This is a genomic window from Sphingobium estronivorans (genome assembly GCF_008692605.1).
In the GTDB taxonomy this organism is placed as follows: domain Bacteria; phylum Pseudomonadota; class Alphaproteobacteria; order Sphingomonadales; family Sphingomonadaceae; genus Sphingobium; species Sphingobium estronivorans.
Genome location: NZ_LFCT01000007.1, coordinates 1 through 111,050, shown reverse-complemented (window position 1 = coordinate 111,050; position 111,050 = coordinate 1). Strand labels below are relative to the sequence as shown.

118 protein-coding genes, 1 tRNA gene, 3 pseudogenes and 4 riboswitches (1 of these 126 running past the window's edge) are annotated in these 111,050 nt (G+C 63.7%); of the genes and pseudogenes, 49 read left to right on the top strand and 73 right to left on the bottom strand.

All coding sequences use genetic code 11. The annotated features are described in order from the left end of the window. On the bottom strand, positions 1-605 hold the 5' portion of the coding sequence (locus F7P65_RS06900; RefSeq protein ID WP_150291011.1) for a DUF190 domain-containing protein. The gene continues 1,249 nt to the left of window position 1, outside the view; the window shows 605 of its 1,854 coding nt (coding positions 1-605); its start codon is at positions 603-605; its stop codon lies beyond the left edge, outside the window. 26 nt (positions 606-631) lie between these two features. Continuing rightward, positions 632-710, bottom strand: a riboswitch (Fluoride riboswitch). A 165-nt stretch (positions 711-875) separates the two neighbouring features. Further along, positions 876-940: riboswitch (Fluoride riboswitch) on the top strand. Positions 941-969: 29 nt separating this feature from the next. On the opposite strand from F7P65_RS06900, the gene F7P65_RS06895 reads away from it, so the two are divergent. Beyond that, on the top strand, positions 970-1,899 hold the full coding sequence (locus F7P65_RS06895; RefSeq protein ID WP_162854548.1) for a hypothetical protein: 930 nt from the start codon (positions 970-972) through the stop codon (positions 1,897-1,899). Positions 1,900-2,019: 120 nt separating this feature from the next. Here F7P65_RS06895 and F7P65_RS06890 read toward each other — a convergent pair whose 3' ends face one another. The 7 genes from F7P65_RS06890 to F7P65_RS06860 form a co-directional block, all read right to left on the bottom strand. Then, positions 2,020-2,481: an FBP domain-containing protein gene (locus F7P65_RS06890; RefSeq protein ID WP_162854547.1), complete on the bottom strand. Its 462-nt coding sequence runs from the start codon at positions 2,479-2,481 to the stop codon at positions 2,020-2,022. Positions 2,482-2,485: 4 nt separating this feature from the next. Continuing rightward, complete coding sequence (locus tag F7P65_RS06885) at positions 2,486-2,713, bottom strand: hypothetical protein (RefSeq protein ID WP_150291008.1); 228 nt, start codon at positions 2,711-2,713, stop codon at positions 2,486-2,488. Next, on the bottom strand, positions 2,692-3,663 hold the full coding sequence (locus F7P65_RS06880) for an inorganic phosphate transporter (protein ID WP_150291007.1): 972 nt from the start codon (positions 3,661-3,663) through the stop codon (positions 2,692-2,694). Before F7P65_RS06880 ends, F7P65_RS06885 begins: the two co-directional genes overlap by 22 nt. 40 nt (positions 3,664-3,703) lie before the next feature. Continuing rightward, the gene (locus tag F7P65_RS06875) at positions 3,704-4,300 is read right to left on the bottom strand and encodes a cation efflux transmembrane domain-containing protein (RefSeq protein ID WP_150291006.1); all 597 of its coding nucleotides are present in this window, start codon (positions 4,298-4,300) and stop codon (positions 3,704-3,706) included. Then, positions 4,297-4,869, bottom strand: a complete 573-nt coding sequence (locus F7P65_RS06870) for a Chromate resistance protein ChrB (RefSeq protein WP_150291005.1) — start codon at positions 4,867-4,869, stop codon at positions 4,297-4,299. The genes F7P65_RS06875 and F7P65_RS06870 overlap by 4 nt, the downstream gene beginning before the upstream one ends. Before the next feature lie 120 nt (positions 4,870-4,989). After that, a complete protein-coding gene (locus tag F7P65_RS06865) occupies positions 4,990-6,834 on the bottom strand; it encodes an alkaline phosphatase family protein (protein ID WP_205451961.1) in 1,845 nt (614 codons plus the stop codon). Positions 6,835-6,963: 129 nt separating this feature from the next. Then, entirely contained in the window at positions 6,964-7,320 is a 357-nt protein-coding gene (locus F7P65_RS06860) for a hypothetical protein (RefSeq protein WP_150291004.1), read from the bottom strand. Between the two features lie 23 nt (positions 7,321-7,343). Further along, positions 7,344-7,418: riboswitch (Fluoride riboswitch) on the bottom strand. A gap of 289 nt (positions 7,419-7,707) precedes the next feature. Between F7P65_RS06860 and F7P65_RS06855 the strand changes: the two genes are divergently transcribed. The 4 genes and pseudogenes from F7P65_RS06855 to F7P65_RS06840 all read left to right on the top strand — a co-directional run. Next, positions 7,708-7,938, top strand: coding sequence for a helix-turn-helix domain-containing protein (locus F7P65_RS06855; RefSeq protein ID WP_150291003.1), 231 nt, complete (start codon positions 7,708-7,710; stop codon positions 7,936-7,938). A gap of 63 nt (positions 7,939-8,001) precedes the next feature. Continuing rightward, positions 8,002-8,442, top strand: coding sequence for a thermonuclease family protein (locus F7P65_RS22320; RefSeq protein ID WP_150291089.1), 441 nt, complete (start codon positions 8,002-8,004; stop codon positions 8,440-8,442). Then, the gene (locus F7P65_RS22315; RefSeq protein WP_338053891.1) at positions 8,363-8,695 is read left to right on the top strand and encodes a DUF5818 domain-containing protein; all 333 of its coding nucleotides are present in this window, start codon (positions 8,363-8,365) and stop codon (positions 8,693-8,695) included. The genes F7P65_RS22320 and F7P65_RS22315 overlap by 80 nt, the downstream gene beginning before the upstream one ends. A 151-nt stretch (positions 8,696-8,846) precedes the next feature. Further along, a pseudogene (locus F7P65_RS06840) lies at positions 8,847-9,011 on the top strand (JAB domain-containing protein); the annotation flags it as partial. Positions 9,012-9,060: 49 nt separating this feature from the next. Here the strand turns inward: F7P65_RS06840 and F7P65_RS06835 are convergent. Together F7P65_RS06835 and F7P65_RS06830 are read right to left on the bottom strand one after the other, a co-directional pair. Further along, on the bottom strand, positions 9,061-10,404 hold the full coding sequence (locus tag F7P65_RS06835) for a DEAD/DEAH box helicase (protein ID WP_150291002.1): 1,344 nt from the start codon (positions 10,402-10,404) through the stop codon (positions 9,061-9,063). Between the two features lie 114 nt (positions 10,405-10,518). Continuing rightward, positions 10,519-10,953, bottom strand: a complete 435-nt coding sequence (locus F7P65_RS06830; RefSeq protein WP_150291001.1) for a hypothetical protein — start codon at positions 10,951-10,953, stop codon at positions 10,519-10,521. Positions 10,954-11,031: 78 nt separating this feature from the next. Here F7P65_RS06830 and F7P65_RS06825 point away from each other — a divergent pair, with 78 nt between their 5' ends. The 4 genes from F7P65_RS06825 to F7P65_RS06810 all read left to right on the top strand — a co-directional run bounded on the left by F7P65_RS06825 (position 11,032) and on the right by F7P65_RS06810 (position 14,199). Then, a complete protein-coding gene (locus F7P65_RS06825) occupies positions 11,032-12,471 on the top strand; it encodes an FAD-binding oxidoreductase (RefSeq protein WP_150291000.1) in 1,440 nt (479 codons plus the stop codon). Between the two features lie 140 nt (positions 12,472-12,611). Beyond that, entirely contained in the window at positions 12,612-13,400 is a 789-nt protein-coding gene (locus tag F7P65_RS06820; RefSeq protein WP_150290999.1) for a SapC family protein, read from the top strand. A gap of 269 nt (positions 13,401-13,669) precedes the next feature. Further along, positions 13,670-13,744, top strand: a tRNA-Glu gene (locus F7P65_RS06815). Positions 13,745-13,914: 170 nt separating this feature from the next. Further along, on the top strand, positions 13,915-14,199 hold the full coding sequence (locus F7P65_RS06810; RefSeq protein WP_240334222.1) for a hypothetical protein: 285 nt from the start codon (positions 13,915-13,917) through the stop codon (positions 14,197-14,199). Between the two features lie 334 nt (positions 14,200-14,533). Here the strand turns inward: F7P65_RS06810 and F7P65_RS06805 are convergent. The 5 genes and pseudogenes from F7P65_RS06805 to F7P65_RS06785 all read right to left on the bottom strand — a co-directional run. After that, positions 14,534-14,861, bottom strand: a pseudogene (locus F7P65_RS06805) (IS66 family transposase zinc-finger binding domain-containing protein); the annotation flags it as partial. A gap of 73 nt (positions 14,862-14,934) precedes the next feature. Continuing rightward, positions 14,935-16,065, bottom strand: coding sequence for a tyrosine-protein phosphatase (locus tag F7P65_RS06800; RefSeq protein WP_150290998.1), 1,131 nt, complete (start codon positions 16,063-16,065; stop codon positions 14,935-14,937). Positions 16,066-16,067: 2 nt separating this feature from the next. Continuing rightward, complete coding sequence (locus F7P65_RS06795; protein WP_150290997.1) at positions 16,068-16,844, bottom strand: SDR family NAD(P)-dependent oxidoreductase; 777 nt, start codon at positions 16,842-16,844, stop codon at positions 16,068-16,070. A gap of 23 nt (positions 16,845-16,867) precedes the next feature. Continuing rightward, positions 16,868-17,890 (bottom strand): metallophosphoesterase family protein, encoded by a 1,023-nt coding sequence (locus F7P65_RS06790; protein ID WP_150290996.1) that lies wholly within the window; start codon positions 17,888-17,890, stop codon positions 16,868-16,870. Positions 17,891-17,901: 11 nt separating this feature from the next. Then, the gene (locus tag F7P65_RS06785; protein WP_150290995.1) at positions 17,902-20,061 is read right to left on the bottom strand and encodes a TonB-dependent receptor; all 2,160 of its coding nucleotides are present in this window, start codon (positions 20,059-20,061) and stop codon (positions 17,902-17,904) included. Positions 20,062-20,221: 160 nt separating this feature from the next. On the opposite strand from F7P65_RS06785, the gene F7P65_RS06780 reads away from it, so the two are divergent. After that, positions 20,222-20,872: a TetR/AcrR family transcriptional regulator gene (locus F7P65_RS06780; protein WP_150290994.1), complete on the top strand. Its 651-nt coding sequence runs from the start codon at positions 20,222-20,224 to the stop codon at positions 20,870-20,872. 93 nt (positions 20,873-20,965) lie between these two features. Here F7P65_RS06780 and F7P65_RS06775 read toward each other — a convergent pair whose 3' ends face one another. From F7P65_RS06775 to F7P65_RS06740, 8 genes are read right to left on the bottom strand one after another with little or no spacing between them, the layout of a single operon-like run. Next, a complete protein-coding gene (locus F7P65_RS06775; RefSeq protein WP_150290993.1) occupies positions 20,966-21,706 on the bottom strand; it encodes an electron transfer flavoprotein subunit alpha/FixB family protein in 741 nt (246 codons plus the stop codon). Beyond that, the gene (locus F7P65_RS06770) at positions 21,703-22,458 is read right to left on the bottom strand and encodes an electron transfer flavoprotein subunit beta/FixA family protein (RefSeq protein WP_150290992.1); all 756 of its coding nucleotides are present in this window, start codon (positions 22,456-22,458) and stop codon (positions 21,703-21,705) included. Before F7P65_RS06770 ends, F7P65_RS06775 begins: the two co-directional genes overlap by 4 nt. Further along, positions 22,455-23,804: an FAD-dependent oxidoreductase gene (locus F7P65_RS06765; protein WP_150290991.1), complete on the bottom strand. Its 1,350-nt coding sequence runs from the start codon at positions 23,802-23,804 to the stop codon at positions 22,455-22,457. Before F7P65_RS06765 ends, F7P65_RS06770 begins: the two co-directional genes overlap by 4 nt. Then, entirely contained in the window at positions 23,801-24,601 is an 801-nt protein-coding gene (locus F7P65_RS06760; protein ID WP_150290990.1) for an aspartate/glutamate racemase family protein, read from the bottom strand. Before F7P65_RS06760 ends, F7P65_RS06765 begins: the two co-directional genes overlap by 4 nt. 4 nt (positions 24,602-24,605) lie before the next feature. Continuing rightward, positions 24,606-25,808: an acyl-CoA dehydrogenase family protein gene (locus F7P65_RS06755; RefSeq protein WP_150290989.1), complete on the bottom strand. Its 1,203-nt coding sequence runs from the start codon at positions 25,806-25,808 to the stop codon at positions 24,606-24,608. A gap of 26 nt (positions 25,809-25,834) precedes the next feature. Then, a complete protein-coding gene (locus F7P65_RS06750; RefSeq protein ID WP_150290988.1) occupies positions 25,835-26,380 on the bottom strand; it encodes a flavin reductase family protein in 546 nt (181 codons plus the stop codon). Positions 26,381-26,383: 3 nt separating this feature from the next. Beyond that, positions 26,384-27,271: an alpha/beta fold hydrolase gene (locus F7P65_RS06745; protein WP_150290987.1), complete on the bottom strand. Its 888-nt coding sequence runs from the start codon at positions 27,269-27,271 to the stop codon at positions 26,384-26,386. Between the two features lie 26 nt (positions 27,272-27,297). After that, on the bottom strand, positions 27,298-28,197 hold the full coding sequence (locus F7P65_RS06740) for a VOC family protein (protein WP_150290986.1): 900 nt from the start codon (positions 28,195-28,197) through the stop codon (positions 27,298-27,300). 123 nt (positions 28,198-28,320) lie between these two features. Here F7P65_RS06740 and F7P65_RS06735 point away from each other — a divergent pair, with 123 nt between their 5' ends. Continuing rightward, a complete protein-coding gene (locus tag F7P65_RS06735; RefSeq protein WP_205451959.1) occupies positions 28,321-29,223 on the top strand; it encodes a LysR family transcriptional regulator in 903 nt (300 codons plus the stop codon). Positions 29,224-29,227: 4 nt separating this feature from the next. On the opposite strand, the gene tcuA is transcribed toward F7P65_RS06735, so the two are convergent. Continuing rightward, on the bottom strand, positions 29,228-30,679 hold the full coding sequence (tcuA, locus tag F7P65_RS06730; RefSeq protein WP_150290984.1) for an FAD-dependent tricarballylate dehydrogenase TcuA: 1,452 nt from the start codon (positions 30,677-30,679) through the stop codon (positions 29,228-29,230). 137 nt (positions 30,680-30,816) lie between these two features. On the opposite strand from tcuA, the gene F7P65_RS06725 reads away from it, so the two are divergent. From F7P65_RS06725 to F7P65_RS06705, 5 genes are read left to right on the top strand one after another with little or no spacing between them, the layout of a single operon-like run. Then, a complete protein-coding gene (locus F7P65_RS06725) occupies positions 30,817-33,129 on the top strand; it encodes a TonB-dependent receptor (protein WP_150290983.1) in 2,313 nt (770 codons plus the stop codon). A gap of 32 nt (positions 33,130-33,161) precedes the next feature. Further along, positions 33,162-33,755, top strand: a complete 594-nt coding sequence (locus F7P65_RS06720) for a cysteine hydrolase family protein (protein WP_150290982.1) — start codon at positions 33,162-33,164, stop codon at positions 33,753-33,755. A 4-nt stretch (positions 33,756-33,759) separates the two neighbouring features. Continuing rightward, entirely contained in the window at positions 33,760-34,608 is an 849-nt protein-coding gene (locus F7P65_RS06715) for an isocitrate lyase/PEP mutase family protein (protein ID WP_150290981.1), read from the top strand. Positions 34,609-34,612: 4 nt separating this feature from the next. Continuing rightward, on the top strand, positions 34,613-36,031 hold the full coding sequence (locus tag F7P65_RS06710) for an FAD-dependent oxidoreductase (protein ID WP_150290980.1): 1,419 nt from the start codon (positions 34,613-34,615) through the stop codon (positions 36,029-36,031). After that, the gene (locus tag F7P65_RS06705; protein WP_150290979.1) at positions 36,028-36,780 is read left to right on the top strand and encodes an SDR family NAD(P)-dependent oxidoreductase; all 753 of its coding nucleotides are present in this window, start codon (positions 36,028-36,030) and stop codon (positions 36,778-36,780) included. Before F7P65_RS06710 ends, F7P65_RS06705 begins: the two co-directional genes overlap by 4 nt. Before the next feature lie 142 nt (positions 36,781-36,922). On the opposite strand, the gene dmpG is transcribed toward F7P65_RS06705, so the two are convergent. From dmpG to F7P65_RS06690, 3 genes are read right to left on the bottom strand one after another with little or no spacing between them, the layout of a single operon-like run. Continuing rightward, positions 36,923-37,942: a 4-hydroxy-2-oxovalerate aldolase gene (dmpG, locus tag F7P65_RS06700; protein WP_150290978.1), complete on the bottom strand. Its 1,020-nt coding sequence runs from the start codon at positions 37,940-37,942 to the stop codon at positions 36,923-36,925. Beyond that, entirely contained in the window at positions 37,939-38,868 is a 930-nt protein-coding gene (locus F7P65_RS06695) for an acetaldehyde dehydrogenase (acetylating) (RefSeq protein WP_150290977.1), read from the bottom strand. The genes dmpG and F7P65_RS06695 overlap by 4 nt, the downstream gene beginning before the upstream one ends. A gap of 5 nt (positions 38,869-38,873) precedes the next feature. Then, positions 38,874-39,659 carry a 2-keto-4-pentenoate hydratase gene (locus tag F7P65_RS06690; RefSeq protein ID WP_150290976.1) on the bottom strand — a complete coding sequence of 262 codons (786 nt, stop codon included), beginning with the start codon at positions 39,657-39,659 and terminating at the stop codon, positions 38,874-38,876. Between the two features lie 86 nt (positions 39,660-39,745). Here F7P65_RS06690 and F7P65_RS06685 point away from each other — a divergent pair, with 86 nt between their 5' ends. The 6 genes from F7P65_RS06685 (at position 39,746) to F7P65_RS06660 (ending at position 46,625) form a co-directional block, all read left to right on the top strand. Continuing rightward, on the top strand, positions 39,746-40,516 hold the full coding sequence (locus F7P65_RS06685) for an IclR family transcriptional regulator (protein WP_150290975.1): 771 nt from the start codon (positions 39,746-39,748) through the stop codon (positions 40,514-40,516). A gap of 228 nt (positions 40,517-40,744) precedes the next feature. Then, a complete protein-coding gene (locus F7P65_RS06680; protein WP_150290974.1) occupies positions 40,745-41,317 on the top strand; it encodes an NADPH-dependent FMN reductase in 573 nt (190 codons plus the stop codon). Between the two features lie 18 nt (positions 41,318-41,335). After that, on the top strand, positions 41,336-42,607 hold the full coding sequence (locus tag F7P65_RS06675) for a M20 family metallopeptidase (protein ID WP_150290973.1): 1,272 nt from the start codon (positions 41,336-41,338) through the stop codon (positions 42,605-42,607). Between the two features lie 25 nt (positions 42,608-42,632). Beyond that, positions 42,633-43,289, top strand: coding sequence for a trimeric intracellular cation channel family protein (locus F7P65_RS06670; protein WP_205451958.1), 657 nt, complete (start codon positions 42,633-42,635; stop codon positions 43,287-43,289). 86 nt (positions 43,290-43,375) lie between these two features. Beyond that, positions 43,376-45,256 (top strand): molecular chaperone HtpG, encoded by a 1,881-nt coding sequence (gene htpG, locus F7P65_RS06665; protein ID WP_150290972.1) that lies wholly within the window; start codon positions 43,376-43,378, stop codon positions 45,254-45,256. Between the two features lie 127 nt (positions 45,257-45,383). Beyond that, positions 45,384-46,625 (top strand): NAD(P)/FAD-dependent oxidoreductase, encoded by a 1,242-nt coding sequence (locus F7P65_RS06660; protein ID WP_150290971.1) that lies wholly within the window; start codon positions 45,384-45,386, stop codon positions 46,623-46,625. Positions 46,626-46,639: 14 nt separating this feature from the next. Here F7P65_RS06660 and F7P65_RS06655 read toward each other — a convergent pair whose 3' ends face one another. Then, positions 46,640-47,113: a 2'-5' RNA ligase family protein gene (locus F7P65_RS06655; protein WP_150291086.1), complete on the bottom strand. Its 474-nt coding sequence runs from the start codon at positions 47,111-47,113 to the stop codon at positions 46,640-46,642. 150 nt (positions 47,114-47,263) lie between these two features. On the opposite strand from F7P65_RS06655, the gene F7P65_RS06650 reads away from it, so the two are divergent. Then, positions 47,264-47,683 (top strand): sugar transporter, encoded by a 420-nt coding sequence (locus F7P65_RS06650; RefSeq protein WP_150290970.1) that lies wholly within the window; start codon positions 47,264-47,266, stop codon positions 47,681-47,683. Here F7P65_RS06650 and F7P65_RS06645 read toward each other — a convergent pair. From F7P65_RS06645 to fabD, 6 genes are all read right to left on the bottom strand, one after another. Next, positions 47,680-48,606: a homoserine O-succinyltransferase gene (locus F7P65_RS06645; RefSeq protein ID WP_150290969.1), complete on the bottom strand. Its 927-nt coding sequence runs from the start codon at positions 48,604-48,606 to the stop codon at positions 47,680-47,682. The genes F7P65_RS06650 and F7P65_RS06645 overlap by 4 nt on opposite strands. A 44-nt stretch (positions 48,607-48,650) precedes the next feature. Beyond that, positions 48,651-48,758, bottom strand: a riboswitch (SAM-I-IV-variant riboswitch). A 96-nt stretch (positions 48,759-48,854) separates the two neighbouring features. Continuing rightward, positions 48,855-49,826 (bottom strand): endolytic transglycosylase MltG, encoded by a 972-nt coding sequence (mltG, locus tag F7P65_RS06640; protein ID WP_150290968.1) that lies wholly within the window; start codon positions 49,824-49,826, stop codon positions 48,855-48,857. Positions 49,827-49,836: 10 nt separating this feature from the next. Further along, positions 49,837-51,096 (bottom strand): beta-ketoacyl-ACP synthase II, encoded by a 1,260-nt coding sequence (gene fabF / locus F7P65_RS06635; RefSeq protein WP_150290967.1) that lies wholly within the window; start codon positions 51,094-51,096, stop codon positions 49,837-49,839. A 176-nt stretch (positions 51,097-51,272) separates the two neighbouring features. Next, positions 51,273-51,506 carry an acyl carrier protein gene (locus tag F7P65_RS06630; RefSeq protein WP_007689016.1) on the bottom strand — a complete coding sequence of 78 codons (234 nt, stop codon included), beginning with the start codon at positions 51,504-51,506 and terminating at the stop codon, positions 51,273-51,275. 219 nt (positions 51,507-51,725) lie between these two features. Further along, entirely contained in the window at positions 51,726-52,466 is a 741-nt protein-coding gene (gene fabG / locus F7P65_RS06625) for a 3-oxoacyl-[acyl-carrier-protein] reductase (RefSeq protein WP_150290966.1), read from the bottom strand. Between the two features lie 20 nt (positions 52,467-52,486). Further along, positions 52,487-53,422 carry an ACP S-malonyltransferase gene (gene fabD, locus F7P65_RS06620; RefSeq protein ID WP_150291085.1) on the bottom strand — a complete coding sequence of 312 codons (936 nt, stop codon included), beginning with the start codon at positions 53,420-53,422 and terminating at the stop codon, positions 52,487-52,489. Positions 53,423-53,548: 126 nt separating this feature from the next. Here fabD and F7P65_RS06615 point away from each other — a divergent pair, with 126 nt between their 5' ends. The 5 genes from F7P65_RS06615 (at position 53,549) to F7P65_RS06595 (ending at position 59,033) form a co-directional block, all read left to right on the top strand. Next, on the top strand, positions 53,549-55,021 hold the full coding sequence (locus F7P65_RS06615; RefSeq protein WP_150290965.1) for an efflux transporter outer membrane subunit: 1,473 nt from the start codon (positions 53,549-53,551) through the stop codon (positions 55,019-55,021). Then, positions 55,011-56,570 (top strand): efflux RND transporter periplasmic adaptor subunit, encoded by a 1,560-nt coding sequence (locus F7P65_RS06610; RefSeq protein WP_150290964.1) that lies wholly within the window; start codon positions 55,011-55,013, stop codon positions 56,568-56,570. Before F7P65_RS06615 ends, F7P65_RS06610 begins: the two co-directional genes overlap by 11 nt. A 4-nt stretch (positions 56,571-56,574) precedes the next feature. Beyond that, complete coding sequence (locus F7P65_RS06605) at positions 56,575-57,288, top strand: ABC transporter ATP-binding protein (RefSeq protein ID WP_150290963.1); 714 nt, start codon at positions 56,575-56,577, stop codon at positions 57,286-57,288. Continuing rightward, positions 57,288-58,493, top strand: coding sequence for an ABC transporter permease (locus F7P65_RS06600; RefSeq protein ID WP_150290962.1), 1,206 nt, complete (start codon positions 57,288-57,290; stop codon positions 58,491-58,493). The genes F7P65_RS06605 and F7P65_RS06600 overlap by 1 nt, the downstream gene beginning before the upstream one ends. A 177-nt stretch (positions 58,494-58,670) precedes the next feature. Then, positions 58,671-59,033 carry an RcnB family protein gene (locus F7P65_RS06595; RefSeq protein ID WP_150290961.1) on the top strand — a complete coding sequence of 121 codons (363 nt, stop codon included), beginning with the start codon at positions 58,671-58,673 and terminating at the stop codon, positions 59,031-59,033. A gap of 44 nt (positions 59,034-59,077) precedes the next feature. Here the strand turns inward: F7P65_RS06595 and F7P65_RS06590 are convergent, their stop codons facing one another. Continuing rightward, positions 59,078-60,478: a GntP family permease gene (locus F7P65_RS06590; protein WP_150290960.1), complete on the bottom strand. Its 1,401-nt coding sequence runs from the start codon at positions 60,476-60,478 to the stop codon at positions 59,078-59,080. A gap of 287 nt (positions 60,479-60,765) precedes the next feature. Here F7P65_RS06590 and rpsF point away from each other — a divergent pair, with 287 nt between their 5' ends. From rpsF to F7P65_RS06555, 7 genes are all read left to right on the top strand, one after another. Beyond that, the gene (gene rpsF, locus F7P65_RS06585; RefSeq protein ID WP_150290959.1) at positions 60,766-61,188 is read left to right on the top strand and encodes a 30S ribosomal protein S6; all 423 of its coding nucleotides are present in this window, start codon (positions 60,766-60,768) and stop codon (positions 61,186-61,188) included. 13 nt (positions 61,189-61,201) lie between these two features. Further along, the gene (gene rpsR, locus F7P65_RS06580) at positions 61,202-61,426 is read left to right on the top strand and encodes a 30S ribosomal protein S18 (RefSeq protein ID WP_004212076.1); all 225 of its coding nucleotides are present in this window, start codon (positions 61,202-61,204) and stop codon (positions 61,424-61,426) included. Positions 61,427-61,439: 13 nt separating this feature from the next. Next, positions 61,440-62,036, top strand: a complete 597-nt coding sequence (rplI, locus tag F7P65_RS06575) for a 50S ribosomal protein L9 (protein ID WP_150290958.1) — start codon at positions 61,440-61,442, stop codon at positions 62,034-62,036. Between the two features lie 176 nt (positions 62,037-62,212). Next, complete coding sequence (locus F7P65_RS06570) at positions 62,213-63,514, top strand: chloride channel protein (RefSeq protein WP_240334221.1); 1,302 nt, start codon at positions 62,213-62,215, stop codon at positions 63,512-63,514. After that, on the top strand, positions 63,511-64,908 hold the full coding sequence (locus F7P65_RS06565) for a hypothetical protein (RefSeq protein WP_150290956.1): 1,398 nt from the start codon (positions 63,511-63,513) through the stop codon (positions 64,906-64,908). Before F7P65_RS06570 ends, F7P65_RS06565 begins: the two co-directional genes overlap by 4 nt. Positions 64,909-64,971: 63 nt before the next feature. After that, the gene (gene lgt / locus F7P65_RS06560; RefSeq protein ID WP_150290955.1) at positions 64,972-65,838 is read left to right on the top strand and encodes a prolipoprotein diacylglyceryl transferase; all 867 of its coding nucleotides are present in this window, start codon (positions 64,972-64,974) and stop codon (positions 65,836-65,838) included. Then, positions 65,828-66,895: a class I SAM-dependent methyltransferase gene (locus F7P65_RS06555; RefSeq protein ID WP_150290954.1), complete on the top strand. Its 1,068-nt coding sequence runs from the start codon at positions 65,828-65,830 to the stop codon at positions 66,893-66,895. The genes lgt and F7P65_RS06555 overlap by 11 nt, the downstream gene beginning before the upstream one ends. A 24-nt stretch (positions 66,896-66,919) precedes the next feature. On the opposite strand, the gene gmk is transcribed toward F7P65_RS06555, so the two are convergent. From gmk to F7P65_RS06535, 4 genes are all read right to left on the bottom strand, one after another. Further along, positions 66,920-67,585, bottom strand: a complete 666-nt coding sequence (gene gmk / locus F7P65_RS06550; protein ID WP_150291084.1) for a guanylate kinase — start codon at positions 67,583-67,585, stop codon at positions 66,920-66,922. 51 nt (positions 67,586-67,636) lie between these two features. Next, the gene (locus tag F7P65_RS06545; protein ID WP_150290953.1) at positions 67,637-67,975 is read right to left on the bottom strand and encodes a hypothetical protein; all 339 of its coding nucleotides are present in this window, start codon (positions 67,973-67,975) and stop codon (positions 67,637-67,639) included. A gap of 49 nt (positions 67,976-68,024) precedes the next feature. Beyond that, the gene (fumC, locus tag F7P65_RS06540) at positions 68,025-69,410 is read right to left on the bottom strand and encodes a class II fumarate hydratase (protein WP_150290952.1); all 1,386 of its coding nucleotides are present in this window, start codon (positions 69,408-69,410) and stop codon (positions 68,025-68,027) included. Positions 69,411-69,476: 66 nt separating this feature from the next. Further along, a complete protein-coding gene (locus F7P65_RS06535; RefSeq protein ID WP_150290951.1) occupies positions 69,477-69,953 on the bottom strand; it encodes an SspB family protein in 477 nt (158 codons plus the stop codon). 87 nt (positions 69,954-70,040) lie between these two features. Here F7P65_RS06535 and hisB point away from each other — a divergent pair, with 87 nt between their 5' ends. From hisB to F7P65_RS06500, 7 genes are all read left to right on the top strand, one after another. After that, the gene (hisB, locus tag F7P65_RS06530; RefSeq protein WP_150290950.1) at positions 70,041-70,628 is read left to right on the top strand and encodes an imidazoleglycerol-phosphate dehydratase HisB; all 588 of its coding nucleotides are present in this window, start codon (positions 70,041-70,043) and stop codon (positions 70,626-70,628) included. Next, positions 70,625-71,242, top strand: a complete 618-nt coding sequence (gene hisH / locus F7P65_RS06525) for an imidazole glycerol phosphate synthase subunit HisH (RefSeq protein ID WP_150290949.1) — start codon at positions 70,625-70,627, stop codon at positions 71,240-71,242. The genes hisB and hisH overlap by 4 nt, the downstream gene beginning before the upstream one ends. Further along, positions 71,239-71,976 carry a 1-(5-phosphoribosyl)-5-[(5-phosphoribosylamino)methylideneamino]imidazole-4-carboxamide isomerase gene (gene hisA / locus F7P65_RS06520; RefSeq protein WP_150290948.1) on the top strand — a complete coding sequence of 246 codons (738 nt, stop codon included), beginning with the start codon at positions 71,239-71,241 and terminating at the stop codon, positions 71,974-71,976. The genes hisH and hisA overlap by 4 nt, the downstream gene beginning before the upstream one ends. 1 nt (position 71,977) lies before the next feature. Further along, positions 71,978-72,742 (top strand): imidazole glycerol phosphate synthase subunit HisF, encoded by a 765-nt coding sequence (gene hisF, locus F7P65_RS06515; protein ID WP_150290947.1) that lies wholly within the window; start codon positions 71,978-71,980, stop codon positions 72,740-72,742. Positions 72,743-72,901: 159 nt separating this feature from the next. After that, positions 72,902-73,144: a PEP-CTERM sorting domain-containing protein gene (locus F7P65_RS06510; RefSeq protein WP_150290946.1), complete on the top strand. Its 243-nt coding sequence runs from the start codon at positions 72,902-72,904 to the stop codon at positions 73,142-73,144. A gap of 42 nt (positions 73,145-73,186) precedes the next feature. Then, a complete protein-coding gene (locus F7P65_RS06505) occupies positions 73,187-73,507 on the top strand; it encodes a phosphoribosyl-ATP diphosphatase (RefSeq protein WP_150290945.1) in 321 nt (106 codons plus the stop codon). A gap of 85 nt (positions 73,508-73,592) precedes the next feature. Then, a complete protein-coding gene (locus tag F7P65_RS06500; RefSeq protein WP_150290944.1) occupies positions 73,593-74,171 on the top strand; it encodes a hypothetical protein in 579 nt (192 codons plus the stop codon). Here F7P65_RS06500 and F7P65_RS06495 read toward each other — a convergent pair. Next, entirely contained in the window at positions 74,168-75,073 is a 906-nt protein-coding gene (locus F7P65_RS06495; protein WP_150291083.1) for a histone deacetylase family protein, read from the bottom strand. The two genes, F7P65_RS06500 and F7P65_RS06495, sit on opposite strands and share 4 nt — an antisense overlap. Positions 75,074-75,131: 58 nt before the next feature. Between F7P65_RS06495 and F7P65_RS06490 the strand changes: the two genes are divergently transcribed. From F7P65_RS06490 to F7P65_RS06480, 3 genes are all read left to right on the top strand, one after another. Next, the gene (locus F7P65_RS06490) at positions 75,132-76,589 is read left to right on the top strand and encodes a L,D-transpeptidase family protein (protein ID WP_150290943.1); all 1,458 of its coding nucleotides are present in this window, start codon (positions 75,132-75,134) and stop codon (positions 76,587-76,589) included. Between the two features lie 6 nt (positions 76,590-76,595). Then, positions 76,596-76,895 (top strand): hypothetical protein, encoded by a 300-nt coding sequence (locus F7P65_RS06485; protein WP_150290942.1) that lies wholly within the window; start codon positions 76,596-76,598, stop codon positions 76,893-76,895. 125 nt (positions 76,896-77,020) lie between these two features. Continuing rightward, positions 77,021-77,695 (top strand): murein L,D-transpeptidase catalytic domain family protein, encoded by a 675-nt coding sequence (locus tag F7P65_RS06480; RefSeq protein ID WP_150290941.1) that lies wholly within the window; start codon positions 77,021-77,023, stop codon positions 77,693-77,695. 53 nt (positions 77,696-77,748) lie between these two features. Here the strand turns inward: F7P65_RS06480 and F7P65_RS06475 are convergent, their stop codons facing one another. From F7P65_RS06475 to tkt, 33 genes and pseudogenes are all read right to left on the bottom strand, one after another. Beyond that, the gene (locus tag F7P65_RS06475; protein ID WP_150290940.1) at positions 77,749-78,474 is read right to left on the bottom strand and encodes a hypothetical protein; all 726 of its coding nucleotides are present in this window, start codon (positions 78,472-78,474) and stop codon (positions 77,749-77,751) included. Positions 78,475-78,568: 94 nt separating this feature from the next. Next, positions 78,569-79,264 (bottom strand): ATP12 family chaperone protein, encoded by a 696-nt coding sequence (locus tag F7P65_RS06470; protein WP_150290939.1) that lies wholly within the window; start codon positions 79,262-79,264, stop codon positions 78,569-78,571. Beyond that, the gene (locus F7P65_RS06465; protein ID WP_150290938.1) at positions 79,261-79,518 is read right to left on the bottom strand and encodes a hypothetical protein; all 258 of its coding nucleotides are present in this window, start codon (positions 79,516-79,518) and stop codon (positions 79,261-79,263) included. Before F7P65_RS06465 ends, F7P65_RS06470 begins: the two co-directional genes overlap by 4 nt. After that, positions 79,515-80,174 carry an HAD-IA family hydrolase gene (locus tag F7P65_RS06460; RefSeq protein WP_150290937.1) on the bottom strand — a complete coding sequence of 220 codons (660 nt, stop codon included), beginning with the start codon at positions 80,172-80,174 and terminating at the stop codon, positions 79,515-79,517. The genes F7P65_RS06465 and F7P65_RS06460 overlap by 4 nt, the downstream gene beginning before the upstream one ends. Continuing rightward, positions 80,171-81,475, bottom strand: a complete 1,305-nt coding sequence (locus F7P65_RS06455) for an RluA family pseudouridine synthase (protein ID WP_150290936.1) — start codon at positions 81,473-81,475, stop codon at positions 80,171-80,173. Before F7P65_RS06455 ends, F7P65_RS06460 begins: the two co-directional genes overlap by 4 nt. Then, positions 81,472-81,855, bottom strand: coding sequence for a fluoride efflux transporter CrcB (crcB, locus tag F7P65_RS06450; protein WP_150290935.1), 384 nt, complete (start codon positions 81,853-81,855; stop codon positions 81,472-81,474). The genes F7P65_RS06455 and crcB overlap by 4 nt, the downstream gene beginning before the upstream one ends. 113 nt (positions 81,856-81,968) lie before the next feature. After that, positions 81,969-82,229 carry a DUF1467 family protein gene (locus F7P65_RS06445; RefSeq protein WP_150290934.1) on the bottom strand — a complete coding sequence of 87 codons (261 nt, stop codon included), beginning with the start codon at positions 82,227-82,229 and terminating at the stop codon, positions 81,969-81,971. Between the two features lie 11 nt (positions 82,230-82,240). Then, positions 82,241-83,878, bottom strand: a complete 1,638-nt coding sequence (locus tag F7P65_RS06440; RefSeq protein ID WP_150290933.1) for a ribonuclease J — start codon at positions 83,876-83,878, stop codon at positions 82,241-82,243. After that, positions 83,875-84,657 carry a type III pantothenate kinase gene (locus F7P65_RS06435; protein ID WP_150290932.1) on the bottom strand — a complete coding sequence of 261 codons (783 nt, stop codon included), beginning with the start codon at positions 84,655-84,657 and terminating at the stop codon, positions 83,875-83,877. The genes F7P65_RS06440 and F7P65_RS06435 overlap by 4 nt, the downstream gene beginning before the upstream one ends. 17 nt (positions 84,658-84,674) lie before the next feature. Next, on the bottom strand, positions 84,675-85,382 hold the full coding sequence (locus F7P65_RS06430) for a biotin--[acetyl-CoA-carboxylase] ligase (RefSeq protein ID WP_275897553.1): 708 nt from the start codon (positions 85,380-85,382) through the stop codon (positions 84,675-84,677). Beyond that, the gene (nuoN, locus tag F7P65_RS06425; RefSeq protein ID WP_150290930.1) at positions 85,379-86,815 is read right to left on the bottom strand and encodes an NADH-quinone oxidoreductase subunit NuoN; all 1,437 of its coding nucleotides are present in this window, start codon (positions 86,813-86,815) and stop codon (positions 85,379-85,381) included. The genes F7P65_RS06430 and nuoN overlap by 4 nt, the downstream gene beginning before the upstream one ends. After that, positions 86,815-88,386, bottom strand: a complete 1,572-nt coding sequence (locus F7P65_RS06420; RefSeq protein WP_150290929.1) for an NADH-quinone oxidoreductase subunit M — start codon at positions 88,384-88,386, stop codon at positions 86,815-86,817. Before F7P65_RS06420 ends, nuoN begins: the two co-directional genes overlap by 1 nt. Then, a complete protein-coding gene (gene nuoL / locus F7P65_RS06415; RefSeq protein ID WP_150290928.1) occupies positions 88,386-90,431 on the bottom strand; it encodes an NADH-quinone oxidoreductase subunit L in 2,046 nt (681 codons plus the stop codon). The genes F7P65_RS06420 and nuoL overlap by 1 nt, the downstream gene beginning before the upstream one ends. 8 nt (positions 90,432-90,439) lie before the next feature. Beyond that, positions 90,440-90,745 (bottom strand): NADH-quinone oxidoreductase subunit NuoK, encoded by a 306-nt coding sequence (gene nuoK, locus F7P65_RS06410; RefSeq protein WP_004211745.1) that lies wholly within the window; start codon positions 90,743-90,745, stop codon positions 90,440-90,442. Next, positions 90,742-91,353 (bottom strand): NADH-quinone oxidoreductase subunit J, encoded by a 612-nt coding sequence (locus F7P65_RS06405; protein WP_150290927.1) that lies wholly within the window; start codon positions 91,351-91,353, stop codon positions 90,742-90,744. The genes nuoK and F7P65_RS06405 overlap by 4 nt, the downstream gene beginning before the upstream one ends. Before the next feature lie 30 nt (positions 91,354-91,383). Continuing rightward, the gene (gene nuoI / locus F7P65_RS06400; protein ID WP_004211738.1) at positions 91,384-91,869 is read right to left on the bottom strand and encodes an NADH-quinone oxidoreductase subunit NuoI; all 486 of its coding nucleotides are present in this window, start codon (positions 91,867-91,869) and stop codon (positions 91,384-91,386) included. Continuing rightward, positions 91,866-92,915: an NADH-quinone oxidoreductase subunit NuoH gene (gene nuoH, locus F7P65_RS06395; RefSeq protein ID WP_150290926.1), complete on the bottom strand. Its 1,050-nt coding sequence runs from the start codon at positions 92,913-92,915 to the stop codon at positions 91,866-91,868. Before nuoH ends, nuoI begins: the two co-directional genes overlap by 4 nt. Beyond that, positions 92,912-94,918 (bottom strand): NADH-quinone oxidoreductase subunit NuoG, encoded by a 2,007-nt coding sequence (gene nuoG, locus F7P65_RS06390; protein ID WP_150290925.1) that lies wholly within the window; start codon positions 94,916-94,918, stop codon positions 92,912-92,914. The genes nuoH and nuoG overlap by 4 nt, the downstream gene beginning before the upstream one ends. Positions 94,919-94,920: 2 nt before the next feature. Then, positions 94,921-96,237, bottom strand: coding sequence for an NADH-quinone oxidoreductase subunit NuoF (gene nuoF, locus F7P65_RS06385; protein ID WP_150290924.1), 1,317 nt, complete (start codon positions 96,235-96,237; stop codon positions 94,921-94,923). Beyond that, a complete protein-coding gene (gene nuoE / locus F7P65_RS06380) occupies positions 96,234-96,902 on the bottom strand; it encodes an NADH-quinone oxidoreductase subunit NuoE (protein WP_150290923.1) in 669 nt (222 codons plus the stop codon). The genes nuoF and nuoE overlap by 4 nt, the downstream gene beginning before the upstream one ends. Further along, on the bottom strand, positions 96,902-98,137 hold the full coding sequence (locus F7P65_RS06375) for an NADH-quinone oxidoreductase subunit D (RefSeq protein ID WP_150290922.1): 1,236 nt from the start codon (positions 98,135-98,137) through the stop codon (positions 96,902-96,904). Before F7P65_RS06375 ends, nuoE begins: the two co-directional genes overlap by 1 nt. Before the next feature lie 29 nt (positions 98,138-98,166). Then, positions 98,167-98,772, bottom strand: a pseudogene (locus F7P65_RS06370) (NADH-quinone oxidoreductase subunit C); the annotation flags it as partial. A gap of 1 nt (position 98,773) precedes the next feature. Beyond that, on the bottom strand, positions 98,774-99,328 hold the full coding sequence (locus F7P65_RS06365; RefSeq protein ID WP_476749602.1) for a NuoB/complex I 20 kDa subunit family protein: 555 nt from the start codon (positions 99,326-99,328) through the stop codon (positions 98,774-98,776). Continuing rightward, positions 99,319-99,693: an NADH-quinone oxidoreductase subunit A gene (locus F7P65_RS06360; protein WP_150290920.1), complete on the bottom strand. Its 375-nt coding sequence runs from the start codon at positions 99,691-99,693 to the stop codon at positions 99,319-99,321. The genes F7P65_RS06365 and F7P65_RS06360 overlap by 10 nt, the downstream gene beginning before the upstream one ends. 129 nt (positions 99,694-99,822) lie before the next feature. Further along, complete coding sequence (locus tag F7P65_RS06355; RefSeq protein ID WP_150290919.1) at positions 99,823-100,638, bottom strand: inositol monophosphatase family protein; 816 nt, start codon at positions 100,636-100,638, stop codon at positions 99,823-99,825. Between the two features lie 146 nt (positions 100,639-100,784). Further along, complete coding sequence (gene efp / locus F7P65_RS06350) at positions 100,785-101,348, bottom strand: elongation factor P (RefSeq protein ID WP_037450119.1); 564 nt, start codon at positions 101,346-101,348, stop codon at positions 100,785-100,787. A gap of 100 nt (positions 101,349-101,448) precedes the next feature. Beyond that, positions 101,449-102,018 carry a M23 family metallopeptidase gene (locus F7P65_RS06345; RefSeq protein WP_150290918.1) on the bottom strand — a complete coding sequence of 190 codons (570 nt, stop codon included), beginning with the start codon at positions 102,016-102,018 and terminating at the stop codon, positions 101,449-101,451. After that, entirely contained in the window at positions 102,015-103,103 is a 1,089-nt protein-coding gene (locus tag F7P65_RS06340; RefSeq protein ID WP_150290917.1) for a L,D-transpeptidase family protein, read from the bottom strand. Before F7P65_RS06340 ends, F7P65_RS06345 begins: the two co-directional genes overlap by 4 nt. A gap of 65 nt (positions 103,104-103,168) precedes the next feature. Then, positions 103,169-103,867, bottom strand: a complete 699-nt coding sequence (thiE, locus tag F7P65_RS06335; protein WP_150290916.1) for a thiamine phosphate synthase — start codon at positions 103,865-103,867, stop codon at positions 103,169-103,171. A gap of 85 nt (positions 103,868-103,952) precedes the next feature. Beyond that, positions 103,953-104,849, bottom strand: coding sequence for a fructose bisphosphate aldolase (locus F7P65_RS06330; RefSeq protein WP_150290915.1), 897 nt, complete (start codon positions 104,847-104,849; stop codon positions 103,953-103,955). Between the two features lie 122 nt (positions 104,850-104,971). Beyond that, complete coding sequence (locus tag F7P65_RS06325; protein WP_150290914.1) at positions 104,972-106,174, bottom strand: phosphoglycerate kinase; 1,203 nt, start codon at positions 106,172-106,174, stop codon at positions 104,972-104,974. A 75-nt stretch (positions 106,175-106,249) separates the two neighbouring features. Next, positions 106,250-107,260: a type I glyceraldehyde-3-phosphate dehydrogenase gene (gene gap, locus F7P65_RS06320; RefSeq protein WP_150290913.1), complete on the bottom strand. Its 1,011-nt coding sequence runs from the start codon at positions 107,258-107,260 to the stop codon at positions 106,250-106,252. Between the two features lie 37 nt (positions 107,261-107,297). After that, positions 107,298-109,265, bottom strand: coding sequence for a transketolase (gene tkt / locus F7P65_RS06315; RefSeq protein WP_150290912.1), 1,968 nt, complete (start codon positions 109,263-109,265; stop codon positions 107,298-107,300). Positions 109,266-109,438: 173 nt separating this feature from the next. Between tkt and F7P65_RS06310 the strand changes: the two genes are divergently transcribed. From F7P65_RS06310 to F7P65_RS06295, 4 genes are all read left to right on the top strand, one after another. After that, positions 109,439-109,633: a hypothetical protein gene (locus F7P65_RS06310; RefSeq protein WP_240334220.1), complete on the top strand. Its 195-nt coding sequence runs from the start codon at positions 109,439-109,441 to the stop codon at positions 109,631-109,633. Then, the gene (locus F7P65_RS06305; protein WP_150290911.1) at positions 109,626-109,961 is read left to right on the top strand and encodes a cell division protein ZapA; all 336 of its coding nucleotides are present in this window, start codon (positions 109,626-109,628) and stop codon (positions 109,959-109,961) included. Before F7P65_RS06310 ends, F7P65_RS06305 begins: the two co-directional genes overlap by 8 nt. Positions 109,962-110,159: 198 nt before the next feature. Continuing rightward, on the top strand, positions 110,160-110,738 hold the full coding sequence (locus F7P65_RS06300; RefSeq protein ID WP_150290910.1) for a 5-formyltetrahydrofolate cyclo-ligase: 579 nt from the start codon (positions 110,160-110,162) through the stop codon (positions 110,736-110,738). After that, positions 110,735-110,977, top strand: coding sequence for a DUF2842 domain-containing protein (locus F7P65_RS06295; RefSeq protein ID WP_150290909.1), 243 nt, complete (start codon positions 110,735-110,737; stop codon positions 110,975-110,977). The genes F7P65_RS06300 and F7P65_RS06295 overlap by 4 nt, the downstream gene beginning before the upstream one ends. The last annotated feature ends 73 nt before the right edge of the window (positions 110,978-111,050 follow it).

Sequence of the window (111,050 nt, the reverse complement as noted above, 5' to 3'; positions counted from 1 at the left end):
GCGACCAGGCAAGGCACGAGGGCAGGATATTCCACTCGGCCGACCGCGAGCACTTCGAGCGCGAAGATCGCGCCCGCCAGCGGGGTGCCGAACACTGCCCCGAAGCCGGCCGCGATGCCGGCCATCAAAATGATCCGGATCCCAGATTCGTCTAGCCGGAACAGGCGGCCGGCGGCGCTCGCCAGGCTGCCGCCTAGCTGGACCGCTGTGCCTTCCCGTCCGGCCGAGCCGCCGAGCAGATGGGTTACGACTGTGCCGATGAAGATGAGGGGAGCCATGCGCAGCGGCACGCCACCACCGGGCTCATGGATCTGCTCGACGATGAGGTTGTTGCCGCCTTCGACCGAGCGCCCCATCCAATGATAGAGCATGCCGATCGCAAGGCCGCCGACCGGCAGCAGGAACAGAAGCCAAGGGTGCGCGAAACGGGTGCGTGTGGCGACGTCCAGACTCCAGAGGAACGCGGCGCAGAGCGAGCCCACGACAACGGCCATCGGGATGAGGACGATCGTCCATCGCGCAACCGACAACGCATGATCGTGCTGGGTCCGCACGAACGAGGCGACGTTCAGCTGCTCGAATAGGTTGCGGAAAGTAGCGCGCAAGATTCCTCCTTATTTTGCGTTGCCGCATTAAGGTAGGAATCATTAGCCCAAAAGCGGGCGGTTCGGCTCCGAAAAGCCTGGCAGGAATCCATTGCCGACATCTGGCTATGAAGAGAGAGCGGAGGAGCGTCAACCCTTCGGGCCGCCGGTTCCCATTTTTTGTGCGCTGCAGCGGAAAAAAGGAATCACTGTGACAAATTGGCAGCAGCAAAGCGGCTCGGTCCAGTTCAATGATCGGTGTTGACGCTGGCTGTGCAACCCGGCTATCAATGGCTAGATGGGGATGGAGTCCCCCATAACCGCTCTCCCTGAGGGCTGATGACTCCTACTGCAGAACAAGACAATGCGGTAGGAGCTGGATGTCGTGCAAACTTCCCAATCAGCCGTTTTTCCTCCATCGGCGGCTTTGGAGCGCCTGTTCGACCGAGTGGAGTTGATCCGCGGTCGGGGAGATCGCCGGTCGAATCGCCTCTGCATCATGACCTTCGTCGCTCTGCTTGCGGGCGAAGGGCATACCGATGATCCGAGGACGGCCTCCCCGTTCATTCGAAACTTCGCCGTCCGGCTGAACGACTGCCTACCGGATGCCCAACGACAGCAGCTCAAATTCTTTGCACCGCGCATCGTCGCCACCAGGGACGACTCCGACAATCTGCGCGCCGAGACGGTTCGATCCTCGTTCGCCCAGGAAATCCTTCCCCAACTGAAATGTGATCATGCGCACGAATGGCTTCCCGAATCCGCCTTGGCGCGGATCAAGTCGTTTGCGGCGCAGCCCTTCGCGCTGGCGAGCACCGCCTCCCCCGCGCTGCTCGAACGCCTCCGCCTGCAAGCCAACAAAAGCGAGTTCAACGCCGTCGCCCGCGCCGCTGCCGATCTGCTGGTCGTTTGCGCGCAATCGGCGCCCCCCGAAAAGGAAGCATGGTATTGGGGGAAGGCGATCGAGCTGCTCGACCGCCTCTGCGATATTGGCGCCAAGCCGACGGGCGTGGCGATCAGCGAACAGGCACTCCAACAAGCGGAACGCCGGCTTGAAGGGCGCCGGCTTCGTGCGACCGGCTTTTCGAGAGTCCTGGGCCTTTGGTTCGATCTGATCGAATGGTTCTCCGACCAGCCGGCTCAAAGGGTGTCTGCCGTCGAGGCGCAATATCGGGTCATGACAAGCCCCTCGGATCGGGGCGGCGATTGGGACGAGGTCTGGACTATTACGCCGGTCGTCACCCCTGCGCCTGTCGCGAGCGCATCGAAACCCGGCGCTGCCTCTCCGCAGAAATCGAAGACCACATCAACTTGAATTCCGGCGCAATGTCAGCCCCCAGACGTTGCGCTGGAACCCCAGCGTCAAGAAAGCCTCCAATAAGGCGCTGGGGCATCCTTCCCATGTTGGTAGCGGAAACGAGACCCGATATCCGGGTCAACCGTGCTCCAAGCCGGTCACGAGACGTGCCAGATTGGCGGTCAGACGCTCGACCTTGCCCGATAGGTCAAGGGTTTCCGTCATCTGCACGCAGCCGGTAGTCCGTTTACCCCGCACATATTGGCTGCACTGCAAGTCGGCGCAGAACAGGTGGGACCTTGCGCGCGTGCGGTCACGATTCCACCTCGTAAAACTGGCGATGCCGCCCTGCTCATGGAGCGTGCAGCACAGGTCACACATGAATCGGCGAAGCCCCGGCGTGCGGACAACGGACCGCTCAAGGACCAGCCCTTTGAGCTGAGCGTCATGCTCACAGACGATGAAGCCCAGGTGGCCAGAGCGATGGATCCAGCCCAGATAGTCGAGCGACTCCCATGGCGGCTCCACGGGCAACACGACCTTCTTCCTCTCGCTGCGGACAAACGCAGCCAGAATCTCGTCCGAGGAAAGAGTTTGCACTGCGCTAAGCCCGTCCGGCGACAAGCCATGTGAGCGCGATCGCTGGAACCGCATAAATAGACGATATCAGGGCGACGATCTCCGCCGGGCCGCTGAACATCTGCATGATGGCGGACAAGTAGATCGAGATGATGGCGCCGGTCACCATCCAGGCAGGCGCATGAACGGTGTGATGGCCGGGATAGTCCACCTCGACGCTGCTTTCGGCGATCAATGCACCCCGATCAGCCAAGACAGCACCTTGTAGAGGATGAAGGAGACGATGCCCGCGAGAACCGGGGTGAAGAACCAGGAGAAGGCGATCTCCCTGACCGCTTTCCAGCTCATCGGCTCGCGCCCGCGCGCGCCGGTCGCGCCCGCCATGCCGCCGAGCAGTGCCTGGTTCATCGAGGTCGGATAGCCGCACCAGGCAGCCGTATGCGCGGTGATGCTCTGCGCGAACTTGGCACCGACCCCCATGTTGAGATCGAGGTCGACCAGGCCTTTGCCGACCTTGTCGAGGATCGGCCGCCCCCAGGTCAGCGCACCGATCGCCATGACCACGCCGCCGATGAAGCCGGCCTGCATCTGGTTCATCTTGTGGAGGCCGTAGAAGACGCCGACTGCGTTGCCGGTGTTGTTCGCGCCCAGCGTATAGGCAGCATAGCAGGAAGCGGCGAGGAGCGCCCATCGCAGGCCCCGGTCGGCCCGGTTGCCCCAACGGGCGCTGATCCCGTCGGCGAGGCGCGTGAAGACGAAGCCGAGCAGGCCGCTTGCGATCGGCGTGCCGATCCAGGTGACGAACAGCAGGATGACGGTGGTTCCCCAGAAAACCGGAGCTCCCATGGCAAGCGCCGCGCCGACAACGGAAAAGCAGGCGAGCTGCGAGGTCGAGACGGGCCACTTCATCCAGGTATTGGCGGCCGTCACGAGGGCGGCCGTCAGCATCATTACCATGGCCCCGAGCGGTGTCAGATCCTGGTCGCGGATGATGCCGGTCCCGACGGTCGACACGACGTGCGAGCTGTCGAAGGTCGCGCCGATCAACACGAAGATGGCTATCAGGATCGTCGCGAGGGTCCGGCTCTTTATGAGGCCAGTGCCATAGGCCATGCCCATGGTGGCGCCGGTATAGTGCGAGCCGATCGTCCATCCGAAGAACAAGCCCGATATGAGCATGCCGGTCGTGAGCGCCTGATCCATTGAGTCCCCCCTTCTGTCGGTGAATTTTTGGAGTGCCTGATTATGGCCGGGCCCTGGCGAGCCGATGCTCCTCGCGAGCAGCACCCCAAACCTCGCGCGCGGCATCGAGATTCAACCAGGCGATACCGAGGCCGACGACGATGTCCGGCCAGATCGATGGAAGGCGCAGCGTGGCGAGACCTGCTGCGATGATCGCGATGTTAGCGAATGCGTCGTTGCGCGCGGAGAGGAAGGCAGCGCGCGTCAGGCTGCCGACATGGTGGCGGTAGCGTGCCAGCAGGAAGGCACAGAACAGATTGACCGCCAATGCGGCAAGGCCCGTCAGGCTGAGCGGCACGGCCGCGGGCGGCACGGGCGCGCCGAGCTTTTCCCAGAGCGTCCAAAGGAAGGCGAGCGCCGGCGCCAGCAGGATCGCCGAGAGCGCCATGCCGACCCTGGCCCGCTGGATGGCCGTCCATCCAAGCGCAAGCCCGATCAGGAAGTTGACCGCCGCATCCTCGAAGAAATCGGCGCTATCCGCGAGCAGCGACACTGACCCGATCGCAAGTGCAACCGCGAACTCGATCCCGAAAAAGGCGAGGTTCAGAAGCGCCACGACCGCGATCGCAGTGCGTAGCTGCCGGGCTTCCTCGCTCATGGCGCCTTGTCTTCGCGTGGCGGCAGCCGGTTTTCCTCGTGTGCGTCGAAAACGCGCTTCGCATAGCCCTCGAGCAGTGCAGCGCAATGATCGAGGCGCTTCTCGGCTTCCTCGGACAACGGAGCGCCATAGAAGTCGAGCTTGCGGATCTTGGCGAGCCAGCCCTTCAGCTTCTCGAGATCGACATCATTCTCCTCGAGTTCGGCATAGGTGAAATGCTCTGCCGCCGTCTCTTTCGCGATCTCGGCCTCGAAGTCCGTGCAACGGTCGATGAGTTCCTGATACGCCTCGTCGCGATCCGTCGTGAAGCGGCCGATGACCTTTACCTCCTGCCCGCGATCGAGGCCGACTGTCTCCAGCAACACGGCTTCGCCGCCGATCTCGTCGATGTCATTCTCGATGAGCTTGAGCCGGCGCAGATGATCGTCGGTCTTGGGAAGCAGGCAGACACCGCTTTGGAGATAGACAGCGCCCATCCCCTTGAGCTTGCGCCAGATGGCGACCCGCTTCGCAGCGGGTTCGGGCGGAACCTTGTAGGTGAGCAGAAGCCAGGACGGTGATGTAGTCATGGCGGCGATCTATATGTTACCGCCGTTACATGTCAACCCATCGACTCGAACATTTATGACTATGGTGCGGTACAAAGCGCTGGACCGCCGAAGACGATCGGCGGTCCAGCGAGGTTCCGGTCATTTCCCGGCGCGGGATGGTTCCTCCAGCCCAAGCGTTCGCCCGGCATAGCCCGCCGCATCCAGATAGCGGACGCCGGCCACAGTCTGCGTTCGCAGGATTGTCCGGCGGCCATTGGCGCCGGTGCGTGAGGTCAGCGTGCGCCGTTCGATATCAGGCAGACCGCTGCTCCCGCGCAGCGCCTCGCCCAACGGCCGCCCCTGCAACGACCCTGCCGAACGCAGCCGGACGCCGATGATCGCGGCCAGGGTCGGGGTGATGTCGGGGTTGCCGGCGGGCGCCGGATCGACGAATCCCGCTTTGAAGTCCGGGCCGACGGCTGCCATGAAATTGAGCGTGTCGCCGCGGCCAAAGCTGCCGTGCATCCCCTGGCCCTGCTGGAGCGTCGTGTCGGCGATCTCCGCCTGGCAGTTCGTTGGGATCGCGCAGCCGGTCGAGAAGGTGCGGAAATTGACCACGATCGAAGGCGTAGGCGTCACCGCCTTGCCTTTGAGGTTGATCGCCGAAAGCGGGAGCGTCCCGGCGATCTTGCCGAATGCGTCATCGACGAACAAGCCGCTGACATAGTCCTGACGGCTGAGGAGGGCGACCAGTCGACGCGCCACTCGGCGGTCGCGGGTCGGCAGATAGATCAGATCGGAGCCGCCGTTCGCGGCGACGATCACTGATGGATGATCCGGATCGGTCCCGATCAATCCATTGCCGTGCGAGGGATGCGCCCCTGCTGCGACGGGTGCATAGCCGTTGTCGGGATCGAACACGGGCAGCTTGAGCGCACCCGCGAGGTCGAGCGCCAGAAAGCCCGGCGGCAGGAAGCCGGCCGGCACGTCAGGGTAGGAGATTTTGGCCGATCCGCTCGTGCTGCCCTCCTTGGCGATCACCGAGAATCCGTGATCCGAGGTCACGAAGATGTCGGTCGTGTCCGCGAGACCCAGCCGGGTCAGCGTTTCGCGCAACTGGCGGAGATCATCGTCGACGTTCCGGATCGCGGCCATGGTCGAGGGTCCGTTGATGCCGGGCGTGAGCTGGTTGAGGCTGTCGCCCTGGTTGTGCTGGGTTCCGTCGGGATCGCGCGACCAGAACACCATGGCGAAGGGCTGACGTCGCGCTGCGAACATGGGCAGGACGACGCGGGTCGCGGCCGCCACGAAATAGTCCTGTTGCTGCTTGTTGGGAACGAGCGTCCCCGGTCGCGTGGCGGTGCCGCTGTCTCCGTTCGCACCTCGGCTTGGGGTAGCGAAAGGCAACCCTTCGCGCGTGAGGCCTGCCTGTATCTCGGGCGAAAGCGGAATGCCTCGCGGCGATCCGGTCGAGTCGTCGATAACCACCGTAGTCACCCCGTCGCGGGCCTCGTGATCCTGGATCAGCGCTGGTCCGAGCTTGCCGATCGCCGCTGTCGAGAAGCCAGCCGTCTTCGCCGCGTTCAGCAATGTCTCTTCGTCGAGATAGTCTCCGCCGAACAGGCGATCGACCTCGCCCAGCACCAGGTCATCCTCGAGGAACGGGATGGAGCTTCCCTTCGCACTGGCGACCTTCGACTTGACGTAGATGCTGTTGCTGAAGTCGCCGGTGTCGCCGAGTTGGTGGCCGGTCGCGATCGTCGAAGCGTTCGCGGTCGTGAAGGTCGGAAACACCGAGTGGCTGTTGGGGAAATAGACCCCCTCGTCTCTCAGCGCCGCCAGCGTCGGCGCGGTGTTGGTGTCCACGATCCGTCCACGCAGCCCATCGGCCACGAAGATGATAATATTGTGCGGGGGGCTTGGCGCCGCCTCCTGTGCCGCAACATGCGCGGAGGGTCCGAACAGGCTCACCAGCATGAGCAGGGCAGTAAATCGGCGACGCATGGCTTCTCCTGATTTTGGGTGGGTAGTGAATCGGGTTCAGCTAAGGGGAGCGAGTATCAGCCATCAGATGGACAGCAGACCACTCGTCTGCAGAAAGTCGCTCCCTCCTGGGCAGCCCACGGCTTCCCTCTAGCTCTTGCATTGCTGAGAGGGGCCGTCCGGGGAATGTAGCGTGATCGATGGTCCGCTGCCCTCGACCTCGTAGCCAGAGCCGGAAAAGGACTTACCTTGATCGGAAGACGTCAGCGTGACGTTGGGGCCTTCTTCCTTGGTCCGCAGATTCACCGTGCGGCTATCGGCGAGGAAATCGACGTAAACGAGGGAATTATCCTTGCAGCGATAGACGTGGCTGTCCCGAATGGCCGGTGGAAGAACGGCCGCCGCGTTCGTTGCCTGCTGGTTGTCGCCCTGCTCGCCACCAATCGTGGTTGGCTTGCAAGCAGCCAAGGCGAGAAAAAGGCACAGGATCGGCTTTAGATTGGACATGGCGTCTCCTCTCATGCTTGCAGTCATGATCAGGAGTCATCAGCCCGAGCGGGCAGTTCGACCGTTCTGGTCAGGCAGACGCCATTGCCATTCAGAAGAGTAGGCGAGCGAGGCGGGCCGGGTCAACTGGCATGGATCGGATGAGGTATTCGTTTCAGGCCCGAGCGGGTCCGATTCGCCATGGTGATGTGCGTGCCAAAGCAGTGTCCGAGATTACTTGTTGCGCCAGATGAGCAACAATCGGTCCATCTAGGTGTCTTTAGCAACCTCTACTCTGATAATCGCCGCGCTTCACCTGTTGTGGCCTCCCCGTCACCTACTTGAGTGAATCGGCACTTCATTGCCCTGCCTATTGCGGGAGGCCGAAGTGCAGATCATTCTGGCCTCATGTCCGACGACAAATTCCTTACTCCTGAGGAAGTGTCCAAACGCTACCGAGACACTGTCACGGTCGGCACGCTAGAGAACTGGCGGGCGCTGGGAATCGGCCCTTCCTATATAAAGGTGGGAAAAGCAGTCCTCTATCCGATCGAAGAGCTAGAGGCTTGGGATCGTAACAACATGGTGGTCTGCCGGAAATCGAAGGTGGTCGGTCGGGCTCGGACCACCGACGGCTGAGCAACGCGAGGCGCTGCCACACCAAAGCTGTTCTGGCCTGGAGTTCCCCGATAAGAGTGAGCGATCATGCTTCTTGTGCTGCTTGCTCAAATCGTCTTACCCGGCACTTCGTTCGCTTGCACGCCAACCCGAGTGTGGGATGGCGATGGACCGATCTGGTGTGCAGAGGGGCCGCGCATCCGCCTCGCCGGCATTGCTGCGCGTGAAATCGACGAAACCTGTAGAGCAGGCCATCCCTGCCCGTCAGCCAGCGGGAAGGACGCGCGTGACGAACTGGTACGCCTACTCGGTGGGGCAAGAGGCGTCACAGCAACGGGCCACGTGCTCGTCCGTGGCCCAGTCCTCCAATGCCATTCGGAAGGAGCGGCAAAGGGTAGCCGGACGGCCGCGTGGTGTTCCACGCCGCGCACAGGCGACCTGAGCTGTGCGATGGTCCGCTCCGGCCGTGCTCTGGCTTGGCCACGCTACGGTGGTAACAGGATATGCAGCCGTGCCCCTTGGTAGCTGGCATGTCGAAACCGGCCAATTGCTTCGCAGGAATCGGGGTCTTGTCCTTCGGCTCGACGATGGCGGTGAGTGGCGCTTGGAAACGCCTTCAAGCGCGCTTCGCTATCTCGGGAAACGCGTGCGAGTCGAAGGTGTCCGTGATGCCTTCGACTTGATAGCGGTGAAGCGTATCGAAACTGCAGCTCCGGATGGGACGGAGCGGCAAGGCGGTATCGTCAAATGGTTTGCTGAGATCCTCTGCCAGGAGTAACATGCGTAAGCATGGGTTGCCGGGAATGCACCTCGGTTGACGTGGGGAGCAGCCCCTCCAAGACCGAAACCGATCCCACCTGCAGCCCCCTACTAGGATCGAAAAGCAGATAAATATTAATATAATCAGTTAGTTGATCGCACCTAGTAGCATGATGCACAACCATCCCAGCGGATCGCCGGAGCCCAGCCGTCAGGACATAGAAATCACCCGCCAAATCGTGGAAGCGGGGAAAAGGCTCGACATCGCGGTGCACGACCACATCGTCATCGGATCGCAAGGACATGTGAGCCTGCGCGCGAAAGGATTGCTGTAGCGCGCCCTCATGGGCGGGGAATGTCCATTCCCCGCCCATAGAGGAGATATCAAGCCCCGAAGCCCACCGAGAGAAATTCCGGAACCGGTCCGTTCCAGCCATCGTCCGGACCATCACCCACCGGTTCGGGCCGGCGCGGGCGGGCGCCATTGCCTTCGGCGCGCACCGCGCGGGGCTCTTCGCGCCGCCGGTCGTCCTTGCGGCGTTCGTCCCTGTTGTCCTTCCGCCGTTCCTTATCCGCCTTGCGAGGCTCCTCTGCGGCCTTTCCGGCAGCGGCCAGCGGCGCATCGATCGTCTCGATCTTCTGCTTGATCAGCTTCTGGATATTGTCGATCGCCTCGGCATCGTCCGAAGTCACGAAGGTATAGGCGACCCCCTTCGCCCCCGCGCGACCGGTCCGGCCGATGCGATGGACATAATCGTCCGGATGCCAGGGCGCGTCGAAATTGAACACATGGCTGACGCCCTTGATGTCCAGCCCGCGCGCGGCCACATCCGAGGCGACAAGGATATTCACGACCCCGGTGCGGAACCGCTCCAATTCGGCAATACGGGCGGACTGGTCGATATCGCCGTGAATCTCGCCCGATTTGAAGCCATGCCGTTGCAAGCTCTTGTTGAGGTCGCGCACGGTCGTCTTGCGGTTGCAGAAGATGACGGCGCTCTGCACCTCCTCGCCTTCCAGCATCGCGCGCAATGCCTCGCGCTTCTTGCGCGAATCGACCTTCACCAGCCGCTGGGTGATGTTGGTCGAGGCCGTGGCGGGCCGCGCCACCTCGATCGACTTGGGATTGGAGAGGAAGCGATCCGCCAGCTTCTTGATGACCGGCGGCATGGTCGCGGAAAACAGCAGGGTCTGCCGCTGGGCGGGCAGCTTGGTGCAGATTTCCTCGATATCCGGGATGAAGCCCATGTCGAGCATCCGGTCGGCTTCGTCGATCACCAGCATCGAACAGCCGTTGAGCAGGATCTTGCCCCGCTGGAACAGGTCCATCAAACGGCCCGGCGTCGCGATCAGCACGTCGACGCCCTTTTCCAGGGCCTTGAGCTGATCGCCCATCTGCACGCCGCCGATCAGCAGCGCCATGTTGAGCTTGTGATATTTCCCGTATTTCTCGAAATTCTCCGCCACCTGCGCGGCCAGTTCGCGCGTCGGCTCCAGGATCAGCGAACGCGGCATCAGCGCGCGGGCACGACCATGGGCGAGAATGTCGATCATCGGCAGCACGAAGCTGGCGGTCTTGCCAGTCCCCGTCTGGGCGATGCCGATAATGTCCTTCATCATCAGCACGGGCGGGATCGCCTGCGCCTGGATCGGCGTGGGCGTGTCATATCCGGCCTCATTAACGGCCTTCAATAGTTCGTCGGAAAGGCCGAGATCGGCAAAAGTCATTCAGATGTCCGGGACAGGAGGTTCTCCACCGCACAGAAACGCACGATAAAGGAAATCGCGCGCGCCTTGCTGAAATATCGCCCTCTTGTCAAGAAAATCGCGACGAAGGCGGACCTAATCCTCAGACTCAATCGGCTCCAACCGCCGAAAGCCGTCGATCCCGCAACTCGCGCCGCTGCGTGCCTGCAGCACGTCCCGGCCTGAACAGAGCGACCCGTCCTCATCCGGCTCGACATAGAAGCCGGAATAAAAACCCATGCTGCTGCATCCCCGCGCCAGCCGGGCGCGATAGCGGTGATTATCTGCCAGCAGCAGGTCTATGGCGTTCTCCATGACGATATTGGCCGACCGAATCGAACGCAGGGCAATGCAGCGCGGCCCTTTCTTCTCCTTCCATTCATTCCGCGCTTCCGGCACCGGCCGCACCGGCGCCCGGCCCTTTTTCGCCATCGGCACCCGGATGATGACGCGCTGCTCGATCGTCAACTGCGCCCATTGCACGGGCTCGGCAGCTGGCGCATTCAACAGCAGCAGGACGGAATAAAGCAATTCGAACCCCTTTTGGGACGTAGACGCTATGGGCCGAAGGTTGAACGGTCGATGAATTTCAAGGCATAGGACAGTGCCATGATAGGACAAAACATTATCGCGCGCTTCCAGCAACTTCTGGGATCGAAGGGCGTCATTACCGATCCCGGCGATATTGCGCCCTGGATCAGCGACTGGCGCGGCCGCTATCATGGGCGGACCGCCGCGATCCTTCAGCCGGATTCGACCGAGCAGGTCGCCGCCGCCGTCAAGCTGGCGGCGGATTTGGGCGTGCCCCTCGTGCCGCAGGGCGGCAACACGTCCATGGTCGGCGGCGCCACACCCCCCGCGGACGGTTCTGCGCTGATCCTGTCGCTGCGCCGGATGAACCGCATTCGCGACCTGTCGCCGGACGACAATCTCGCCTTGTGCGAAGCGGGCGTGATCCTGACCCATCTGCATGAAGCCGCCGCCGCAGCCGACCGCCGCTTTCCCTTGAGCCTGGGCGCCAAGGGTTCGGCCACCATCGGTGGCCTCATTTCCACCAACGCCGGCGGCACGCAGGTCCTGCGCCACGGCACGATGCGCGCGCTGGTCGAAGGGATCGAGGCGGTGCTGCCCGACGGCAGTATCTTCCACGGCCTCGACGCGCTCAAGAAGGACAATCGCGGCTATGACATCAAGCAATTGCTGATCGGTGCCGAAGGCACGCTGGGCATCGTCACCGCCGCCTCGCTGCGCCTGGTCCCCGCCATTGCCGCCCGGGCGGTCGGCTGGGTCGGCGTCCCCTCCCCCACGGCGGCGCTCGCCCTGCTCCGCTTGTGCGAAGCCCGGCTGGGCGACAGCGTCGAAGGCTTCGAGGTGATCGCCGACGATGGATTGGGCCATGTCCTCTCCCACATTCCCGGCACCCGTTGCCCGATCGAAACCCGCACGCCCTGGCATGTGCTGATCGAAGTCGACCATGGCGACCTGCGTGAACCCGGCCCTGCCGAACGGCTTGAAACCGCGCTGGCCGAGGCGCTGGAACAGGGCCTTGCCGTCGACGCCGCCATCGCCGCCAATGAAACACAGGCCGAAGCTTTCTGGCGCATCCGCGAATCGATCTCCGAATCCGAACGCGCGCAGGGTCCGGCGCTGCAATATGACATCAGCGTGCCCGTTGCCCGCATGCCTGCCTTCATGATGGAAGCGGCGGCGGCGGCAGAAAGCACCTTCCCCGGCACGACCGCTTCCTCTTTCGGTCATCTGGGCGATGGCAATGTCCATTTCCACGTCCGCGCGCCCCGAGGCACGACCGACGGCCCCGCCTGGATCGCGGCGCAGGGGCAGGCGATCAACGCTTTCGTCCACGATGCGGTGGTCGCGGCAGGCGGTTCCATCTCCGCCGAACATGGCATCGGACAGATGAAACGCGCGGAACTCGGCCGGCTCGCCAGCTCCGCGCGCCTCCGCGCGCTGCGCGCGATCAAGGCCGCCTTCGATCCCCAGGGCATCATGAACCCGGACAAGCTGATCCCCCGCCCGGAAGAAGGCTGAAACAGACCCCACTCCACGCACCGGGCGTCGACAAAGCGATTGCCTAGCGCGCCCAAGCCCATTATCCCCCTCGGCCCAGTATCAGGCCCGGCGGCGCAAGGAAAATGCGCCGCTTTTTGTGAGAAATGGACTAGCACATCATGGCAAGCGCGCCCGCGAACGGCCTTCCCGTCTTCTACAATGACCTCATCCCGCTGAGCAGCGTCGATCACGCCGCCTATCGCAGCCGCTCCGTCGATGCGGCGCCCTTCCTCACCACGCAGCACGCCATTCCGCTGACCGTCGACGAATTCGTCGCTGCCCAGCGCTTCGTGCCCATCATCTTTTCCTCGGGCGACGATTCGGTTCCGCTGGCGCTGATGGGCCTTAATGAAGGCGTCAACACCTTCCTCGACGATGAAGGCAAGCTGCGCGGCCCGGCCTATGTCCCGGCCTATGTCCGCCGCTATCCCTGGATGCTGGCGAAGCTGCGGCCCGACAGCGACGAACTGTCGCTCTGCTTCGACCCGACCAGCGACGCCATCGGCGAAGTCGAGGATGGCCAGCCGCTGTTCGAGGACGGCAAACCCAGCGAACTGACTCAGGGCGTCCTCAAATTCTGCGAGGATTTTGAGCAGGCCGCTGCCCGCACCGGCCAGTTCATGAAGGATCTGAAGGACCTCGACCTGCTGATGGACGGCGAAGTCGCCATCCAGGTGCCGGGCAACGATCAGCCCTTCGTCTATCGCGGCTTCCGCATGGTGAACGAGGAAAAGCTGCGCGACATGCGCGGCGACCAACTGCGCAAGATCAGCCAGAACGGCATGCTGCCGCTGATCTACGCCCACCTTTTCTCGCTTCAACTGATGCGCGAAGTGTTCGAATCCCAGGTGGCGCAGGGCAAGGGTCCGATCGCCGTTCCGGCGACGGCTGAAACGGCCGAAGCCTGAACGGAACCTAACCGTTTCATGACGGATAATTGAGGAAAAAGGTTGCGCGTTGCCACTTGAAACTCCGCGCCACCTCCTCTATTTACTGAACATACGGCGCACCTGCCCCCCTTTCGGGTGTGTCGTATGGGCGCCTCCCCCTTAGGAGGCGTCTCCTCCCTGAACCTTGGCCACCCCATGCGAATGCATGGGGTGGTTTTTTATTGGTTGACGTCACCGAAACCTCCACCTAAACGCGTCCCCCTGCCGGTCGCCCAGAGCGACCTCAAGGCCCCTTCGTCTAGCGGTCAGGACGCGGCCCTCTCACGGCTGAAACACGGGTTCGATTCCCGTAGGGGTCACCATTTCTGATTTTTCAAGGGCTTAGCGTGATCGCAGCCCTGAAAATCTCACAGTTTTATCTCACGCTGATTCATGGTGCCGATAGGCTTCTATGGTAGCCCTAGCTGTTCGCTTGGTATGAAGTTGCCCTTCCGCAAGCCACCAGTAGCAGTCGTCAGATGAACCCGGTATAATGCCGATGATGCGCCGCTATCCGTCCCACCAGTCAGTGCCGTCCATCATCCATGAGCGTGTATTCTTCGGCTTATGGATTGCCATGTCAGCGTTGATGATCCTTGCCTACGGTATCGAATTGGAGCGGCATGTCGGCCAGACCCACAACATATTATCCTCCATGGGCATTGGCCTACTATGGTGCGTCCCATTTGGAATCGTTGGGTTGCTGCTTCGGCGTCGGCGTTTAAAGAAACTGGCGGAGCGACAGGCGTTTCTCTCTTCCTTGGCTGAGCAAAAATAAAATCAGCGATCCGTTCTCACCCGCCATCCACCGGACTGCCTGCTTACCACCCCTGCCGATCATAAAAGGCGGCTACAAAAGGTTCCTTTCCAATACAAATTCAAAAGCTAAGGTCTGAACGTCGTTGGAGAACGGTCGATTGGCCCTTTATGAGAACCGCAGAGCTTGAGCGGCTCCCCAAGCAGCCCTTCCCAACGTGCTATGGCATCCAGTTCGCCGATCAGCCACGTAACCGTAACACCGCCTGGTCGCGCCAGATTCGCGCTTCCGCTTCGATATTCTCTGCGCAATCAGGGCATTTGCGAGAACCCATTGCTACCGAGACTTCTCGCGAGGTGGGGCCAAAGAGTCGGCGGGGCGCGACATGAAATGGTGCTTGCAGCTGAGTGATCTTCTCGCAGGCTCGGCAGGAAAACTTCTCCCGAACGGTCTGGACCACTTTCCACTGGCGCGGCACGACCTCGAGCATCTCGGTGATATCCTCGCCCAGCTTGGACAGTCGATCCGAGCCGGAGCAGGGGCATGCCCCGGGCGCGGGGATGATGACGCGTTCGCGCGGCGGATGCTCGGGCAAAGGGCTTGCGGGCGGGTCGCTTGCGCTCGAACCGTGCGACGTTGGTCTTCGCCGCTGCCAGTGCAGCCCACAGCTCATCTTCGCTGGCAGCGGTGCGGCTGGGGCTGCCCAGATCCATCTGCACGACGTCGGGTGCCATCCGCTTCACCTCTCTCGGCCGATCAAGGCGCCGTCAGATAGCGCCGCCGCAGAGCTGCGATATCCGCCTGGGAGAGACCAAGCCCGTCGCGCGCATAGGCGTCGAACGATCCATAACGGCGCTGAACCTCGTCGAAGGCGTTTTGCAGATATTCGGGACGGACAGTCAGGACAGGCTCGAGGAAAGCGGGATCGAACGCAGCGCCCGATGCTTTCATCGCGGCAATCGTCGCGTCGTTCTTGGCCTTCAAATAGCGATTGCTGGCGAGGAAATCCGCCATCACCGTTTCCTGCGGAACGCCCAGCAGGGTCAGGATGACGGCCGTGGCCCAACCAGTGCGATCCTTGCCCGCGGTGCAATGATAAATCAGCGGTCCGTCATTTCCTTCCGCAAGCTCGCGCAGCAGCGTGCCATAAGCCGCGCGGGCACTGGGCAGAGAGACGAAATCCCGATTGGCGGCCGCCAGCAGCGCAGCCCCTTGTCCGCTGGCGATGGCCGCCTGCGCCTTGCGCATGTCGCCGCCCAGCGACCCGCTGCTGTCCGCCGCCACATCGAGAATCTGTTGCCGCACCCCCGGCGGCGCCCGATCGGGTTCGCGCTTGCGTTCGGTTTCGGTCCGCAGGTCGACCAGCAGACCGGGCCTCAGCGCACCGATCGCGGCCAGATCGCCGTCGCTCAAGCGGTCGAGCTGGTCGGAGCGGTAGATCAGCCCCGGCTTCACCCACCGGCCGTCAACGGTCCGATAGCCGCCGATATCGCGAAAGTTGGGCGCCGTGGACAGATGCAAGGCCCGATCGGTCAGAAGCAACGGACCGCCGCGATCCGGCGTAAGCGTGAAATACCAGCGTTTATCCGGCGCAAGCCTGGCAATCGTCGCCGAATCCGTCGCTCCCCCCTGTGCGACGGGTTGAGACGTCATGGGAGCCGCCGGGTCCGAACTCGCGAAAATGCGAACATGACCCGCACCCGCCATTTGCCAGGCTATGCGATAGCTGCCGTCGGCCTGCTTTTCGACCGACGCGGCTGTGAACGGGATAGGGGCCGCCGAACGTGCCGCCGATGCATCCCATCGGGCGGCGGAATGATCGACCGCAGTGGAACATCCTGCCAGCGCCAGAGCCAGCGCCACAATACAGGAAGGGGCATGTCGCATGATCAACCTCGCTGAGAAGAAATATTGCCGCCATCGACAACGATTTCGCTGGCAGTGATATAGCTTGCTTCGTCGGACAGCAAAAATCGCACGACGCGGCCGATCTCCATAGGATCGCCGATCCGGTCCAACAGGATGCGTCTTTCGAAAAAGCGGTCAGGCAACGCCTCGATGGCCGGGCGCATCATCGGTGTCAGTATCTGCCCCGGCGAGACGGAATTGACGCGGATACCGTCCCTTGCAAGCCTGTCCGCCAACGACCGGACGAGCGACAGCAGCCCACCCTTGGCAGCGGTATAGATCGGGTTCATGGCATTGCCCAGCGTGGCGTTGATGGACGCAATGGCGACGATGGCGGATCCCGGTTGTGCGGCGAGATCGGCATGAATCGCCTGGGTCAGCAACGCGAAGGAGCGCAGATGCACCGCCATGCAGGCATCCCATCCTTCCACTGTCACCCCCTCGAGCGATCCGGTGTCGACCGTACCTGCGGCATGGACCAGCCCGCCCGGCGCCCCCACCCCCGAACGGGTGGCCGCCAAAGCAGGCGCGATCGCCGCCGGATCGCGCAGATCAGTGGCGACGCCGATGGTCGCGACGCCAAAACGCGCGGCGATCCGCGCCGCCGCCTCGCCCGCAGCATTGGCGTCGATGTCCCAGAGCGCAACCCCGCGACCCACCGCCGCGAGCGCTTCCGCGGATGCGAGCCCGATGCCCGACGCGCCGCCGGTCACGATTACCGGCGTGCCCGGTGTGTCCAGAGCGGGGGAGAGAGTCATGCAGTTTTTCCTTTCATGGTCGTTCAGGGGTGGGCCGACGATGCGGGCGGCCCTTCCTTGGGGAAAAAGCCCTCCAGCCGGATATTGCTGATCTGCGGCGCGCCCTTCGCTACCGCGACCCACATGATGTGATCGAACACCGCCGGATCGTCTGTACGTCCCCCCGGCGTACCACCGGTGACGCCGAGCTGCACATAATCATGGCCGTCGCGCGTCTGATGCTCATATTTGTGGAAATGGCCGGCAAGCACCGTGTAGTCGCGTCCCCGCAGCATCGCCTCTATCTCTCGGAAAGCAGGCGAATCCACCTTCCATGCCGGGCGATGCATCAGCACAAAGGTCCAGCGGACATGGGGATTGCGCGCAAGGGCAGAGCGAACCATGGCGAGCTGAGCCGCGCTGAAAGCGACATTTTCGGACGCGCGCAACTTGGCTGCGAGCTCGCCGATCCGGGGCTCGCGGGCAAACAGGGCCTTCGCTTGTTCGGTATCGCCCTGCAGGGCCTGCAGCGCGACGCCCATGGCCTGCGGGCCATATGCCTCCAGCAGCTTGCGGCGGGCGATCTTCGGCTGCGGCGGGTCTTCGGTATTGAGGACCAGGAAAAGCGCGTTCTTGTAGGTAAAGCTGTAATAATCCGCCCCCAGCCGCTTGCGCCATGCCTGGAGCTGTATGTCATTGGTCAGATCATGATTGCCCGGAACATAGAAGAAAGGCATGTCGAGTTTACCCGTCGCGGCGGTGACGTCCTGCCATTCCGCGTCGATCTGGCGAAGGTCTTCGCTATTCCCTTCGATCAGGTCGCCAATATTGATAACGAAGTCGGGACGCAGCTTGTTGACCTCCTCCAGCGCATGTTCGAACACGCCGGGACGGTGTTCGCCCGTCCGGTCGCCGATCACGACGAAGCGGAATTCATCCTTGCCGCCGGCAAAGTCCTTGCCGGTGCGGGCGACATCGGAATGGCCAGGCCGGTAATCGGGCGTCACCGGCCCCGCTCCACACAGAAGCATGGCCAGGGCAGCGGTCAAAAGGGCGCGATGTTTCATGCCGGCCTCCTTTAAAATTCGACGCTCAGATCGACGCCATAGGTGCGCGGTTCCCCGAAGATCGCACCGGGGCGACCGATGTTGAACTGCATCAGATAATAGTCCTTGTCGGCAAGGTTCCGGCCCCAGAGCGCGGCCTTCACGCCGCGCAGGCCGGGAATGTCGGCAAGACTCAGCCGCGCGTTGATCAGGCCATAGTCCCCGACAATATATTTGCCGCCGCTGATGGTCGCATTGGTGAACTTGTCGCTCTGTGCGGTATAATTCGCATTGGCAGTCAACTTGCCGATCGGCAGCGGCGGCAAATCGTAGCTGATGTCGAAGGCGAACGTATGTTCGGGCGCGTTGGTGAAGCGGTAACCGCTCGCTATATCGGTGCCGCCGGGACCGATGATGCTATCGTACCGTGCTTTCAGATAGCTGTAGTTGGCCGTGACACGCAACTCGCGGACCGGGGCCAGGGTCAGATCCATTTCCACGCCCTTCACCGTCGCGCGCCCGGCATTCAGAACGTCGGTGATGCGTGCATTGGTCGGGTCCGACTGGACATTGATCTGGATGTCGCGATATTTGGAAATGAAACCCGCAATGTTGAAACGCAGATGATTGTCGAGCCACTGGCTCTTCATGCCGGTTTCATAGGACCAAAGCGTTTCAGGATTGAAACCCTGGTTGAAGCGGGCGATGGAACTGGCGCGGATATTGTAGCCGCCGCTCTTATAGCCCTTCACGGCCTTGGCATAGAGATGGACGTCGCGCGAGGCGTCGAAGCCGATCACGAAGCTGGGGCTGAAATCCTTGAAATTGCGGCTGCCGTCGCCCAGGCCCGGCACGTCGGTGATCGGGCCGCCGGCGATCTGCGACTGGCGGGCCAGCGTCGCTTCGCGCTTGTCCCAGCTCTGGCGCACGCCGACGGTGAAATGCAGGCGTCCGTCGAGCCAGGCGGGCGTGACGGTCGCCTGACCGAAGACAGCATAGGAACGGTTGTGGATGGTCGCCGTAGTGAAACTGCGCGTCAGAGTCGGTGGGCTGTAGCTGTTGCTGAAGTTATCGCCATCTTCCTTGAAATAATAAAGGCCGACGACATATTGCAGCACATTGTCGAAGGCATCTCCGACCATTTGCAATTCCTCGCTCCACTGATCCTGCTTCGCGACGCTGCTGTTCTTTTGCAGTGGATTGGGCCCGGTGGCGCCGGTCAGATAATCCTGGTTCTGGAAATTGTAGAGTTTGCGATAGCCGGTGATCGAACGGACAGTGAGGCCGTCCGCAGCCTTCCACTCACCGATCAGGCTGTGGCCTTGCGACACGATGTCATTGGGCAGGACGTCGCGGACGAAGGGGCTGCCTGCCTTGGGGCGCGGTGCCGTCAGCGGGAAGAGCGGGGACAGCGCGACATAAGCGGGCGTGTCGCCAATCTCCGTCCGATCATAGCTGTAGCGCAGGTTGAACGCGTCCGAAGGCTGCCACAGCAGATCGCCACGCATCGCCTGCCGGTCCTTGTCGCCCCAGCGCTTCACGCCGGTGCCCGGATTGCGGATGAACCCGTCCTGCTGCTGGTTCACATAGGAGAGGCGAGCAGCGATGGTCTGGCCGATTGGCACGTTGACCGCGGCCTTGAAGCGGCGGTTGTCGTAATTGCCGAGCGTCACCTGCCCCTTGAAGCCGAAATCGTCGAGATCGGGCTTGCGCGTGATGAAATTGATCGCGCCGCCGGTCGCGTTGCGACCATACAGCGTGCCCTGGGGACCGCGCAGCACCTCGATCCGCTCCAGATCGGCCACTTCGACCGCCATTCCCTGGCTGCGGGCGACATAGACGCCGTCCATATAGACCGCGACGCCGCCATCCTGGGTGATCTGATCGTCGGACAGGCCGACCCCGCGCATGAAGATCTGCGTGGTCGCCGCATTGTTGGGAAAGGGCGTCAGTTGCAGCGCCGGTACATTCGCGCGCAGGTCGGTAAGGCCACTGATCCCCTTCGCTTCCAGATCTTTCGCGGTGAAGGCCGCGATCGAAACGGGGGTATCCTGAAGCGATTCCTCTCGTTTCTGGGCAGTGACGACGATTTCCTCAATGCCATCCGACGCGCCGCTCTGCGCGAGGGCGGGTAGCGCCGCGGAGCCAAGCAAAGGCGTCAGTACGGCGTAGATAAACAGGCGATTCGGCATAGTCTCTCTCCCCAAAAAGCGGGCTTTTCCGGCGCTGTTACTCCGCGTCCCTCAGCCCTGTCGCCGAGTTATCTACCGTCATGTAGGTAGAATATCAATATTGGAGATTGCTTTCGCGCATCGCCATGCTGATAGGAGGCCCAAGGCTGTAGCGAGAGGAATGACGGTGGCGAATGCGGTGAGGCAGGTAGCGCGGCAGCCACGCGGGGATGCCACCCGACAATCGATATTGGAGGCTTCGGAACAGGTCTTTGCCGATCTGGGCTATGCCGCCGCCCGGTTGGAGGATGTGGCACAGGCGGTGGGCATCCGCCGGCCCTCGATCGTCTATTATTTCCCCGGCAAACAGCAGCTTTACGATCAGGTGGAAGCGGACATTTTCGCATCCATGCACGATTTCGTGTTGAAGCGGGTGGAAGATGCCGATGATCCGATGGCGCGGTTGCACGCGCTGCTCGATGCCTGGCTCGATTTCCTGGTAGGGCGCCCGACCGCAGCGCGGATCATCCAGAGGCTGATCGCGGATTCCGCCCCGCGCGGCGACAATCCGGTGCGTTTTTCAGAGACGGCGCTGCGTGATATCGAAACGGTCATCTCCATGGGCGTGGAAGCCGGGGTATTCCGCCCCGTGTCCGCCATGCATATCCTGAACGGCGTAGCGGGAGGCGCGCTCTTCTACGTCTGCAATGGCGGGCAATTGGGAGAAGCGCGCAGCTATGACGCCGCAAATCCCACCGAACTCTCCGCGTTTCGCGCGCTGCTGCACAAATTGGCGGAAGCCGCGGTCCTGCAATCCGACGAAAGGAAATAGACGATGCGGAGAAAGCACGTCATCTTTCTGGCTGCGTGCTGATTGAACGCGGCCATCTGGGGATTTGCGACGGAAGGATGCGTTCGATGTCGCTCAGGCAGCGATCTCCTCTATCGACCTGAGCAATTCGGGCAGAAGGTCGCGAGCGTCGATCACCAGCCCGATTTCAGCAAAACGGAAAATCGGCGCATCCGCGTCCTTGTTGATCGCAATGATCTGCGTCGCCGTCCCAATCCCCGCCAAATGCTGCGGCGTGCCCGATATGCCCGCCGCGAGATAGAGTCTGGGCGTCACGAAATTGCCGGATTGGCCGATTTGCCGGGAGACAGGCGCAAGGCCCAGGTCGACCGCCGGCAGGCTCGCCCCCAGCGCCCCGTCGATCCGGTCCGCAATCTTGTCCAGCACGGCGAAGGCTTCGCTGTCGAGGCCCCTGCCCCCGCTTATCACGATGCGCGCGCCCTCCAGCGCAGCCTTGCGCGCCGGAAGTGGCACCCGCTGCACCTCCGACCGAACCGGTGCCACCGACAGGATTTCCGCGTCTCCGATCGGTTCGTTCATCGTTGCGACCGCGACACCGCCGGTCACGCGCAGTTCAAGGCCTATCCGGCCGCCATAGGCAGGGCGCGTCACCACCAGATCCTCGCCATCCCGGACAATGCCGGACAAGCGCCCCAGCAGGACAGCATTCCACCGCGCGGCAAGAAGCCCCGCCATGGCTTCCCCGTCCGAGCCGGACGGAAAGACGATCAGCGTCCGCGCGGCGGGCGCAGCCTGCCCTTCGGCATCATCCCCCGCCGCACCCAGTTCCACCTGAACAATCCGCCAGCCGCTCATATCCGCTCACCACATAGAATGGCGGCCAGGGCGCGGGCCTGTTCCTGCACATCGCCCCCGATCATCCGACAGTCGGTCGTCATCCGCGTCCCCGCCAGTTCAAAGCCGCGGGCAAGCAACAGTCCATCGGCGGCCATGATCGGCCCGGTATTTTCGATCGCGTCGATCCGTGCTTGCCGGGCCAGCATGACATTCTTCATCAGCGGCTTGCGCAGGCGATTTCGGCGATCGTTGGTCACGCTCACCACCAGGCCGCCGCCCACCGACAGCCATTCTTCATCCAGGGCAGCCTCCCGCATCAGCCGCAGTCCGGCGCTTGCGTCCACCGCCTGCGCCCGGCCGAAGAAGCTCCGTCCCAGAATGCCCGCCAGCATCGGCGGCACCAGGCCATCGTCGCAATCCCCAAATTCCCGCCCGATCAGCACGAGATCGGCATCTTCCGCCGCTTTCGCCAATACCCCGGCCACGGACGCCTGATCCCAGGCCGATGGCAGGGCAAGGGTCGCAACATGCGGGATATTGAGAGCGCAGACTCCCCGCGCCAGTTTTTCCGCTTCGGCCCCGCCCGCAACCACGGCATGAATATCCGTATCCGGCGTGGCGTCCCGGATCTTGAGCGCAATCTCCAGCGCCGCCTCGTCGAAAGGGCTGAGCAGCAGCCTGTCGCCGCTTCGTTCAGGCAAACCGCCATCCGCTGGCGCTACTGGCCATTTCGGATCGAGCACGCCCGCGATCAGGACCATGACCTTCATGACGCCGCCACCGCCTGTCCGGCGAGACGACCGAACACCACCGCCTTGCCCAGAGCCGAGCCGGTCATATAGGCTGCGCCGTGAAATCCTCCCGTAGCTTCCCCGGCGGCGTAGAGGCCTTCGAGCCAGCTGCCGTCCGCCCGCAAGACCCGCGCCTGCGGATCGATCCTCAGCCCGCAATAGGTGCCGAATACCACCGCCGTCGACGGATAGGCGTAGAAGGGAGCGGTTTCGATCTTCCTGAGAGCGCCATGCCGATGAACCAGATGCGTCCGCCCGAATTCGGCATCGTGCCCGGCATCGACATAGCCATTATAGCGGTCCACCGTGGCCTGAAGCACATCGGCGTCGATCTCGACCTGTGCGGCAAGCTCCGCCAGCGTATCGCCGACATAGAACAGCCCCTCCTCCAGCCGCCGCCCGAAATCGAGGATGCGCACGCGGTCGTCGCCGGTGTCGAAGATCGCCTGATCCAGAATCTGATAGGCGCAGTGCCAGGGCTGCGCCATCACCGCATCGCCCAGCAGCTTGTAGGAAATGCTTTCGTCGACGAAGCGCTGCCCGTCCTGATTGACGGCGATCGCGCCCTTATACACCGCTTGCAGGCTATGGTCGTTGGTTTCGTCGGTGGGGTGCTTTCCGAAAGTGCCCTTCACATAATCCATGTCGCGCAGATCGGCGCCCAGCGCCTGCGCCATGCGCAAACCATCGCCCTGCGACCCGGCGCCCGCAACGAACACGGCGGGCGCATAATGCGGCGCATAGCGGGTGAGCATGTCCGGATTCTTGGCAAAACCGCCGCTGGCGATAATCACCCCCCTGCGCGCTTCCAGCCTTTCTCCATCCGTCAACCGAACGCCTCTGACCCGACCCGAAGCATCCTGTTCCAACGCTTGCGCGGCCGTGTTCGGGCGATAGACGACACGTCCGCTTGCCTCCGCCGCCGCCTTGAGCGCACGCACCATATCCGCCGGATCGACCGTATGCACGCGGGGCACGGACTGGCCCGCCGCGGTTTCAATGACCGGACTGAACTGCACGCCCGCCGCTTTCAGCCAGTCGCAGCTGGCCAGTTGCGCATCGCAATAGGCCCGAACCAGCGCAGGGTCGTTCACCTCCTGCCCCACTTCGCGCAGATCGGCGTACAGCCGGTCGGGACTGTCCGCCACGCCCTGGTCCGTCTGCAATTCGGTTCCGGCGAAGGCCAGACAACCGCCGCTCATGGCCGAGGAACCACCGGATTCAGCCAGTTTTTCCAGCAGCACCACTTCCAGCCCGCCCTGCACGGCGGACAAGGCCGCCGCCCATCCCGCCGCACCGCCGCCGATGACAATCACATCGCTCATGCCGGGTTCAATCCATAGAAATCGAGAATTTCGTCACGCCGCGCCGGATCGGGGATCGCACCGAAATAGCCGGAGCCATGGTTCCCCTCGCCGGACCGCCGGGCGTCGACCGCCGATTCCGCCGCACGGACCCATGCCCCCAGCGAATCGATGACCGGCACGCCATCCACCTCCACCACGCCATTCATCGCCAGCAGCACGGTAAGCGGCGCTTCACCCGGGACGATCGCTTCCGCCCCCTTCGCGATCAGGCCGCGCGCCGCCTCCCGAAAACGGTCGATCAACGGGCCGGGGCTGGAGAAACCGGCCAGCACATCGGTGAAGCGGAACCCCACATCGCAAGCCCCGACCAAGCGGCAGCCTATGCCGTGGCGGCGGACATTGTCACGATACAGTTCCGCCAGTTCCGGGATGAACACCAGCGCCCCGAATTTGCGTCCGTCATCCACCGCCGCCCGCGCCGCGCATTCGCCGTAACCGACCACTGGAATATCCACCAGCGCCCGGATTTCCCGCAACCCCGGCTCGGGCAAGGTGCTGAGCGCATAGGCGTCATAGCCCTGTCGCTCGGCCTGCAACGCGCCTTGCAGGAACTGGATGCTGTGCAGGAACTGGAAACCGACATGCTTGATGTCGTCGCCCGGATAGTCGGTGCGATAGGTCCCTGCCCGCATCCCGTGCATGTCGACCACCGTATCCGGCCTCGCCACGCGGCGGAAATGGTCCCTCAGCGCCTCGTCATAGGCTGCAAGATCGCTGAGGACCGTAAAGCTCTGGTGCCAGATGCGCATGCCCATGGGATCAGCCCAGCTTCGGCTTTTCGTAGAGCAGCGGGGGCAATTCGCCGCTCAGCAGATAGGCCCCCAGTGCTCCGGCATTATTGTCCGCGTCCTGGGTGATGTGGTTGGCGCCGACCAGCGTGTCGCGCAGATAGCGCTGGATCGGGTTGGACTTGTATACGCCGCGCGCGCCCGTGCATTTGTAGATGGTCAGCACGGCCTCTTCGCATTCCCGGCCGATCCGCGCCATGTCGAGCATGTAATGGATGCGGTCGTCCGTCGTGACCAGTTCGCGCCGTTCGACGATCTGCGTGCAATGCGCCATCATCTGCTCCATCCGCGCGCGGGATGCGCGGACCTTCGCCACCGCATTGGCGAGCCGATCCTTGACATAGGGGTTGAGCCGCGTGGCCGCGCCCGTGCCATTATCCTGCCGCACCTGCATCTGTTCGATGAAGACGTCGATCGCCCCCTGCGCAAAGCCCAGTATCACCGAGGATACAGACGAATAGAAGATCATCGCGAAGGGGAAGAGATAGTTGGTGGGGCGATCGTCCATCTTATAGTCGATCATCGAATGCGCCCGGTGATCGGGGATGAAGGCGTTCTTGATCAACAGGCTCTTGGACCCCGTTCCGGCCAGACCGAAAGTGTGCCAGTCGTCGATGATCTCATAATCCTCGCGCTTCACCAGCAGCGCGTAACGGTCGACGGGAATACCCTTCTCATTGCGTTCCAGCGCGCCGATAAAGGCCCATTCGCCATGGTCGCTGCCGCTCGACGTCGGCCAGCGCCCCTTCAGCCGCCAGCCGCCCTCGACGCGGGTCAGTTCCCCCATCGGCGGGTAGGAGGACGCGATGATCGTCTCGTCATTCTCGCCCCACACGTCCTGCGCGGCGCGTTCGTCCATCACGCCGAATTCCCAATTGTGGACGCCCAGGATCATCATGTTCCAGGCGCTGGCGCAGCAGCCCCGGCCCAGTTCGTTCAGCACCCGCATGAACACGACGGGGTTCATTTCCCAGCCGCCATATTTTTTCGGCTGGAGGATACGGAAGAAGCCCGCCTCGCGGAACATGGCGATGACATCATGGGGGACGCTGCGCGCCGCTTCGATTGCATCGGCACGCGCGCGCAATCCCGGCACCATGGCCTTGGCGCGGGCAACCAGTTCCTCGCTGGTCGGGATTTCGCTGACATTCTGCGCAAGGATGGCAGTTTGCATGACCGGCTCTCCTATCAAATCCGGGTTTATTGGGTCTGGCGTTCGCACAGGAACGCACCGTCGAAATAGATCAGCGGATCGCCGCCGGGTTCGCGCAGGAGCACGCCCAGAACGTCGCAGATGAAGATGTCGTGCGTGCTCGCCTCGATGACCTCACTGACGAGACAGTCGAAGCTGACGAGCGCGCTCGACAGCAGCGGCGCGCCCGTCGTCGCGGTCAGCCAACCGCCCTGGTCGAATTTCTCCTCCGGCTTCACGCCGCCGGCGAACCGCTGGGCCAGCGGCAGCGCATCGTCGTCCAGCACATTCACGCCCAATATGCGGGACTGTCCGATGATACCGTGCGCCCAGGTCGAACGGTTGACGCAGACCAGCAACCGCGCGGGCTCCGCCGTGACCGACGCCACCGCCGTGGCGGTCAGCCCGGCCCAACCCTTTCGCCCCTGACCCGGCGCGACCGAAGTGATGATGGTGCACGCCCCGGCCAGTCGGCGCATGCCCTGCCTGAACAGGTCGGGCTTATGCGTGACGGATGCCGGAGACGGCATGGAAAGAGCGGCGGCGGCGGACATGGCTTACACTTCCCCGGTGGTCAGATATTTCACCACCACCGCGTCGAATTCCTCGGGGCTTTCATATTGCGGCCAGTGCCCGCATTCCTTCTGCATGACATAGAGCTTGCCATGCTTGAGCCGGGGCAGCGCGGCCTCCGCAGCGGGCACGTCATGGATCGGATTATGCGTGGTCCAGAGCAGCAGTGCTTCCTGCTCGATCTTTTCCAGCTCCATCATGTCGGGCATGGATTTGCCGCCGCCTTCCTTGGCCTGGCTGAGGCGAGCGAAGACCAGCGGGGCACACTTCTGAAAATCGGGGCGCGAATAGATGGCCAGACGCGAATTGATGAGTTCGTCGGTCAAAAGACCCCAATTGCCCTCGTAAATCAGCCACTGCATCCGGCCCTTGATGCTGTCATAGCTGGGCGGCTTGCCATAATTCTTCTCGGTCAGGGTCGCCAGATCGACCAGATCCTGCCGCCCCTTGTCGGTGATGATGGGAATGCCCCCGGCGGTGTTGAGGATGAGGCGCAGGCAACGTTCGGGATATTTGACCGCGAACAGGCCCGTCACCAGACCGCCCAGCGATTCCCCGGAAATATGCGCCTTCTCTATGCCAAGGACATCCATCAGCTCCTTGAGCTGATCGGCATAGATAGACGCGGGATATTCGATATCAGTCTTTTTTTCCGAAAGGCCATGACCGACAAAGTCGAAGGCGATGACATGGAAATGTTCGCCGAGCGGTACGATATTCTTGGAATAGGCTTCAATATGTCCGCCGATGCCGTGCATCAGGAACAGCGCTTCGGCATTTCGCCTGCCCGCTTCGGCAATACGCACGCGGCCGAAGCTGGGAGTTTCGACATAACGGATTTCCGCACCCAGAAAGTCGAGCCAGATTGACATAGATTTCTCCCGTTTTCCCGTCGACTTCAGTCGACCATGTTCATGTTGCGAGCGTGTCCCCAATCCGACATGACGTCGTAAAGTTGGGGTTCCCAGGTCGCGTCATCGATCACCAGCCCGCCATGGCCCAGTTCCAGCCCGAAGCCCGAAGGCGTCCGCATGTAGAAGCTGAACATCTGGTCGTTGGGATGATGGCCCAGTTCCAGCACGATCGGAATTTTCGCCTTCTTCGCCCGATCGCACGCCAGCCCGACATCGTTCATGTCGCGATATTCGAGCATCAGGTGGTTGAGCCGCTTGGGCGAAGGGAAGCTGCCGGTTGCCAGCGAATGATGGCGTCCGCTCGCGCTGTGAAAGAAGGTCGCGTCCGCGAACACGCCCGGCGCAATCTCTTGCCGGATACGGTCGCTGTAGCGCAGGCCCAGCACATCCTGATACCAGCGCACGCCTTGTTCATAATCCTTCGACACCGGCAGGATATGGCCGATGCCAAGGTCGCCGGTGATGAAACCGGGACCGCGCAGGATGGGCGAAAGATCGCCGCCATCGTCGGCAAGGTCCGTGCGTCCGGCGAAGAATTCGTGGCAGATCCCATTGGGATCGGTCAGCCTGTAGAGACGGGTCACGCATCGCCCGGCGGCGCAGGCGGCGCTTTCCTCCCTGACATCGGCGCCCTTCGCCCGCAGCCCGACGATATAATCGTCCAACGCATTCTGGGAGCCGAGGTCCCAGCCGGCATGGGTCATGTCGTCATCCGCGCCCGTTTCCACCAGGATCCGCCACGGATGCTCGTCCATGCGCAGGCCCAGTCGCCCATCGCCCAGATCGGCGACGCCCAGGCCGACAATATCCGTCGCATAGGCCCGCCAGGCTGGAAGATCGCTCACCGCGAACACGACGTAGGCGAGGTTCTGCAACTCAGCCATTATTCTCTCCCATTCACGCTTGAGTCGCGCTGTGTGGGATCAGGGATAACGCCGGCTCCCTATTGCCTGAAACGATATATTTGGATAGTCACTATTGCGATTGACGATGGGCAGGTGGAAACGATGCAATTGAGGGATTTCGACGTCAACCTGCTGGTGACGATGGAAGCGATCTGGACCAACCGCAATGTATCCAACGCCGCACGCACGCTGAATCTTGCGCAATCCACGGTCAGCGCGGCGCTCAACCGGCTGCGGCTTGCGCTGGACGATGAATTGTTCACATGGTCGGGCAGCGAAATGGTGCCGACGCCGCTGGCCGAGCAGATCATGCCGGACGTTTCCCAATTGTTGAACGGCGTGCGCGCCGTCATCACCAAATCTCGCGGCCGGATCGATACGGTCGAGCGGCGGCTGGTCATCGCGACGGCGGATTATGTCGCGGCTCTGGTGGGTGGTCCGCTGCTCATGCGCGCGGCCAGTGAGGCGCCGCAACTGTCCTTCGACTTTGTCGAGATCAGGCCGCAATTTCTCAACCGCTCGGCCCGGCCGGACATCGACCTGTTCATCTTCCCGTCCAACGCGCTGCGCGTGTCGGGGATGGAGCGGGATTTTCTGTACCGCGACACCTATGTCTGCATCGGCGCGGAGGATAATGACGCGCTCTATCCGGGCATGTCGGGCGATGAATTTCTGGCGCTGCGCCATGTCGGCTATTCAGCGTTGCCCCGCGTGTCGTTCAACCATGAAACGATGCTGTGGGACGAACTGGGCAAGACCCAGCACCTCCGGCTGACCATGGGCAATTATCTGATCTTCGCGCGGATCGTCGCAGGCAGCGATGCCGTGGCGATCCTGCCCAAGCGGCTTGCCGTGACCTTGCAGGGGGAATGGAAGCTCAAATGGATCGAGCCTCCCCTTCCCACACCGGAAATCGACATTTCGGCCACGTGGCGGCCCGATCAGTCGAAGGACATCGCGCTTGCCTGGCTACGGCAGGCGCTGGTCGACATCATGGGCGAATAGGAACTCAGGCCATCGCGGCGTTCATACCGGCAATGCGTCCGAATACCGCCCCGCTGGTCAGGCCCGCGCCGCCCGGATAGCGGTCATAATAGAGACCGCCGACCAGTTCCCCCGCGGCGAAAAGACCGGCAATCGGTTCGCCTTCCTCATTCTGGACCCGCGCATCCTCGTCAATGGCCAGGCCGCCATAGGTCAGGGTGATGCCGCACGTCACCTCATAGGCGACGAAGGGCGGCTGGGACAGCGCCCGCGCCCAATTGCTCTTTTCGATGGCCAGTCCCCTGGTGCCACGGCCATCCTTGATCGCAGGATTGAACGGCACGGCTTCGTCCACTGCGCCGTTGAATTCCGCGATCGTCCGCAGAAATGCGGCCCGGTCGATCCCTTCCAGTTTCGCGGCCAGCGCCTCCAGCGTCGCCGCTTCGAACCGGGCGGCGCGGGGCGTGCGATATTCGTCCGGCAGGATAGCTGTCGATTGCGCGTCGAAAATCTGCCAGCCTGTCCCGCCGGGCTGCTTCAGGATCGCCCCGCCCATTTTCGAATAGGTATAGTTCCGAAAATCGGCGCCTTCGTCAAAGAAGCGCTGTCCGTCCCGATTGACGACGATTCCCAGAGTGAAATAGTTTTTCTGCTGGTTGAGGACCGCGATATTGCCGAAGTCTTCCGCCCCGGCGTCGAAGAACACACTATGGCAGCCCGACCAGTTGCCGTGAGACCGCGCCCCTATGGCGAAGGCCGCGTCGATTACATTGCCGCTATTGTAACGCGATCCCCGCACCTTGGCGAGGTCCCAGCCTTGCCCCAGATAGCGCACCCGCCGCTCCGTATTGGCGTGGAAGCCGCCAGCGGCCAGGATTACGGCGTCGGCTTTCCTTTCCTCCCCGTTGACGACCACGCCTTCGACCCGCCGCCGGTGGCCCAGCAGACGCTCCACCTTGTGATCGTAGCGGATTTCGATCCCCAGCGCTTCGGCGCGCCGGAACAGCGCGTCCATCAATCCCTGTCCGCCGCCCGCCGTCTCGACGGTCAGGCCGCCCCAGAAGATGTTGCGGCCCTCCACCTTGAAGGATTGCCGCCCATAAGCCGGCAGGAACCGCACGCCCCGATCCCGCATCCACAACAGCGTCGGCAGGCTTTGCTGGACCAATAGGTCGATCAGGATCGGATCGGCGCGATAGCCACTCAGTTCGCACAGATCGGCATAGAATTTGCCGGCATCGTAACGGCCGAAATCGCTCGTGGCACGTTCTTCGGGCGTCAGGTCGGGGACCAGCCGTTGAATGTCGTCGACGCCGTCATAGACGGTACGAAAGCATCCTCCCGTAAAGGCCGAATTGCCGCCCCGCGCCTCTTCGGGCGCACGTTCCAGCACGGTAACGCGCGCGCCCATTTCCGCCGCCGAAATCGCCGCGCACAGCGCCGCATTTCCCGCGCCCACGACCAATATATCCTGCATAAGCTGTCCCGCTATCGTCTATGATGATAAAGGCTATCGAAAAATATCGCTTTGGACGATGATGCCAATGAACTAATTCTCCGGTCAACAAAAAACCAAGTCTCCGCACAAAAGACGGAATCATTGGGGGAGAGAAAATGAGATTGACCCGCCATAAAATCGCGGCCTCCGCGCTCGCCATAGCCATCGCCCTGAACTTCGATCTTTCCGCCCAGGCTCAGGAGACCGCTCCGCAGCCCGACATAGTGTCCATCGTCGTCACCGCCACCAAGCGCGCGGAGTCGATCAACGATGTGCCGATGTCGGTCAGCGCCGCCACGGGCGACGATCTGCTCGCCGCCGGCGTCAAGAGCGCCGACGATCTGGGCAAGATCGTGCCCGGCTTCACCTTCACCCAATCGGCTTACAGCACGCCGGTCTATTCTTTGCGCGGTGTCGGATTCTACAATTACGACATCGCATCGACGCCGACGGTGACAGTCTATCAGGATGAAGCACCCCTACCCTTTTCGGCAATGACCCGAAGCGCCAGCTTCGATCTTCAACGGGTAGAAGTTCTCAAGGGGCCGCAGGGGCTTCTCTTCGGCTCCAATTCGACCGGCGGTGCCGTCAACTACATCGCGGCGCGCCCAACCGACCATTTCAGTGCCGGCGTCGATGCCGGATATGGGCGCTTCGACAGCTGGGAACTGGGTGGATTCGTATCCGGCCCGGTCAGCGACGGCATCGGCGTGCGCCTCGCTGCGCGACATGAAGGACAGGGCAACTGGCAAAGCAGCGCGACGCGCCCCGACGACCGCAATGGCAAGCGCGACTTCACCCAGTTGCGCGGATTGATCGACATCGCCGGCGGTGAGCGGTTTAAACTGAAATTCGGCTTCAACGCCTTCTGGGACAAGTCGGACGTGCAGGCGGCACAGCTTGTCCAGGTCAATCCCCTGATGCCGCCCTTCGCCGATCCGCGCCTCGCCGCCCAGCCGATCGTCAACGACAAGTCCCGCGTCGGCGACTGGACCCCCGGCCTCGATCCGCGCCGCGACGATCGTCAGTGGAACGTCACCGGACGGCTCGACTATGAACTGACCGACAGCATCACCTTCACCTCGCTCAGTTCCTACGCCGATTATAAGCAGAATGATGTGGTCGATCCGGACGGCACCGCGCTCGTCCTGGCGGACACGGTCGACCGGGGATCGATCAAGGCCTTTTTCCAGGAACTGCGCCTGTCGGGCGAGTTCGGAAAGGACAGCCGCTGGATCGTCGGCGCGAATTATGAAAACAACAAGGTCAATGAGGTTCAGACGCTGCGTTCGACCGAAGCATCCGGCTTCGCGCCCTTCGCGATCTTCTTCGGCCTGCCGGTGCCCGACGACATCCCGATTTCGTCGCTCCAGCATTTTAAAAATTATGCGGCCTTCGCCAATCTCGACCTGGGCGTGACCGACACGATCACCCTGCATGGCGGCCTGCGCTACACCGACACCAGCGACAGGTTCACGGGCTGCACCGGCAATTCAGCCAATGGCAGCCTGGCCATCGGCCTGGGCCTCATCACCCAGGGCGATCCGACCGCGCTCGGCCCCGATCCGGTCTGCACGCAGCTCGACCAGAATTTGCAGCCGACGATCACCCGCAGCAAATTGTCGCAGGACAATCTGTCCTGGCGCGTGGGCGCGGACTTCAAGCCCAATCGCGACACGCTGCTCTATGCCAATATCAGCCGGGGGTACAAGGTCGGCGCTTTCCCGCTGATCCCCGCATCTTCGGACTCGCAATATACGCCGGTCACGCAGGAAAAGCTGACTGCCTATGAGGCCGGCTTCAAACTGTCTCTGCTCGACCGGAAACTGCAACTCAACGGCGCAGCCTTCTATTATGACTATCGCGACAAGCAGACATTGGGCAGCGTTATCCTGACGCCGAATATTTTCGGCCCGCTCAACCTGCTGGTCAATATTCCCAAGTCGAAGGTGACGGGCGCTGAATTGCAGGCCATTCTTCGCCCCATCTCCGGACTGACCCTGAATGCCGGCGTAACCTATGTCCACAGCAAGATCGGCGACTTCGTCAATTTCGATCCCTTTGGAACGGTGGAGAATTTCAAGGGCGAAGCCTTTCCCAATACGCCCAAATGGCAATGGTCGCTGGCGGCGGATTATGAATTCCCGCTCTCGTCCAGCCTGAACGCCTTTGCCGGGGCTAATATCAATGGCCGCAGCAAGACCAACGGCGCCCTTGGCGAAAATGCGATCCTGGCGATCGACGGCTACACGCTGGTCGACCTGCGCGCGGGCCTCGCCTCCGCCAACGACCGCTGGCGGTTCAGCCTGTGGGGCCGCAATGTCGGCAACACATATTATTGGACCAACGCCTACAAGATCGCGGACGTTTCGGCCCGGTTCGCCGGGATGCCCGCGACCTACGGCGCGACCCTGTCGCTGCGCTACTGATCAATCCATCAAAATACATCGGAGTAATTTGCATGAAATCCGCGTTGCTGCTGCTCGACCTTCAAAATGAAATGGTCGATCCCCGGGGCAAGGTCGGGGCCCACGGGCTTGCCCGGATTGTCGAGGAACGCGGCGTACTCGCCAACGCTCGGGCCTGTCTTGCAGCGGCGCGCGCGGCGGACATGGCTGTCGTCCACGTCCGGCTGGGCTTCCGCGCCGACTATGCCGACTGTCTGAGCGTCGCCGCGCGGATCGGCGGCCTCAAATCCAACCGCGCCGCCATCGTCGGCGAATTCGGCACGGAATTTCACCCCGAAGTCGCTCCCGCCAAGGGCGAACTGGTCATCACCAAACAGTGCGTCAACCCCTTCTTCAACACCGGCCTCATGACCTGGCTGATGCAGAACAGCATCAAGCGGCTCTATATGGGCGGCGTGGCGACCCATCTGGTCGTGGAAAGCACCGCCCGCTTCGCCGATGACGCCGGTTTCGCGCCCGTGGTGATCGAGGATATCTGCGCCGCGCCCAACCCCGCGCTGCACGATCATTTCATCACCATGATCGCGCCTGCGGTCGGCGCCGTGACCAGCACGGAAGCGTTCGTCGCTTCCGCCAGCGCAAACTGAAGCCATGTCGCTTCGGGACATCGCCGGGCGCAGGCAGGCGGTGCTGGCGCCGGGCGCAGCCAATGCGCTCTTCGCCCGCATCATCGAGGATCTGGGCTTCGAATGCGTCTATGTGACCGGCGCCGGCATCGCCAACATGGCCCTGGGCGCGCCGGACATCGGCCTCACCACGCTGGACGATATTGCCGGCACCGTCGCCCGCATTGCCGATGCGGTCAGCTTGCCGCTGATCGTCGACGCGGACACGGGCTTCGGCAATGGCGTCAACACCTATCGCACCATGAAGGTATTGGAGCGCGCGGGCGCCGCCGCCATCCAGCTTGAGGATCAGCTTTTCCCGAAACGCTGCGGCCATTTCAACGGCAAGGGCGTCATTCCGCTGGGCGAGATGCTGCCCAAGATTCGCGCAGCCGCCGACGCCCGCACCCGCGACACGCTGATCGTCGCCCGCACCGATGCGCTGGCGGTGGATGGCATCGACGCCGCGCTCGAACGGGCACAGGCCTTTGTCGAGGCAGGCGCGGACATCACTTTTGTCGAGGCGCCCCGCGACGCCGATCAGATGCGCCGCATCGCCGCCCTCCCCGCGCCGCAGGTGGCCAATATCGTCCATGGCGGCAAGACCCCGCCCCTGCCCCAGTCGCAGCTGGCGGAAATGGGCTTCGGGCTGGTGCTCTACGCCAATGCCGCGTTGCAGGCGGCGGTCCGCGCGTCGGTGAATGTGCTGGGATCGCTGAAGGCCACCGGCTCGCTCGACGCCGTGCACGACCAGCTTGCCTCCTTCGGGGAGCGGCAGGCCGCCGTCGCGAAGGACAAATGGGACGCGCTCGAACAGCGCTTCAAACCGGAGTAAAATCATGCACGTCATCGTTGTTGGCAGCGGCATCGCGGGCCTGAGCGCCGCGCTGACCGCCGCGCAAACCGGCGCGCAGGTGACAGTCGTCGAACGCGCATCGGAGGGCGAGCATGGCGGCAACACCCGCTATACCGAAGCCTATCTGCGCATGAAATCGATGGACGAGGTTGCCGACGACTTCATCGACCATTTCATGGCCAATGCCGGCGGCTATACCGATCCCGGCATCGAACAGGAAATGGTGCGCGACCATGCCGACTGGTCGCCCCTCGCCCGCAGCCAGTCGATGGTCGATCCCGACCTTCTGGGCGCCTTTGCCGACCATGCGGGTTCCACCCTGCGATGGCTGGAACAGGCCGGACTGCGCTTCGACTTCCTGCCGACCGCCTTCATCACCACCACGACCACCCGCCTGCTGCCCATTGGCGGAGGCCTCGCCATGGTCGAAACATTGACCCAAGCCTGCAAGGCCTGCGGCGTGACCTTCCGCTTCGAAACCACCGCCCGCGCCTTGCTGACACGGGACAACCGAGTCACCGGCCTCGCCACCAGCAACGGAGACGTTAGCGGCGACGCGGTGATCCTCGCTTGCGGCGGCTTTGAGGGCAATCCGGAAATGCTGGCCCGCTATGTCGGCGCTCCGGCCATCAATCTGCGCCCGGTGGCGCGCGGCGGCCATTATAACAAGGGCGAAGGCATCCGCATGGCGCTCGACATCGGCGCCGCGCCCAATGGCGATTTCGGCAGCTACCATGCCGAACCGATCGATCCCCGCTCCGGCCTGGCCGAGCCTGCCATCTTCACCTTTCCCTATGGCGTGCTGGTCAACAAGCAGGGGCAGCGCTTCACCGATGAAGCGCCCGGCACGGTCGACGCCCATTATGAAAATGTCACCCGCCGTATCTACGAGCAGCGCGACGGCATCGCCTGGCTGATCGTCGACGCGCGGATCGACGATGTGCCGAACTGGCAGAAGGGCAGCCGCACCGACCAGCCGCCGATCAAGGCCGACAGTATCGAAGCGCTGGCCGAAAAGCTGGACCTGCCCGCCGATGCGCTCTGCGAAACCATGGCGCGCTACAACGCCGCCTGCGTCGAGGGCGCGTTCAAGCCGCTCGAAAAGGACGGTCTCGCCACGCAGGGCCTGACCCCGCCCAAGTCCCACTGGGCACGCCCGGTCGACTGCGCGCCCTTCCTGGCCTGGCCGATCATCTCGGCCAATGTCTTCACCTTCGGCGGGCTGAAGGTCGACCGCCATGCCCGCGTCATCGACCAGGACGGACGCGCCATCCCCGGTCTCTACGCCGCCGGGGAGACGATGGGCATCTACTATCGCACCTATACCGGATCGACCTCCGTGCTGCGCGGCGCGGTGTTCGGGCGTCAGGCGGCGCTGCACGCCAGCGGCCGGACGCAATGACGACCCGGATCGCGCTCGACGGCATGGTGGCGCTCGTCACCGGCGGCGGCGGGATGATCGGCGGCGCCATCGCCCGACGCATGGCGGAGGGCGGCGCGCATGTCGCCCTCGCCGACCGGGAAGCGCCCACACCGGCCGCGCAAGGGCGCGCCTATGCCGCCGACCTCTCGGACGCGGCGCAATTGCGCGCGCTGGTGGATCGGGTTCTGGCGGATTTCGGCAGGATCGACTGCCTCGTCACCGCCGCCGGGATCACCTCGACCGGCGCGTTCGAAAACATCACGGCGGAGGAATGGGACCGCGTCCATGCGATCAACCTGCGCGGCGTGTTCCTCGCCAATCAGGCGGTGATCGCGCCCATGAAAGCGGCCGGTTTCGGGCGGATCGTGAATATCGGCTCCGTCCTCGCCAAAAATGGCGGCAATCCCCGCCCCTGGCTCGATGCCGGTGAACAGGCCCGCGCCGGCAATGCCGCCTATGGCGCCGCCAAGGCGGGCGTCCACGCGATGACGCTCTACCTCGCCAAGGAGCTTGCGGTGCACGGCATAACGGTCAACGCCGTGGCGCCCGGCCCGATCGCCAGCCCGATGACGACCAGCTTCCCGGCCGCACTGGTCCGGCAAATCCCGGCAGGCCGCATGGGCAATGCGGACGAGGTCGCGGGCATGGTCGCCTGGCTCTGTTCGCGCGAGAACGCCTTCGTCACCGGCGAGATCATCGACGTCAACGGCGGCCTCTGGATGGATTGATATCAGGATTCGATAAGTCTGACTCATTGAATCCTGGTAAAGCCCGCGCGGCGCCTGAGCGTTTCCAAGTCGTGATGCGTCAGCATCTCAGCGACTTGGTATAGGGCAGGGCAATTTCCGGATTGCCATGCCCTTTCCTGTGTCAGCGGCGCATATCCAGCGCAATATCCACGATCATATCCTCCTGCCCGCCGACCATCTTGCGGCGGCCGACTTCGGTGAGGATGGCGCGGGTGTCGACGCCATAATCGGCCGCAGCCTTTTCCGCATGGCGCAGGAAGGAGGAATAGACCCCCGCATAGCCGAGCGTCAGCGTCTCGCGGTCGACGCGGACCGGGCGGTCCTGCAACGGACGGACGAGATCTTCCGCCGCATCCATCAGCGCATAGAGGTCGCAGCCATGCTGCCAGCCGCAACGATCGGCGGCGGCGATGAACACCTCCAGCGGCGCATTGCCCGCGCCCGCGCCCATGCCCGCCAGGCTGGCATCGACGCGCAGCGCGCCATTTTCCACCGCGATCATCGAGTTGGCGACGCCCAGCGACAGATTGTGATGGGCATGCACGCCGCGCTGCGTCTCCGGCTTCAGCACGCGGTCATAGGCCCGTAGCCGCGCTGCATAGTCGTTCATGTTCATCGCGCCGCCGCTGTCGGTGACATAGACGCAGTGCGCGCCATAATCTTCCATCAGCTTGGCCTGCTTCGCCAGCGAGTCCGGGTCGGTCATGTGGCTCATCATCAGGAAGCCCGACACGTCCATGCCGAGGTTCCGCGCCGCTTCGATATGCTGTTTCGACACATCGGCTTCGGTGCAATGGGTGGCGATCCGCACCGACCGGACGCCCAGGTCATAGGCGCGCTTCAGGTCATGCACGGTGCCGATGCCCGGCAGCAGCAGAGTGGTGAGGACACTATGCTCCAGCACTTCGGCCACCGCCGCGATCCAGTCCCAATCGGTATGCGCGCCGAAGCCGTAGTTGAAGCTCGACCCTTGCAGGCCGTCGCCATGGGCGACCTCGATCGCGTCGACCTTCGCCCGGTCGAGCGCTTTGGCGATCGCCTTGACATGGTCGAGGCCATATTGGTGACGGATGGCGTGCATCCCGTCGCGCAGGGTGACGTCCTGAATATAGAGTTTCGTCTGCGTGGGATCGAAGGTCATGCTGCCATCCTTTCCGCGATACGCTCGGCGGTGCGCAGCGCGGCCGAGGTCATGATGTCGAGATTGCCGGCATAGGCAGGCAGATAATGGGCCGCGCCCTCCACTTCGAGGAAGACCGTGACCTTGAGGCCGGTGAAGTCCCCGCCCATTTCGGGAATATGCAGAGGCTTGTTGGAGCCGACATGCTCGAACTGCACCTCCTGCTTCAACCGATAACCCGGAACATAGGTCTGCACTTCGGCCACCATGTCCGCGACGCTCTGGCGGATGGCGTCCTGATCGCCGTCCTCGGCGAGGCAATAGACGGTGTCGCGCATGATCAACGGCGGTTCGGCGGGGTTGAGGATGATGATCGCCTTGCCCCGCGTCGCGCCGCCGACATCGACAATCGCCTGGCTCGTGGTTTCGGTGAACTCATCGATATTGGCGCGGGTGCCAGGGCCTGCGCTCTTGGACGAGATGGACGCGACGATCTCGCCATAATGGACCTTCGCCACCCGGTTGACGGCATGGACGATCGGAATGGTCGCCTGCCCGCCGCAGGTCACCATGTTGACATTGTCCGCGTCCAGATTGGCAAGGCCGTTGACCGGCGGGATGGTATAGGGGCCGACGGCGGCAGGGGTGAGGTCGATCACCTTCTTGCCATGCGCCTGAAGCAGTTCATTGTTCCGCTTGTGCGCGCCTGCCGAGGTCGCGTCGAACACGATCTTGATGTCGGCAAATTCCGGCATGGCGACAAGGCCGTCTATTCCCTCCGCCGTGATCGGCACGCCCATGCGCGCGGCGCGCTTCAGCCCGTCCGATTCCGGGTCGATGCCGACGAACGCGCCCATTTCCAGCGTGTCCGACAGGCGCATGATCTTGATCATCAGGTCGGTGCCGATATTGCCCGACCCGATGATGGCCGCCTTGGTCTTGGCCATGGTTCTCAAACCTTTCCGTAAGTGAAGCTGGTTTCGCCGATGCCGCCGATGACGGCCCGGACATGATCGCCGGGATGGAGCGCGACCATCGGTCCCAGCGCCCCGCCCAGAAGAATATCGCCCGCCTTCAGGGGTTCGCCGCGCCGCGCCAGCGTCTGCGCCAGCCAGGCGGCGGCGTTCAGCGGATTGCCCAGCACCGCGGCCCCCGCCCCCAGCGACACCGGGGCGCCGTTGATTTCCATCACCATGCCGCAGCTATAGAGGTCCAGCCCGGCCAGCGGCCTGCCATCCCCGGCCAGGACGAAGAAAGCGGAAGACCCGTTGTCCGCGACCGTATCGGCAAAGGTGATCTTCCAGTCTGCAATGCGGCTGTCGACAATCTCGATTGCCGCATGCACGCTGGCAACGGCCCGCGCCACCATCTGCGGCGTGGTGTCGGGATCGGACAGGTCCTGACCCAGGATGAAGGCGATTTCCGCCTCCGCCTTGGGCTGCAAGGCGCGCGCCGGATCGAGCGTGCCGCCATCGATCACCTGCATGTCGTCGAACAACACGCCGAAGTCGGGCTGGTCCACGCCCAGCTGCTGCTGCACCGCCCTGGCCGTCAGCCCCGCCTTGCGCCCGACGATGCGGCGCCCCTGCGCCTCCCAATAGCGGGTGTTGATCGTTTGGATCGCATAGGCGCTGTCGGCATCCTGCGGTTCCAGCCCATCGCGCATCGGCGGCACCGCGCCGCCTGTATAGGCGTCCCGCAAACGGCGGGCGAGGTCTTCATGATTGGGGACCAGCATCGATTCCTCATCCTCTCTTGGTTCGCTCTTTTTTAAGGAGGCTTTCCCCTTGGCGCCAGCCGACCGGTCGGCTATCTTCTCACATTATGAGAGATGGAACGCCGCAACTCAGTTCGTTCAAGCGCACGCTCACCATGCTGGAGGCCGTGGTCGACGATGGCGGGGCAAGCAGCGTCGCGGAGATGGCCCGCAGGCTCGGCCTCCCCGTGGCGACGGCGCATCGGCAGATTGCGACGTTGGTGGCGGAGGATTATCTGCGCCCGCTGGGCAAGGGGCGTCATGTCGCGGGATCGCGCCTCATGAAGCTCGCGCAGCGGCTGGACGAGAAGCAACTGATCGCCAATGTCGCCGCGCCGATCCTGCACCGCCTGGCAACGCGGGTGCGCAGCACCGTTCAGTTGGGCACGCTGGAAAATGAAATGGTCACTTACCGTATCAAGACCGGCCAAGGTGCCAGCGCCCTGTTCACCAAGGTTGGCATGCAGTTGGAGGCTTATTGCTCGGGCATGGGCAAGGTGTTGCTGGCCTATCTCCCCGACAAGGACCGGGACAATTATCTGGCTGGTGGTCCCTTCGTGCCCCTGACGGCAAAAACCATTACCGAACCGGCCGCACTCACCGCTGAACTGATCAAGGTACAGGAGCAGGGATTTGCCGTGGACGACGGCGAAATTGCCGATGGCCTGTTCTGCATGGCCGTCCCGATCCGCAATCCCGCGCAGCAGGTGGTGGCGGCTATCTCCGTTTCGCAAGCCGACACCGGCAACAAACGCATGGCCGACGACGTTCTGCTGGCCATGCTCCGCCAGGCCGCGTCCGCCATCGAGGCGGAGGCGAACGTCGGCACGGATCGTTAGACCGTCTGGAAGCCTCCCTCGCCCGACGCGCCGGGGATGAATGGATCCGAAGCGCGGCTCATACAATATGAGAGGGTTCGACCTGGCATCCCATGGCCCCACGGGTATCGAGATCGCACATCGCCTTCGCAACATGGGAGGTGCATGACAGGCCGGTTGGGTCTACACCAGAACATGGCGACGGACTCTGCCCCAAAGCGTCCGCCGTTTATTCCGGAGGTCCCCCTCATGAAACAGTATAAGGTCGGCTATCTGATCGGAAGCCTCGCCCGCGAATCGATCAATCGCAAACTCGCCCAGGCACTTATCCGGCTTGCACCCGAAAATCTCAGCTTCGTAGAGATCTCCTTTTCGGAACTGCCGCTCTACAGCTATGATTATGATGCCGATTTCCCGCCGGTCGCACGCGCCTTCAAGGACGCGCTCAAGGCGGTCGACGCGCTGCTGTTCGTGACCCCGGAATATAATCGATCGATCCCCGGCGGCCTCAAGAACGCGATAGACTGGGCCAGCCGGCCCTATGGCACCAACAGTTTCACCCATAAGCCTTCCGCCGTGATCGGCGCGTCGCCTGGCGCCATCGGCACCGCCGTCGCTCAGCAGAGCTTGCGCAGCGTACTCAGCTTCTGCAATTCGCCGCAGATGAACGCGCCGGAGGCCTATATCCACTACACGCCCGGTCTGATCAGCGACAATGGCGAAATCACGGTCGCCTCGACCGAGGATTTCCTGCGTCACTATATGGAAGAATTTCAGGACTTCATTGCCCGGGTGCTGTCCGCGCTGCCCAATCGCGCCTGAGGTTCGGAAGGAACAGATATGAGCGAGACATCTACCGATCCTCTGGGCCGGCTGCTGGCCGGCCTTCCAGACCTGCTGCCGATGCTGGAGGCGGCGTATAAGGACATCCATGCCCATCCCGAACTATCGATGGAGGAGGTCCGTACCGCCGCCATTGCCGAACGGCATCTGAACGACAACGGCTATGAAGTGACGGCGGGCATCGGCAAAACGGGCGTCGTCGGCCTGCTGCGCAATGGCGATGGGCCAACCGTCCTGCTGCGCGCGGACATGGACGCCCTGCCGGTGGCCGAGGATACGGGGCTGGATTACGCCAGCACGGTCACCGGCACCGATCCCTCCGGCAAGACCGTGCCCGTCGCGCATTCCTGCGGCCATGACATGCATGTGGCATGGCTCATGGGCGCAAGCGCCCTGTTCGCCCGCAATCGCGATGCCTGGCGGGGCACGTTGATCGTCCTGTTCCAGCCGGGCGAGGAAACGGCCCAGGGCGCGCGGGCGATGATCGACGACGGCCTGCTGGCACGTTTCCCGAAGCCGGATGTCGTGCTGGGTCAGCATGTCATGGTCGGCGCGGCAGGCACGGTCTCCGGCACCGCTGGGCCGATCACCTCGGCGGCGGACAGCCTTCAGATCCGCATGTTCGGCCGCGGCGCGCACGGATCGATGCCGCAAGCCAGCATCGACCCGGTCGTCATGGCCGCATCGACCGTGCTGCGTCTGCAAACCGTCGTTTCGCGCGAAGTCGCAGCGACCGAGGCCGCCGTGGTCACCGTCGGCGTTCTGCAAGCGGGGACCAAGGAAAATATCATTCCCGACGAAGCCCTCATCAAACTCAATGTGCGGACTTTCGACGAAGGCGTGCGCGAGCGCGTGCTGTCCGCGATCGAACGGATCGTCCATGCGGAGGCAGCCGCGTCCGGCGCGCCCCGCCCGCCGGAGATCACGCCGCTCGACCGCTATCCGCTCAACGTCAATGACAAGGACGCAAGCGACCGCATCGCCGCGGCGTTCCGCGCGCATTTCTCGACCGACCGGGTCCAGCATAGCGGCCCCGCCTGCGCCAGCGAGGATTTCGGCTGTTACGGCACCGAATGGAGCGTCCCGTCGGTATTCTGGTTTGTCGGCGGAACCGATCCTGAACTCTTTGCCAAGGCCGTGGCCGAAGGACGGTTGAATGAATTGCCCGTCAATCACAGCCCGCATTTCGCGCCGGTCCTGCATCCGACGCTGAAGACCGGAGTGGAGGCCATGGCGACGGCGGCGATGGCCTGGAACGCCGCTTCATGAATGACTGCAAAAAGGACGTGCGACCATGATGGCGGGGCAAGCGACCGATGAACTCCTGCGCGTGCTCGTCCTCATTCTCGATCTTGCCGGCACCTTCGCCTTCGCGCTGAGCGGCGCGACGGCAGGGGTGCGGCGGCAACTCGACATCTTCGGCGTCCTGGTGCTCTCCTTCGCGGCTTCAACCTTCGGGGGGATCACCCGCGATGTAGTGATCGGCGCGGTACCGCCGGCCGCATTGCAGGACTGGCGCTATCTGGCGGTATCGATTGCGGCGGGCCTCATCTGTTTCTTCTGGTCGTCGCTGATCGAAAAGCTGCGCAATCCGGTACGGATGCTGGACGCGATGGGATTGGCGCTGTTCGCGGTGGCCGGAACGGAAAAGGCGCTGGCCTTCGGGCTAAGCCCGGTCATGGCAGCCCTGCTGGGAATGCTGACCGGCATTGGCGGCGGCGTGGCGCGGGATGTGCTTCTTGCTGAAATTCCCGGCGTGCTTCGTTCGGACCTCTATGCCGTGGCAGCGCTGGTCGGCGCGGCGATCGTGGTGATCGGTCACATGCTGTATTTTCCGATCCTCCTCACCGCCTGCGGAGGCGGCCTTGCCTGTTTCAGCCTGCGCATGGTGGCCATCCGGCGCGGCTGGCATCTCCCCCAGGCCAGCGAACGCAAAAGGCCGCAGGACTGAATTCCACCGGATCGGGGACTTGAAAGCCGCCGCCGCTCCAGCCATCTGACGGGCCGGATTCCATTTGGGAGAGCTTTCGCACCGCCATGACCACGACCGGCACCGCACCCGAAACCCGTTCCTTTGAGGCCGACGTCGCCCGGCTGCTCCACATGATGGTGCACTCGGTCTATTCGGACAAGGATGTCTTCCTGCGCGAGTTGATCTCCAACGCAGCCGACGCCTGCGAGAAGCTGCGCTACGAACTGCTGAGCGATCCCGCCCTCGCCGGGGAAGATGGCCAGCCGCGCATCACCCTGACGCTCGACCCCGACGCCCGCCAGTTGATCCTGGAGGATAACGGCATCGGCATGAGCGAGATCGAATTGGCCGAAGCGCTGGGCACCATCGCCCGGTCGGGCACCCGCGCCTTCATGGAGCGCGTCGCCGCCGCCCAGGAAGGCGAAGGCGCGCAACTGATCGGCCAGTTCGGCGTCGGCTTCTATTCGGCCTTCATGGTCGCGGATCGCGTCGATGTCTATTCCCGCCGCGCCGGCGCCGACACCGCCGCGCACTGGGCGTCGGATGGCCTGGGCAGCTACACCATCCAGCGTGTCGACCCGGCGCAAGCCCCGGCGCGCGGGACCCGCATCGTCCTCCATCTGAAGGAAGACGCCGCCAGCTACACCGAAGCCTTCACCACCCAGCGCATCGTCACCGCGCAGTCGGGCCATGTCCCCGTCCCCATCTTCCTCAAGGAAAAGCCGGATGCAGAGGAAAAGCAGATCGCAGACGGCGCGGCGCTCTGGACCCGCCCAAAGTCGGACATCACGGCGGAGGAATATACCGACTTCTACCGCAGCACCGCCGGCCAGTTCGATGAACCGGCCCTGACGCTGCATTATCGGGCCGAAGGGCTGCACGAATATTCGGTCCTCGCCTTCCTGCCCTCCATGCCCCCCTTCGACCTGTTCGACCCGGATCGCGCCGGCCGGATGAAGCTCTATGTCCGTCGCGTCTTCATCACCGACGAGGCGCAGATCCTGCCGCGCTACCTGCGTTTCGTGCGCGGTCTGGTCGACAGCAACGACCTGCCGCTCAACGTCTCGCGCGAGATGATCCAGGAAAGCCCGGTGCTCGCCGCTATTCAGAAGGGCGTCGCGAACCGCATCCTCGCCGAACTGGACAAGCTGGCCGAAAAGGATGCGGACGCCTATCGCGCCTTCTGGCAGAATTTCGGCGCGGTCCTGAAGGAAGGGCTGTACGAGGATTTCTCCCGGCGCGAGACGCTGCTTGGCCTCGCCCGCTTCAAGTCCACCGTTTCGGGCGAGGACTGGCGCTCGCTCAAGGACTATGTCGGGGCGGTGAAGGACAATCAGACCGCGATCTACTACGCCACCGGATCGGACCTCGACCGCCTCGCCTCCTCCCCCCAGCTTGAAGGGTTCCGCGCTCGCGGGACCGAGGTGCTGCTGCTCACCGATCAGGTCGACAGCTTCTGGGTCACGGCGGGCGCCGACTATCAGGGCAAACCGTTCAAGTCGGTGACGCAGGGCCTGGCCGACCTCAGCCTGATCCCCTTGGCCGACGGCGAAACGGCCCCCGCCCAGGCGTCGGCAGAAGTCGATGGCTTCATCACCTACGTCAAGGGCGTGCTGGGCGAGGAAGTCTCCGACGTCCGCGCATCGGAACGGCTGACGGAAAGCGCCGTCTGCCTGGTCGCACCGGACAATGCGATGGACCGCCAGCTTGAAAAGATGCTGGCCGGGGCTGGACGCCTCGACCATGCGGCAAAGCCGGTGCTGGAGATCAATCCCCGCCACGAGCTGATCGCCCGGCTGGGCGCGCTGGCGGAGGATAGCGGCCTGCGCGAGGATGCCGCGCGCTTGCTGCTCGACGAAGCCCGCATCGCCGATGGCGAGCTTCCCGCCGATCCACGTGCCTTTTCCGCGCGCCTCGCCCGCATGATCGGCGGCGCGATCCAGTGAATGGACGGTGGCCGGGACCGTCCCGGCCACCGGTCCCCCGATAACGGTATCGAACGACAATCCGCTTGCCACTGCCGCGAAAGCACGCCAAGCACGCGGCGACAGGAATTGAGGGAACAGCGCGCTAATGAGCTATTATGACGTTCTGATCGTAGGCGCCGGTCACGCAGGGGCACAGGCCGGCATTTCGCTGCGCCAATTGGGGTTTGAAGGCACCATCGCCATGATCGGCGATGAAAAGGACCCGCCCTATGAGCGCCCGCCGCTGTCCAAGGAATATTTCGCGGGCGACAAGAGCTTCGACCGCATCCTGATCCGTCCCGCGAGCTTCTGGGACGAGCGCAAGATCGACATGCTGCTGGGGCTGCGCGTCAAGTCGGTCGATCCCGTCGGCAAGTTCGTGACGGCGGGCGGCAAGGAAATGGGCGACCGCGAAATCGGTTATGGCAAGCTGATCTGGTGCACTGGCGGCTCCCCGCGCATGTTGACCTGCGCCGGTGCCGATGCGTCCAACGTCCATGCCGTTCGTCGCCGCGACGATGTCGACGCGATGATGGCGAAGATCGACCAGATCAACCATGTGACCGTCATCGGCGGCGGCTATATCGGCCTCGAAGCCGCTGCCGTCCTGTCGAAGTTCGGCAAGAAGGTCGTGCTGCTCGAAGCCCTCGACCGCGTGCTGGCGCGCGTGGCGGGTGAAGAACTGTCGCGCTTCTACGAAGCAGAACACCGCGCCCATGGCGTCGACCTGCGCACCGGCGCGCGGATGGACTGCATCGAGGTCACCGACGGCAAGGCGACCGCCGTGCTGATGCAGGATGGCGAGCGGATCGAAACCGACATGGTGATCGTCGGCATCGGCATCATCCCCGAAACCGGCCCGCTGATCGCGGCGGGCGCGGTCGGCGGCAATGGCGTGGACGTGGATGAATATTGCCGCACCAGCCTGCCCGACATCTATGCGGTGGGCGATTGCGCGGCCCATGCCAACAGCTTCGCGCGCGGCGCGCAAATCCGCCTCGAGTCCGTGCAGAACGCCAATGATCAGGCGAAAACCGCCGTCAGCCACATCATGGGCAAGGAAGAAGCCTATCATGCGGTACCGTGGTTCTGGTCGAACCAATATGATCTGAAGCTCCAGACCGTGGGGCTCTCCACCGGCCATGACCAGACGATCCTGCGCGGCGATCCCGCCACCCGCGGCTTTTCGGTCCTGTACATGAAGGGCGGCAAGCTGATCGCGCTCGACTGCGTCAATGCGGTCAAGGACTATGTGCAGGGCCGCGCCCATGTCGTCTCCGGCGCGGTGCTGGATCACGCGCAACTCGCTGACCCGGCGGTGCCGCTCAAGGAAGTCGGCCTCGCCTGACCGATCGAGGAAGGTCAGCCCCGAAAGCGGACCTTCTTCGCCAATTCCCAGGGTCCGCCGCGATAATGCCAGGCCGCAAGCCCGACTATCGCGAGCGGCCTCGGGCGGAATTCCCGCCTCAACGTCTCCGCCAGCGCCTTGGCCTCTCGCGGTTCGACCTTGTTCTGCACCGTGATGTGAAAGCGCGGCCGCCCCTGATCCTGCGGCACCAGCAAGCCCGCAAAAGCGTCCGCCAGTTCATCGCGCATCGCCATCAGCTCGGGGCTGTCCACCCGATAGGCAACGCCCCGCCCCAGCAGCATCACCTCCGTCAACCGCGCAGCGGGCGCAGGTCCGATACAAAGCCGCTTCAATCGGTGCGCCACTTCCTCCAGGGCCGAGGGCGGCAAATGATGGAACAAGGTGAGATGCGCCGGGACCAGATTGCGCTCAGCGGGAAAATGAGCGCGCCGCAGCCCCTCGGCCCAGCCGAAGTCCGCCGCCCCCATCAAGGCGGTCACAATGATCGGCGGTACTGAAACTCGCTCAATCAACTACTTACGCCCCTTTCCTGCACCGCTTTCGCAAAATTGCGGCGAACGATATGATCGCCCTAACCGGTCCCGATAAACCGACCGCCCATGGAGGGGAAAACAGCCATGACCGCACCGCGATCCTTTTGGGGTATAGGCATCGTCCTGCTATTCTGGAACATGATGGGGGTTGGCGCCTTCATCATGCAATATAGCGCCGACCTCAGCCAGTTGGCCAAGACCGATCCTTATACCGCCGGCATCTTCGCGGCGATGCCGGGCTGGGCCTGGACGGCTTATGCCGTCGCGGTCGGCGCCGGGACGCTCGGCGCGATCCTGCTCCTCCTCCGCAAGCGCGCCGCAGTACCCCTGTTCCTGCTCTCGATCGTCAGCGTGATCGTGCAGTTCGGCTACAGCTTCATCCACACCGACCTGCTGGTGGTGAAGGGCGTCACGGCCGCGATCTTCCCGGCCGTGATCCTGATCGTCGCCCTCTTCCAGTGGCGCTATGCCCGCAACCTCACCGTCCGGGGCCTGCTTCACTAGGCAGCGTTTAACACCGGCCCTTGCCCAATCGCGCCCAGATCGAAAGGCGCGGTCTGGTACATTTCGTTGATCCAGTTGCCGAACAGCATATGCGCATGGCTGCGCCAGTGATTTTGCGGCGCCTGGGCGGGATCATCATCGGGGAAATAATGGACAGGGAACTGCCCGCCCCCGTCGCGCGCATATTCATCCGCCAGCGTCCGGCTGTCATATTCCAGATGGTTGAACATGTGCAGAAAGCCGCGCTCCGGGTCGCCGATCAGGCACAGGCCCGACTCTTCGCTCTCCGCCAGAATCTGCAGGCCGCGCCCTTCGGGAATATCCTGCCGCCGCACCTCCGACCAGCGCGACACCGGCACGCAGAAATCGTCGGAGAGACCCCGCATCCATGGCGAGGACCGCAAATGGACCCGATGGCGGAACACGCCGAACGCCTTTTGCCCCAAGGCATGTTTCTCCACGCCGTGGAAATGATGCAGCGCCGCCTGCGCCGCCCAGCAGATGCTCAGCGAGCGGTGCACATGGGTCTGCGTCCAGTCCAGAATCGCCTGCAATTCCTCCCAATAGCTCACCGCTTCGAAAGGCAGTTGCTCCACCGGCGCGCCGGTGATGATGAAGCCGTCGAACCGTTCATCCCGCACGTCGCTCCACGGACGATAGAAAGACGCCATATGATCGGCGGATGTATTGCGCGACACATGGTCGCTGATCCGGACCAGCGTCAATTCCACCTGCAACGGCGTCGCCCCCAGCAGCCGGGCGAGCTGCGTCTCGGTGCTGATCTTGTTGGGCATGAGGTTGAGCAGCGCGATCCGCAAGGGGCGAATATCCTGCCGCACTGCATCGGCTTCGCGCATGACGACGACACCCTCGGCCTCCAGCGTGCGGCGGGCGGGCAGGTCGTCGGCTATCTTGATCGGCACGTCACGTCATTCCTTGGCTTTGGAGCGACGCTTGACGATGTGGCTTGGGTCCGCTTGTTTGCCGGATCGGCCACATCCTCCCTTTTGGGAGTGCCACCTTGCCCGGATAGGCAGGTTGGCGTTGGGCGTCTCCCCAACTCTTGATGCTGACGTCCATTTAGGCACGCAAAGGCGGTTTGGCAATCGCTGCTTTACGAAGGGAAAGGAAAAATTGAAGGACAAGGCTGAAATTGCCCCGTCCACTCAGGCTAAAGCTCACCTCTGGCCCGGCGGATTTCAAACCATTTCCGCACATTCTCATTATGCTCTTGCAGCGTATCGGCAAAGATATGCCCGCCCTTCCCGTCCGCGACGAAATAGAGCGCCTTGGTCTCCGCCGGATGCAGCACCGCCAGGATCGACAGCCGCCCCGGATTGGCGATCGGCCCTTTGGGCAGGCCAGTCATCGCATAGGTATTATAATCGTTGACCGCCGCGATCTCCGATCTCTTGATCCGCCGTCCCAGAGGCTTGCCCCTGGTGATCGGGTAGATGATCGTCGGGTCCGCCTGCAACATCATGCGTGTCTTCAGACGGTTGCCATAAACCCCCGCCACCATCGGCCGCTCCGACGGGACGCCGGTTTCCTTCTCAACAATGCTGGCAAGGATGATCGCTTCCCTGGGGGATTTGGCCACCGTATCGGGCGCCCGCTCGGCCCACAGCGTCGCCAGCGCCCTGTCCATCGCGGACTGCATCCGCTTCAGCACCACGGCCCGGCTTTCGCCCTTGTCGAAGGCATAGCTGTCGGGCAGCACGCTGCCTTCTTCGGGCACCGCGATGTCGCCGGTCAGTTCCTCATTCGCCTTCAGCCGCTCATAAACCAGGATAGAGGGCATGCCCTCCGGTATGGTGATGAGCCGGGTCAGCGTTTTGCCGCCCTGCAATATGCTGAAAATGTCGCTGTTGCTGGCGCCCTTGGGAATCAGGAACTCGCCCGCCTTGATCGACTTGCCTCGCCCGAAGACCTTGGCGCGGGTCAGGAAGGCATCGGCCGACCGCACAATGCCCTTCTGCTTGAGCAGCACCGCCGCGTCCGCAATCGTCGCGCCATCGGGCACCACGATCGTCACATCCGATGTCGCCGGCCCCGCCTCCGTCCAGCCATGGACGAAACGGAACGCGACAAAGGCCGCGACGGCCAGACCGATGAGCAGGATGCTACAGCCGAGCCGCCGCATGGGAGTTGTCTCAGATCGCCTTCATGATGAGCGAGGCATTCGTGCCGCCGAAACCGAACGAGTTGTTCAGCACCGCGCGCACCTTGCGCTCCTTGGCGACATGCGGAACCAGGTCGACGCCCTTGCAGCTTTCGCTCGGTTCGTCGAGGTTCAGCGTCGGCGGCACGATCTGGTCGCGCATGGCGAGAATGCAGAAGATGCTCTCCACCGCGCCCGCGCCGCCCAGAAGATGGCCGATGGCGGACTTGGTCGAGCTCATCGACATGGTGTTCAAATGTTCGCCGAACAACCGCTTCACCGCGCCCAGCTCCAACTCGTCGCCAAGCGGGGTCGAGGTGCCGTGCGCGTTCACATAGTCGATGTCAGCCAACGACAAGCCCGACTTGCGGAGCGCCATTTCCATCGAACGATAGCCGCCATTGCCCTCCGGATGCGGAGCGGTGACGTGATAGGCGTCGCCCGACAGGCCGTAACCGATCACTTCGGCATAGATTTTCGCGCCGCGCTTCTTGGCATGCTCATATTCCTCGAGCACGACCACGCCCGCACCCTCGCCCATGACGAAGCCGTCACGGTTGATGTCGTAGGGCCGCGAAGCTTTTTCCGGCGTGTCGTTGAAGCCGGTCGACAGCGCGCGAGCCTGGGCGAATCCGGCAATGCCGATCGGGCAGATCGCGCTTTCCGCGCCACCGGCCAGCATCACGTCGGCATCATCCATCGCGATCATCCGCGCGGCGTCGCCGATGGAGTGCGCGCCTGTGGAACAGGCGGTCACCACCGCATGGTTCGGCCCCATCAGGCCATATTTGATCGAAACCTGACCCGAAATCAGGTTGATGAGACGACCGTGGACGAAGTGCGGCGACACGCGGCCCGGCCCCTTGTTCGCCAGCACCAGCGATTCGCTTTCGATGCCTGGCAGACCGCCAATGCCCGAACCGATGGAGCAACCAGCGCGCAGCCGCTCTTCCTCGCTCATGTCGGTCAGGCCCGCGTCCTGCAGAGCCTCGCTGGCGGCGGCAATGCCGAAGACGATGAACGGATCGACCTGACGCTGGATCTTGTGGTCGACTTCCTTGTTGGCGTCGAAACCATATTCATGATCCGCCGGCTTCACCTCGCAGGCGATGCGGCACTTATATTCGCTGGCGTCGAACCGCGCGATCGTCGCCGCGCCGGATCTGGACGCGATGATGTTTTTCCAGGTGGTTTCGACATTCCCGCCCAGCGGGGTGACCATGCCGAGGCCGGTTACGACGACGCGACGCATATCCTTGCTCCGAAATTCTTCATTGGCTTGGCCCGTCCTTTAACCGCAACAAAGGCGCTTGTGAACGGGCAGCCAGATACGAAAAGGCTCCCCAAGACCCGGTTTTGCCGGACAGGAGGAGCCATTTCCTTCAAACGCAGCGACCCCAGCCCCGGAAGGCGGGTCGCCAGACGCTCTTACTGCTTGCTGTCGATATAATCGATGGCATCCTTGACGGTGGCGATCTTCTCAGCCGCATCGTCGGGGATTTCGACGCCGAATTCTTCTTCGAACGCCATCACCAGTTCAACGATGTCCAGGCTGTCAGCGCCCAGATCGTCGATGAAGCTTGCGTCCTCGGTCACCTTCTCGGCTTCGACGCCCAGATGCTCGACGACGATTTTCTTTACGCGATCCGCGGTCTCACTCATGAGTGGTCCTTTTTACTGGGTATCGTTGATGGTTCTGAATATTTGTTAAGGCATGCCCTAGAGGCAAGCCCCTACAGAGGCAAGAGGCAAGAGACAATCGGGAAACGCACACCCGCCCGCCTGCATTCGACTCCTGCTGCTCCGATGGCACAAGGCGGCGACTTTGCAAATGCCCAAAATTTTCGGGCGCGAAGGAATAATCCATCACGCCCGAACAAATCAGATCATCGCCATGCCGCCATTGACGTGCAGCGTCTGGCCGGTGACATAACCGGCTTCCTTGCTCGCAAGATACACGACGGCCGCGCCGATATCCTCACCCGCGCCCAGGTCGCCCGCCGGGATCTTGGTGAGGATCGCGCCCTTTTGCGCATCGTTCAGCGCATCGGTCATGGCCGACCGGATGAAGCCGGGCGCCACGCAGTTCACGGTGATCCCACGGCTCGCCAATTCCTGGCCCAGCGACTTGGACATGCCGATGATGCCGGCCTTGGACGCCGCATAATTGGCCTGCCCCGGATTGCCGGTGACGCCGACGACCGAGGTGATGGAGATGATGCGGCCGAAGCGCGCCTTCATCATCGGCTTGGCGGCCGCGCGGGCCAGCCGGAAAGCGGCCTCCAGATTCACGGAGATCACATCCGACCATTCCTCATCCTTCATGCGCAGGATCAGGTTGTCGCGGGTGATGCCGGCATTGTTGACGAGAATGTCGATCTTCCCGCCAAGCGCTTCCACCGCCTGCCCGACCAGCCCGTCGACCGCCGCCGGATCGGAAAGGTTGCAGACCAGAATCTTGTGATCCCCGCCCAGTTCGGCGGCAAACGCCTTCAGTTTCTCCTCATTGCTCCCCGAAAGGGCGAGCGTAGCGCCCTGCGCTGCAAGAGCCTTCGCAATGGCGGAACCAATGCCCCCCGAAGCGCCCGTCACCAGCGCGGTCATGCCTGTCAGATCGAACATGTCACTTCATCCTTATTCGGTCAGAAAGCGGCCAGCGCCGCCTCGATATCGTCCATCGTTACGATGCTGCGCACGGTGGCGTCGGGCGCGATGCGCTTGACCATCGGGCCGACGACCTTGCCGCCCAATTCGATGAATTCGGTCACGCCCGCGTCCCACATGGCGGCCACGGATTCGCGCCAGCGCACCCGGCCCGTCACCTGCTCCACCAGCCGCAGCTTGATCTCCTCCGGGTCGGCAATCGCGCTCGCCAGCACATTGGCGTAGACCGGCAACAGCGGCGTCTTGATCGCCGCCTGGCCCAAAGCCTCCGCCATCGCTTCGGCCGCGGGCTGCATCAGCGGGCAATGGAAGGGCGCCGACACCGGCAGCAGCACGCCGCGCTTGATGCCATGGTCCTTCACCAGCGCCACCGCGCGCTCGATGGCGCCGCGATGCCCGGAAATCACCACCTGCGTCGGGTCGTTGTCATTGGCGACGGTGCAGACCTCGCCCTCGGCCGCCGCTTCGGCCAACGCCTGCGCCTTCTCAATGTCAGCACCCAACAGCGCCGCCATAGCGCCCTCGCCCACCGGCACGGCCGCCTGCATCGCCTGCCCGCGCAGCTTCAGCAGCTTCGCGGTCGTCCCGATGTCGAAAGCGTCCGCCGCGCAGAGCGCGCTATATTCGCCCAACGAGTGCCCGGCGACGAAATCGCCCTTCTCGCCAAGCGAAAAACCGCCCTCCTTCTGCATCACCCGCAGCGTCGCCAGCGCATTCGCCATGATCGCGGGCTGCGCATTTTCGGTCAGCGTCAGGTCGCTCTCCGGCCCCTCCACCATGATGCGGAACAAATGCTGCGACAGAGCGTCATCGACCTCCTGAAACAGTTCCTTCGCTGCCGGGCTCGCCTCGGCCAGCGCCTTGCCCATGCCGACCGACTGGCTGCCCTGTCCCGGAAAAAGAAATGCCCTCATCATCCACCTTCTGACCCAGAGGCGCTCCAAAAGCGCAATTTATCAAAGTCGTTACACTTTGAGACACAAATGCCATTGAGGCATCCGCCTCACTGCCTCACCATGAAATCGTGCGTCCCTTTAACGATGACGGAGTGCAAGGAAAAGGTGCGATATAGCAAGGCCTGGATCGCCGGAACGGCAATGGCCCTTTCGGCCTGCGCAGCCGGCCCCGATTATCGCGCTCCGGCGCCGGCTGCGCTGGGCGTGCCCGCCGCCTACAGCCAGGGCAATGCCGCGCCCGTCAACGAAGCCGATCTCGCTTATTGGTGGACCCGCCTCAACGACCCGGCGCTCAGCGCGCTGGTCGACCGCGCCATCGCCAATAATCTCGACATCGTGCAGGCGCAGGCGCGGCTGCGCCAGGCGCGGGAATCGCTGCGTCAGGCCAAGGCCGCCTTCCTGCCGCAAGTGAACGGATCGGCCAGCGGCGGCAAGAACTACACCAGCCAGACCTCGGCCAACCGCTTCGATTCCAACGGCGTTCCCATCAGTTCCGGCTCCAGCCACTGGTCGAGCAGCTATTCGGTCGGCGCCAACGCGAGTTGGCAGATCGACCTGTTCGGCGAACTCTCCCGCTCTGCCGAAGCCGCGCGCGCCGATCTTGCCGCATCGGGCTATGACCTCGCCCAGGTGCGGATGACGATCGTCTCCGAACTGGTCACCAACTATGTGCAGGCCCGGCTCGCGCAGGAACAGCTTCGCGTGGCCCGCGAAACCCAGACGATCCAGCGGGACAATTACAATATCGCCAACTGGCGGCTTCAGGCCGGCCTGGTCTCCTCGCTGGACGAGCAGCAGGCCAAGGCGCAACTGGCGCAGACCAACGCCACCGTCCCGCAACTGGAGGCGAGCCTGAGGGGCAGCCTCAACCGCATTGCCGTGCTGACCGGGCAGGCGCCGGGCGAGGCCACCCGCACGCTCGAAACCCCCGCGCCCATCCCCGCCGCCTCGACGCAGATCGCCACCGGCATTCCTGCCGACACGCTGCGCCAGCGGCCGGACGTCCGCGCCGCCGAACGCGCGCTGGCCGCCGCCACCGCGCGCATCGGCGTGGCGCAGGCCCAGCTTTACCCCTCGCTCGGCATCAGCGGAAACATCGGCACCACCTCCAACGCCTTCAAGGATCTGTTCAGCCTGATCACCGGCGGCGTCTTCGCCAATGTCGCGCAGGTGATCTTCGACGGTGGGCGCATCGCCTCGCAGGTCCGCTCGCAAAGGGCCGCCACCGACGGCGCCTTCGCCGCCTATAAGCAAAGCGTGCTGACCGCGCTGGAGGATGTGGAGAACGCCATGGCCTCCCTGTCCAGCGCCCGCGCCCGCAAGGCCGAATTCGCCACCGCCTACGCCGCGTCCAACAACGCCGCGATCATGGCGCGCAGCCAATATCAATCCGGCCTGATCGACTTCCAGACGCTGTCGACCACCGAAAACACGCTCCTCAGCGCGCGCAACAGCCTTGCCGCCGCGCAGTCTGACGAGGTCCTCGCTATCGCCCAGCTTTACAACGCGCTGGGCGGCGGCTGGCAGAATATGGAAAACCGCCCCCATGAGCAATGACGTGACCAAGGATCAGGACCTCGACGATTTTCTGGGCGCAAGGCCGGAAAAGCCGTGGCGCAAATGGGCGATCCGGGGCGGCGTCGGCATCGTCTTGCTGGTCCTCATCCTGCTCGTCGCGCGCTGCTTCGGGGGGGAGGACAAGCCCAATTACGCGACGCGCGAAGCGCGCAAGGGCGACCTTACCGTCTCGGTTTCCGCCACCGGCAACCTCAAGCCCATCAATCAGGTCGATGTCGGCTCTGAACAGTCGGGCAAGATCACGGCCGTCTATGTCGACGTGAACGACCGCGTGACCAAGGGGCAGAAACTGGCCGAACTCGACACCCGCCGCCTCGTCGATTCGGTGAACCAGAACGGCGCGCAGGTCGCCGCCTCCCGCGCCAGCGTCGCGCAGGCGCAGGCGCAGGTTGCGCTGGCCAAAGCGACGCTCGACCGTCAGCTCAACGTCTATCGGCTCTCGGGCGGCCGCGTGCCCGCCAAGACCGAACTGGATTCCGCCCGCGCCACCTATCATCAGGCGCAGGCCACGCTGCAATCGGCACAGGCGCAGGTCCGCGTGTCGCAGGCGCAGCTTTCCACGGCCCAGACCAACCTGTCGATCGCCCAGATCGTCTCGCCGGTGACGGGCGTGGTCCTTTCCCGCGACATCGAACCGGGCCAGACCGTCGCCGCCTCCTTCAACGCTCCGGTCCTCTTCACCATCGCCGAGGACCTGACCAAGATGGAGGTGGAGGTCTCGGTCGACGAAGCGGATGTGGGGCAGGTCAAACAGGGCCAGACCGCCAATTTCTCGGTCGATGCCTTCCCCGGCCGCACCTTCCCGGCCCAGGTCACGCGGGTCAATGTCGGCTCGAACAGCGCCAGCAGCAGTTCCTCCTCATCCTCGTCCAGCAGCAGCACGACCAGTAGCACCAGCGGAACCGTGGTCGCCTATACGGCGGTGCTCTCGGTCGACAACGGCGATGAAATCCTGCGTCCCGGCATGACGGCCACGGCGGACATCGTGACCCAGGAACTGCACGACGTGCTGCTCGTCCCCAACAGCGCACTCCGCTTCAAACCCAGCGCGGACAGCAAGCAAGGCGGCATCACCAGCCAGATCGTCCCCGGTCCCCGGCGCTTCCGCCGTGGCGGCGCCAACCGGCAGGTCAGCTTCGGCGTCGGCAGCAGCCAGACCGTCTATGTGATGGGCGACGACGGCAATCCCAAGGCCGTGCAGGTGACGGTCGGCGCCAGCGACGGCGCACGCACGGTCATCACCGGCGGCGACCTCAAGCCCGGCATGAAGGTCATCACCGGCCAACTTGCCAAAGGGCAGCAGGCCCCCGCCGAGGATCAGGCTACGGACAGCGGATCGCAGGGCGGCCAGCCCCGCGACCGCAACCGCCAGACAGGGAACGGCCGATCCGCCGACGGCAGCCCCGCGACGGTCGGCAAGCTCGGCAATTCCGGCGATTCGAAGCCGGAAACCGCGCCCGTCACGCCTTCCACGCCCCCGAACCGGGCGGGCGAACCGCGCGGCACAGGCCGCCAGAGCGGAAGCTGACGCGATGGCGCCTTCCCTTTCCGGCGATCCCATCATCTCTCTGCGCGGGGTCACCAAGGTCTATGGTTCCGGCCCGACCGCCTTTCAGGCGCTGAAGGGCATCGACCTCGACATCGCCCAAGGCGATTTCGTGGCGGTCATGGGGCCGTCCGGCTCCGGCAAATCGACCACGATGAACATATTGGGGTGTCTCGACGTGCCCTCGGCGGGCGAATTCCTGTTCAAGGGCCGCCATGTCGAGAAGCTCGACCGCGACCAGCGCGCCCTGCTGCGCCGCCGCTATCTCGGCTTCGTGTTCCAGGGCTTCAACCTGCTCTCCCGCACCACGGCGCTGGAAAATGTCGAATTGCCCCTGCTCTATCGCGGCGAGGACGGGAAGACCCGCTATCAGTCCGGCATGGCCGCCCTCGACAAGGTGGGCCTGAAGGACTGGTGGGACCACACGCCCGCCGAACTCTCCGGCGGCCAGCAACAGCGCGTCGCCATCGCCCGCGCCATCGTCACCCAGCCTGACGTGCTGCTCGCTGACGAACCGACCGGCAATCTCGATTCGGAACGCTCGATCGAGATCATGGAATTGCTGACCGACCTCAACCGCAACAGCGGCATCACCGTCCTGATGGTGACGCATGAACCGGACATGGCCGCCTTCGCCCGCACCATCGTCCACTTCAAGGACGGCCTTGTCGACGGCATCGAAAATAGGGTGAAGGCCTGATGCTGGGCACCACCGTCATCCTCGCCCTCCGCGCGATCAACCGGCACAAGCTGCGCAGCTTCCTCACCACGCTGGGCATCATCATCGGCGTGGCGGCGGTCGTCACCATGGTGACGCTGGGCAATGGCGCGACGGCGGCCGTGCGCGAACAGATCAGTTCGCTGGGCGCCAATGTCCTGCAACTGCGTCCGGGGCAAGGCTTCGGCCGGGGCGGCGGCGGACCGCGCCCGCCCGACTTCAAGCCGCAGGACCTGACCGCCATCGAAAACCAGCTTACCGGTGTGCGCGCCGTGGCGCCGATGGTCCAGTCCAGCGGCACCGCGATCTACGAAGGCAGCAACTGGTCCACCACCGTCTACGGCACCACCGCCGCCTATTTCGAGGTGCAAAGCTGGAAGGCCGACACCGGCCGCCTGTTCATGCCCGAGGAGGAGGAGGCCGGAAAACCCGTCTGCATCATCGGCAACACGGTCCGCACCAACCTCTTCCAGGGCAATGACCCCGTCGGCAAGCGGATGCGGATCAAGGGCGTCTCCTGCCAGGTGATCGGCACGCTCGCGACCCGAGGGCAAGGCGGCTTCGGCGATCAGGACGATGTCGTCGTCATGCCGATCAAATTCGTCCAGCGCCGCTTCACCGGCGACCGCGACATCAGCCAGATACTGGTCGCGGTGGACGACGCCTATGACACCGGCACGGTCCAGGCCAGCCTGGAAGAACTCATGCGCGAACGCCGCAAGGTGAAGCCGGGCGCGGAGGATAATTTCAACGTCTTCGACACCAAGCAGATCAGCGATACGCTGACCGGCACCACCACCATCCTGACGCAGATCGTGGCGGCGGTGGCGGCGATCTCCCTGCTGGTCGGCGGCATCGGCATCATGAACATCATGCTGGTGTCCGTGACGGAACGCACCCGCGAAATCGGCATCCGCCTTGCCATCGGCGCCGTTGCCCGCGAAGTGCTGATGCAATTCCTGGTCGAGGCGATCGTCCTCTCCTGCCTGGGCGGCCTTATCGGCCTGTTCCTCGCGCTGATCGCCTCGGTCGCCATCGCGCCGCTGATGCAGGTACCCTTCATCTTCGACATAAAGGTGAACCTGATCGCCTTCCTCTTTTCGGCCGCCATCGGTGTCGTCTTCGGCTATTTCCCCGCCCGCCGCGCTGCTGCCTTGAACCCCATCGACGCGCTCCGCCATGAATAGCGCGTCGATTATCCTTATGAAAAGACGACATTTCTGAACGAATGTTCAGACTAATTGCGCTTCTGTTACAATTTCCGACAAACTTCGCCGCGTTGCGACACATCCCTGCGACAAGCCCCGCCTAAACCTGGTTTCAACGCCGGACAGCGGCGCCGAGATTGAAAGAGGAGCAACGACATGATGAAGAAGTTTCTGATGGCCCTGGCCGCAACCACCATGGTCGCCAGCCCGATGATCACCGCCCAGGCGCAAGCCGCCCCGCATCGCGAGGAAACCCGCATCGTCAAGCATGGTCCGCACGGCCGGACGGTGGTCAAGCATAAGACGGTCGTTCGCAAGAACGATCACCGTCGCTGGGCCAAGGGCCAGCGCTTCGACCGCCGCTACGCCACCAGCTATCGGGTGATCGACAATTATCGCGGCTACCGCCTGAATGCCCCGCCGCGCGGCTATCACTGGGTCCGCTCGGGCAATGACGCGGTCCTCGTTGCAATCACCAGCGGCATCATCGCTTCGGTCATCACCGGCGCGATCCGCTAAGCCAGAAACGCCCCGGAGATCGTCTCCGGGGCGTTTTCCTATACCTATACCAGCCCCGTCAGATAATAGACCGCGATCACCACGAACACGGTCAGCGTCTTGATCAGCGTCAGTGCGAAGATATCCTTATAGGCCTGCCGATGGGTCAGTCCCGTCACCGCCAGCAGGGTAATGATCGCCCCGTTATGGGGCAGGCTGTCCATCCCGCCGCTCGCCATCGACGCGACCCGATGCAGCACCTCGCGCGGGATGCCCGCCGCATCGCCCGCCGCAACGAACTGCTCCGCCATCGCCGCCAGCGCGATCGACAGACCCCCCGAAGCCGATCCGGTAATCCCGGCGAGCGATGTCACCGTGATCGCTTCATTGACCAGCGGATCGGGCACCGTCTTCAGCGCCTCCTTGACCAGCAGAAAGCCTGGCAGCGCCGCAATCACGGCCCCGAACCCATATTCGACCGCCGTATTCATGCCCGCGAGCAGAGCGCCGCCGACCGCCGCCCTCGACCCCTCGGCAAAGCGCCGCGCGACCACCGGAAAGGCAAACAGCAGGATCGTCCCGATTCCCGCCAGCAACGCCCCTTCCACCGCCCAGAGCGCCGCCACCTGCGCGACCTTCACCACCAAAGGCTCGGCCAGCCCCGCCAGCGACACGCTGATCTCCGCCCCCGGCACCATGCGCGGGATCGCCATGGTCAGCGCCAGATTGCCCAGTCCCACCACCAGCAGCGGCAGCAAGGCGATCAGCGGATGAACGCCGGCCTCCTCATCCACCGCGTCCGGCTCATTCACCAATGTCTCTGGCGCGCCATATCCCTCGCCGGCCGCCTTCATCGCCCGCCGCCGCCATCCCAAATAGGTCAGCCCCAACCCCATGATGCAGGCCGATCCGATCAACCCCAGCCCCGGCGCCGCCCAGGCAGTCGTCCCGAAAAAGCTGGTCGGAATGATATTCTGGATCTGCGGCGTCCCCGGCATCGCATCCATGGTGAAGGTGATCGCGCCCAGCCCGATGGTCGCGGGCACCAGCCGTTTGGGAATATCCCCTTGCCGGAACATTTCGGCCGCGAAGGGATAGACTGCGAACACCGCCACGAACACGGACACCCCGCCATAGGTCAGCAGCGCCGTCACCAGCATGATTGCGGGAATCGCCCTTTGCGCTCCCACCAGAGCGATCACCGCCGTCACGATGGACCGCGAAAAGCCCGAAATCTCGATCAGCTTGCCGAACAGCGCGCCCAGCAGGAACACCGGGAAATAGAGTTTCAGGAAACTGCCGACCTTCTCCATGAACAGCCCGGAAAACACGGCCGGAACGGCGGAAGGATCGGTCAGGAACACCGCCAGCATCGCCAGCAATGGCGCCATCAGGATGACGCTCATCCCCCGATAGGCTGCGATCATCAGCAATATCAGAGATAACGCTGCGATTCCCACCGCCATGGTTCAGCCCCTATCCCACCGTTCGGCCCGAACTTGTCGCAGCCTGCTCTTCTCTCTATCTGCAAGAAAGACGGGCGCTTCGACAAGCCCGGCGCGAACGGCAAAATCGCTGCTCCTTCCTGCGACGATCCGCCCTTGCCTTTCCCCCGCATTTCCGTCATAGGCGCCGCTTCGCACGGCCCCGGGGGTGACTCGCAGCCGCGCGGCAGAATGCTTGAGACGACAGCCGGAGGGGCGTTCCACATGGGGTGGGCGTCAGCGATCGGCCAACAGATGAGGCAATACCCATGGCTCTTTACGAGCATGTGTTCCTTGCGCGCCAGGATCTGGCACAGGCGCAGGTGGACGCTCTGGCGGAAACCGCCACCAAGATCGTCGAGGAAATGCAGGGCAAGGTGACCAAGGTCGAAACCTGGGGCTTGCGTTCGCTCGCGTACAAGATCGCCAAGAACCGCAAGGCGCACTATGTGATGCTGAACATCGACGCCCCCGCCGGTGTCGTTGCGGAACTGGAGCGCCAGACCCAGATCAACGAAGACATCATCCGCTACATGACCATCAAGGTCGATGAGCTGGAAACCGGCCCGTCGGTCATGATGCGCAAGCAGGAACGCGCCGAGCGCGGTCCGCGCGGCGATCGCGGCCCCCGCGAAGATCGTGGCGATCGTGGCCCGCGCCGCGAGCGCGAAGAAGCCCCGGCTGGCGAATAAGGAGATCTGAAACATGGCACGCCCGTTTTTCCGCCGCCGCAAGAGCTGCCCCTTCGCCGCCAAGGATGCGCCGAAGATCGATTACAAGGACGTTCGTCTGCTGCAGGGCTTCGTGTCCGAGCGCGGCAAGATCGTCCCCAGCCGCATCACGGCTGTCTCCGCCAAGAAGCAGCGTGAGCTGGCCCAGGCCATCAAGCGCGCCCGTCACCTGGGCCTGCTGCCCTACATCGTGAAGTGAGGGAGTAAGACTCATGGAAATCATTCTCCTCGAACGGATCGAGAAGCTGGGCGCCATCGGTGACGTCGTCACCGTGAAGGACGGTTACGCCCGTAACTACCTGCTGCCCAACAAGAAGGCACTGCGCTCCAACAACGCCAACAAGAAGGTCTTCGAAGCCAACCGCGCGAAGATCGAGGCCGACAACGCCGCTCGCCGCTCGGACGCCGAAAAGGCTGCCGAAGGCGTCAACGGCAAGCAGATCGTCCTGATCCGCCAGTCGTCGAACGCCGGCCACCTCTATGGTTCGGTCGCCGTCCGTGACGTCGTCGAAGCGCTCCATGCTGACGGTGTCACCAACGTCACCAAGGCGATGGTCGTGCTGGAACGCCCGATCAAGACCCTGGGCGTCTTCGACGTCAAGGTCGCGCTGCACCCCGAAGTCGCGGTCACCATCACGGTGAACGTCGCCCGCTCGCCGGAAGAAGCCGAGCTTCAGTCGCAGGGCGTCGACGTGATGGCCGACCTGTTCGAAAAGGACGAAAGCGGCTTCACCGAAGATTACGATCCGAATGCGGAACCGGGCGAAATCGCCGCGGAAGCCGAAGAAGCTCCGGCCGAAGAAGCCTGAGTTTCCGGATCGGACCGAACAGAAAAGCCGCCCCTCGCCGGGCGGCTTTTTTGTTGGCGCTGGCCATGCCCGCGACAGGGATTCCGCCTTCCTGCCGGGCGTTTTCACTTTATCTTTCCGTATCCTGCGCCCCTCGACGGTTCCCGCCCGCTGTGGAATGCTCTATGCCTCCCGCCATGTCCCCGACCCGGAGCAAAAACCTGCTGCCGCGCCGTATCCGCATCCTGATACGGCGGCATGGCCCTGAATCGATGATCTGGCGGCGCAGGATCGCCATATTGGGCGGCGCCATCATGGTCGGCCTGGTCGCCCTGCTCTTCGCCGAACTCGCCGATGAGGCGGGGAAAATCTTCCTGTCCCTCGTCCATCGCATCTGGTGGGCGCCGCTGATCCTCACGCCGGCAGGCTTCGCGGCATTTGCCTGGGCCACCGCCCGCTTCGCCCCGGACGCCAGGGGTTCGGGCATTCCGCAAGTGATCGCCGCCTCCCGCGCGCCCGAAGCGGGCATGAAACGGCTGGTGTCCGCGCGCACCGCCTTCGTGAAATTCTGGCTGACCGTGGGTACATTGCTCTTCGGCGCATCGGTCGGCCGCGAAGGCCCCACGGTCCAGATCGCCGCCAGCATCATGGGTCATGCCCATCGCCTGATGCGCATTCCGCTCCGCTCCTCCGTCTTTATCGCGGGGGGCGCGGCGGGCGTCGCCGCCGCCTTCAATACGCCGCTGGCCGGGGTCGCCTTCGCGATCGAGGAGTTGGCCGCCGCCTATGAACAGCGCATGACGCTGCTGGTCATGGCCGCCGTGCTGATCTCCGGCATGGTCAGCCTGGGCCTGGCAGGCGACTATGTCTATTTCGGCATCATGCGCCAGACGCTGGGCGTCAGGGAGGCGCTGGTGGCCGCGCCCGTCGCCGGCGTGCTGGGCGGCATCGCGGGGGGCCTCTTCTCCCGCCTGACGCTCGCATCGGGCCGCACCGCATTCACCCCCATGGCATGGCTGCGCGCCCATCCGATCCTGTTCGCCTTTCTCTGCGGCACGGTCGTGGCGGCGCTGGGCGTCATGACGGGCCTGACCTGGGGCACCGGCTATCAGACCGCCCATGCCGTCATCGCGGGCAGCAACGTGCCGCTCTGGTTCGGCGGCGCCAAATTCCTGGCGACGCTGGCGACCGCGATATCCGGCCTGCCCGGCGGCATATTCGCGCCGTCGCTGTCGGTCGGCGCGGGCATAGGCGACATGCTGCGCAGCCTGTTCCCGGCCTATCCTCCCGGCGCCATCGTCCTGCTCGGCATGGTCGCCTATTTCACCGGAGTCGTACGCGCGCCGCTGACCGCCGTCATCATCATTTCCGAAACCACCGCCAGCCGCGGCCTGATGATGCCCCTGCTCGCCGCCGCGCTGATCGCCGATTTCGCCGCCCAACTGGTCGGGAAAGAACGCCTCTACCACGGCCTTGCCCAACGTTTTTCGGTCCAGTGAGCATTTTTCGCGCTCCCTCGATCCTCGCGGCGCTCGCCCTGCTTCTCGCCTCGCTGCTGCTCTTCTGGCCCGGCATCGCCAGCTATGACACGCTGATGCAATATCAACAGGTTCTGAGCGGGAGCTATGATGATTGGCACCCGCCGGTCATGGCCCGCCTCTGGGCCGCGCTGTCTTTCGCAGGTCCCGGCACGGCCCCGCTCCTCGTCGTGCAGATGACCGGCTATTGGCTGGCTCTTGCCCTGCTGGCCAACGCCCTCGGTGGCCGCCGGGCCGTCGCCCTGCTCGCCATCGGCGCAACCCCTTTCCTGCTCGGCTGGCTGGCCATCGTCATCAAGGACAGTCAGATGATCGGCGCGCTCAGCCTCGCCGCGGGCCTGATCGCGCATTACCGCCTGCGCGGCCGGCCGATACCGTTCCCGGCTCTGGCCGTGGCGATTCTCTGCCTGGCCTATGCCACGCTGGTCCGCGCCAATGCGGTCTTTTCCACCGTTCCGCTGGCGATGCTGCTGATGCCGCGCCCCACGGGTCCCGTCGCCCGATTTTGGATGATGATCGCCGCCATCCCTGCAATCCTGCTCCTGTCGCAGCCGATCAACCACGGCCTGCTCGGTGCACGGGACAGCGGCGTCACCCGCACCCAGCCGTTGTACGACCTGGCGGGCATCGCCGTGCGAACCGGCGACCCATCCGTCGGAGGCCTATCCCCCGGAGCCATCCAGACACTGATCCGGCACCATTGCGTCAAACCCCTGTTCTGGGACCCGATCGGCAACACGCCCGCCTGCGAAGCCGCCACCAGATCCTGGCAGCAAAAACCGGCCAGCCAGCTTTATGCCGATCTCGCCAAGGCAGCGCTGCGACATCCCTTCGCCTATCTCGCGCACCGCTTCGCCCATCTGAACTCGACGGAACGCTGGCTGGTCCCTTTCCACTGGCCGCTCGCCGCCCCGCCGGCCATGGCGGAACCCAATAATCTGGGCCTCGCCAATCCCGCCTGCTGCGCCGCTATCCATTGGCAGGGCATCGCCGCCGGGCTGGTCGAAACGCCCCTGGCATGGCCGATCCTTTGGATCGCCGCCGCGCTCTGGGGCCTTTGGCTCGCCATTTCTGCACCCGACAGCCCCGGGCAAAAGCTCGCCCTCGCGCTCTTCCTCTCTGCCTTGTTTCAGGAGGCCAGCTTCGCCGCGATCAGCATATCCTCCGACCTGCGCTACCATCTCTGGGCCATGCTCGCGACGGCATGGGGCTGGCTGATCCTGCACCCGCGCCGCCCATGGCTTCGCCGGACCACGCCCGCCGCGCTCGCCATGGCCCTGCTGCTGCTCACCGGCATGACCGCCCGCATTGCCCTGCCCGCACCACCGACCCGCTATGCCGACCTTATGAACTGACCCCTTCCTCCTTCCCCCGCCTTGCTCTATGGCGGCAGCAACATTCCCAAGGGGAACGAAGACTTGATCCTTGACCTTGCCGCCGCCGCATCTGGCGCTATCCGTTTCGACCAACTCGGCCTCAGCCCGGTCGCGCTCGACCTCGGCTTCTTCACGCTGAAATGGTATAGCCTCGCCTATCTTGCGGGCATCCTGATCGGCTACTGGTATCTGCTGAAGCTGATCGCCCAGCCCGGCTCGCCCATGGCGCGCCGTCATGCCGACGACATGATCTTCTATGCAACGCTGGGCATCATCATCGGCGGACGGCTGGCCTATGTCTTCTTCTACCAGCCTGAAATCCTCCTGCACCCGCTGGATGTGCTCAAGCTATGGAATGGCGGCATGTCCTTCCATGGCGGCGCGCTGGGCGTGTCGCTGGGCATTCTCTACATGGCGCGCAAGGAAAAGCTGAGCTGGCTGCGCATCCATGATTTCGTGGCCTGCTGCGTTCCCTTCGGTCTGTTCTTCGGCCGCCTCGCCAATTTCGTGAACGGCGAATTATGGGGCAAGGAAACCGACGTTCCCTGGGCGATGATCTTCCCGACCGGCGGCCCCTTCCCCCGCCATCCGAGCCAGCTTTACGAGGCCCTTTTCGAAGGCGTCATACTGTTCCTGATCCTCGCCTTCGCCTTCTGGAGAACCCGCGCCCGCTATAAGCCGGGCATGCTCGTGGGCATTTTCCTCTTCTGCTACGGCATCTTCCGCTTCGGGGTCGAATATTTCCGCGAGGCCGACGCCCAGCTGATGGCATTCGCCGCCCGCACCGGCCTGCACATGGGCCAGTGGCTCTGCGTGCCGATGATCCTGGGCGGTCTCTACCTGATCGTCACCGCCAAGGGGCGGCGGGTCAGGGTGGAACCGGTCGCAGGCAGTGCGAGTGTCAGCTGAACTCAGCCTCGCCGAGCGGCTCGCCCGCCAGATTTCGGCGGGCGGCCCTATTTCGGTCGCCCATTATATGGCGGAGGCGAACCAGCATTATTACGGCACCCGCGACCCCCTCGGCACGGCGGGCGATTTCACCACCGCCCCCGAAATCAGTCAGATGTTCGGGGAGTTGATCGGCCTTTGCCTTGCCGACGTCTGGATGCGCTCGGGCAGTCGCCCCGAAACAAATTATGTCGAGCTCGGCCCCGGTCGCGGCACCTTGGCCTCCGACGCGCTGCGGGCCATGGCGAATACGGCGCTCCATCCCCAGGTCCATTTCGTCGAAACCAGCCCCAGCCTGCGGGAAAGGCAGCGGGCGCTGGTCCCCAATGTCCTCCACCATGACGCGATTTCCACCCTGCCGGAGCAAGGCCCGCTGCTGGTCGTCGCCAATGAATTTTTCGATGCCCTGCCCGTGCGCCAGCTTGTCCGCACCGGCAACGAATGGCGCGAGCGGGTGGTCGTCCGCCCCGATCCCGACGAACCCGACCGTTTCGCCCCCATGTCCGGCTATCGCCGGATCGAATCGGGCATCCCCGCCATCGCCACCGATGCGCCGGAAGGCACGATCCTGGAAATGCCGCTCGCCGGATCAGCTATTGCGTTGGAACTGGCCCATCGCATCGCCCGGCAGGGCGGGGCCGCGATAATCGTCGACTATGGCTATGAAGGCCCCGCCACCGGCGACACGCTCCAGGCGGTGAGAGCGCATAAATTCGCCGATCCTTTCCTGGAACCCGGCGAGAGCGATCTCACTACCCATGTCGATTTCACCATGCTCGGCAACATGGCGCGACAGGCTGGACTACGGGTGACGCGAACCGTCGGTCAGGGCCATTTCCTGCGCCAGCTTGGCATAGACGCCCGGGCCGGCCAGCTCAGCCGTACCGCGCCCGCCCGCGCGGACGAGGTGGAGGCCGCCCGCTGCCGGCTGACCGCCGACGACGCCATGGGAACGCTGTTCAAGGCTATGGCCTGGGTTCATCCCGACTGGGCCGACCCGGCGGGTTTCGAGGGCTGAAAAACCCTCAATTCTCCTGATGCCTCAATCGTCCTGATGATAGCGGCTCAGGCGGCGGATAAAGCCGATCAGGCCGGTCTGGCGGCTGCGTTTCATGCGTTCGGCATGCAGGATCGTCTGCACCCGTTGGAAGCAATCCTCCGCATCGACATTGCAGAGGACATAGTCATAGCCGTCCCAGTGCGCGATCTCGCCCGCAGCGCGCGACATGCGCCCCTCGATCACTTCCTCGCTGTCGGTCGCCCGCCCGCGCAGACGCCGCTCCAGTTCCTCCATCGACGGCGGCAGGATGAACACGCGCACCACATCGCCGCCCGCAATCTGGTGCAATTGCTGGGCGCCCTGCCAGTCAATGTCGAACAGCACGTCCTGTCCGCTCTTCAACATCGCTTCGACCGGCGCGCGCGGCGTGCCATAGCGCTGACCGAAAACGTGCGCCCATTCCAGGAATTCATGATCGGCGGTCATCCGCCGGAATTCCTCCAGATCGACGAAATGATAATCCTTGCCCTCGACCTCGCCCGGGCGCATCGGCCGCGTCGTCGCGGACACCGACATCGCCAGATCCGGCTCGGCGGCAAGCAATTTGCGCGCAATAGTGGATTTACCGGCGCCAGAGGGCGACGAAAGAACGAAAAGGACGCCGCGGCGCTTGAAATCGGGCGTCTCGATGGAGATGCTGTCGGCCATGGCCGCTAGTGGCGTCATGGACGGCATTTGGCAAGAGGAACTATGGGGTCCTTATCGTTCGCGTGCCTTGCGCGCTTCCTCGATCAATATGGGCTGGACGCTTTCGTCGGGTAACGCCTTGATCGCGCGCTTGCGATCGGCTTCCCGCTTCGCTTCGTAGAGCTTGCCCGCCATATAGGCGCCGGTGACGACCAGCGCCCCGGCCGGATATCGCATGATAAGACGCTTGGCGCCCGCGCCCGCTATCAGACCGATCACGCCCTTCTTGCCGGTATCCGCCGCGACGCGCGCCGCCACCACGGCGGCGCCGACCCGCGCCGCCTTTTTCAGCAGGCCGGACTTTCGCGGCGGACGGCCGCTGCTCGGCGCCTGGTCGATTTTCTTCTTCATAAGGCGTTAATGTACCGCAGATCAGTCGGTTCCACCATGTTGATCTGGATCAGATCATATTCTTCGGCCGCACCAGCCGGTCGAAGGTCACCTGATCCACCAGCCCCAAAGCCAGCCCCGCTTCCCTGAGCGTCAATCCCTGGACATGCGCATATTTGGCGATCTTCGCCGCATTGTCGTAGCCGATCTCCGGTGCCAGCGCCGTCACCAGCATCAGTGACCTGTCGACCAGTTCCGCGATCCGTTTCTCATTCGCCTCCAGCCCCTCGACGCAGCGTTCCGCGAAACTGTCCATTCCAACGCTCAGCAGATGGATCGAACGCAGCACCGCCGCGCCGATCAGCGGCTTGAAGACATTGAGTTCCATATGCCCCTGAAGCCCACCGACAATCACCGCCTGATGATTGCCGATGACCTGCGCGGCCACCATGGTCAGCATTTCGCACTGAGTCGGGTTGACCTTGCCGGGCATGATCGAGCTGCCCGGCTCATTGGCGGGGAGGTCCAGCTCGCCAAGGCCGGAACGCGGACCGGACCCGAGCAGGCGGATGTCGTTGGCGATCTTGGTCAGCGCCACGGCCAGCGTCGCCAGCGTCGAGGACAGGTGCACCAGCGGATCGTTGGAGGCCAGCGCCTCGAACTTGTTGTCGGCGGTGCGGAACGGCAGGCCGGTGAGGACGCCGATTTCCTGTGCCATCGCCCCATCGAAGCCCTTGGGCGCATTCAGCCCGGTGCCGACCGCCGTGCCCCCCTGCGCCAACGCCATCATGCCATGCAGAACCGCCGGCTCGATCCGCTTGCGACTGCGGTAGAGTTGATGGACGTAGCCCGAAAATTCCTGCCCCAATGTCAGCGGCGTCGCATCCTGCAAATGGGTGCGGCCGATCTTCACAATGCCGTTCCAGGCAGCCGATTTGGCATCGAGCGCCGCGTGAAGCCGATCCAGTGCCGGGAAAAGCTCCCCCGTCACCGCCCGCGCCGCAGCGATATGCAGGGCCGTGGGAAAGCTGTCGTTGGACGACTGGCCCATATTCACATGATCGTTGGGATGAACCGGGCTTTTCCCGCCGCGCTTGCCGGTCAGCGCCTCATTGGCGATTCCCGCGATCACCTCATTCACGTTCATGTTGGACTGGGTGCCGCTGCCTGTCTGCCAGATGACGAGCGGGAACTGATCGTCATGGCGCCCCGCGATCACCTGCGCGGCCGCCGCCTCGATCGCATCGGCCAGATCCGGAGCGAGTCCATGCCCGCGATTCACCCGCGCCGCCGCCTGCTTCACGATGGCAAGGGCGTGCACGATGCCGATCGGCATCCGTTCATTGGCGCCAAAAGGAAAATTCTCGATGCTGCGCTGGGTCTGCGCGCCCCAATAGGCGCTGTCCGGAACGTCGATGACGCCGATGCTGTCGGATTCTGTACGGCTATCGCTCAAGATCGGGCACTCCCCTGGCTTGCGGGCACCGCCAATCTGGGGAGCTGGACGCTCCGATTCCAGCGCTTATTTCTTCTTTCCGAAATCCACCGTCACGACGTTGGAGCCGTCTTCCGTCGCCACCTGCGGCACGTCGTTTTCCGCCTCTTCATGCGGTTCGGGCGCCGTGTCGGACTGGACCTGGAACTGAAGCGCGAAATTCACCGCCGGATCGACAAAGGCCGTGATCGCGGCAAAGGGAATATAGAGATGCGCCGCGAGCTGGTTGAAAGTCAGGCTGACGCCGAATGCATCGTCGCTGACCTTCAGATCCCAGAATTTATTCTGGAGGACGATGGTCATCTCATCGGGAAAGCGCTCGACCAGATGACGGGGAATGTCGACTCCGGGCGCCTGCGTCTTGAAAGTGATGTAGAAATGGTGCGCGCCCGGCAAACCGCCCGATTGCTGGACTTCGCCCAGCACGCGGCCGACCACGGCACGCAGGGCTTCCTGCACGATTTCGTCATAGGGAATCAGGCTGTCAGGCAGGTCGTCGCTCATGGCCCAATGTCCTAACGACGCCGTAGCGCTGGTCAAGTGCGCTACAGCACATTGCATGGCGCCCCCACTTCGGTATAGGGCGCAGCCATGCGCACGGCCGACATTCACCGCAACACTGCGGAAACGCAGATCGACGTGACCGTCAACCTCGACGGCACAGGCATCTACACCGTTTCGACGGGCATTGGCTTCCTCGATCACATGATCGAGCAGCTGTCCCGCCATTCGCTGATCGACATGCAAGTGAAAACGGTCGGCGACCTGCATGTGGACCAGCACCACACGACCGAGGACACCGCCATCGCCATCGGCGAGGCGATCGCCAAGGCGCTGGGCGACAAGCGCGGCATTTCCCGCTACGGCAGCGTCTATTCCCCGATGGACGAGACGCTGACCCGCGTATCCCTCGACATTTCCGGCCGTCCCTGGCTGGTGTTCAAGGCGCCCTTCACCGTGCAGCGCCTGGGCGAATGGGACACGGAAATGATCGAGCATTTCTTCCATAGCTTCGCACAGGCGGCTGGGATCACGCTGCACATCGAAAATCTGTACGGCAGCAACAACCATCATATCGTCGAAAGCTGCTTCAAGGGTCTTGCCCGCGCGCTGCGGCAGGCGGTGGAGATCGACCCGCGCAAGGCCGACGCCATCCCGTCGACCAAGGGGATGCTGTGACGACTCTGGCCCTGATCGATTACGGCGCGGGCAACCTTCATTCGGTGCATAATGCCCTGCGCAAGGCAGGGGCGGACAATGCCGTCATCACCGCCGACGCGGACCTGGTGGCGAAGGCGGACCGCATTGTCCTGCCGGGCGTGGGCGCCTTCCGCGCCTGCCGCGATGCGCTGGTGGCGATCCCCGGCATGGTCGAGGCGATGAACGAAGCCGTCCATCGGCGCGGCGTACCCTTTCTGGGCGTCTGCGTCGGCATGCAGTTGCTGGCCGATGCCGGGGAAGAATTCGGACGGCATGAAGGGCTGGGCTGGGTTCCCGGCACGGTCAGGCTGATCGAACCGCACAACCCGGCAATCAAGGTGCCGCATATGGGCTGGAACGACGTGACGCTGCGCGGCCATCCGCCCTTGCTGGAAACCGGGGAAGCCTATTTCCTGCACAGCTATCATTTCGACGTGGCACAGGACGATCATATCGCCGCCGTGACCGATCATGGCGGGCCATTGGTCGCCGCGGTGGCGCGCGATACGATCATCGGCTGCCAGTTCCACCCGGAAAAGAGCCAGAGCTATGGCCTTTCCTTCCTCTCCCGCTTTCTGGAATGGCGTCCATGAGCCTGATCGTTTTCCCCGCAATCGACCTCAAGGGCGGGCAGGTCGTCCGTCTGGCGGAGGGCGACATGAACCGCGCCACCGTCTATGGCGACAATCCCGCCGCGCAGGCGCTGCTGTTCGCGCAAGCGGGCGCACAGCATCTGCATGTGGTCGATCTCGACGGCAGCTTTGCCGGCCGCGCGGTCAACGCCGAAGCGGTCGAAGCGATCGTCGAAGCCTTTCCGGGCCATGTGCAACTGGGCGGCGGCATCCGCAATCGCGACGCGGTGGAGCGTTGGTTCGACCTTGGCGTGTCCCGCATCGTGATCGGCACGGCGGCACTGAAGGACCCTGAGTTCGTCAAGGCCGCCGCTCGCGACTTTCCCGGCGGCATCGTCGTGGCGGTCGATGCGCGGGACGGCTTCGTCGCGACCGATGGCTGGGCCGAAAAGTCCGACATGCCGGTGGCCGACCTCGCCCGCCGGTTCGAGGATGCGGGCGTCGCCAGCCTGCTCTTCACCGATGTGGGCCGCGACGGCCTGCTCAAGGGCTGCAATATCGAGGCGACCGTGGATCTCGCCCGCGCCACCGACATTCCCGTGATCGCCAGCGGCGGCGTAGCGGGGATCGCGGACATCCGCATCCTCAGCCTCCACGCCGACGAAGGCATTGAAGGCGTGATTACCGGCCGGGCGCTCTATGACGGGCGGCTGAACCTCAAGACCGCGCTGGCGGTGGCGCAGGCGGCGGCTTAAGATGACCGTCCGCACCCGCGTCATTCCCTGCCTCGACGTCGCCAATGGCCGGGTGGTCAAGGGCGTGAATTTCATCGACCTGCGCGATGCGGGCGATCCGGTCGAGCAGGCCAAAATCTATGACGCGGCCGGGGCGGATGAGCTCTGCTTCCTCGACATCACCGCGACCCATGAGGCGCGCGGCACCATCCTGGACGTGGTGCGGCATACCGCCGAAGTCTGCTTCATGCCGGTGACGGTCGGCGGCGGCGTGCGCAGTCCCGAGGACGCACGGGCGCTCCTGCTCGCGGGCGCGGACAAGGTGGCGGTCAACAGCGCGGCGGTATCCCGGCCCGAAGTCGTGGCCGACATTGCCGACCGCTTCGGCAGCCAGTGCGTCGTCGGCTCCGTCGATGCGCGGCGGGTCGGCGAAGGCCGCTGGGAAATCTTCACCCATGGCGGGCGCAAGCCGACCGGCATCGACGCGCTGGACCATGCGATCCGGCTGGCCGAACTGGGCGCGGGCGAACTGCTCGTCACCTCCATGGACGGCGATGGGACCAAGGCGGGCTATGACCTCGCCCTCACCCGCGCCATTGCCGACGCGGTGCCGGTCCCGGTCATCGCCAGCGGCGGCGTCGGCACGCTGGAGCATCTGGTCGAAGGCGTGATCGAAGGGCATGCCAGCGCGGTGCTGGCAGCCTCCATATTTCACTTCGGTCAATATACTATTGCTCAAGCGCATCAGGCACTTGCGGCGGCTGGCGTCCCGGTCCGCACCCGCTGAGAACCGTTTCCCCGCCAAAGCGTCGGTTAGGCTTACATTAACCGAAAATGATGACGACCCGTTAACCATGTCCGGTGCGGCATTTCGCTTGTTCGTCCAAATGGCATAGCCCTTGCGTTGTTCCATCCACCTGTTTCGATCAGCAGTGGGGTGAAGAAAATGAATGTAAGCAAATTGTTTCTGGCCATCGGCATAGCAACGCTGATGGGCGCGGCGGCTCCGGCCGAGGCGAGCTGGTGCTGGGGCAAGAAGTGCGGCGGTTCGTCCAGCTCTTCCGGCGGCGGTTCCAGCTCGGGCGGCGCCCCTACCCCGGTTCCCGAACCCGAGCAGATGGTCCTGTTCGGCCTTGGCGCGGCGGTGCTCGGCGCACGGGTTTTCGTCAGCCGTCGCAGCAAGAAGTAAGTTTTCATTTGACGGCCCGCGCGCGCGGCGCTTGATGACGCCATGCGCGCGACCCTTTTCGATCTTGAACGGACCATCCGCCAGCGGCGGCAGGCTGACCCTTCCCAAAGCTATGTGGCCAGGCTGACCGCCAAGGGACGCGGCAAGATCGCCCAGAAAGTGGGTGAGGAAGCCGTAGAGACGGTGATCGCCGCCATGGCGTCCGACCGCGACGGCGCGATCGGGGAAAGCGCGGACCTGCTCTTCCACCTCATGGTGCTGCTGGCGGATCTCGACATCACGCTCGACGATGTGCTGGATGAACTGGACCGGCGCGAAGGCGTTTCGGGGATCGCGGAAAAGGCTTCACGTCCGGCGGATTGATTCCGGCCGGCCCGAACGCGAAAAACTATTGCCGATCCGACCTTTGTCCTTCAGCCTCCCGTTTCAGGAGAGGACAGGAGGGCATATGATCAAGACCATATTGGGCGGCCTGATCGGCGGAGTCGCCATGTATCTTGTCGGATTCATCTTCTGGGGCACGCCGCTCAGCGCTCTTGCCTTCCATCGCGCGGACACCGGGGCGAGCGGCGCGTTGCAGGCCGCCATGGCGCAGGCGCTGACCCCCTCGGGCACCGGCGTCTATGTGATTCCCGATCCCGCGACCGCGCAGGGCACCATTCTCTACGGCAAGGGGCCGGTGGCGATGGTCTTCTACAACAGCAGCGGCTTTCCGGTGACGGACCCCGGCGCCTTGATCGGCGGACTGATCCTGGCGCTGGTCGTGGGCATAATCATCGCGCTGATGCTGCGGCTTGTGAGCAGCGATTTTGCCGTGCGCGCGCGGCTCTGCATCATGGTCGCGCTGATCGCTGTGCTGTGGCTGCATGTCGGGCAGGCTGTGTTCAACCATGCGCCCTGGGGCTATATCCTCTATCTCGCCTTCAGCGATTTTATCGCGCTGGCGGCGGCAGGCCTGATCGCGGCGAAGGTGATGGAGGGCAGGAACGCCTCCGCCTCGCCGGCGGACGGGCGGACGATGCATTAGCTCGCAATCGCGTTTTCCTCCGCCAATCGGATCATGCAATCCGCATGCCGCCGAGCGACAGCCATGCGGTCCTCGCCATACCCACCGCCCATGGTGCTGGCGAGCGGGACAGCCCGGCTCCTCGCGGCGCGCATGACGACACGGTCGCGGCGGTCCAGCCCGGCGTCGCTCAACGACAAACGCCCGAGCCGGTCATCCACATGCGGATCGACCCCCGCCTGATATAATATCAGATCGGGCCGAAAATCGTCGAGAACGCGCGGCAGCACGTCGGTCAATGCGTCCATATAGGCCTCATCCCCCGTCCCATCGGGCAGCCCCACGTCGAGCGTGGACCGCGCCTTGCGGACCGGGAAATTCTTCTCGGCATGGATCGACAGGGTGAAAACATCGCCCCTTCCCGCCATCAGAGCCGCCGTCCCGTCGCCCTGGTGCACATCCAGATCCAGGATCAATATCCGCCGCGCATCCCCCTCGTCGATCAACCGGTGGGCCGCAATGGCCAGATCGTTGAACACGCAATAGCCCGCGCCGCTGTCCTGCAGCGCATGATGGCTCCCGCCCGCCGCATTGGCCGCATAGCCGTGCGTCATCGCCAACCGCGCCGCAGCCCAGGTGCCACCGGGCGACAGCATCGAACGGCGCATCACCCGCTCGGTCACGGCAAATCCGATGCGGCGCTCCTTTTCCGGCGGCACGCTCAGCGTCGCGACCTGCTCGACATAGGCAGGATCGTGCACCGCCTCTATCCAGCGGCGCGGCATGGGAGAGGGTTCATGCACGGTAAAGGACGCGCCTGCCATGCTCAGCGCGTCCATCACCAGCCCATATTTGTCGAAGCGAAAGGAACCGCCCCCTGTTGCAGGAGAGACATAGGCCGGATGGTGAACAACATGCAGCATCATCTTTTCCGCTATCTTCGAGTTTGAACGATGCGGGCTTTGCGCTATCTGATCCAGCATGAAACGTCCCAAATTGATCCGTTTTTCCGTTCTTTCCCTGCTTGGCGCGGTGGCCGTGCCAGTCCTGGCGCAACCTCCGGCGGTGGCGCCGACATTGCCGGCGCCTCAACCGCAGGTGATTCTGCCGCCGACGGTCGTGACGCCGCCGCCTCCGGTTCCTCTGCCCCAGCCGACCGCCGCGCAAGAACGCTGGCTCAATGACTGGCTGAAGGGCGGAACGCAACAAGGGCTGATGGCGCGCAGCAAGGCGACCGCAGATCTGAAGGGCGACGCCCTGCTGTCCGCCGCGCTGGACCGCGCGCGGGCGCTCAGCACCGGGCGCGTCGACACGGCGGATTTCCTGGAAATCTGGGCACTGCGTCCTGCCCCCTTCGATCCGCGCCCCGGTCTGGCCAAGGCGCTCAGCGAGGATCGGCTACCGCAATGGGCGCTCAATCTGACGCCGCCCTATTCGGGCTATGACGGGCTGCGCAAGGGTCTCGCCAATTATGAGCGGATTCGCGACACGGGCGGCTGGCCCACGCTGACCGCGCAATCCTCCCCCGACGCGGTGCGGGCACGCATCGCCATCGAGGACAAGAGCGTCACCCCCGGCGAAAAGCTGGTCGACGTGTTGCAACGGGCGCAGCGACGCTACGGCCTCAATCCCACCGGCCTACTCGACACCCGGACGCTCAAGGAACTGAACGTGCCGGTCGACGATCGAATCGCCGCGATCATGGCGAATATGGAACGCTGGCGCTGGATGCCGCGCGAATTGCCGGTCAACCGCGTTCAGGTGAACATCGCCGCCGCCGTGCTGACGGTGTTCGAGGGCGATCAGCCCGTGACGTCGATGCGCGCGGTGACGGGTTCGCCAGACAATGCGACGCCGATGCTGACGTCCAGTATCCATTCGATCGTCGTCAATCCGCCATGGAACGTCCCTGCTTCCATCGCCAAGCGCGAATTGTGGCCCAAGGGCCGCACCGCGTTGATCCGGCAGGGCTACAAGATCGTCGGCACGCCGCAAACCGGCGAGCGGATCGTGCAACCGGCCGGGCCGGGCAGCGCCCTCGGCCGGCTGAAGTTCGACTTCAACAACCCCTTCGCCGTCTATCTGCACGATACGCCGTCGCGGGCGAAATTCTCCAGCTACGACCGGCTGGCGAGCCATGGCTGCATCCGTCTGGAAAAGCCGGTGCCGCTGGCTGAGCTGATGGTGGCGAGCAATCCCGATCTGGCCGGGCAGATCCAGTCGCTGATCGACACGGGCAAGACCCAGCGCGTATCGCTGCCCAAGCAGGTCGCGGTCTATCTGCTCTACTGGACCGCCTTTGCCAGCAACAACGGCACGATGAGCTTCCGTTCCGACCCCTATGGCTGGGACAAGCTGCTCGCCGCCAAGATCGAGGCGTCCAGCCGCCGCGTCGACCCGACTGCCGCGCCTGCGGCCTCCATCGCATCCAAGGACTGATTTTTCATGCGCACATTCGCCCTTATCGCCCTTGCCGGGACGCTTGCCCTCGCCGCCTGCGGCAAGAAGGAAGAGCAGGCGCCAACTAATAATCTGGTCGAGCCGCCGGTCGAAAATGTGATCGTCAACGAGCCGGAGGCAGAAGTCCCCGCGCCCGAACCGAGCAACAACGCCGTCCCGCCGCCGCCCGCCCCGCCGCCCAGCATTTCCGAACAGCAGCAGATCGAGGATGACGCCGCCGCCACCGGCATGACATCCCGCCTCAGCCGGGATGAGGTGGATCAGTCGGGCAACTCGACCCAGTAACGACCTTCGCCTCGTCCCGGAAACGGGACGACGCGGCGGCTTTTCCACCGCACGCCGGATGAGAATGGGCGGGGTTCGATCGCCCCGCCCTTGGAGCGCTGACGCGCATTTGCTATATTGGGCGCATGGATCGTCGTAATTTTACCAAGCTCGCTTTGAGCGGACTGGCTTTTTCCTTTCTTGCCGACAGTGCGGGCCGGGCTGCTTCGCTGGGCGAAACGCTTCCCAAATCCCCCCTCCCCGCGACGCCGCGCCCGATTCCCGCCGGGCCGCTGGCAACGCAGCCCTATGCCAAATTGCTGGAGCGGGCGAAGGCCGCGCTCGACCGGCACGGGCACATGTTCGAACTGCGCGACCGGGTTGCGCTGGCCGATTTCAACGCGCCCTCGCGCGAACTGCGCTTTCATGTCGTCGATCTGATCGGTGGGCAGGCCAGTTCCTACCTTGTGGCCCATGGCCGGGGGTCGGACCCGGAACATTCGGGATGGCTGCACAGCTTTTCCAACGAACCCAATTCGCTGGCCAGTTGTTCGGGCGCATTCAAGACGGGCGACATCTATGAAGGGCAGCACGGCCGCGCCATCCGCCTGATGGGGCTGGACCCGCAGAATAATAATGCCGAAATGCGCGCCATCGTCGTGCATGGCGCGGATTATGTGAGCGAGGATCATATCGCGACCTGGGGCAAGATCGGGCGCAGCGAGGGCTGCTTTGCCCTCGCCCGCCATATGTTGCCGCAGTTCATCGGGCTGATCGGACCTGGACGGCTGCTGTACGCCGACAAGATCGTCGGGGCCTGACGGGCCGCCTGCAACAGGATCGGCCGAGACAAAAGCCCCGGCCGATAGCCAGATCACCCCGCCTTGGCGCCGGTCATCGCCTCGATAGAAGGCTTGTTCATCGCGTCGATCGACCCGTCGCTCAGCATCGCCTTGCCCATGCTCAGCGCTTCATTGGTCAGCGCCGGATCGTTGGCGGTCTGGCTGGCGCCGATCAGCGCGGAAAGCAGGATGTTCCTGCTCACCGCATCCGTGCCGTTTTCCGCCACCGACTTGCGCGCCAGCGTCAGCGCTTCTTTGTAGAGCGGATCGGCGGCGGCCTTGTCCTGAGCGGCCAGTTTCTGATTGCCCATCTGGATCAATATGCCCGCGAAGATGTTCCGGTTGGCGGCATCGGTCGGCTTGGCCTCGACCAGCCTGCGCCAATGGGGCGCGGATTCGGTATAGAGGGCGATCACCTTGTCCATCTTGCCCAGCGCGCCCTGCGCAGCGGCATCGGCATAAAGCGCGTTGGCCAGGAAGTTCACATTTTCGATCTTGGCCGGATCGGCCGCCACCGCAGCCCGGATGGCGGGGAGCGCGGCGTCATATTTGGCGGCGGCGGTGCTGTTGTCGCCGGCCTGCTGGGCGGTCTGGCCGGCGGTGAAGTCCGTGACCGCCTGATTGAAGGCCGCGATCTGTTCGGAGGTCATCGGACCGGCGGCGGGCGCGGCGGCCTGTTGGGCAAGCGCCGGGGCAGCTAGCGCCAGAGGGGCGGAAACGGTCAACAGGGCAACAATGAAAGAGCGGGACAAGGTCATGGTCTCCTTGGAGATTTCATCCAAATGGGCGCGGGACGCCTCCCCGCGCCCGACCCTGACAATTGACCAGAGATAGATCGCCAATCCCACCCGATCAGGCTCGGGCCATCCCGCAAAAGGCTCGCGCCATGGCAAATTCGTGCCGACGCTGCGCTGAACGGGCGGCGGCTTCGGCATCCTCGCCCCATTGCTCGATTTCCCACGCTTCATCGATTTCGGCTGCCGTCCAGATCAGATCGGCGTCATGCCCGCCATCGACAATGGCAAGGCCGCACACCAGCGAGCCGGAGAGCGTGACCAGCGTGGACAGACCCGCAAGGGTGAACGGATCGAGCGCGGCCACTGCAGCATCCAGCCGTTCCAGTGTCTCGACGGGCTGAGCCACGGGAATGATGCCCTGCGTCACGACAAAGGTCACATCATAGCGATGGCGCGCCCAGTCCAGAAGCGGGTCCCAGGCGGCGGCTTCACGGTCGATCAGTTCGCCCGGCCCTTCGGCGCGGTAGCAGAGCAGATCGCTTGTCCCGTAGCGGGCGATGCCGCTGGCGAAACTCTCGCGATGGGGCGCGATCTGGTCAATGGCACCATTGGCAAGGCCGGTGAAGGGCATGGACCGCGGGTCGACCGTTTCGCCCTGCGCGCGCCATTCCTCGGCAATCGCCTCCGCCAGCGTGGCATTGGGCAAAGCCAGCGGCGCGCGGGCGGGGGTGCGGACAGGCCGGCCGTCCAGCCGGATTTCGAACCCGCCCTCACCGGGAACGATGCTCACATCTGTGTAGAAGCGTTTCATGATTGGGGAGGCTTTCGGAACAAGGCCAGCAGCAGACGGGGCACGATGACGAACTGAAACAGGCCCACGACCACGAAGATCGCGCCCATCGCCTTCGCCTTGCTGCCCTGGACCCAGTGGAATCGCTGCATCAGGATAAGGAACCCAAACATCACCAGCAGCGCGCCGGACAGACGGAACAGGCCCAGCGCGAAGAAGCGCTGACGCGCGACCTTTTCGGGGTCGACGGGCGGGATCGGCGGAGTGTCGGTCATCGGGCGTGGATATGGCCGCGCAATTCTTCGCTGTCCATCGCCACGCTGTGCGCGCCCGCCGCGATCAGATCCTGCGGCAGATGATACCCCCAACCCACGCCCAGAGCACGAGTCCCGGCGGCCAGGGCCATGTCGATGTCGAAGCTGGTGTCGCCGATCATCACCGTGCTGTCCGGCGACGCGCCTGCCTCCGCCATGGCGGTCAGCAGCATGGAAGGGTGCGGCTTGGACGGGTGACGATCCGCCGTTTGCAGCGTCACGAAATGCGCGTGAATGCCATGATGGCTGAGGCAGAGATTAAGCCCCCGGTCCGACTTGCCGGTGGCGACGCCCAGCAACCAGCCATCGGCATCCAGTTCGCGGATCAGTTCGGCAATGCCCGGATAAAGCGGTTCCGACACGGCATTTTCCCGGCGCAACCGATGGAAGGCGAGCTTATATCCTTCCGCCAGATGGTCGTGATAGGCCGCGTCCGCCTGCGGGAGCAGCCGCGCCATGGCGAGCGGCAGCGACAGGCCCACCACGGACAGGATCGACGCACGGTCGGGCGGGGCCAGCTTTTCACCCTCGAAGGCGCGAACCATGGCCGTGCAAATGCTATGCTGGCTATCGACCAGCGTACCGTCGCAATCGAACACGGCCAGAGGGTTGCTCATTTCCTGCGCGGCCCTCCGCCGCTCTTCGCTTCTCCGGATGAGCCGCGCGCGCGGCGTTCGCCCTTGCGGCCCTTGCGGATCTGCTTGGCATGCGCGCGGGCAACCTTTTTCTCATCCTCGCGCGTGGGCTTGCGCGCGATCTCCTCATCCAGCGGCAGGTCGCCGGCATGGATATCGAACCCCAGCGAAACCAGGCTGGCCGCGAAATGATCGGGCAGTTCCGCGCGCACGTCGACGCGGTCGCCATCGGGATGATCCACCCGGATGCGGCGGGCATGGAGGTGCATCTTGCGGCTGATCGTGCCGCTCAAAAAGGCTTCCTTGCCGCCATATTTTCCGTCGCCCACGATCGGATGGCCAATCGCCGCCATATGGACGCGAAGCTGATGGGTGCGGCCGGTATAGGGTTGCAGTTCGACCCAGGCGGCGCGGTTGCCCGCGCGCTCGATCACGCGATAGCGCGAACGGGCGGGAAGCCCCTCCTCCTCATCGACATGCATTTTCTCGCCACCGGTGCCGGGCTGTTTGGCGATGGGCAATTCGATCATGCCGTCCTCGATCGAGGGCACGCCCATCACAATCGCCCAATAGACCTTGCGCGCCGTGCGGCTGGAAAAGGTCTTGGCGAAGAAAGCCGCCGAACGCGCCGTGCGTGCGATCAGCAATGCGCCCGACGTGTCCTTGTCGAGCCGGTGGACCAGCTTGGGACGCTGGTCCAGTTCGAACTCCAGTGCGTCCAGCAGGCCGTCGACATGATCGTCCGTCTTGGTCCCGCCCTGAGTGGCGAGGCCCGGCGGCTTGTTGATGACGATGGCTTGCGCGTCGCGATGAATGACCAGGCTCTGCGCGAAGGCGATCTGATCGTCGGTCAGTTGCGGACGGACGCGCTTGGGTTTCGTGCTTTCGGCGGCCTTCGGCTCAGCCGGGGGCACGCGAATGGCCTGGCCTTCCGCGACGCGGTCGCCGGGCGCCGCACGGGCGCCATCGACGCGAAGCTGGCCGGTACGCGCCCAGCGCGAGACGGTGTTGAAGCCGATGTCGGGCAGATGCCGCTGGAACCAGCGGTCGAGCCGGATGCCGTCATCATCCGCCCCGACGCGAAACTGGCGCACATCGAGCGAGACGCCCTTGCCCGGGCTTGCCTTGGCCGGCGCGGGCTTGGCCGCTGCCTTGGCGGTGGGCTTGGGTCCATCGGGCGTGCGCGCTCGGGCAGCCTTCACCGCGCCGCGAGCGCGGCCCTGCGGCGCGGCACCGGGCTTGCGGGGACCGCCCCGGTTGGGGCCGGAGGATTTGCCCTTCATGCAACGCTCCTCACAATGGCAAGGCCGCCAGCCAGCGCGGCGACCGCGCCGATGACGGAAAAGGCGGCATAGGCCAGCGCCATGCCCAGTTGACCGCGCTCGATCATCAGCACCGTCTCAAGGCTGAAGGAAGAAAATGTGGTGAAGCCCCCCAGCACACCGACGGCCAGCAGCAGGCGGATCGGTTCACCCGGCCCGGCATTGAAGCGTGCAAGAAAACCCGCCAGCAGGCCCATGGCGAAGCCGCCGACGATATTGGCCGCATAGGTGCCCCAGGGCCAAGCGGCGCCGGGTAGCATATGGCCTGCGAGACGCCCGAGCAGATAGCGCAGCGCCGATCCGACGGCGCCGCCTGTCATGACGAGGAGGATATTGTTCATGCCGCCCGCCCTAGAGCATTTTTGGCGGGATTGGGAAGCAATCATTGGCGCAACCGGCCGCCATGCACTCCGTCATCCGTTGGCGGCGAGACGGAGGCACCGAAAATCCGCCCTCAGCCGATATGCGTCCACCGATCCAACGTCACCCAGCCCTCCACATAGTTGGCGTAGTAAATGCCGAACAGCACCGCCGAAAGAACCGTCGCCCGCAAGATCACGATGCCGGGCCGGAAGTTGCTGGGCGCGCTGTCGGCCTGCCCTTTCAGCAGTTCCTCCCCCGTTTCGTCGGGCGTGCGAATGCCGAAGGGCAGGACGATGAACGCGCTGATCGTCCAGAACAACAGGTAGATGGCGAAAATGGCGTACAGGTTCATGGGAAACCGGCTTAAGCCCGAATGAGCAGCACGTCCACCACCGGTTTCTTGCCCGTCCACCGCGTCGCCGTGCGGCGCACCGCCAGCCGCACACGCTCCCGCAGGGCTTCTTCGTCCTGCGAGCCCTTGGCAACCGCGCCGGCAGCCTCCTTAGCCGCTTCTTCCAGAAACGCTGCCTTGTCCTCCTCTACCGGTACGCCTTGCGTACGCAGCGCAGGCGTTCCGAGCACGCGCCCCTTGCCGTCGAGAGCCACAGCGACGCTGATCTGCCCATGCAATGCAATCTTCCGCCGCTCATTCATGGTCGAACCGTCCGCCGGCAGGATGACGTCGCCGTCCAGCACCAGCCGCCCGGTCGCTTCATGGCCGATGATCTCGGGTCCATTGGGCGCCAACCGCAGCAGGTCGCCATTGGACTGAACCACCGCGCGCGGCACCCCGCTCGTCAGACCCAGGCGTGCCTGCTCGGCCATATGGCGCCGCTCGCCATGCACGGGCAGCAAAATCTGCGGCCGCACCCAGCCATACATGGCCTGCAATTCGGGCCGCCCCGGATGGCCGGACACATGCACCTCCGCCTGGCGATCCGTCACCATCAGCACGCCCTTGGCTGCCAGCGCATTCTGGATGCGACCGATGGCGATCTCATTTCCCGGAATCTGCTTGGAGGAGAAGACGACCAAATCGCCCTCGTCCAACTTGATCGGATGGCTGTCGAACGCGATGCGGGACAGCGCGGCCCGCGCCTCGCCCTGTCCGCCGGTGGCGATAATCATCACCTCTCCATGCGGAAGCGCCATCGCATCGTCCCAATCGACGGTTGGCGGAAAATCCTTCAAATAGCCTGCATTGCGCGCCGTCGCGATGATCCGGTCGAGCGACCGCCCCGCCACGCAGAGCTTGCGCCCGACGGCATTGGCGACCTCACCCAAGGTCTGCAAGCGCGCGGCGTTGGATGCAAAGGTCGTGACCAGCACGCGTCCCTTCGCACCCTTGATCGTGCCCATCAGCCCTTCGCGCACATCGCCTTCGGAGCCGCTCGCCTCCGGGTTGAAGACATTGGTACTGTCGCACACCAGCGCCAGCACGCCCTCATCGCCAATGGCCGTCAGTTCCTCCGGCGTGGACGGCTGACCCAGCAGGGGTCGCTCGTCCAGCTTCCAGTCGCCGGTGTGGAAGACTTTCCCATAGGGGGTGTCGATCAGCACCGCATTGCCTTCGGGGATCGAGTGCGCCAGCGGCACATAGCGGAAGCCGAACGGCCCCAGCGCAAAGCTGCCCTCATTGTCGATGACGTTGAGTTCGACCTCTTTCGTCAGCCCTTCTTCCTCCAGCTTCAGCCGGATCAACCCCGCAGTGAAGGGCGTCGCATAAAGCGGCACGCCCAGATCGGCGGCGAGATAGGGGATCGCGCCGATATGATCTTCATGCCCGTGGGTGAGGACAATGCCGAGCAAATCCTCGCGCCGTTCCTCGATAAAGGCGAGATCCGGCAGCACCAGTTCCACGCCCGGATAGGCGGGATCGGCAAAGGTCAGGCCCAGATCGACCATCACCCATTTGCCCTGGCAACCGTAAAGATTGACGTTCATGCCAATCTCTCCCGACCCGCCAAGGGCCAGGAAGATCAGCTCTTCTCCAGGTGTCATTCTGCTTGTAAACTCCGTTCGTATAATAATGCGAGGCCCAGGATCGTGAGATCGGGCGCGATCGCATCGAAAATATCGCTATTATCGTCAAAGAGGACCGCGAGGCCCCCCGTCGAAATCACCTTTGCGGGACGACCGATCTCCGCTCGCATCCGGGCGACCAGCCCTTCCATCATCGCCACATAGCCCCAGAAGACACCGATATGCATCTGCGCCTCGGTGGTACGCCCGATAACCGACGGGTTTTCCGGCGGTGCGATGGCAATCTTCGGCAGCTTCGCGGCGGCAGCCACCAGCGCATCCAGCGACAGGTTGATGCCCGGCGCAATGATGCCGCCCTTGTAAGCGCCGTGATAATCGATCACGTCGAACGTCGTCGCCGTGCCGAAATCGATAACGATGAGGTCGCCTTCATAGAGATGGTGGGCGGCAATGGCGTTTACAACCCGATCCGCCCCGACCGACGCCGGTTCGTCCACGTCGAGCGAGACCCCCCACTCCACCGGCGCCTGCCCGGCGATCAACGCGGTCGTCCTGAAATATTTCTCAGCCAACACCTGAAGGTTATGCAGCGCGCGCGGCACCACCGTGGCGATGATGACCGCCTCGACATCCGCGATCTTATAGCCTTCCAGCATCAGAAGCTGGTTCAGCCACACCGCATATTCGTCGGCCGTGCGGCGGGGGTCGGTCGCGATCCGCCATCGCGCGCGGATTTCCCGCCCGTCGAGCAGTGCGAAAACCACATTGGTATTACCCGCGTCGATCGCGAGAAGCATGGCCGGTCCCCCGGTTGTCAGATAAGAAGGATATCGCCGGCATGAATGGCACGGCTCTCGCCATTCGCCAAGCGCAGGATCAGCATCCCATCCCGGTCGAGCGTATCGAAACTGCCCTCGATGGTCTCGCCATCGGGCTGCACCACCCGCATCGGCGTGCCGGTGGGATGGGCGTTGAGCAGCCAATGTGTCCGCACCGGCTCCAGCCCCTGCGCCCGCCAGACCGCCAGCCAATGGGCGAACAGCTCCGCCAGCCGTAGCTGCAAGGAAGCCGCGTCCACATCCTGCGCCCCTTGCGCGGCCAGATTCGTCACCGGGCGGTCCAGCCCTGTCGGATGTCCCGTCACATTGATGCCGATTCCCGCAACGATGGCGTCGCCGGCCCGTTCCAGCAGGATTCCGGCCATCTTCGCGCCATCGACCAGCACGTCATTGGGCCATTTGATCCGCGCCTGTCCTGCGCAAAGCGGCGCCACCAGCGCATGAACCGCATTGGCCGCAACCAGCGCCAGCGTGTGCGGCAGAGGATCGCCCTGCCGTAGACGGATGAGCGTCGAGCAATAGAGATTGCCATCGGGACTGTCCCAATCGCGTCCCATGCGGCCCCGTCCACCGGTCTGACGCCCTGCGCGCAACCAGCAGCCCTCGGAAATGCCTTGCTCCACCAACGCCAGCATGTCGGCATTGGTGGAGCCAGTCTCCTCGACGAAGCGAAGCTCGGTCAGAACAGCGACGCCGCTGCCGCCGCGCTCGCCTTGTCGAGCATCGGATTGAGGAAATAACCGAAGACGATCACCACGGCGCAGGCCGTCAGGATGATATTCTCGACCGCCCCGCCCCGCGCCTCATAGGGTGCGGCGGGTTCGTCGAAATACATCGTCTTGATGACCTTCAGATAATAGAAGGCGCCGATCACCGACATGGCGATGCCGAAGGCCGCCAGTGCCGTCAGCCCGGCCGCCACCGCAGCATCGAACACCAGGAACTTCGCCCAGAAGCCGAAGAGCGGCGGAATGCCGGCCATGGAGAACATGAAGATCGCCAATGCTGCCGCCAGCCCCTTGCGCGAGCGCGACAGGCCGGCAAGGCTGGCGATCGTCTCGATCGGCTTACCCTCGGCATCGCGCATCTGCAGAATGCAGGCAAAGGCTCCGATGGTCATGACGATGTAGATCGCCATATAGCTCATCGTCGCCGCCGCGCCAGCAGGCGTACCCGCGGCGAGGCCGATCAGCGCGAAACCGACATTGTTGATCGACGAATAGGCCATCAGCCGCTTGATATTGCCCTGGCCGATGGCCGCGACCGCACCGAAGAGGATCGAGGCGAGCGCCACGAAGATCACGACCTGCTGCCAGTCCAGACCCGCCGGCCCCAGCGCCTCGATCGCCACACGCACGGTGAGTCCGATGGCCGCCACCTTGGGCGCGCTGGCGAAGAAGGTCGTGACCGGGGTCGGGGCGCCTTCATACACGTCCGGCGTCCACATGTGGAACGGCACGGCGCTGATCTTGAACGCCAGACCGGCCAGCACGAAGACCAGACCGAAGAGTTCGCCCTTCGACACGCCGTCAGTCAGCGCCAGCGAAATTCCGTCGAAGTTCGTACTGCCCGTGAAGCCGTAAAGCAGAGCGATGCCGTAAAGCAGGATGCCGCTCGCCAGCGAACCCAGGACGAAATATTTGAGCCCCGCTTCGGACGACCGCTCGTCCTGCCGCATGAAACTTGCCAGCACATAGGAGGCAAGGCTGTTCATTTCGAGGCCAACGTAAAGCGTCAGCATGTCGCCGGCCGACACCATCATTCCCATGCCGATGGCGGCGAAGAGGATCAGCACCGGATATTCGGGCCGCGGATGACCCCCGACCGAGAAATAGCGCGGAGCCAGCAGAATCGCCGCCGCCGCCGCACCATAGATCAACGCCTTGGCAAAAACCGAAAAGGCATCGGCCCGAACCAGACCGTCAAAGGCCACCGGACCATGGGCCAGCGAACAGGACAGCGACACGCCGGCGCCGATCAGGGTGACAACCGACAGCCAGTTGACAAGTTGGGCCGACTTGTCGCCGCCATAGGCCGCGATCAGCATCAGGATCAGGCCGCCGGCCGTCAGGATCAGCTCCGGCAGGACCGCCAGGAGGGAAGCGGAATCAATCATCAGTGCGCCTCCCCCGACGCTTCACCATGGGACATTGCGGGTGTTTCTTCATGATGGGCCTCTGCAGCCGGGATGGCCGGACCCATTTTGATCTGGGAATCTCCGGCCGGAGCGGCGGAGGCGAGGCGCGCTTCCAGCGCACGGATGTCGGACCGCATCGGACTGAGGAAGCTCTCAGGATAGATGCCCATCCACAGCACCGCCGCGGCGATCGGCGCCAGCAACCAGACTTCACGCGCCGACAGATCGGGCATGGCCGCCGCGTCCGCGTTCTTCTGGTCGCCATAGCAAATCCGGCGATAGAGATAGAGCATATAGGCCGCGCCCAGGATGATGCCCGTGGTGCAGACCAGCGCCACCCAGCTCGACGCCTGGTAAATGCCCATCAGCGACAGGAATTCACCCACGAAGTTGCTGGTGCCCGGCAAGCCGACCGATGCCATGGTGAACAGCATGAACAGCACCGCATATTTCGGCATGTTGATGCTGAGGCCACCATAGCGGGCAATCTCACGGGTATGCAGCCGGTCGTAGATCACGCCGACGCACAGGAAGAGCGCGCCCGACACCAGACCGTGGCCCAGCATCACCATCATCGCGCCCTCAAGACCCGCCTGGTTGAAGGCGAACAGACCGACCGTCACGATCGCCATATGCGCCACCGACGAATAAGCGATCAGCTTCTTCATGTCCGACTGCACCAGCGCGACGAGGCTGGTGTAGACCACCGCCACCATGGACAGGCCCCAGACCAGCGGCGCGAGCTGCGCCGAAGCTTCTGGGAACATCGGCAGCGAGAAGCGGATGAAGCCGTAACCGCCCATCTTCAGCAGCACGCCGGCCAGAATGACCGAACCGGCGGTCGGCGCCTGAACGTGCGCGTCGGGAAGCCAGGTATGGACCGGCCACATCGGCATCTTCACGGCGAAGCTCGCGAAGAAGGCCAGCCACAGCCAGATCTGGATCTTCGGATCGAAATGATACGCCATCAGCGTCGGGATGTCGGTCGTGCCCGCTTCGTGCACCATCCACATCATCGCGATCAGCATCAGCACCGAGCCGAGCAGCGTGTAGAGGAAGAATTTGTACGAAGCGTAAATCCGTTCCGCGCCGCCCCAGATGCCGATGATGAGATACATCGGGATCAGGCCAGCCTCGAACATGATGTAGAAGAGGTAGAGATCCTGCGCCGTGAAGACGCCGATCATCAGCACCTCCATGAACAGGAACGCCGCCATATATTCAGGCACGCGCTTTTCGATCGCCAGCCAGCTTGCGCCGATGCAGATCGGCATCAGGAACACGGTGAGCGCAATCAGCAGCAAGGCGATGCCGTCAATGCCCAACGCCCAGGCGAACCGCCCGAAGATCGGGGCATATTCCTGGAACTGCCACTGGGCGGCGGTGCCTGACTGGTCGAAGTTCATCCAGAGGACAACGCCCAGGACCAGATCGACCAGCGTTGCGAGCAACGCGATCCAGCGGGCCTGATTGGCGCCTGCGAACAGGCAGGCGATGGCGCCGGCCATCGGCACTGCCATCATCAGGGAAAGGATGGGGAAGCCGTCCATTATCGTGTCATCGCCCAGGTTGCGGCCGCGGCGAGGCCGATCAGCATCACCAGCGCGTAAGTGTAGAGATAGCCGGACTGAAGCCGACGGGTGACTTTGTTGCCCTGCACGACCAGCGCAGCCAGCCCATTGGGCCCGAACCGGTCGATGAAGCCGACGTCACCGAACTTCCAGAAGAAGCGGCCGATGGCGAAGGCAGGCTTGACGAACAGGAAGTGGTACAGTTCGTCGAAATACCATTTGTTGAGCAGGAACTGGTAGAGAGCGCCGAAGGTCGCGACGAAGCGGCGCGGCCAGTCGGTGAACTTGAGATAGGCCAGCATGGCTATCACCAGACCGGTCAACATCACCGTGAAGGGACCGAACTTGACCCAGGTGGGCACTTCATGCGCGGCGTGCATCAGGTGGCTGTCGAACGCGATCGCGCCCTTCCAGAACTCGATGCCCCCTTCCGGACCGATAAACTGGTCGTGGAAGGCAAAGCCCGCGAACACCGCGCCAAGGCTCAGCACCACCAGCGGCACCAACATGACCCAGGGGCTTTCATGGGGATGATAACCCGCCGTGCCCGTCAGTTCTTGACCATGATGGCCATGATGGCCGTGGCCGTCATGCTCGGTTTCTTCTTCCGGCGTTTCATGATGGCCATGGACCGCGTGCTGGATGTGCTCCGAAGCGGCCCAACGCGGTTTGCCGAAGAAGGTCAGGAACACCAGACGCCAGGAATAGAAGCTGGTGAGCAACGCTGCGAACACGCCGACGAGGTAGGCGCCGACGCCTGCACCGCCCGAAGCATAAGCCGCCTCGAGAATGCCATCCTTCGAATAGAAGCCCGCAAAGCCCACGCCGACCAGCGGCAAACCGACGCCTGTAATGGCCAGCGTGCCGAGGGTCATCGTCCAGAAGGTGATCGGGATCTCCTTCCGCAGCGCGCCATAGTAACGCATGTCCTGCTCATGGTGCATCGCGTGGATGACCGAGCCGGCGCCGAGGAACAGCAGCGCCTTGAAGAAGGCGTGGGTGAAGAGGTGGAACATCGCCGCACCGTAAGCGCCCACACCCGCCGCGAAGAACATATAGCCCAACTGCGAACAGGTCGAATAGGCGATGACGCGCTTGATGTCGGTCTGCACCGTGCCCACGGTCGCCGCGAACAGACAGGTCGCCGCACCGATGAAGGTGACGAAGTGCAGCGCGGTCGGCGAGGTTTCGAACATTGGCGACAGGCGGCAGACCATGAACACGCCCGCGGTCACCATGGTCGCCGCGTGGATCAGCGCCGACACCGGGGTCGGGCCTTCCATCGCGTCCGGCAGCCAGGTGTGAAGGCCAAGCTGCGCCGACTTGCCCATCGCGCCGATGAACAGCAGCAGGCAAAGCACGGTCATGGTGTCGAAACGATGACCCAGGAACCCAATGGTCGAACCGGCCATGGAAGGCGCCGCGGCCAGGATTTCAGGGATCGAGATGGTGTTGAACACCAGATAGGTGCCGAAAATGCCCAGCATGAAACCCAGGTCGCCAACGCGGTTGACGACGAACGCCTTGATCGCGGCGGCGTTGGCCGAGGGTTTACGGAACCAGAAGCCGATCAGCAGATAGGAGGCCAGACCGACGCCTTCCCAGCCGAAGAACATCTGGAGCAGATTGTTCGCCGTCACGAGCATCAGCATCGCAAAGGTGAAGAGCGACAGATAGGCGAAGAAGCGCGGCTGATCCGGCTCCTCCTCCATATAGCCCCAGCTGTAGAGGTGGACGAGGCTCGACACGCTGGTGATGACCACCAGCATGACGGCGGTCATGGTGTCGACGCGCAGGGCCCACTGGGCATCGAAGCTGCCCGACTGGATCCAGGTGAACACCGGCGCCACATAGGCTTCGGCATGCCCCGTCACGAACGACAGGAAGATCGGCCAGCTCATTGCGCAAGAGGCAAAGAGCGCGCCGGTGGTGACGATCTTCGCGGGCAGCTTGCCAAGGGCCTTGTTGCCAAGACCGGCGATGGCAGCAGCCAGCAACGGAAGAAGGACGATAAGCTGGATCATGACGAAGCTTAGCCCTTCATCCGGTTGACATCGTCGACGGCGATCGTGCCGCGACCACGGAAATAAATGACGAGGATGGCAAGGCCGATGGCCGCCTCACCCGCCGCGACGGTCAGCACGAACATGCTGAACACCTGGCCCACCAGGTCGCCAAGAAAGGCGCTGAAAGCCACAAGGTTGATGTTCACGCTGAGGAGGATCAGCTCGATCGCCATCAGGATGATGATGACATTCTTGCGATTGATGAAGATGCCCAGCACCCCCATCACGAACAGGATCGCGCTGACCACCATATAATGCTGAAGGCCGATCACAGCTCCACCCCCTGCCCTACGGGCTGATTGACATTACGCACGGCATCTTCCGGCCGGCGGCGGTTCTGGCGCGCGACATTCTGGCCGCGCACGCCGCCACGAGCGCGATGGGTCAGCACGATAGCGCCGATCATCGCAACCAGCAGAACGATGCCCGCCGCTTCGAACAGGAAGATATAGCGGGTGTAGAGCAGCCCGCCGATCGCCTGGATATTGCTGAGTTCCGGGTTCACCGGCGCGGCGCGCTGCGCCAGTTCGATGGGACCGGCGCTCCACAGGCCAATGCCCAGCACGATCTCGGCCAGAAGGACCAGCGCAATCAGCAGCCCGAACGGCAGATAATCGACGAAACCGGCACGCAGTTCGGCGAAGTCGATGTCGAGCATCATGACGACGAACAGGAACAGCACGGCGACGGCGCCGACATAGACGATAACCAGAAGCATCGCGATGAATTCGGCGCCCAGCAGGACCATCAGGCCCGCCGCGTTGAAGAACGCAAGGATCAGCCACAGCACCGAATGAACCGGATTGCGCGACAGGATCGTCAGCGCGCCGCTGCACACCACGATCGCGGCGAACAGATAAAAGGCGAAGACGTGAATCACAGGACCATTATCCCCTTCGGCGGCTGCGGCTTAACGGTAGGGCGCATCGGCGGCAAGGTTCGCAGCAATCGCGCGTTCCCATTTGTCGCCATTTTCAAGAAGCTTGGCCTTGTCATAGATCAGCTCCTCGCGCGTTTCCGTTGCAAATTCGAAATTCGGACCTTCGACAATGGCATCCACCGGGCAGGCTTCCTGGCAGAAGCCGCAATAGATGCACTTGGTCATGTCGATGTCGTAGCGGGTCGTGCGGCGGCTACCATCGTCACGCGGCTGCGCCTCGATAGTGATCGCCTGGGCCGGGCAGATCGCCTCGCACAGCTTGCACGCGATGCAGCGCTCTTCCCCATTGGGGTAGCGGCGCAGCGCATGCTCGCCCCGGAACCGCGGCGAAATCGGGTTCTTCTCATAGGGGTAGTTGATGGTCGCCTTGGGCTTGAAGAAATATTTCAAGGTCAGCCAATGCGCCTTCACGAACTCCCAGAGGGTAAAGGATTTGACGTAGTAACCGAGGCTCATTGTGCGCCTCCATAGCGCGTCAGCATGAGGAAGCCCGAAACCAGGAAGACGAACAGGAGCGAGGTCGGCAGGAAGATCTTCCAGCCCAGCCGCATCAGCTGATCGTAACGGTAACGGGGCACCGTCGCCTTCACCCAGGAGAAGACGAAGAAGAAGAAGGCGATTTTAGCCAGGAACCAGATGATGCCCGGCACCAGATACAGCGGCGCCCAGTCGAACGGCGGCAGATACCCGCCCCAGAACAGGATGGCGTTCAGACCGCACATCAGGATCACGTTGGCATATTCGCCCAGCCAGAACAGGGCGAAGGCCATGGACGAATATTCGGTCTGGTAGCCCGCGACGAGTTCCGATTCCGCTTCGGTGAGATCGAAGGGCGCACGCGCCGTTTCCGCCATGGCCGAGATCAGGAACATGATCGCCATCGGGAACAGCAGCGGGTTGAAGCCGTTGCCGTTCAGGAAACCATAATAGCCCTTCTGGCTCTCGATGATGGTCGAGATGTTGAAGCTGCCCGCCCACAGGACGACGGTGATCAGAATGAAGCCGATCGAGACTTCATAGCTGATCATCTGCGCGCTGGCGCGGATCGCGGAATAGAAGGGATATTTGGAGTTGGACGCCCAGCCCGAGAGCACCACGCCGTAGACGCCCAGCGAACTGATCGCGAGGATGTAGAGCAGGCCGACATTGATGTTGGCCAGCACCACCCCCACCTGGAACGGGATCACCGCCCAGGCCATCAGCGCGACGGTGAAGGTGATGATCGGTGCGATCAGGAACAGCGTCCGGTTGGACGCCGACGGGATGATGGTTTCCTGAAGGAACACCTTGGCGCCGTCCGCGAAGGACTGAAGCAGGCCGAAAGGACCGACGACGTTGGGACCACGGCGCAGCGCCATCGCCGCCCAGATCTTGCGGTCGGCATAGATGATCATCGCCACGGCCAGCATCAGCGGCAGGGCGATCACCAAAATACCGATGATCGTCGAAAGCAGCCATGCGCCTTCGAAGGGCAGGCCGAGATTTTGGAAGAAAGCGGTCACTCTGCGGCCTCCGCATACGTCTCACCGTGGACCAGCTCGGCCGAGCATTGCTGCATCGTCGGGCTGGCGCGGCAGATGGCGTTGGTCAGGTAGAAATCCTTGATCGGCGAACCGAATTCGCCGCTTGCACCGGTCGGCAGCGACGGAGCGGACCAACCGTAATCGGCCAGACCTTCCTGCCCCAGCGCCGGCACGGCCTTCGCCATTTCGGCGCGCAGCTGTTCGAAGCTGTCAAAGGGCAGCTTGGCCCCCAGCACTTCGGACAGCGCACGCAGGATCGACCAGTCCTCACGGGCATCGCCCGGCGCGAACACGGCCTTTTCGCCACGCTGCACCCGGCCTTCCAGATTGACATAGGTGCCAGCCTTTTCGGCGTAGCTCGCGCCCGGCAGGATCACGTCCGCCGCATGGGCGCCCTTGTCGCCATGGTGGCCGACATAAACTTTGAAGCTGTTCTCGAACGCCGAATAATCGACCTCGTCCGCGCCCAGCGAGAAGAGCAGCTTGGGCTTGGCCGCCGCCACCGCCTTGATGCCACCCTGTGTCGCATAGCCGAGCATCAGTCCGCCCATGCGCGACGCCGCGAAGTGCAGGACGTTATAGCCGTTCCAGCCGTCCTTGATCAGGCCCAGCGTCTCGACCAGCGCCAGCGTATCGCCATGCGCGCCGTCCTTCGCCAGGATGCCGCCGCCCGCGATCAACGCCGGACGCGCCGCCTTGCCAAAGGCTTCGACCACCGCTTCCGGCAGCTTGGCGAGCAACGACGCATCATTGCCCAGCCACTCGACCTTGTAGGTCAGGTCGACCTGCGGACCGATCGCGAAGACCTTTGCGCCCTTCTTGATCGCCTTGCGGATGCGGGTGTTCACCAGCGGCGCTTCCCAGCGCAGATTGGTGCCGACGAGCAGGATCGCGTCAGCAGTTTCAAGCCCCGCGAGCGTGGTGTTGAAGTTGACGGCGCTCAGGCTCGACACATCATAGGCAAGCCCGGTCTGACGGCCTTCGAGCATCGACCCGCCCAGCTTCTCGACCAGCGCCTTGCCCGCGAACATCGTCTCGCAGTCGAGCAGGTCTCCGGCAAGCGCCGCGACCGATCCGCCGTGCTTGACGGCGGCCACCGCCGCGAATGCCTCGGCCCAGGTCGCTTCGACCAGCTTGCCGTCCTTGCGCACGAAGGGCTTGTCGAGCCGCTTGCGCACCAGACCGTCCACATTGTGACGGGTCTTGTCCGACGCCCATTCCTCGTTCACGTCATCGTTGATGCGCGGCACGGCGCGCAGCACCTGACGGCCACGGCTGTCGAGGCGGATGTTGGTGCCGACCGCATCCATCACGTCGATGGCATGGGTTTTCTTCAGCTCCCAGGGACGCGCCTCGAACGCATAGGGCTTCGAGGTCAATGCGCCTACCGGGCAGAGATCGACCACATTGCCCGACAGCTCGCTCTTGGCGGCCCTTTCGAGATAGGTGGTGATCTGCATATTCTCGCCACGTCCAATCGCGCCGATTTCCGGCACGCCCGCGACTTCTTCCGCAAAGCGCACGCAGCGGGTGCACTGGATGCAGCGGGTCATGACCGTCTTGACGATCGGCCCCATATATTTTTCGGTGACGGCACGCTTATTCTCGTCGAAGCGGCTGGTGCCCTTGCCGTAAGCGACCGACTGATCCTGAAGATCGCATTCGCCGCCCTGATCGCAGATCGGGCAGTCGAGCGGGTGGTTGATGAGGAGGAACTCCATCACACCTTCCCGCGCCTTCTTGACCATCTCGCTGTCGGTGCGGATTTCCTGCCCTTCGCTGGCCGGCAGCGCGCAAGACGCCTGCGGCTTGGGCGGTCCGGGCTTCACCTCGACCAGACACATGCGGCAATTGCCCGCGATGCTCAGCCGCTCATGATAGCAGAAACGCGGGATTTCCTTCCCCGCCAGCTCGCAGGCCTGAAGAACCGTCGCCCCGGCCGGGACTTCCAGTTCTACGCCGTCAACTTTGACCTTCGGCATGGTTACTCCGCTGCCTCCATGACGGGGGCGCTACCCTTGTTTTCGTTGATCCGGCGCTCGATTTCCGGGCGGAAGTGCCGGATCAGGCCCTGGATCGGCCAGGCCGCCGCATCGCCGAGCGCGCAGATGGTGTGGCCTTCGACCTGCTTGGTGACCTGCTGAAGCATGTCGATTTCGCTGATGTCGGCCTCGCCCGAACGCAGGCGCTCCATCACGCGCCACATCCAGCCAGTGCCTTCGCGGCAGGGCGTGCACTGGCCACAGCTCTCATGCTTGTAGAAGTAGGAGAGGCGCGAAATGGCGCGGACGATGTCGGTCGACTTGTCCATGACGATAACGGCGGCGGTGCCAAGGCCGGAACCCAAAGCGCGCAGACCATCAAAGTCCATCGGCGCGTCCATGATCTCCTTCGCCGGCACCAGCGGAACCGAGGACCCGCCGGGGATCACCGCCAGCAGATTGTCCCAGCCGCCGCGAATGCCACCGCAATGCCGGTCGATCAGTTCCTTGAAACTGATGCCCATCGATTCCTCGACGACGCAGGGCTTGTTCACATGGCCGCTGATCTGGAAGAGCTTGGTGCCCTTGTTGTTCTCGCGGCCGAAGCTGGCGAACCATTCGGGCGAACGGCGCAGGATCGTCGGGCCAACCGCGATCGACTCCACATTGTTCACCGTGGTCGGGCAGCCATAGAGGCCCGCACCCGCCGGGAAAGGCGGCTTCAGGCGCGGCTGGCCCTTCTTGCCCTCGATGCTTTCGATCTGCGCGGTTTCCTCGCCGCAGATGTATGCGCCCGCGCCGCGATGGACGAAGACGTCGAAATCATAGCCGGACCCGCAGGCATTCTTGCCCAGGAAGCCCTTTTCATAGGCCTGCTCGACGGCGGCGAAGAGCACCTTCGCCTCATAGATGAACTCGCCGCGAATATAGATATAGGCGGCGCGCGCCCGCATCGCGAAACCGGCGATCAGCGCGCCTTCCAGCAGCTTGTGCGGATCGTGGCGGACGATTTCGCGGTCCTTGCAAGACCCCGGCTCGGATTCGTCAGCGTTGATAACGAGGAAGCTCGGACGGCCATCCTTGCTTTCCTTGGGCATGAAGCTCCACTTCATGCCGGTCGGGAAGCCGGCACCACCACGACCGCGCAGGCCGCTGGCCTTGATGCGTTCGATGATTTCGTCCTGGCCGATTTCCAGCAGCTTCTTGGTGTTGTCCCAATCGCCGCGCTTCATCGCCGCGTCGATGCCCCAATCCTGGAAGCCATAGACGTTGGTGAAGATGCGATCCTTGTCGGCAAGGGGTGCGATGACGTCGCTCATGCCCAATCCCCCCGATAATCGTGATTTTCGCTGACCATCTCCTTGAGCGTGCTCGGCCCACCCTCGGGGCAGCTGGTCTGGCGCTCGATCTGCGGCCCGATCTTGGGCTGCTTGCCAGCGGCGAGATCGTCGAGGATCGCGCTCATGCTGTCATAGGTCAGGTCTTCGAAATTATCGTCGTTGATCTGGACCATCGGCGCATTGGTGCAGGCGCCCAGACACTCCACTTCGCTCAGGGTGAACAGGCCGTCCGGCGTCGTGCCGCCCTTGACCAGACCCTTATTCTTGCAGGCCGAAAACACATCGTCCGAACCGCGCAGCATGCAGGGCGTCGTGCCGCAGACCTGCACATGATAGCGGCCGACCGGCGCGAGGTTATACATGGTGTAGAAGGTCGCGACCTCGTAAACGCGCATGTACGGCATTTCGAGCTGGTCGGCGATATATTCCATCACCGGCACGGGCAGCCAGCCATTGGTCTGCGTGTCCGCACCCACCTGACGCTGGGCCAGATCGAGCAGCGGCATCACCGCCGACTGCTGACGTCCGGCGGGATAGCGGGCAATCACCTTCTTCGCCTGTTCGGCATTCTCGGCCGTCCACGCGAACGCGCCCCAGCGCGCGCGGGTTTCGGCCTCGTCCGGGATATGAACTGCGTCAGCCATTAGCGGTCACATTCTCCAAACACGATGTCCATGGCGCCCAGGACAGCGGTGGTATCGGCCAGCATGTGGCCCTTCATCATGAAATCCATTGCCTGAAGGTGGCTAAAGGCGGTCGGGCGGATCTTGCAGCGGTAGGGCTTGTTGGAACCGTCCGCGACCAGATAGACGCCGAATTCGCCCTTGGGGCTTTCGGTCGCCACATAGACTTCGCCAGCGGGCACATGGAAGCCCTCGGTATAGAGCTTGAAATGGTGGATCAGCGCTTCCATCGAGCGCTTCATTTCCCCACGCTTGGGCGGCGACACCTTGCGGTCGAAGCTGGCGATCGGCCCTTCGGGCATCTCGCTCAGGCACTGCTTCATGATGCGCGCGGACTGGCGGACTTCCTCGACGCGGACCATGAACCGGTCGTAGCAGTCGAAGTTGGTACCGACCGGAACATCAAAGTCCATCCGGTCATAGACGTCGTAAGGCTGCGCCTTGCGGATGTCCCAGGGGATACCCGACCCACGGATCATCGGGCCGGAGAAGCCCCATTTCAGCGCGTCTTCCTTGGACACGACCGCGATGTCGACATTGCGCTGCTTGAAGATGCGGTTGTCGACCACCAGGCTCATCGCATCCTCGAACAGGCGCGGCAGGCGGGTGTCGAGCCAGTCAGCAATATCCGTCAGCAGCTTGAGCGGCACATCCTGATGCACGCCGCCCGGCCGGAAATAGGCCGAGTGCATGCGGGCGCCCGAAGCGCGTTCGAAGAAGTTGAGGCAATCCTCGCGGATTTCGAACAGCCACAGGTTCGGCGTCATCGCGCCGACGTCCATGACGTGCGATCCGAGGTTGAGCATGTGATTGCAGATGCGCGTCAGTTCCGCGAAGAACACGCGCAGATATTGCGCGCGCAGCGGCACTTCCAGATTCAGCAGCTTTTCGATGGCCAGCACATAGCTGTGCTCCATGCCGAGCGGCGAACAATAGTCCAGCCGGTCGAAATAGGGCAGCGCCTGCAAATAGGTCTTGTACTCGATCAGCTTCTCGGTGCCGCGATGCAGCAGGCCGACATGCGGGTCGCAGCGTTCGACGATTTCGCCGTCCAGTTCCATGACCAGACGCAGAACGCCGTGCGCAGCCGGATGCTGCGGACCGAAGTTGATCGTGTAGTTCTGGATCTGCGTGTCACCATAGGTCGGGTCGACCGCGTCGGTCACATGATCCAGCTTTTCCAAATAATCGGACATCAGGCTTTGCTCCCCTGGTCCTTGGCCTCAGCCTTTTCGTCGCCCGGCAGCACATATTGCGCGCCTTCCCACGGGCTCATGAAGTCGAAGCTGCGGAAGTCCTGCGCGAGGCGAACCGGCTCATAGACCACGCGCTTGTCTTCCTCGGAATAGCGCAATTCGACATAGCCGGTCAGCGGGAAGTCCTTGCGCTGCGGATGCCCCTTGAAGCCATAGTCGGTCAGGATGCGGCGCAGGTCGGCATTGCCTTCGAAGATGACCCCATACATGTCGAACACTTCCCGCTCCAGCCAACCCGCGACGGGCCAGAGATGCGTGACGGTCGGCACGGGCATATTCTCGTCGGTCGACACCTTGAGGCGGATGCGATGGTTCCGCGTAACACTGAGCAGATGATAGCAGACCTCGAAACGGTCCGGCCGTTCCGGATAATCGACGCCCGCCACTTCCATGAGTTGCTGATAGTGGGCGCGATCCCTCAGCAGAGCCATGGCATCGGCCAGCTTTTCCCGAACCACGGTGAAGCTCAGCTCATCGGCATGGTCGACCGTTTCGACCAGCATCGAACCCAGCAGACCGGCGATTTCCTGCGCGATCCCGTCAATGGTCGCGATCTTAGGAGCAGAATGACCCATATTAACGCTCAACCGTCCCAATCCGGCGGATTTTCCGCTGCAACTGCATCACGCCGTAAAGCAGCGCTTCGGCGGTCGGCGGACAACCCGGCACATAGATGTCGACCGGCACGATCCGGTCGCAGCCGCGCACCACGGAATAGCTATAGTGATAATAGCCACCGCCATTTGCGCAGCTGCCCATCGAAATCACATATTTCGGGTTGGACATCTGGTCGTAGACCTTGCGGAGCGCCGGGGCCATCTTGTTGCAGAGGGTTCCCGCGACGATCATCACGTCCGACTGGCGCGGGGACGCGCGCGGCGCGGCGCCGAAACGCTCCATGTCATAACGCGGCATGTTGACGTGGATCATCTCCACCGCGCAGCAGGCGAGGCCGAAGGTCATCCACCACAGCGATCCGGTCCGCGCCCACTGGAACAGCTCCTCGGTCGAGGTGACGAGGAAACCCTTGTCACTGACCTCGCTGTTCAGCGCATTGAAGAAATTCTGGTCGGGCTGCGTTCCCACCGGCGGCATGGTGCCGGGGATGGGACGGTCAAGTTCTACTCCCAATCGAGTGCTCCCTTCTTCCACGCATAGACGAGGCCGAGCACCAGCTCCGCTATGAAGATCATCATCGTCGCCCAGCCGGCCCAGCCGATCTGGTCGAGGCTGACCGCCCAGGGAAAGAGAAACGCCGCTTCCAGATCGAAGATGATGAACAGGATGGCGACGAGGTAGAATCGCACGTCGAACTGACTGCGCGGCTCTTCAAATGCCGGAAAACCGCATTCATATTCGGAAAGTTTGGCCGGATCGGGCTGATGCGCTCCGGTCAGGCGCCCCACCAGCATCGGCAGGAATACGAACGCGCTCGAAAGCAGCAAGGCGATCCCGAGAAAAATCAGGATCGGCAGATATTGGGCAAGATCGACCAACGGAATCCCCTGGGCGAATGAAATGTGTTGGCGCTTTAGGCCTGCCGCATATGCGAAGCAAGGGGCGAACCTGTGAGAATGATTCGCAACAGTTGCACAGGCCAAGTCACGCTAGCGAAAGCATGATCTTCAGCGGAGCGCGCCGGCCACCAGCTTGTGCAACTTGCTGTGAATGGCGTCATTCCCGGCAATGACTTCCTTCCGCTCGATCGGCTGGTCGCCGCCCCGGAAGTCGGTCGCGAAGCCGCCCGCCTCGCGCACCATCAGCAGGCCGGCCGCCACGTCCCAGGGCTGCAAACCGCTTTCCCAGAAGCCGTCATAGCGCCCCGCCGCCACATGGGCGAGGTCGAGCGAAGCCGCACCGAAACGCCGGATGCCCGCCACCGACGGCGCCACCGCGCCGAAGATGCGCGTCCATTCCGCCATATTGCCATGGCCCATGAACGGGATGCCCGTGGCGATCAGACATTCGCCCAGATCGCGCCGCGCCGATACCCGCAGCCGCTGGTCATGCCGCCAGGCGCCCCGGCTCTTTTCCGCCCAATAGGTTTCGTCAGTGACCGGCTGATAGACGATACCGCTCGTCACCTCGCGCTTCGATCCGCCGAAAAGCGGTTCCTCGACGGCAATCGAGATGGCGAAATGCGGGATGCCGTGCAGGAAGTTGGTGGTGCCGTCGAGCGGATCGATGATCCAGCGCGGCTTGGTGGGATCGCCGGCAATCTCGCCGCCCTCTTCCAGCAGGAAGCCCCAGTCGGGCCGCGCCTTCTGCAATTCCTCGACCAGTGTCTTTTCCGCCTGCTTGTCGGCCTTGGACACGAAGTCCGCCGGCCCCTTGCGGGACACCTGGAGATGCTCGACCTCGCCAAAGTCGCGGCGCAGCTTGGAGCCGGCCTTGCGCGCGGCGCGTTCCATGACGGTCAGAAGGCCCGAGTGCGATACCATTTTTCTCTTCTCCCCCCTTCCGCAAGCGGAAGGGGCCGGGGGTGGGAGGCCGCGCCAGCGGCCCTCAAAAGGAAGGGGCAGAAGGCTTGCTTTCGCTTGCCGCCCACCCCAGACCCCTCCCGCCAGCGGGAGGGGAGACAATCATGTCAGTCCGCGCGCTTCACATATTCGCGCTCATACACGTCGACGACGATGCGCGTGCCGGTGACGATATGCGGCGGCACCATGACGCGCACGCCATTGTCGAGGATGGCAGGCTTGTAGCTGGCCGAAGCGGTCTGGCCCTTCACCACGGCGTCGGCCTCCACGACCGTCGCTTCGATGGTTTCGGGGAGCTGCACGGAAATCGGGCGCTCTTCATACATTTCCAGGATGACCATCATGCCGTCCTGCAGGAAAGCGGCGGCATCGCCGATCAGGTCCTGCGGCAGGTTGATCTGCTCATAGGTCTCCGTGTCCATGAAGACGAGCATGTCGCCTTCTGCATAAAGATACTGGAAATCCTTGGTGTCGAGTCGGATGCGCTCGACCGTCTCGGCCGACCGGAAGCGCACATTATTCTTGCGCCCGTCGATCAGATTCTTGAGTTCCACCTGCATATAGGCGCCGCCCTTTCCGGGCTGCGTGTGCTGGATCTTCACGGCGCGCCACAGGCCGCCGTCATATTCGATGTTGTTGCCGGGACGAATCTCGACGCCGCTGATCTTCATGGGAAGAGCCTGCCTATATGTCTGAAGGTGAAAAGAGCCGGCCTGTATGAGGCTGCGCGCGCCCATACAGGCTGACGGCGCGAAGGGCAAGAGGCAGCCCTTATCGCGGCCTGGCAAGCAGCGGATAAGGATTGACCGCACGCCCGCCATACCAGCGTTCGCCCGCGGCCATTTCATGCACCGCGAAATGCAGATGCGGGGCGGTCGGATCGGCGTTGCCGCTGCTGCCGACACTGGCGATCCGCTGGCCGCGCCGGATCGGCTGCCCCTCGGCCAGGCCAGGCGCATAGCTGTCGAGATGCGCATAATAATAGATGCGCCGCCCGTCGCGCGATCGCTGATAGACGGTCCGGCCGCCGTCCGCACTCCAGAACAGTTTCTCCACCCATCCATCCGCCGCCGCCAGCACCGCCCTGCCCCGCGCCGCCATGATGTCGATCGCATCATGCGGCCGCGCGCCGCTGGCCCGTGCCTGGGTGAAGGTATCGGTGAGCGCCGATGGCGGCACGCCCTCGACGGGTATCAGCAACTCGCCCAGTTCGGCGGAGGCGGGACGAGGTGCCGAAACCGGCGCAGGCGCATCGGCCGGAACGATCCGCACGCAAAAATGGAGGAAGCCGACGCCGAGCAGAAGGGCAAGCCCGACCCCCGCCCAGCCCCGCGGCCTCATTCCTGAAACACCGCCTTGACGCCCGACTTCACCATCTGCGCCAGACGCGCCGCATCCCAATTGGTCAGGCGGATGCAGCCATGGCTCTCCGTCCGTCCGATCAACTGCGGCTCGGGCGTGCCGTGAATGCCATAATGTGGCTTGGACAGGTCGATCCACACCACGCCGACCGGCCCATTGGGACCGGGCTTCAACACCGCCTTTTGATCCTTGGCCGAAGAATCCCAGAAAAGGTCTGGATTATAATGAAAATCAGGATTGCGGCTCAAACCCTTGATTTCCCACGTTCCAATGGGCAAAGGATCATGCTGCGATCCCATGGTTGCGGGAAATTGGGCGATCAACCGATTGTCGGAATCATAAGCCCGCAGCACGCCGTCCGACTTGTCCACGACAACATGGTCGGCCTGCGGCTGGTCTTTCGCCACCCCCAGCCCGGCCAGCGTTTCGCCCCAGCCGCGCTCGTCGCCCTCGATCCGCGCGACTGGCTGGTTCGCAATCGCCGGCACCCGGATCGTCGTCCCCGCCGCCACCTTCGTATCGGGCTGGTTGAGCGCCACCAGAACCTCCGGCTTGGTATGGAAGCGCTCCGCCAGTTTCTCCAGCAAATTGCGATAGCCAAGCGCGGGCAACGCAGCCTGCTTGTCCAACCCTTTGGGCACGTTGAAGAACGGCCCCTTGGCAAAGCCAGCCGGAATCGTCACCAGCCATGTCGCGGGCTGGGGCCGGTCGCCGAGTAGCGCCTTGGCTGTCGCCTCATCATATTTGCCGTTGGCGGGCAGCCCCCGTGCCTCCTGAAACCCTTTAAGAGCGCTGGTGAAGGACATGCCTTCCTTCCCATCCAGCACGCCGGGCGAGAATCCCGCCCGGTCCAGCGCCACCTGCGCCTGAAGGATGGCCTCCACGCGCGCGGGCGCACCCGTCGGCTCGGGCACGATGACGAAGGCATAGGGATCGGGAGCCGGTGCCGCAGGTCTGGGCTGCGCCTCCGGCATCGTGTTGGAGGCGGCGCTTTCGTTCGCCTCCGTCACCGACATGTTGCAGGCCGCGCACAGCAGCGTCAGGATCAGGGAAGTGTTTTTCACGAGCCATTCTCTCCTTTTATCAGGGAGAAACGCGCGAAATTGCAGAAAGCTGCGAACCGAAGCCCTTACAGACCCGCCGCCCTGAAAGCCGCCACGCCGGCCTGCGGACCCTGGGGATGGTTCCACACCGCTCCGCTCACCGCCAGGAAATCGGCCCCTGCCTTCACCAGTGGCACGGCGTTGTCCGCCGTGATCCCGCCGATCGCGACGCAGGGCAATTCGAACAGCGCCGTCCACCAGCTCAGGATCGACGGATCGGGCCGGTAATGGGTTTCCTTGGTGGTCGTGGGATAAAAGGCCCCGAAGGCGACATAATCCGCCCCCGCCTCGCCCGCTTCCATGGCCAGATGGCGGCTGTCATGGCAGGTGACGCCGATCTGCACCTTGGGCCCGAGCAGCTTGCGCGCTTCCTTGGGATCGCCGTCCCCCTGCCCCAGATGCACGCCGTCCGCGCCGAGCCGCTGGGCCAGCGCCACACTGTCGTTGATGATGAAAGCGACATTCCGGTCTGCGCAAAGCTTCTGCAACGGCTCGGCGGCGCGGGCAATGGCATCATCGTCCAGCCCCTTCAGACGTAACTGGAAGGCTGCGATTCTCGGCCCGTCTTTGTCCCCGTCAAAGGCAGCGGCCAGGCTATCGACAAAGTTCGCCTCGATCTTCGGCGGCGAAATCAAATAAAGCTGGCAGGCCGGGCGGAAGCCCTGCTCGAAACGGTCTGCGAAATGCGGATCGAGGGCCAGTTCCTCGTCGGTGAAATCGGTCATGGCTGCTCAGTAGAGCAAGGCCACGGCCGACGAAAGGGCTATGGCGGCGCCGTTCGTTCGACAACCGCCATAGCCTTTTGGAAAATCAGGCCGCCTTCTTGGTCGAAGCGCCGTGGATTTCGTCGATCGCTTCGCCCAGCGAGGCGTTGAACTCGGCGTCGCTCATCTGGTGGCGCAGATCGTTCAGCAGCGCGCGGCTGAAGCTGGCGATGATGCCGCGATTCTTGGCCAGTTCGACGCAGGCTTCGGCGCGCGAGAAACCGCCCGACAGCGCCACGACGCGCAGCACGCGCGGATGGTCGACCAGCGGATCGAACAGGCCGGCCTTGACCGGCAGCGACAGCTTCAGCATGACCTTGTCATCGCCCGTCATCGCGTCGAGATTCTTGAGGATTTCCTCCAGCAGAATCTGGTCGGCGTCAGCGCGCTCAGGGCTCTTGATGTTCACTTCCGGCTCGATGATCGGAACCAGGCCGGCGGCCAGCACCTGCTGTCCGACTTCGAACTGCTGCTTGACGACGGCGGCAATGCCCTCGCGGTTGGCGAGGTTGATGACCGAACGCTCCTTGGTGCCGAACACGCCCAGCGCCTTGGCACGGTGCAGCAGCGTGTCGAGGGTCGGATTGGGCTTCATCAGCTGCACGCCGTTCGCCTCATCCTCCAGACCCTTGTCGATCTTGATGAACGGCACCACGCCGCGCTCGATCAGCGCCTGCGGCACGGACTGGCCGCCCGCTTCGCCGTCCATGGTGCGCTCGAACAGGATCGCGCCCAGCACCTTCTCGCCCGAGAAAACCGGCGAGGTGATGATGCGGCTGCGCATCGCGTGGATCAGGCCGAACATTTCCTCTTCATTGGTCCAGGCGTCGTCCTCGATGCCATAGCCCTTGAGCGCCTTGGGGGTCGAACCGCCGCTCTGGTCGAGCGCCGCGATGAAGCCGTTGCCGCCCTCGATCTTCGCCTTCATGTCCTCGAACTGCATCTGCACATACCTCTTTGTCTGAAGCGCCACCCCTCCGGCAGCGCACATGAAAGGAGGACGCCTTGCACGGCGTCCACAGTCGAGCGAGGCGGGCCACTCTTAAAGGCCACCCCGCAATTCTATCAGGCCATCAGCGCCTTCACGCCGGGCAGCTCCTTGCCTTCCATCCATTCGAGGAAAGCACCGCCAGCGGTCGACACGAAGCTGAAATCGCCCGCCACGCCCGCATGGTTAAGCGCCGCGACGGTATCGCCGCCGCCCGCGACGGAGGTGAGGCCCCCTTCCTTGGTCAGCGCCGCAGCGGTCTTGGCGAGCGCGACGGTCGCCTTGTCGAAGGGTGCGATCTCGAATGCGCCAAGCGGCCCGTTCCAGACCAAAGTCCGGCAATTCTTGATCGCGTCGCCCAGCGCCTCGACGGCGGCAGGTCCGACGTCGAGGATCATTTCATCCTCGGCCACCTCATGCACATTGCAGGTGCGGAGCGAAGCGGGGTTTGCCGCAAATTCCTTCGACACCACCACATCATAGGGCAGATGGATGGTGCAGCCCGCAGCCTCGGCCTTGTCGAAAATCGCCTCGGCCGTTTCGCTCAAATCCTTTTCGCACAGCGACTTGCCGACATCGACGCCGCGCGCAAAAAGGAAGGTGTTGGCCATGCCGCCGCCAATGATCAGATGATCGACCTTGGCGACAAGATTGTTGAGCACGTCGAGCTTGGTCGACACCTTCGCACCGCCGACCACCGCCGCGACCGGCTTTACCGGCTCGCCCAGCGCCGCCTGAAGCGCGTCCAGTTCCTTTTCCATCGAGCGGCCAGCGAAGGCAGGCAGCTTGTGCGCCAGACCCTCAGTCGAAACATGGGCGCGGTGCGCGGCCGAAAAAGCGTCGTTCACATAGAGATCGCCAATCGCCGCCATCGCTTCGGCCAGCGCCGGATCGTTCTTTTCCTCACCGGCATGGAAGCGGGTGTTTTCGAGGATCGCGATGTCGCCGTTGCGCATGACCTTGATGCCGTCGATCGCTGCTTCGCCCTGGCAATCGGGGATGAACTGCACGTCGCGCCCCAGCACGGCCGTCAGCGGGCGGGTGATCTTGGACAGCGAATATTCCGGGTTCTTCTGCCCCTTGGGACGGCCGAAATGGGCGAGGATCAGCACCTTGGCGCCGCGATCGGCCAGTTCCAGCACGGTCGGCATGGCGGCGCGCAGGCGGGTGTCATCGCTGACGGAGCCATCCTGCATCGGCACGTTCAGATCCTCGCGCACCAGCACCACCTTGCCCGTGATGTCCCCCATGTCGTCGAGTGTCTTGAACGGCTTGGCCATGATCGCTCCCTGTGATCGTATAACTAGTCAGTGATGAAAAACCCCGCCGGAGCGTTCCGGCGGGGTTCGTGTCGCTTAGAGGAACTTCGCCACGACACCCGTGGTGTCGATCATGCGGTTCGAGAAGCCCCATTCATTGTCGTACCAGCTAAGCACGCGGACCAGCGTGCCTTCGATGACCGCTGTTTCCAGGCTGTCGACGGTCGAGCTGCGGGCATCGCCATTATAGTCGATCGACACCAGCGGCTCGTCCGAATAGCCCAGAACGCCCTTGAGCGGACCAGCTTCCGAAGCGGCCTTCAGCAGATTGTTGACCTCTTCCTTGTTCGTTTCGCGCTTGGCGATGAACTTCAAGTCAACGACCGAGACGTTCGGGGTCGGCACGCGCACCGACGAGCCGTCCAGCTTGCCCTTGAGCTCGGGCAGAACCTCACCCACGGCGCGAGCGGCGCCGGTGGTGGTCGGGATCATCGACAGGGCAGCGGCGCGGGCGCGGCGCATGTCGCTGTGCAGCTGATCCAGCGTGTTCTGGTCGTTGGTGTAGCTATGGATCGTCGTCATGAAGCCCTTTTCGATGCCGATGGCGTCGTGCAGGACCTTGGCGAGCGGGGCCAGGCAGTTGGTGGTGCAGCTGGCGTTCGAGATGACGATGTCGTCGGCGCTCAGCGCGTCATGGTTGACGCCGAACACGATGGTCTTGTCGACGCCCGTGGCAGGCGCGGAAATGACGACCCGCTTGGCACCGGCGGTCAGATGGGCGCTCGCCTTTTCCTTGCTGGCGAAAATGCCCGTGCATTCCAGAGCGATGTCCACGCCCTGCGCGGCGTGCGGCAGCTTGGCCGGGTCACGCTCGGCGGTGACAGCGATGCGCTTGCCGTTGATGACCAATGCGTCGCCGTCGACGCTGACTTCGCCGGCCCAGTTGCCGTGGACGCTGTCGCGCTTGAACAGCAGGGCGTTCGCCTTGGCGTCGCCCAGGTCGTTGATGCTCACCAGTTCCAGATCATGGTCGGTGCGCGAAAGAATGGCGCGCGCCACCAGACGGCCGATACGGCCGAAACCGTTGATTGCTACCTTCGTTGCCACTGCTGTTGTCTCCCGATTTTGACGGTTGGTCTAAATTTCAGTCGAGCGCGGCCGCGATCTGCGGCGCGATCTTGGCGGCGGTCAGGCCGAAATGATCGTAGAGCACTTCCGCCGGAGCCGAGGCGCCGAACGTGTCGATGCCAAAGCGCAGGCCGGCAATGCCGGTATAGCGTTCCCACCCGAAGGTCGTCCCTGCCTCAATCGAGCAGCGCAGGACATGGTGCGGAAGGAGATCATCCTTATACGCCTGCGGCTGCGCCTCGAAATGCGCCCAGCTCGGCATGGAAACGACGTCGGCGCCGATGCCCCGCTCTTCCAGCAGCGCGGCGGTGGCGACGGCGATCTCGACTTCGGAGCCGGTGGCGATCAGCACAACCTTACGCTCGGCACTTGCGGCGCGCAGGCGATAGGCACCCTTGGCGCAGAGATTCTCGCCCGCCTTCTCCGTGCGGAGCTGCGGCAGATTCTGACGGGTCAGCGCCAGCACCGACGGGCCTTCGGCATCCTTGAGCGCCAGTTCCCAGCACTCCGCCGTCTCGACAATGTCCGCCGGACGATAGACGTCGAGATTGGGGATCATGCGCAGCGACATGACATGCTCGATCGGCTGGTGCGTCGGGCCGTCTTCGCCCAGACCGATGGAATCATGCGTCAGCACATGGATCGCGCGGGTCTGCTGGAGCGCGGCCAGACGGATGCCGCCGCGCATATAGTCGGAGAACACAAGGAAGGTGCCGCCATAGGGGATGACACCGCCATGCAGCGCCATGCCGTTCATCGCGCAGGCCATGCCGAATTCGCGAATGCCATAATAGACATAGCGGCCCGAATAATCGTCCCTGGTCAGCGGTCCGGTCGACTTGGTCTTGGTATTGTTGGAGCCGGTGAGGTCCGCCGAACCGCCCAGCGTCTCAGGCAGCAGATCGTTGATCGCGCCCAGCGTCAGTTCGCTCGCCTTGCGGGTCGCGACCTTCTGCGGATTAGCGATCAGCGTGTCGATATAGGCGTCCAGCGAGAAACCGGCGGGCAACTCGCCCGCCATGCGGCGCGAAAATTCCGCCTTCTGCGCACTGCCGTCCAGACGGCCTTCCCAGGCGGCTCGAACGTCCGCGCCCTTGGCGCCGATGGCCTTCCACGCCGCGGCAATGTCGTCGGGGATCACGAAGGGCGCGGCATCCCAGCCAAGGAACTCGCGGGCCGCAGCCACTTCGGCCTCGCCCAGTGCGGAACCATGCACGCCCGAAGTGCCCGCCTTGTTAGGCGCGCCATAACCGATCTTTGTGGCACAGGCGACCAGCGACGGACGCGGATCGGCCAGCGCCTCATCAATGGCGCGACGCACATCGGCGACGTCATGGCCGTCGCAGGACACGACATGCCAGCCGGTCGCGGCGTAGCGAGCGCGCACATCCTCGCTGCTCGACAGGTCGACCGAACCGTCGATGGTGATCTTGTTGTCGTCCCACAGAACGATCAGGCGACCGAGATTCAGATGGCCCGCCAGACCGATCGCCTCATGGTTGATGCCTTCCATCAGGCAGCCGTCGCCGGCCAGCACCCAGGTCCGGTGATCGACCAGATCGTCCCCGAACTGCGCGTTCAGATGCCGCTCGGCAATCGCCATGCCGACGGCGGTGGCCAGCCCCGAACCCAGCGGCCCCGTGGTCGCCTCGACGCCCGCCAGCTCGAAATTCTCGGGGTGACCGGCGCAGGGGCTGCCCAGCTGGCGGAAATTCGCGATATCCTCGATGGTCGGCTTGGCATAGCCGGTCAGGTGCAGCAGCGAGTAGATCAGCATCGATCCATGGCCCGCCGACAGGACGAAACGGTCGCGATCGGCCCATTTCGGCGCCTTGGGATCGAATTTCAGATAATCGCCGAACAGCACTGTGGCGACGTCCGCCATCCCCATCGGCATGCCCGGATGACCGCTGTTCGCGGCCTGCACGGCGTCCATGGAGAGCGCCCGGATGGCATTGGCGAGCGACTTTTCGGAAACGGTCATCGAGGCTGGCGCCTTTCCTGCTTGCAAGCGGCCCCCTGTAAGGCCGGCGAATCGAAATTGCGCCCCCTTTGTCGACTCCGGGACAATGCGTCAACTATAGGTGGCCCCAGGGGTGCGCCAAGCCGCCCAATGACGGCTTTTGCACGGTGAAAACTTTGTCTATGCGTGGACACATGGCAAGCGACCGCATGATGAAGGCGATCGCCACGCTGGAGCGTGCGATCGGCCGGCTCGAACAGGATGTGGACGGCCTTTTATCGGCCGCCCCCTCCGACATATCTCCCGGCATGGATGCCTCTGCCGCCCGCGCGGCGTTGCAATCGCTGGACAGTCTTATCACGGAACTCAAGGGGCAGGCCGGTGGCTGAAACGACATTGCATATCGCCGGGCGCGTCTATGACCTGCGCTGCCGCGACGGCGAGGAAGCGCATCTCGCCCATCTCGCCAATCTGATCGAGCGCAAGGCTCGGCTGGCGCAGCAGAACACGCCGGGCCTGACCGAAGTGCGCACGCTCCTCTTCGCCGCCCTTTTCATGGCCGACGAACTCAACGACCTGAAGCGGGAGGCCATCGGCCGCCAACAGAGCCTGGCGCTGGAGCCGGAGGACGAACCCGCCGTCCGCGCACTCGAATCCCTCGCCACCCGCATAGAAAAGCTGCGCGACAGACTTGCCGCCGCTGCGCCCCAAGCCTAAATAGAATGGCGACGGGCACTGCGCGGTACGAGCTTTAGCGAACATCCCTGAGGCGATAATCACATCCAAGGGGGCTGTCCCTGGGCGGGTTCCGGCCCGATCTACATGGTCCCCACCTGACGTTGAGGCGTCAGAGGATATTCCAGCACACGGCCGAGGTGGTCCCGTCACCCTCCCTCCCGCAACCCAAGGCGCAAGATGAGCGACGATACCGACAAGGCGGCCCTGCGCGCCATCGCCCGGCAGAGGCGTCGCGCTTTCGTGGCCTCGCTCGATCCTCTGGCTCACCGGCTGGCGTTCAAGGTGGTCCCTTCGCCCCTCGCCCGGCGCCTGGCCGACGCGCAGGTGGTGGCTCTCTATATGGGCCTGGACGACGAAGCCCCCGCCCAGCGGCTGGCCGCGCCGCTTCAGGCCATGGGCAAGACCATCGCCCTGCCCCGCGTGATCGATCGCCTGGGCAGCATGGATTTCCTGAGCTGGCGGCCAGAGGACCAGTTGTTCCCCGGCCTGTTCGGCACCAGCCATCCCGAACCCGTCGGCGATCCGGTGACTCCCGACGTCATCATCGCGCCTCTGGTCGGCTTCGACCGGGCGATGAACCGGCTTGGGCAGGGCGGCGGCTATTATGACCGGATCTTCGCCCGCTATCCCGACGCCCTGCGCGTAGGCCTCGCCTGGTCGGTGCAGGAGCATGACGCCTTGCCCGCCGATCCGTGGGATCTGCCGCTGCACCTGATCCTGACCGAAGTCGAACTGATCGAAAGCCACGAAGCATGAGCATCGACCCCCGGCACGTCTATAAGCCAAGCTGGCGCAAACCGGCGGGCATGTTCATCATATTGGGGCTGATCGCGCTTTGGGCCGTGCTGGTCGGCAGCCTGTCGGCCCTGATCGGCCGCCTGCCCATGATCGCACAGGTGCCCATTTATGTTTTTCTCGGCCTGGTCTGGATCTGGGTGCTGCCGCTGCGGCGGTTGCTGGCGTGGATGGAGACGGGACGCTGGCGCGGCTTGTGATGTGAAGATGGGTGGTGAGGGAACGCCCGCCCCTCCGTCACGTTAACGCCCCCATCGTCACCCCAGCGCAGGC

What these genes read in the sequence shown, in the direction of transcription:
- F7P65_RS06880 (WP_150291007.1), bottom strand. Translation starts at nt 3,663, where the DNA reads ATGGATCAGGCGCTCACGACCGGCATGCTCATATCGGGCTTGTTCTTC.
- F7P65_RS06875 (WP_150291006.1), bottom strand. Translation starts at nt 4,300, where the DNA reads ATGAGCGAGGAAGCCCGGCAGCTACGCACTGCGATCGCGGTCGTGGCG.
- F7P65_RS06870 (WP_150291005.1), bottom strand. Translation starts at nt 4,869, where the DNA reads ATGACTACATCACCGTCCTGGCTTCTGCTCACCTACAAGGTTCCGCCC.
- F7P65_RS06865 (WP_205451961.1), bottom strand. Translation starts at nt 6,834, where the DNA reads ATGCGTCGCCGATTTACTGCCCTGCTCATGCTGGTGAGCCTGTTCGGA.
- F7P65_RS06860 (WP_150291004.1), bottom strand. Translation starts at nt 7,320, where the DNA reads ATGTCCAATCTAAAGCCGATCCTGTGCCTTTTTCTCGCCTTGGCTGCT.
- F7P65_RS06855 (WP_150291003.1), top strand. Translation starts at nt 7,708, where the DNA reads ATGTCCGACGACAAATTCCTTACTCCTGAGGAAGTGTCCAAACGCTAC.
- F7P65_RS06835 (WP_150291002.1), bottom strand. Translation starts at nt 10,404, where the DNA reads ATGACTTTTGCCGATCTCGGCCTTTCCGACGAACTATTGAAGGCCGTT.
- F7P65_RS06825 (WP_150291000.1), top strand. Translation starts at nt 11,032, where the DNA reads ATGATAGGACAAAACATTATCGCGCGCTTCCAGCAACTTCTGGGATCG.
- F7P65_RS06820 (WP_150290999.1), top strand. Translation starts at nt 12,612, where the DNA reads ATGGCAAGCGCGCCCGCGAACGGCCTTCCCGTCTTCTACAATGACCTC.
- F7P65_RS06810 (WP_240334222.1), top strand. Translation starts at nt 13,915, where the DNA reads ATGCCGATGATGCGCCGCTATCCGTCCCACCAGTCAGTGCCGTCCATC.
- F7P65_RS06800 (WP_150290998.1), bottom strand. Translation starts at nt 16,065, where the DNA reads ATGCGACATGCCCCTTCCTGTATTGTGGCGCTGGCTCTGGCGCTGGCA.
- F7P65_RS06795 (WP_150290997.1), bottom strand. Translation starts at nt 16,844, where the DNA reads ATGACTCTCTCCCCCGCTCTGGACACACCGGGCACGCCGGTAATCGTG.
- F7P65_RS06790 (WP_150290996.1), bottom strand. Translation starts at nt 17,890, where the DNA reads ATGAAACATCGCGCCCTTTTGACCGCTGCCCTGGCCATGCTTCTGTGT.
- F7P65_RS06785 (WP_150290995.1), bottom strand. Translation starts at nt 20,061, where the DNA reads ATGCCGAATCGCCTGTTTATCTACGCCGTACTGACGCCTTTGCTTGGC.
- F7P65_RS06780 (WP_150290994.1), top strand. Translation starts at nt 20,222, where the DNA reads ATGACGGTGGCGAATGCGGTGAGGCAGGTAGCGCGGCAGCCACGCGGG.
- F7P65_RS06775 (WP_150290993.1), bottom strand. Translation starts at nt 21,706, where the DNA reads ATGAGCGGCTGGCGGATTGTTCAGGTGGAACTGGGTGCGGCGGGGGAT.
- F7P65_RS06770 (WP_150290992.1), bottom strand. Translation starts at nt 22,458, where the DNA reads ATGAAGGTCATGGTCCTGATCGCGGGCGTGCTCGATCCGAAATGGCCA.
- F7P65_RS06765 (WP_150290991.1), bottom strand. Translation starts at nt 23,804, where the DNA reads ATGAGCGATGTGATTGTCATCGGCGGCGGTGCGGCGGGATGGGCGGCG.
- F7P65_RS06760 (WP_150290990.1), bottom strand. Translation starts at nt 24,601, where the DNA reads ATGGGCATGCGCATCTGGCACCAGAGCTTTACGGTCCTCAGCGATCTT.
- F7P65_RS06755 (WP_150290989.1), bottom strand. Translation starts at nt 25,808, where the DNA reads ATGCAAACTGCCATCCTTGCGCAGAATGTCAGCGAAATCCCGACCAGC.
- F7P65_RS06750 (WP_150290988.1), bottom strand. Translation starts at nt 26,380, where the DNA reads ATGTCCGCCGCCGCCGCTCTTTCCATGCCGTCTCCGGCATCCGTCACG.
- F7P65_RS06745 (WP_150290987.1), bottom strand. Translation starts at nt 27,271, where the DNA reads ATGTCAATCTGGCTCGACTTTCTGGGTGCGGAAATCCGTTATGTCGAA.
- F7P65_RS06740 (WP_150290986.1), bottom strand. Translation starts at nt 28,197, where the DNA reads ATGGCTGAGTTGCAGAACCTCGCCTACGTCGTGTTCGCGGTGAGCGAT.
- F7P65_RS06735 (WP_205451959.1), top strand. Translation starts at nt 28,321, where the DNA reads ATGCAATTGAGGGATTTCGACGTCAACCTGCTGGTGACGATGGAAGCG.
- tcuA (WP_150290984.1), bottom strand. Translation starts at nt 30,679, where the DNA reads ATGCAGGATATATTGGTCGTGGGCGCGGGAAATGCGGCGCTGTGCGCG.
- F7P65_RS06725 (WP_150290983.1), top strand. Translation starts at nt 30,817, where the DNA reads ATGAGATTGACCCGCCATAAAATCGCGGCCTCCGCGCTCGCCATAGCC.
- F7P65_RS06720 (WP_150290982.1), top strand. Translation starts at nt 33,162, where the DNA reads ATGAAATCCGCGTTGCTGCTGCTCGACCTTCAAAATGAAATGGTCGAT.
- F7P65_RS06715 (WP_150290981.1), top strand. Translation starts at nt 33,760, where the DNA reads ATGTCGCTTCGGGACATCGCCGGGCGCAGGCAGGCGGTGCTGGCGCCG.
- F7P65_RS06710 (WP_150290980.1), top strand. Translation starts at nt 34,613, where the DNA reads ATGCACGTCATCGTTGTTGGCAGCGGCATCGCGGGCCTGAGCGCCGCG.
- F7P65_RS06705 (WP_150290979.1), top strand. Translation starts at nt 36,028, where the DNA reads ATGACGACCCGGATCGCGCTCGACGGCATGGTGGCGCTCGTCACCGGC.
- dmpG (WP_150290978.1), bottom strand. Translation starts at nt 37,942, where the DNA reads ATGACCTTCGATCCCACGCAGACGAAACTCTATATTCAGGACGTCACC.
- F7P65_RS06695 (WP_150290977.1), bottom strand. Translation starts at nt 38,868, where the DNA reads ATGGCCAAGACCAAGGCGGCCATCATCGGGTCGGGCAATATCGGCACC.
- F7P65_RS06690 (WP_150290976.1), bottom strand. Translation starts at nt 39,659, where the DNA reads ATGCTGGTCCCCAATCATGAAGACCTCGCCCGCCGTTTGCGGGACGCC.
- F7P65_RS06685 (WP_150290975.1), top strand. Translation starts at nt 39,746, where the DNA reads ATGAGAGATGGAACGCCGCAACTCAGTTCGTTCAAGCGCACGCTCACC.
- F7P65_RS06680 (WP_150290974.1), top strand. Translation starts at nt 40,745, where the DNA reads ATGAAACAGTATAAGGTCGGCTATCTGATCGGAAGCCTCGCCCGCGAA.
- F7P65_RS06675 (WP_150290973.1), top strand. Translation starts at nt 41,336, where the DNA reads ATGAGCGAGACATCTACCGATCCTCTGGGCCGGCTGCTGGCCGGCCTT.
- F7P65_RS06670 (WP_205451958.1), top strand. Translation starts at nt 42,633, where the DNA reads ATGATGGCGGGGCAAGCGACCGATGAACTCCTGCGCGTGCTCGTCCTC.
- htpG (WP_150290972.1), top strand. Translation starts at nt 43,376, where the DNA reads ATGACCACGACCGGCACCGCACCCGAAACCCGTTCCTTTGAGGCCGAC.
- F7P65_RS06660 (WP_150290971.1), top strand. Translation starts at nt 45,384, where the DNA reads ATGAGCTATTATGACGTTCTGATCGTAGGCGCCGGTCACGCAGGGGCA.
- F7P65_RS06655 (WP_150291086.1), bottom strand. Translation starts at nt 47,113, where the DNA reads ATGGGGGCGGCGGACTTCGGCTGGGCCGAGGGGCTGCGGCGCGCTCAT.
- F7P65_RS06650 (WP_150290970.1), top strand. Translation starts at nt 47,264, where the DNA reads ATGACCGCACCGCGATCCTTTTGGGGTATAGGCATCGTCCTGCTATTC.
- mltG (WP_150290968.1), bottom strand. Translation starts at nt 49,826, where the DNA reads ATGCGGCGGCTCGGCTGTAGCATCCTGCTCATCGGTCTGGCCGTCGCG.
- fabF (WP_150290967.1), bottom strand. Translation starts at nt 51,096, where the DNA reads ATGCGTCGCGTCGTCGTAACCGGCCTCGGCATGGTCACCCCGCTGGGC.
- F7P65_RS06630 (WP_007689016.1), bottom strand. Translation starts at nt 51,506, where the DNA reads ATGAGTGAGACCGCGGATCGCGTAAAGAAAATCGTCGTCGAGCATCTG.
- fabG (WP_150290966.1), bottom strand. Translation starts at nt 52,466, where the DNA reads ATGTTCGATCTGACAGGCATGACCGCGCTGGTGACGGGCGCTTCGGGG.
- fabD (WP_150291085.1), bottom strand. Translation starts at nt 53,422, where the DNA reads ATGAGGGCATTTCTTTTTCCGGGACAGGGCAGCCAGTCGGTCGGCATG.
- F7P65_RS06615 (WP_150290965.1), top strand. Translation starts at nt 53,549, where the DNA reads ATGACGGAGTGCAAGGAAAAGGTGCGATATAGCAAGGCCTGGATCGCC.
- F7P65_RS06610 (WP_150290964.1), top strand. Translation starts at nt 55,011, where the DNA reads ATGAGCAATGACGTGACCAAGGATCAGGACCTCGACGATTTTCTGGGC.
- F7P65_RS06605 (WP_150290963.1), top strand. Translation starts at nt 56,575, where the DNA reads ATGGCGCCTTCCCTTTCCGGCGATCCCATCATCTCTCTGCGCGGGGTC.
- F7P65_RS06600 (WP_150290962.1), top strand. Translation starts at nt 57,288, where the DNA reads ATGCTGGGCACCACCGTCATCCTCGCCCTCCGCGCGATCAACCGGCAC.
- F7P65_RS06595 (WP_150290961.1), top strand. Translation starts at nt 58,671, where the DNA reads ATGATGAAGAAGTTTCTGATGGCCCTGGCCGCAACCACCATGGTCGCC.
- F7P65_RS06590 (WP_150290960.1), bottom strand. Translation starts at nt 60,478, where the DNA reads ATGGCGGTGGGAATCGCAGCGTTATCTCTGATATTGCTGATGATCGCA.
- rpsF (WP_150290959.1), top strand. Translation starts at nt 60,766, where the DNA reads ATGGCTCTTTACGAGCATGTGTTCCTTGCGCGCCAGGATCTGGCACAG.
- rpsR (WP_004212076.1), top strand. Translation starts at nt 61,202, where the DNA reads ATGGCACGCCCGTTTTTCCGCCGCCGCAAGAGCTGCCCCTTCGCCGCC.
- rplI (WP_150290958.1), top strand. Translation starts at nt 61,440, where the DNA reads ATGGAAATCATTCTCCTCGAACGGATCGAGAAGCTGGGCGCCATCGGT.
- F7P65_RS06570 (WP_240334221.1), top strand. Translation starts at nt 62,213, where the DNA reads ATGTCCCCGACCCGGAGCAAAAACCTGCTGCCGCGCCGTATCCGCATC.
- gmk (WP_150291084.1), bottom strand. Translation starts at nt 67,585, where the DNA reads ATGGCCGACAGCATCTCCATCGAGACGCCCGATTTCAAGCGCCGCGGC.
- F7P65_RS06545 (WP_150290953.1), bottom strand. Translation starts at nt 67,975, where the DNA reads ATGAAGAAGAAAATCGACCAGGCGCCGAGCAGCGGCCGTCCGCCGCGA.
- F7P65_RS06535 (WP_150290951.1), bottom strand. Translation starts at nt 69,953, where the DNA reads ATGAGCGACGACCTGCCTGACAGCCTGATTCCCTATGACGAAATCGTG.
- hisB (WP_150290950.1), top strand. Translation starts at nt 70,041, where the DNA reads ATGCGCACGGCCGACATTCACCGCAACACTGCGGAAACGCAGATCGAC.
- hisA (WP_150290948.1), top strand. Translation starts at nt 71,239, where the DNA reads ATGAGCCTGATCGTTTTCCCCGCAATCGACCTCAAGGGCGGGCAGGTC.
- hisF (WP_150290947.1), top strand. Translation starts at nt 71,978, where the DNA reads ATGACCGTCCGCACCCGCGTCATTCCCTGCCTCGACGTCGCCAATGGC.
- F7P65_RS06510 (WP_150290946.1), top strand. Translation starts at nt 72,902, where the DNA reads ATGAATGTAAGCAAATTGTTTCTGGCCATCGGCATAGCAACGCTGATG.
- F7P65_RS06505 (WP_150290945.1), top strand. Translation starts at nt 73,187, where the DNA reads ATGCGCGCGACCCTTTTCGATCTTGAACGGACCATCCGCCAGCGGCGG.
- F7P65_RS06500 (WP_150290944.1), top strand. Translation starts at nt 73,593, where the DNA reads ATGATCAAGACCATATTGGGCGGCCTGATCGGCGGAGTCGCCATGTAT.
- F7P65_RS06495 (WP_150291083.1), bottom strand. Translation starts at nt 75,073, where the DNA reads ATGCTGCATGTTGTTCACCATCCGGCCTATGTCTCTCCTGCAACAGGG.
- F7P65_RS06490 (WP_150290943.1), top strand. Translation starts at nt 75,132, where the DNA reads ATGAAACGTCCCAAATTGATCCGTTTTTCCGTTCTTTCCCTGCTTGGC.
- F7P65_RS06485 (WP_150290942.1), top strand. Translation starts at nt 76,596, where the DNA reads ATGCGCACATTCGCCCTTATCGCCCTTGCCGGGACGCTTGCCCTCGCC.
- F7P65_RS06480 (WP_150290941.1), top strand. Translation starts at nt 77,021, where the DNA reads ATGGATCGTCGTAATTTTACCAAGCTCGCTTTGAGCGGACTGGCTTTT.
- F7P65_RS06475 (WP_150290940.1), bottom strand. Translation starts at nt 78,474, where the DNA reads ATGACCTTGTCCCGCTCTTTCATTGTTGCCCTGTTGACCGTTTCCGCC.
- F7P65_RS06470 (WP_150290939.1), bottom strand. Translation starts at nt 79,264, where the DNA reads ATGAAACGCTTCTACACAGATGTGAGCATCGTTCCCGGTGAGGGCGGG.
- F7P65_RS06465 (WP_150290938.1), bottom strand. Translation starts at nt 79,518, where the DNA reads ATGACCGACACTCCGCCGATCCCGCCCGTCGACCCCGAAAAGGTCGCG.
- F7P65_RS06460 (WP_150290937.1), bottom strand. Translation starts at nt 80,174, where the DNA reads ATGAGCAACCCTCTGGCCGTGTTCGATTGCGACGGTACGCTGGTCGAT.
- F7P65_RS06455 (WP_150290936.1), bottom strand. Translation starts at nt 81,475, where the DNA reads ATGAAGGGCAAATCCTCCGGCCCCAACCGGGGCGGTCCCCGCAAGCCC.
- crcB (WP_150290935.1), bottom strand. Translation starts at nt 81,855, where the DNA reads ATGAACAATATCCTCCTCGTCATGACAGGCGGCGCCGTCGGATCGGCG.
- F7P65_RS06445 (WP_150290934.1), bottom strand. Translation starts at nt 82,229, where the DNA reads ATGAACCTGTACGCCATTTTCGCCATCTACCTGTTGTTCTGGACGATC.
- F7P65_RS06440 (WP_150290933.1), bottom strand. Translation starts at nt 83,878, where the DNA reads ATGACACCTGGAGAAGAGCTGATCTTCCTGGCCCTTGGCGGGTCGGGA.
- F7P65_RS06435 (WP_150290932.1), bottom strand. Translation starts at nt 84,657, where the DNA reads ATGCTTCTCGCGATCGACGCGGGTAATACCAATGTGGTTTTCGCACTG.
- nuoN (WP_150290930.1), bottom strand. Translation starts at nt 86,815, where the DNA reads ATGATTGATTCCGCTTCCCTCCTGGCGGTCCTGCCGGAGCTGATCCTG.
- F7P65_RS06420 (WP_150290929.1), bottom strand. Translation starts at nt 88,386, where the DNA reads ATGGACGGCTTCCCCATCCTTTCCCTGATGATGGCAGTGCCGATGGCC.
- nuoL (WP_150290928.1), bottom strand. Translation starts at nt 90,431, where the DNA reads ATGATCCAGCTTATCGTCCTTCTTCCGTTGCTGGCTGCTGCCATCGCC.
- nuoI (WP_004211738.1), bottom strand. Translation starts at nt 91,869, where the DNA reads ATGAGCCTCGGTTACTACGTCAAATCCTTTACCCTCTGGGAGTTCGTG.
- nuoG (WP_150290925.1), bottom strand. Translation starts at nt 94,918, where the DNA reads ATGCCGAAGGTCAAAGTTGACGGCGTAGAACTGGAAGTCCCGGCCGGG.
- nuoF (WP_150290924.1), bottom strand. Translation starts at nt 96,237, where the DNA reads ATGAGCGACGTCATCGCACCCCTTGCCGACAAGGATCGCATCTTCACC.
- nuoE (WP_150290923.1), bottom strand. Translation starts at nt 96,902, where the DNA reads ATGGCTGACGCAGTTCATATCCCGGACGAGGCCGAAACCCGCGCGCGC.
- F7P65_RS06375 (WP_150290922.1), bottom strand. Translation starts at nt 98,137, where the DNA reads ATGTCCGATTATTTGGAAAAGCTGGATCATGTGACCGACGCGGTCGAC.
- F7P65_RS06355 (WP_150290919.1), bottom strand. Translation starts at nt 100,638, where the DNA reads ATGGTATCGCACTCGGGCCTTCTGACCGTCATGGAACGCGCCGCGCGC.
- efp (WP_037450119.1), bottom strand. Translation starts at nt 101,348, where the DNA reads ATGAAGATCAGCGGCGTCGAGATTCGTCCCGGCAACAACATCGAATAT.
- F7P65_RS06345 (WP_150290918.1), bottom strand. Translation starts at nt 102,018, where the DNA reads ATGAGGCCGCGGGGCTGGGCGGGGGTCGGGCTTGCCCTTCTGCTCGGC.
- thiE (WP_150290916.1), bottom strand. Translation starts at nt 103,867, where the DNA reads ATGACCGATTTCACCGACGAGGAACTGGCCCTCGATCCGCATTTCGCA.
- F7P65_RS06330 (WP_150290915.1), bottom strand. Translation starts at nt 104,849, where the DNA reads ATGCAGTTCGAGGACATGAAGGCGAAGATCGAGGGCGGCAACGGCTTC.
- F7P65_RS06325 (WP_150290914.1), bottom strand. Translation starts at nt 106,174, where the DNA reads ATGGCCAAGCCGTTCAAGACACTCGACGACATGGGGGACATCACGGGC.
- tkt (WP_150290912.1), bottom strand. Translation starts at nt 109,265, where the DNA reads ATGACCGTTTCCGAAAAGTCGCTCGCCAATGCCATCCGGGCGCTCTCC.
- F7P65_RS06310 (WP_240334220.1), top strand. Translation starts at nt 109,439, where the DNA reads ATGGCAAGCGACCGCATGATGAAGGCGATCGCCACGCTGGAGCGTGCG.
- F7P65_RS06300 (WP_150290910.1), top strand. Translation starts at nt 110,160, where the DNA reads ATGAGCGACGATACCGACAAGGCGGCCCTGCGCGCCATCGCCCGGCAG.
- F7P65_RS06295 (WP_150290909.1), top strand. Translation starts at nt 110,735, where the DNA reads ATGAGCATCGACCCCCGGCACGTCTATAAGCCAAGCTGGCGCAAACCG.